This window comes from Bacillus cereus group sp. BfR-BA-01347 (assembly GCF_022663835.1).
GTDB classification, from domain to species: Bacteria; Bacillota; Bacilli; order Bacillales; family Bacillaceae_G; genus Bacillus_A; species Bacillus_A thuringiensis_K.
In genome coordinates this window covers 1-115,343 of sequence record NZ_JAKUGG010000009.1, presented here as the reverse complement: position 1 = coordinate 115,343, position 115,343 = coordinate 1, and the positions used below count along the sequence as shown (strand labels likewise).

Here is a 115,343-nt window from a genome sequence, read left to right as displayed (position 1 = left end):
TATCATTAAAGAGAGTAAGGCCTTTTGCCTTACTCTCTTTAACTATTAGTAGCATCTTTTACAAGTCCAGATTCCATTAATTGGTACGCATATTTGAGGTGTCACTCTTGGACAATCTTTAGTTAAAGTTTCAATATAACCAGGTCCTATACCACCAACTAATTGTTCAAGCTCTTCATCTTCTACAACTTGTAAATATTTTTCATTCTCCATTCCAATACCTACCTTCTTATTTTTTTTGAAAATGTTGTTATAAATTCAATATTCTACCACAACATTGTCTGAAAATAATATACCATTAAATGTTAATTAAATAAAGATATATTTACAAAAAATAAAATAATAGGATATTTAACTATATTGATATAATAAAAAGAAACGTGCTTATTATAGCGTTAAAATTTAAACACTATTTTCTTAACTGATATTTTTTATTTTATAAATTTGTTATAATCGATGCTGATTATTAATTTAAATAATTCTTCTAATACCTAAATAGCCATTAAGAATTGTAATTACACTTATGAAAAAAATTAGATTTATAGAAGATAACTATCAAGAATATTTTACCATAAAAGGAGATAATCAACTCTTTTTTTTAATTGTATATGAACTCGCCAATAAATTTCAATTATGAAATAACTTTAATATATTTAATTTCTCTTACAAAATCCACCCTGCCTAAAAGGCTTTGTCAGAATCTAATATCAAGCTTGAATTGCAAAAATCGTGTCAAAAATAAAAAGATGAAATTGTAAGTATGTTCACTTCTCAATTCCATCTCTTTTAAAAATTGTATATCATCAATTCTCTTGTTCCTCGCTATTCTACCAAATTAATAGCAACACATTATGTAGATGTAGGTTTATACTATTCTACATTTAAATACATGTAATATTGCCTATACTTTGTTATCTTCATGTGAAACTAATTCACTATATATCTCTTTCTCTATATTTTTCAAGAGAATTTCCAACCTATTTTTTGTAGCTAGATTAAAATGTGGATTTAATTCTTTTATTATAAATTCAAGTATCTCAAAGCTTATGTACTCTCCTAATTCAAGTGAATATTGATCACCCAAGAAAGTTTTTAATTTTTTAGAGATCTCCACTTTATCTTTTTTGGTAATATTTACCCCATCCGATAACAAACCTCTCTTAGATTAGTCTTAAATACTAATTCAAAAAGTTTTTATAACATAATAAAAATATTTTGGAATTAATATAAATCATATAATGAAATTTTTACAAATAAATAAAAAATATACATCATAATCATTAAACAATATATCAAGCATCATAAACATATATTGGCTCGTCATAAAGGCGTAAACATTTTGACCAATTTCCACATAACGTTTCCCATTCACCAGCAGGATATACTTCCGTACGCAATATATGAAGTGGTATACGTAAATTCAATAACCGACCACTAAGCGTCGTACGAGTAACTCCCGCTGGCATTAAAAACTTTGCTTCAATTACCTTTTTCAGTTCCATCAACGAGTATTCTGGATAACTCATCAATATTTCATTTGAATGAGGCCAGACCTCAGTATCATTTGAATGACGGCGTACCGTATACTCATGTTGATATAAGCTGACAATACGATGCCATATCTCTAAATGATTAAATAAGTCGCTATTTAAATCCCTTGCATATAAAAAATGTACTTGTTTATTTGCTTCTGTAATTTTTGCAAGCAAACGTTTATTAGCAATAATCTTACCTGACCAAATTATTGTAGGTTCTTTCTTTAAATTATTTACCCATTCCCCCATTGGTAATAAATGATTCCAAGCACGAATTTTTATTTTTTCATCAGGTACTACCTGTACAGCAACGCGTTTACAACCTAATGCCATCATAGCCTTCATACGATGGGCACCATCAAGTAACAGATAATTACCATCACTAAGCTCAGAGACTAAGGGAGGATTCCGTAAAACACCTTCACTTTCCATTACACGACAAATTTGTTCCAATCGTTTGTGTTCATATGATTCATGAAAGCGAATTTGCTTGGGATGTAAGAGATCTAAGGCCGAAATAATTTCACTCATAAAAACAGCTCCTCAAATAATTACATAAATTCTAAGCTTATCAAATAACTAATTTTCTATAATGATTAGTTGTGTTTACCGATATTTAGCAGCTATTAGACAATTATTTCAAACTGCGCTTTAATAATTTTACTAGTCTTCTAATAAAACACCAATTTCCTTTTCCCTAGCCCTTTGATAGTAATAAGCAGCAATGGCTACATCAAAAATGGCCATACCCATTGGATTAAATAATATTGCTTTGTCATAAGGGAAGTTTTGCAGTGCTCCTCGGATTACAACGTCAGCAATTGATACTGTATCTTCTTTTTGTAAACCTCTTTCAAGGTGCATCCTTTCAACATCAGTTTTTTCACGACAGACTTCTTCCCAATTATCAACAACTAGGGATTTTGTATATTCTAAGATATCAGGCTTAAAATCACGAAGAGAAACATTGAGTAGTAGCGCTCCATCTTTAGGTTTCTTATCAATATAACCTTCTGCAGAAACAGTACAAGTAATAAAAATATCAGCATCATTATAGGCTTCTTCATAAGCATTAACCTTTTGAGTTTTAGAATAAATTTCCTCAGGAATTAATTCGTCTTTAATTCCATTGATATCATATAGGTAAACACTTTCGATTTTATCGCCTAATAGGGCAGTTACCATCTTTAAATGCATCTGACCAATAGGTCCAAATCCAATTATTCCAACTTTAACATTATTTAAATCTCTTAACTTGGCAAACTCTCGAATCATTAACCCTGTAACAGAAGCTGTTCGTATAACACTGACCATTGCTGTATTAAGCGTCGCAAATGGTTTTCCAGTCATAGCATCATTTAATATAGTAACTGAATGAGCACGTTGAATACCTTTCTCAATATTCTTCGGAAAACTAGCTATCCATTTGATTCCTGAAACCTTAAATTCTCCTCCAATATAAGCTGGCATAGCAATAATTCTATTAGCCGGATCATCGAAACGTAAGTATGGCTTAATTGGCTGAGAAAAATCTTCTGCATCAAGACTTTGTACTGCCTTTGAAATGACATTTATTGTTTCTTCCCAATTAACACCCATTTCATTGATATGTTTAGTATTTAAATACATCATAATTGCTTCCTCATTTCTATATCATTTTTATAAAGAAACTAATTGGTCTTCTACTGATTTTTTTGTATTAAGCCATTCTACCCATTCTACGTTGTAAATAGTTGATGTGTAAGCTTGTCCATTATCAGGACACAAGAAAACAACATTAGGTGTATTTTGAGCATCCCTATTTTCAAAATACTTTTGGATTGCATAATATGAAGTCCCTGATGATCCACCAGCAAATATTGCATGTTTATTAAATAGCTCATAACAACCTGCAACAGTATGAACCTCCGGTACAATCATTACATCATCAATCAATGCTTTTTTAACCATACCAGGTATCATACTGGCACCAATTCCTGGTATGTACCGTTTACGAGGCTTATCACCAAAAATAATGGACCCTTGACTATCTACCGCAATAATTTTAATATTAGGGAATTTTTCTTTTAATCGTGTAGATACCCCAGCGATAGTTCCTCCAGTACTCACTCCAATGAAGGCATAATCTAACTGTTTAAAATCATTAGATATTTCCCCACCAATTCCTTGATAATGGGCTTCAAAGTTATCAGAATTATTATATTGATTTGTCCAGTATGCATTAGGAATAGTATTTAAAAGTTCTTCCACCTTATTTAAACGCGTTAATAAATAGCCACCTGTTTCATCTCGTTCATCCACTTTAGCTACTTGATAGGAAGTTGCTCTCAAAAAATTCTCATAACTATCATTAATATTTGGATCAATAACTGGTATGAATTTCAGGCCGATATACCTACAAAGAGTAGCAAGAGCAACCGCAAAGTTACCAGATGAAGATTCAATAATTGTAGAATTTTCAGTCACTTCACCGCGACTTATTGCTGATTTTAAAATATGGTGAGCAGCACGCACTTTAACACTATTCATTAAATTGTGATATTCTAGTTTTGCATACAGATTAATCTTTTCATGCTCTAATTTAATCATAGGTGTGTTGCCGATTACCCTTTCTAAACTCTCTAATTTCTTGAGCATAATTTGCTTCCTTTCTTGGTTAAAATCTAAAAAAATAATTAAAGATAAATAGTTGTAAATGTTCTTTCGAATGTATTTCAAATAGAACTTATACCTGAAAGACAATAAATGCTAGATTCTTTAGTAGCGATAAGCTAAGCACCATTCAAGTACTGCCATAGCACTATTTAGCTTGTTTTCGGCCTGGGTAAATACAATACTTTTCGGTCCATCAATAACTGTTGCTGCTACTTCTTCCCCCCGGTGTGCTGGGAGGTCATGCATGAAAGTAGCTTCCGGATATAAAGTCAAAATTCTCTCTGTCACTGCAAATGGATTAAATGCATCTTTCCATAAAGGATCTATTTTGCTTGTCCCTGTTGTTTGCCACCTTGTTGTATATACAACATCCACTTCACTAGGTAACATTTTTATATCATGACATTCAATAACTTTAGCACCAGATAATCGTGCATATTCTTTTGATTTTTCAAGCACACTTGGAGACACTCCATAACCAGCAGGTGTAAAAAGATATAACTCCGTACCTGGAAAACGAGATAAAGAAAGAGCTAGAGCTGCAGCACTGTTATTACCTTCTCCCATATATAAAACCCGTAATCCAGCTATTTCACCAAATTTTTGTTTCATTGTTGTTAAGTCTGTTAGCGCTTGTGTTGGATGTTCTTCCGTACTCATTGCATTAATGACTGCCATACGACTTTGAGATGCCAGCTTTTCCATTTCCTTTTGACTATCTGCAGTTCTTGCTACTAGTGCATCCAGCATTCGCGAAAGTACTTGAGTAGTGTCTTCTATAGACTCCCCTGTATTTTCTTGCAAATCATTTGGACCATACGTTACAATTTGTGCACCCATCTTTAATGCTGCAACAGAAAATGCCGATCGAGTTCTAGTCGATGTTTTACGGAAGTAAATCCCAATTATATTTCCCGCTAATATTTGATTAGGTTGCGATTTACCTGTGGCAAACTCTACCCCACGAGTTACAATTTGGTTAATATCACTATCAGTAAGATCCTCAAGAGTAATTAAATGTTTTCGAATAGCCATTATTATATTACCTCCCTTTTGAATAATTGCATGTAACAAAAATGTATTTACATATGTATGTAAATACAAACTACTAAACAGCTAAGGTAAAAATAATAGATTGCAAATATAATTCATGTGGATCCATTACCACACTTTTCTATATTTGTTTTTAAACTAATGTATAGCAGTTGATATATAGCCTATATGAACTCGAATACTATTTTTACTCAGAAATACTTACACATAATTCTATTGTTAGTCTATAATCCTATTTTTTATGATATAGCTCTGCTGAATATATTACACACTACAACGCTAAAAATATACTTAAAATACTGAATTTTCAGCTTTCTCAATTCTTTTATCAATTTTCTGTCAATTTATACTATAATTTTCTTTTTTATACATTCTATACATAAAAATATTTTCTATAAAGATTTCATGCTTTCTATTTTTTTAACATCTTTATTACTATAATTGGAGATTTTCCTCATCTTTAAAATAATGCAACCAAGAATAAAAGCAAAAAATGAAAATATCCCAAAGGTAATATTTATAGTATTTAATGATAAGCTCCAACTAATTAGAAAGGAAACTAGAGCTCCTCCCAAACTTGCTGATGCAATAAATAAACTAGTCACTTCATCAATATTATTTTCCATAATACGGGAAGCTAAAATAAGTGTTATCGGAAAAATGCCAGCTATGACTAAACCAATAATGAAGATTACAGATAAATACATACCTGTACTACGAACAAAGGGGAATAGAAATAAGAGAATTACTAATGTGAAGCAACTAGATGAAATATATATCCAATAATTAAACTTATGAACAAGCTTACCTATAAAAATCCTTCCGATAACTATTGCTAGCCAGAAACAAGATATACTTATTGAACTAATTAATTCATTATTAGTAAGAATCATAATTGTAGATAAAAAATTTGCAAGATTGGTTTCTATACCTGCATATAAGAATGCAAAAAGTGATATAAATAATATAATTTTTACTTTTCCATTTTTAAAGCTAACAGTTAATGGGGATAGTGATACTTCCTTTTCATTCTTTCGTGGAGAAAGATTATTAAATTTAGCACTCCCAAACAAGTACCAAACTAATAGTGTGAAAATAAGAAATAGCAAGATTCCATATAAAATGAAATACCATGTATAAAATTTTATAAAATAATTGACTAATAAAGGAAACCCCAGTGCTCCAATCCCAAACCATACTTCAAGAATGCTGAATTTAGCAGCACTATTCTTTTCTGCTGAAATAACAAAGGAACCCATAGTAGTTTCTAACAAACCCGCTCCATAACCCAATCCAAATGCAATTACTGCTAAATATGCCCATTCTTTAACAAATATAAAACCTCCTAAAACTACTAGCATTGCTAATATCCCAAATGTTAGAGTTTTAAAATAATAATACTTTTTTACTAAAACAGGCGAACTAAGAACACCAAATAAAAATCCAGTAAATTGAAAAAATATTAATATCCCTAGTTGATCAGGTGTTCTTTCATAATATTGTAGTAACGAAGGAATTAAACTGCCCATACAAACATGTATTACTCCTACAATAAAATAGAACAAGCACCCAAAATAAAATATTAACCGCACCTTTTATCAGCTCCAATTCAAAAGAAAAAGGGATTTATGTTACAAATTATAAATCCCTCTTTTTACAATAAAACTAAATAGTTGTTACAGATAATTCTTTGTTACGTTTGTTTTTATTGAAGAATAAATCTAATATAATTTGTGAACGTAATCCATCTTCAAATGTTGCAAGTGATTTTTTAGAACCCCCTGCTGCATTAACCCAGCTTATAATTTCCTTTCTAAAAGAATCCGCCCATTCAAAAATCTCGTTTTCCGGATCAACTAATAACGGTAAAGGCAAAAAAATTTCTTGTTTTTCCAACCCATCAACAACTTCAAGTAACTCTTCATAACTATTAAAAACTTCCCCATCATAATCTTTTACTAACTCTCGAGCATTCTCGTAATTAACATCATATACTCCAACTAATTTACAATTATCAATTGTTGATAATGCTCTAGAATGAGCTTTTGCAATACTATCTGCACCTATAATTCCAATATTCATTATATGAACATCCCTTTAATTAATAATGTGCTTTAGAGTATTTAAAATTCCAATTGAGTATTCACCTTGAGCTAGCATTGCGTGTGTATGTTTAGCCTCTTCCGTTGCATTTTCTACTAAGTAACCATGTCTTACAGCTTGTAACATCCTTAAATCATTTCCACTATCTCCAAAAGCAATTGCATTTGCTTTATCTAGTTTGTACTTATCTAACATAAATTTCACAATTTCATCTTTACCTGTTCCAAGTGGAATAAAATCTACATCATAGCAATTTTCTGGATCACCAGCTAATGGATTACATTTGTTAATATTTACCCCCACTTTGTATAACTTCCCGATTTCTTCTATCTGTTCTAAATTTTTTGAATCAATAGCTTCATTTTGCTCTTCATAATAATAATTAAATTTGTACTTAGAACTTCCTAATTGTGTCTGAGGTCTTAAAAAAATTTCATATTTTGTTTCAAGTGATTCGATAATTCTTTTAATTTTCGCAGAATCAAACCCTCCCTCTACTATTCTCTCTTCCCAAACTTGATCATCCATAGTAGTCCCATTACTATCAAAGTACGTTATTTCCGTACCTAATCCACTCGCCACAAAATGAGGGAAATATTTAATACCACCTTTTTTCATTTTCTCAACAATTGATTCTAAACTACTTCCAGTTACCCAACCAATGACCAAATCTCCTTTACTTGCGTGTTCATACAAGTATTTTTCTAATAATTCCAAATTGTTTCTTCCGAAATTATCCATATTATGAGGATAATAAGTTTCATCAAAATCACAGAACACTATATATTTAGGATTTTTAACCTGTGGTAACCTTTCAAAAACTAAAGACTTTAAAACTTCATTACTTATTGACATTAATTAATCCCTCCAAAACAAAATTTTGTTCCTCTAACAACAAGTTTGGATGTAAAGGTAAATGTAATATTTCCTTATGAACTTGCTCTGTGTTTAATAAAGTATCCTGTATATAATTTTTCTTTACCAGCTTAGTATTATGTTTATGAGATAATACTGGATAATAAATATCTGTTTCAATGTTATACAACTGGTACAATTTATTTTTCACCTCATCTCTTCTTCCATTTATAATTCTAATCGGAAAAAGATGCCAAACATTATCTTCTGTCATCCTAGGTAGCTTTATTAATTCTCTATCCTCTAATTCTTTTAAATTGCGTATATATCGTTGAGCCAAAGATACTCTCTTTAAATTGTTATACGATAGGAACTTAATTCTCTCTAAATCAATAGCTGCTTGAAGGTTATCAATTTTAGAATTAAAGCCAAAATCTAATACTTTTTTATTTTTTATCAACTTCAAATCCATGATAACTATATTGATTACAACGAATTGCAAGATTTTCATTATTAGTAACTATTGCACCCGCCTTACCACATACACCAAAGTTTTTATATGGATTAAAACTCAGAATAATAATATCTCCATATTCTCCAAGGTTTGAGGAACCAATAGCCTGACATGCATCTTCAATAATTCTCAACTGATAAACATCTGCAATTTCACGAATTCTTTTCATATCACATTGTTTACCATACAAATGAACAGGTAAAATCCATATTGTTTTTTGGGTTATTGCTTCTTCTATTTTAAGTGGATCAATACAATAACTCTTGTGATCAATATCTACAAATACAGGTTTTGCTCCAATTGCTAACACTGCATTTTCAGTAGCAGCAAAACTATTAGCTGGCATAATCACTTCATCGCCTGGCTGAATACCAATAGATAACAAAGACACCATAAGTGCGTCTGTTCCACTACTTGTTGCAATTACAAACTTCTGGTTTAAATAGTCCCCAATTACTTCTTCTAATTTTTTAGAAAATGGTCCACTTGTGAATTGACCTGTCGGTAAAACCTCTTTTAAAGTTCCTATTATTCCGTCAATTTCACTTTGAGAAATCAGCCGATTAACTGGCATAAATTATATTTTCTGTATATTTTTTCTGCTATAATTGAAAATATCTTTTTCTATATCAATATCTATTTTCAATTTATTTTCTCTAAATAATTTCTCTTTCATTTTGAGATTCGGTAATACATTACTAATTTCAAATTCTTTCTCTTTCGTTTCTCCCTGCAGGCACTTTAATAAAGCTAAATTGTCTTTGCTATGGCCAGAAATTGTAGTAAGAGTTTTTACGTTAAATCACCTCTAAGAAATTATTTTGAAAATCATGAGTAGACTATATTTTATGTTATCGATTACATGTCAACATTTTTTTCGGAGGGATTCTTTATGGTAACAATTAATGAAATAGCTAAATTATGCAATGTTTCAAATGCTACTGTTTCAAGAGTTTTAAATAATCATCCTTATGTAAATCCAGAAAAACGCGAGAAAATAATACAAATAATGAAAGAATTAAACTATACTCCTAGTTCTATCGCTAGAAATCTTAGGGTGAATAAGACACAAACCATCGCTCTATCGATTCCAAATATAGATCATCCTTTTTTCGGAAAATTAGCTAGAGAAATTTCTAAAGAACTTCTAAAACACAATTACAAATCACTGATTTATCAGACTTTTTATGAAAAAAAAATAGAGCTTGAATTACTTTCATTACTAAAGAATAAAGCGGTAGATGGTGTAATTCTCGCATCCTTAGAAAATGATTGGGAAAATATAGAGCATTATTTAGCATATGGCCCAATATTACTTTGTAATGAATATGAGGAAAATGCACCTATTCCGATAATTTGCTATGATGAATTTGAAGCCGGATACAAAGCTGTAAAACATTTAATAAGTAAAGGACACAAAAAGATTGGCTTTTGTTTTGATTCCCTTAATAGTCAAGCACAATTAAAACGCAAACAAGGATATCTGCATGCATTAAAAGAACAACAATTATCTTACAAAAAAAGTTGGTTATTTGGAGATGCAATTACTATTAAAGATGGAATTCGAATCTTTGAGAGGTTAGATAAATTAAAAAATAGACCCACTGCGCTCTTTACTGGAAATGATCAAGTTGCTGCTGGAGTAATTAAAGGTGCTTCTTTAAAAGGATATACTATCCCTACTGACCTTGCCGTTTGCGGTTATGATAATCAATTAATTTGCACAGTTACAACTCCAACAATTAGTACAATTGATATTCCAATCGTTGAGCTAAGTAAACGAACTGTTAGTGAGATACTACTATATATAAATGAAGAGGAATCTATTAAGCGTAAAATTATCGAATATCCAGCAACCTTAATCATTCGTGAATCCACATAAACAAATGAAAAGCGTCATTTTAAAATTGAAATGACGCTTTTCTATAATACCTCAAAATTCCCACAAACATTTTATATAATTTTCTGATTTTATTTTCTAAAAAGTTCATTTAACTATAGGAACATAAGCCATTTTAAACTAAGTAGAAGTCTTTATTTTCGATAAAATAATAACATAAATCAACAAAATCAATTTCAATTATTGATTCTGGAAAACTATCTAAAGAAGCACAACAAGAAAGCTTATAATCTTTACCAATAGTAAACTTTTTATAGTAAACCTCATTAGATAGCATGTCACCATAAAATATTGTATTTTTATTAATAACAAAAGAGTTTAAAGGTATAGTTAGTCCTTTCCCTATCCATTTAACAAAGCTTTCTTTTATAGTCCATAATTCATAAAACACATCTAATTGTCGTTCTACATTTAATGAATTTAAATAATTAAATTCTTCCTCAGTAAATATATTTTTAATCATTGTAGTATCTAAGGGCCGTACTTTTTCTACATCTATTCCTACTTCTTCCTCATGAATAACTCCAACAACCCAACTTTCGGAATGTGATATGTTAAAATGAAAATTATTTAACTCATCAACATAAGGCTTTCCGTATTCATTGTATTTATATTTAATATCTTTATTTTCTTTTGAGAAATTTGTAGTAATTAAATATCTTATTAAAATATCTCCAATTAAGGCGCTATATTGATCGGGCTTTCTTTTATATTTCTGTATTTTCATCTGCTTTTCTTTCGAGACCAGACGTATAAGCTTCTTCATAATATCATGTTCTATATTTACTGGCACACGTACCTTATATATATTCATTATATCCTTCCCACCTAATCCCTTATATAGATACAAAAAAACTCACAATAAATAATTCCCATTCATTTTCTAACCTCTTTATGTCTATTATTGAAGGGGCTCAAAGAAAAAAGTCTCATAATATGTTATACACGAATTTATGAGACTTTTAGAAAACTAATAGTGTACAATTTCAAATAATATTTCACTTATTTACATGTGCTAATAAGAGCATTTGTTTAAAACTCTTTTTTATACTCTTTACCAATTCATGAATATGCGGTTTCTCTAACATACTCAGATGGGAACCTGGCACTTGCAAAGCGTATACTTCCCCTGATGTATATTCATTCCATCTGTTATAATCTACTAGTGGGTGAATGTCATTAATAGATGCATTAAATAGAAAGATATCTGCTTTTATTTTTTGTTTACAATTATATTTTAGGTATGCATATCTATTAGCTATCATTACTTTTAACTTATTCATCATTGGATCTTCAAAATTTTGCTGACCAATTTTTTCATTCAATTCAAATTTTTTCAGTAAAGATTCTATTAATTGTTCTTCACTCATTTGTTCAAAACTAATTTTCTCAATCCCTAACTGATCATTAAATTTTTCCAATTCTTCAAATGCATTCTTAATATTTAAACTAAGAATCTCCTTACCTTGTTCAATAGGATGAACATCAAGTAAACCTAGAAAACTAACTTTATCACCTAGTTCTTCTAATTTTCTGGCCATTTCAAATGCAACTATTCCTCCAAAAGACCATCCTAATAAGGTGTATGGCCCTTCTTTTTTTACTTGTTTAATCTCTTCTATATATCTTATCGCCATTTCCTCTACAGATAAGTTTGGAAATCTATTATCATCATATCCTATAGATTGTAACCCATATACAGTCTTATCCTCTCCTAATTCTTTAGCCAAATCATAATAGTTTAATATACCCCCTCCTTGTCCATGAACAATGAACCATTGACTATCCTTGTTTGTCCCATTTTGAATTGGAATTAAACACTCACTGTCTATTCCTTTATTCCTACTTATTACATCACTTAATTGTTCAATAGTAGCCTTTTGAAATAATAAACTTAATGGCAGTTGCACATTAAACATTCTCTTAATATTTTCGAATAACTTTAATCCCTTAAGAGAATGACCACCTAATTCAAAGAAATTATCATTTATACCAATACTATTTACGCCTAATATACTACTCCAAATATCAATTAAACTACTATCTATTTCATTTCTTGGTGGTACATAATTACTATTGCCCAGTGTATTTAGCTTCGGTAACTTACTTCTATCTATTTTCCCATTTTGTGTTAATGGTATATTGTGAATTGGTATGAGTTGTTGAGGTATCATATAATGTGGTAACTTTGTTGCCAAATATGCTCTTACCTCTGGAATAGGAATATCTTTTTCTGTAACTACGTATGCACATAAATACTTTTCCCCAGCTTCATCTTCTTGATCTATTACTACGGCCGTTTTGATTGTCTCATATTTTAACAAACTCGCTTCTATCTCACCTAGTTCTATTCGATATCCCCTTATTTTTACTTGATGATCGACTCGGCCCAAGTATTCAATGTTACCATCAGGTAGCCACCTTGCTATATCCCCTGTTTTATATAGTTTCTCACCTCGTTCAAATGGATGATCAATAAATTTATCTGCTGTTAATTCTTTTCGATTGATGTATCCTCTAGCTAACCCTATGCCAGAGATACATATTTCACCTGGAACACCTATAGGTTGTATCCTATGAAATGAATCCAATATATAAATTTTAGTATTTAACAATGGCGAACCTATCGGTACGTTTTGTGTTGTAATTTCTTTATTACTCTCATATCGATAAGATGTACAACAAACTGTAGCCTCTGTAGGTCCGTATCCATTTAATATTTGGAGGTTCCCCCTAAATAGATGATCGTATTTTGCGAGTAATTCTGTTTTAATGGGTTCTACTCCCACAAGTAGCTTATTTAACACTATCTTCTGGTTATCTCTAACAAAATAATCATATATTTCATTTAATAAAGTAGGTGGAATATATGATAATGTAACCTGTTCCTCAAGAATGACTTGTACAAGTTTTGATACATCAAACTTCTCACCTTGATAAATAGTCATTCTTGCGCCATATATCAATGGGACAAATATCTCAAAAATAGTAACATCAAAAGAAATACTACTTGAGAATAGAACGTTATCAGTTATCCCTATATCTTGAGAGAAATCTTCATACATTGCACACAAAAAGTTAGTCAAGGATCGATGTTCAATCATTACTCCTTTAGGTTGTCCTGTAGAACCTGATGTATAAATAACATACGCTAAGTTGTGAGGTTCTATCATCATGTGCATGTCTTCTCCTGGTTCTTCTTCAAAAGACATATCCATTAGATCTATTACATTACCTTGGAATTCTATCCCCTTTATAATAGAGTTTTGATGTACTAATACATGTGAACACCCACTGTCTGTCAGCATATATTCCACTCTTTGTTTTGGTAAGTCGGTATCAATTGGTAAATACGCCCCACCTGCTTTTAAAACACCTAATATACCTATAACCATCTCGATGGACCGTTCCATCATCACACCAACAATGGATTCTCTTTTAACTCCTTGGTCTAATAACCTTCTCGCCAACTGATTAGCTTTTATATTTAATTCATTATATGTAATTCCTTTTTCATTACATACAACGGCTATTTGATTAGTGTTCCGTTTTACTTGTTCTTCAAACATTTTATGCACTAATAAATGATTAGAATTTGAATTCTCTTTTTTGTTAAATTCATTCATAATACAATGTTCTTCTTCTATAGATAACATATTAATATTAAGCAATCGTACTCTAGGGTTATTAGTTACTTCCTCAACTATATTTGTAAAATGTACCATTAACCTTTCTATTGTCTCCGCTTTAAATAACTTAGTACTATATTCTACTTTTAAATGAATGTTATTATCTATTTCCGTTGCTACTAATGACAAATCAAATTTTGAAACTGGCTGCTTAAACGGATACGGTGTAAATTCTAATTCACCAATAGATATTGGATTCATATCCATGTTTTGAAAAACAAACATGGTATCAAATAATAGATTTCTACTTGTATCCCTATGCAAGTCTAAACCTTCTAATAGTTCTTCAAAAGGATAGTCTTGATTTTCATAAGCTTCTAATGTAATGAGTTTTAATCTACTCAAAAACTCAATAAACTCCTCGTCATTTTCTAGATAATTTCTCATTACCAAAGTATTAATAAACATACCAATCATATGATTAGTATCAGAATGAGACCTTCCAGCAATAGGCGAACCTACAATAATGTCTTCTTGACCTGTGTATCTAGATAAAAGTATGTTATAAATGGCCAATAAAATCATATATGGCGTGGTACCAGTTTCAGTTGCTAGCTTATTTACTTTAAAAGTTAAATCTGTTCCCAAATTAAAAGAACAAACATTACCTTCAAAGCTTTGTATAGTCGGTCTTTGAAAATCGGTTGGAAAATTTAAAACCGGGAGTTCTCCTTTTAAAGTTGTTAACCAATAATTCTTTTGTTCACTAATTAGATTCTTATAGTAAGGTCCATTTTGCCACATCACATAGTCTTTGTACTGCACTCTCAATTTTGGAAGCTCATTTCCTTTATACAATTCTACAAACTCTTTTATTAATATCCCCATTGATAAACCATCAGATATTATATGATGCATATCTACTACAAGAATATGTCTTTCTTCTGCTATCCTTAAAAGCAACACCCTTAATAATGGAGGTTTTGATAAATCAAATGGACTTATAAACTCATGTATTAAATAATCCGCATCTTTTTCATTTACATGAACGTATTCAATATTGAAATCTACATTAGGCTCAATTTTCTGCACTAATTCCCCATCTAAAATTTGAAAAGAAGTTCTTAATATTTCATGTCTCTCAATTAAAGATTGAAATATATTTTCAAACTTATCTTTACAAATATCCCCTTCTACTTTAAGTATTGTGGGCATATTATAAGTTGTATTTGTACCATCTTCGAATTGATCTACTATAAACATTCTCTTTTGTGACGTAGAAGCTAAATAATACTCTTGTTGTTTTACAGGTTCTATGGAAATATAATTACTTTTTTCCATTTCTAATATACATTTTGAAAAATCAACCAAAATAGGAAACTTAAATAGGGATTTAATAGATAATTGCACATTAAATTCTTTATTAACGATAGAAATTAGCCTAGCAGCCTTTAATGAATGACCACCTATCTCAAAAAAATTATCCCGTATTCCTACCCTTTGTATTCCTAATACATCTTTCCAAATCTCAACTAATTTTCTTTCTGTAGAATTTGTCGGCTCTAGATGACTAGATTTCAAATTATTTATAGGTTGAGGTAATTTTTTTCTATCTATTTTTCCGTTTTGTGTTAACGGTATGTTTTGAATGGATATGATTTGTTGAGGTATCATATAATATGGTAACTTGGTTGCTAAATATGCTCTTACCTCTGGAATAGGAATATCTTTTTCTGTAACTACATACGCACATAAATACTTTTCTCCACTTTCATCTTCTCGCTGTATTACTACGGCGGTTTTGATTGTCTCATATTTTAACAAACTTGCTTCTATCTCACCTAGTTCTATTCGATATCCCCTTATTTTCACTTGATGATCAACTCGTCCCAAGTATTCTATGTTACCATCAGGTAGCCATCTCGCTATATCACCTGTTTTATATAATTTCTCACCATGTTCAAATGGATGATCAATAAATTTATCTGCTGTTAATTCTTTTCGATTGATGTATCCCCTAGCTAACCCTATGCCAGAAATACATATTTCTCCTGGAACACCTATAGGTTGTAGCCTGTGAAATGAATCCAATATATAAATTTTAGTATTTAACAATGGCGAACCTATTGGTACGTTTTGTGTTGTAATTTCTTTATCCCTCTCATATTGATAAGATGTACAACAGACTGTAGCCTCTGTAGGTCCGTATAAATTTAATATTTGGAGGTTCCCCCTAAATAGATGATCGTATTTTGCGAGTAATTCTGTTTTAATTGGTTCTACTCCCACGAAAAGTTTATTTAACGATATCTTCTGATTCGCCCTTACAAAATAATCATATATTTCATTTAATAAGGTAGGTGGAATATATGCTAACGTGACCTGTTCCTCAAGAATGACTTGTACAAGTTTTGGTACATCAAACTTCTCACCTTGATAAATAGTCATTCTTGCTCCATATACCAATGGGACAAATATTTCAAATATAGTAACATCAAAAGAAATACTACTTGAGAATAGTACATTATCAGTTATCCCTATATCTTGAGAGAAGTCCTCATACATTGCACACAAAAAATTAGTTAAGGAACGATGTTCAATCATTACCCCTTTGGGCTGGCCTGTAGAACCTGATGTATAAATAACATATGCCAAATTTTGAGGTTCCATCGTTATCTGCAAATCTTCTACTTGTTCTTCTTCAAAAGGAATATCCATTAGATTTATTACACTACCTTGGAATGCTACTCCCTTTATAATAGAGTTTTGATATGTTAGTACATGTGAACACCCACTGTCTGTCAGCATGTATTCCACTCTTTGTTTTGGTAAATCGGTATCAATCGGTAAATACGCCCCACCCGCTTTTAAGATACCTAATATACCTACAATCATCTCAATAGAGCGTTCCATCATCACACCAACAATGGATTCTCTTTTAACTCCCTGGTCTAATAACCTTCTCGCCAACTGATTAGCTTTTATATTTAATTGCTTATATGTAATTTCTTTTTCATTACATACAATCGCTATTTGATTAGGATTCTGTTTTACCTGCTCTTCAAATAATTGAGGAGCTGTTACAGTCTCACAAAGTAATGTTTTATGAACTCTAGTCGTATGATTGAAATCATATAATATTTGATTCTTTTCTGTTTTAGACATTACATCTAGATCCATTGCAGATTTATTTGGATCTTTCATTAATATATCTAAAATATTATATAAATGATTAACTATTCTCCTAACTAATCCTTCACTATATAAAGTAGAATTGTAATCCACTTGAACCTTTAACTGTTCTTCATTTTTCATAAACCTAATAACCATATCAGAGTTTATTTTATCTGTACTCTCATAACAATGAATATCATCTAACATTACTATTGTATTTAATACGGGAAGATTATTACTCTCTCCATCTAGACTTAATAATTGAGTAAGTTTATTAAAAGGAAAATGACAATGTTCATTTGACTCTAAAATTGTTTCTTTAATTTTATATATTATTTCTTTGAAATTATCTTCTTGATTTATTTGAGTACGTAATAATAAAAAGTTGTTTTGAAAAACCGTCTCTTCTTGACCTTGCTTAAAAACTGGCATTCCAATTACTACATCATCCCTATCGGTATATCTACTTAAGAGATATTTCACACCTGATAATAAAATAGTGTACAGTAACATATCAGAATTATTGCTAATTGCTACAGCTCTCTTCGCAATATCCGATGGGAATTGACAATAATAACTTTCCTTAGAAGCCTGAATATTATTTAAAGACAGACAATCACAAGGAAATCTACTTAACTCAACATCACCTGATAACTTGTCTAACCAATATTCTTTTTCTTTTTTAAATTTTTCACTAGATAATAAAACCTGCTGGGTAAATTTATCAAGCATTTTTTCTTCCCACCATTCTCTATGATATTGATACTAAATACTACATATTTAGTGGTTATGTTCCCCATAGACCCATCCGTTTTATCATGAGGGAGCACAATCATACTCGTCATTGGGAGTTTTCTTCCTCGGTAATAAAACTCCCAATGACGACCAGTTAGATTGCTACTTTAACGATAGAAGTTTCACATAAAGCATAGAAATGCACTTTTCTCTTACTCAGATACATCTCTTAATTTTTTTACTTCACAGATTTTACCCTATCTAGTATTTTCATAATTAACTCGCCCACGATGTCAGCTTGATGTAGTAAAAACATATGACCACCATTAACTGTTAGAAAATGAACCTCATTGCCCCATTCTACCCACTTCTTAGCCCCTTTTACTGTATAATTAGAGTCTGTTGTTCCACTAATAATATATAGGGGCGCTTTCAACAATGTTGTGTCATCATTTATATAATTCTCAATGGCATGAAAGTCTGATCGAATAACTGGAATGATATAGTTTAAAAGCTCCTGATGTTGTAATACTTCATCCGGTAATCCTCCCAAAGACTTTATATAATCTATAAAGTCTTTATCATCTAAATGATTTGTTTTTCTTCTTATTTCCGGTGGATTCATAGCAGAGATAATAACATTTTTAGGATTTATGCCCTTACTTTCTAAAATTTGAGCCATACGGTGAACTATAATTCCTCCCATGCTATGGCCAAATAATGTAACCTCTCCCTCTAAAATTGGTTGCATCTCCATTAAATATAAATTAACAAGATCATCTATGTTATCAACTAGTGGAGAAAGATTAGGACCATGGCCTGGAGGATCAAATGAAATAAGTTTTATATCTTTCGGTAAATAATTCTTTAAAGGTAAAAAAGAATTCGAATAGCCCCCAGCATAAGGAACACAAACCAAATATTTGTTACTATTCAATCCTGGCGATAAATCTTTCATTAATTTTCTCAAGTGACTTCTCCTTTATTAAATAAAATTTTCATCAAATAGTTGTTTAATCAAACAAATTATCAATTTCTTCATCACTAAGGTTTAAGGTTTCAAAATCTGATGAAGTAAATTCTTTTGTTTGCATTTGACAACAGGATTGGATATATGTCTGTAGTCGTTCTAGATAATCTGAAAATAAATTTTCTACAAAATTCTTTTGAAAATGACTTGTACTAAATGTCACATGAATTTCTAAGCTTTTATTCTTAACCATGGCCACAATATCCAATAATGCAGTAATATGATTATCTTTTGATTGTTCACTGCCACTTTGATAATCAACAATAGTAAACCATCCATCCCCGAGAGAATTATCTATCTCTCCTAAATAGTTAAAACGAATTATATTTTGAGTTAAATCTTTGCAAGAAGGAAACTTCTCTTTAAGAATTCCATATCCAATTCCCTTATTAGGTCTTTTACGAACCTCTTCTTTAACACTCTTTATTTGATTAGCAATATTATGCGAAACTTGTAATACAATAGGATACATCGTTGTAAACCACCCTACTGTACGTGAAATATCAAGATGCTCAAATAATTCCTCTCGACCATGACCTTCTAACTCAAATTTAATTTGATCTTGGTTTGTATATTTACCTAAATTTTCTGTCAACACAGCAAGTAACAACTCCATTGGTTGTGTATTGTAAGGCACATTTGCAGTAGTTAATAGTTTTCTTGTATCATCTGCATTCAATGTAAAGGTAAGAGTCGTACAACTTTCAACAGTACTATTTTCTTTTTCTCTATTAATTTGAAAACTATTATCTAGCGTGTTATCTATGGATTCCCAATAATCTAATTCAGCATGTACTAAATTAACTCCTCGACTATTTAAAGCTTCAGACCAATCTTGGAAAGAGTTAGTTTTTAATGGTAGCGATGGAACTTCTCCTAAATACAAGCTATTCAAACATCGGTTTGCATCTTCAATTAAAATACGCCAGGACACAGCATCAACTATAAGGTGGTGTGCAGTTAATAATAACAACTGTTGATCATTTGAAAGCTGGAATAAGGCCCCTTTAAATAATGGTCCTACATTCAAATTTAAACTTCCTTTTAACTCTTCACCTTTTATATGAACCTGATTCAAAGCTATTTCAATTGGAATTTCAGACAAATCAAACATGGTAACCTTAGAATCAACAATGGACATATCTTCGTCATAATAGAAGTAATCCTGCTTATCCTCATACCTTAACCGTAACAAATCATGATGATGCATGATCGTATTTAACATCTTATTAACATATTCTTCTTTAACCGGCTTCTTCAAAGACAGTAATACCGATTGATTCCAATGATGCGGGTTCTTAAACTGTTGATCAAGGAACCAACGCATAATAGGAGTAGGCTCTACCTTTCCTGTTACCAATGTTTGTGAGACTGTAACATCTTTTTGTTTAACTAACATTGCTGCCAATTCACTTACAACTGGATAATTTAGTACATCTTTAACTCTAACTTTCCATCCCAGTTCTTGTAATCTAGCGCTCACTTGGATCGCTTTAATAGAATCTCCACCTAAATGATAAAAATTACTATGCAATTCGATTCTATCAGTCTGTAATATTTCCTTGAGAACTTCACTAACCATTCCAGTAACATCTTCATCTACTTCTTCTAAATGAGTATGATTAGAACCGTTATTTAACATCGGATCTGGCAACGCTTGACGATCTACCTTTCCATTGATAGTAAGCGGTAGCTGATCCATATAGATAAAAAATGAAGGAATCATATAACTTGGTAGCATATGCGAAATAAAACTGCGTATTTCTATATTTTGAACACTGTCTTTCAAAACAATGTAAGCAACTAGATGATTTGAATTATCCTCACCTTGCCAATTCACCACTACTACATCTTTAACAGACTTGTGTTGTAACAGTGCATTCTCAACTTCCCCTATTTCAATACGATATCCTTTAACTTTCACTTGAGAATCCATCCGTCCTTGATACTCAATTAATCCATTTGGCAACATGACAGCTAAGTCACCACTTCGATACATCTTCTCACTCGAAATAAATGGATTGGATAAAAAACGTTGCGCTGTTAAATCCGGACGATTTAAATAACCTTTAGCTACCCCATCACCCGATATATAAATTTCTCCTTTTACACCAATAGGAACCGGCTGAAGATTCTTATCCAATAAATATATTTGAACATTATCAGCTGGTGTACCAATTGGTACGGATGCTCTTCGATCTAGATCTGGATCATAACGATGAATCATACATCCAACCACAGTTTCAGTTGGTCCATATTCATTAATTATTTCAACTTTACCGCTAAAAAGATCATATATCTTTTCGGCTACTGAGGTTTTCAAATCCTCTCCACCCACAATCAATCTGCGAAGAGATGAAACTCTTGGGGGTGAATAGTTATTTAACAATGCTAAATGTGAAGGCGTAACTTTCAACACTGTTACTACATTTTCCTTGAGTATTTTTGACAAAATAAACTCATCTTCATTATCATGATATATTACTAACAATAAACCACTTATTAAAGGAGTGAATATTGAAGTTACTGTTAAATCAAAAGAAACGGATGAATATAATGCAAAAACATCATTCTCACTACTAATATAGTTCTTTTTAGCCCAGGAAATATAGTTAACCAATCCACGTTGAGTGATTACAGTTCCTTTAGGATTCCCCGTGGTTCCAGAGGTATAAATTATATATATTGGATCATTTGGTGCAGTTACTAGGGTTAGATTGGCATTATCTCCTTCATAAAGTTTCTGATCACATATATTAATTTTCTCACCTAAATATTCTAAATTACCCTCATTTGTATAGTCAGTTAAAAGTAATGTTGTGCCGCTATCATTCAAAATATAACGAATTCGGTCCTCTGGGTAGGAAGGATCTATAGGCAAATATGTACCTCCAGCCTTAATAACTCCCCAAATTGCAATTACTATCTCAAGTGAATGTTTAGCTAGTATACCCACGACTTGACCATTTTTGACTCCTTTTTCTCGTAACTTTCTTGCTAACTGATTAGATTTCTTATTTAATTCAAGATAAGTCATTGATCTATCAGCATGTTGAATTGCTATTTTTTCTGGTGTCTGTTTTACTTGTTCTTCAAATAATTCTTGAATAGTTTTTTCTTTCGGATACACAACAGCTGTATTGTTAAATTTCTCTAACATAAACTTTTGCTCATCATCCGATAACAAAGATAATTCTTTTATCGATTGATCTTCATTACGTAAAACTTGTTCTATTAAAGCTAAAAACCTCTCATGCATACAATTGATTTGATCTTCTTCAAAATCCGCGACTTTATAATCATATTGAATTTCTAAACCTTCATCTGCCCATTCCTTAATAACTAACTGCAATGAATAGGCTTGGTAACCACTGTAAAACTCCACGTTTTCTAAAGAAAATCCATCAATAGTATTTTTAAGTTTTGTATTATAGTAATTCACACTATATTGAAATAAACCATCGTATCCTTTACTAGTCAATTGCAAGTCTTTTACCAATAAGTTATAAGGATAACGCTGGTGAAATAGACATTGTTTTATTTCATGATTTACTCTTTTAATGAAAGATAGAACACTCTCATCTTCATCAACATTTAACCGTAACGGCATTGTGCTAGTAAACATACCTACTATTTTCTTTTCTAGTACACCGGAACGATTTAGTACAGGAGATCCAATGATTATGTCTGATTGATCATACATTTTATGAATATAAATAAGCATAAAGGTTGAAAATAATGTATTCATAGATATTCTATGTTTTTGTATAAAAGACTGTAGAGCAACCGATTTTTCTTTTTCAATTAAAAATATCTTTCGTTTCCCTTCTAGAGAATGAGATGTTTTTGATAAAAAGAAATCTGGCAGATTCATAAATTTCTCATTCCAATAATTCTTATTTTTTACGTATCGAGGGGATTCCAGATATTTCTCCTCTGCTTGTAAATAAGACAGATAAGTAGATTCAACCGTATCATTTATATGCTCATCATTCTTTAACTTAGAGTAAAAATCGATAATTTGACTCGTCATAAGTTGGATTGTCCAACCATCAGCTATAATATGATGAAACTTAACAAAATAGGAGCTTTCTACATCACTTATTTTCAAGAGCACAAATTCAAACAGAGGGCCTCCTTCAAGTGGAATTTGTTTTTGAAATTCATCCTGGGCCCATTTTCTAGCTTCTAAACTTGGATTATGATGATTAGAAAAATCAATTAAACGTATTGATGTAGGTTCAAATGGTGATATATATTGGTGGGGTTCTCTATGTTGTTGAAAAATCCGTAGACGTAAACCATCATTTTTCTTAATGAATAATTGAATTGCTTTTTCTAAAATTGTAAAATTAATTTCCCCATTAATAAGAACCATCCCTCCGATGTTATACATAGATGTGTTTGGATAAATTTGTTCATTATACCAAACTCTTTTTTGTGGATGCGTAAGAGAATGCTTTACAATTGTTTGTTGCATATTTCCACTTCCCCTCTATCCACATCCGTTGGTGTTTCCGGAAATTGTATATTAATATAGTGAGGATAAGGATTTATATTCTCAAGATTATGTTCTAAAATTAATATTCCATTTTCGTTGCTAGTTTCCTTAAATCCAGCTAATCGGTACGTAACAAACATCATACGGTTACGGTCAGTCTGTCGAAACTCAGCCAAAAAGCGTTTACCTGCCTGTTTTGTCCTTTCCATTAGATATGTGAGGAGTATAGTACCAACACCACGGGACATTACACGACAAGACATGAGAAGAAGTTTTAGGCAGTCGGCTTCCTCCGTCCTTTTTACAAGTGTTAAACCAATCTTCCCATAGGAGCCATATTTGTCTGATAACTCACAAACTAATAATAAATAATCTGGATGATTACGATAATAGTTTAATTCATCATAATCATAGGTAATACCAGTCGAATTTAATTGATTCGTACGTACTGTTAACTCCTCTGCACGCTGCAAATCTTCCTCACGAGCCTCACTAATCACAAAATTCATCCCAAGTGAAGCTAAAAATTCTTCTTTTGGGCCTTCATATTCTTCTTCATCCTTCGTTCTCTTAAGATTTTCTAAATACATCAGTCTTCGACGACGTGAATCTTCTGTAATTCTTTTTGGTTGTAATCGTGGCAAGTCTAATAACGACTTATATTCATTTACATGTATACACAGAATATCATTATGAACACTCTGTACTTCTTCTAATTCAAAAGGTTGGTCATCAATGAACGCAAAAGTATCAATACCTATGTTTAAATTTTTTCTAATTTTCTCAATGGAACTAGATTTAGAGTTCCAATGAATCTCCGGATATAAAAAATACTCTTCTATTCCAAATTCCCGTAATTTAGCTATTGCATCTTCGTAGTTATTTTTACTAGCAACTGATTGCAGTATTCCACGTCGATCTAATTCACATATAATTTCATAAATTCCAGGTTTTAAAGTAACTGTACCACTCTCTAATAAAACACCATCCCAAATTGTACAATCTAAGTCCCAAACAACACATTTAATTTCCTTACTCATGATAATGCCTCCTTTGTTTTATTCATTTTCACAGTTCCCATCTCCATCACTATAAGCTTATCTGCCAAATGAAAATATTGATCGTCGTGAGTAATAGCAATAATACATTTACCCTTCGCTCGCATTTGAGGTAACAATTCTTCATAAAAGAAGCGTCTATAACCAGGATCTTGATCCGCTGCCCATTCATCAAATAAAAGTATAGGTCGTTCTTCCAAATACGTAACCAGCAATGCCAACCTTTTCTTTTGTCCAGTTGATAGTTGCGTAGTAGTAAAGCGCCCATTCTCAATGCCAACCTTGTCACTCAGTTGGAGAAGTTCTAAATAATGATCGATTTCTGCTTTCATTCCTTCTGTATTAATTCCATATAGCCTATCAAAAACATGAAAATCACTCAGGATAGCTGAATAGTATTGATTCAATTCCTCTGGAGCTATTTCTTTTCCATTTAATAAAATGTTACCTTCATTAGGTTCATATAACCCAGTAATCAGTTTTGATAAAGTAGATTTTCCACTCCCATTACCACCAGCAATAAAGACTATTTCTCCAGAATTAAACTCCATGTCTATTGGACCAATACCAAAACCAGTAAAATCTCCATCTTTATTCTTATACTTATAACTTACATTTTGTAGCTGCAAACAAATTGGCACATCTAAGTACTCTTTTGTTGTCGCGATTTGCTCATTTGCCTTTATATGATCTACACTCTTCACCATTTGTTGAATACGTTGCCAAGAAATACGTACATTTACGAGCTGAGGGATACCGCCCAGTATTTCATTAACTGGACCTGTCATATACAGAAAAACGATTACATAGTTACTTATCGTCTCTTTCGGCATATTAACAAAAATTTCTGGAAATACGAAAACTACAATACCAATAACAAAAATGAATAATAGTTCTCCCAGAACAAACACATTTGCAAATTTAATATCTCCTATCGTTCGTTTAACACGATAGTTATTACAGCTTTCATTCATAACTTCTCGAAAATCGTTTCGTTTTCCAGTATGAAGCCTAAGCTCTTTGAAACCATGCCTTAGATCACCAATCAAACGAAAATATACATTCTGAATATCTCTTGTTTCATTCCAAACTTTATCTGCTTGTCGTCCGATCAAAGAATATACCCCTGCAGTAATAAAGATGATACACAAGGATAGTAAAAAGGCATACATATTCATTACACCAAGATAGAGAAAACAAAATAGTAACGTTAATAAACTTGTTCCAGCAGTAACTAATAGATTGAGAGAACGAGAGATAACTTCCGTATCGTTATTTAATGTCGCCTCTATTCGGCCCTTCTCAATCAACTCCAATTTGTAATAAGGAGTCTGTAACAACTTATCTGTTAATTCCATCCTTTTTTCATAAACTAGCTCGTTTGTATACGATACAATGCTAGTTCTAATAATACGTTGTGAAAAGACATACATAACGATTCCAAGTACAAAGTAAAACAACAAGCCATTTTCCAAATTATTTGATCTAACAAACGTTTCATTAATCACAAAAATGAGAAAGGCATTACCAAATCCTGATATTAATCCCAAAACAATTAAAGTCAAAAGCGACTTTCCTTTTTGTCTTGGAAAACAAAGATTTAAGAATGTATGGATAACATAAGCCAAACCCACCCCAGCAATTGCATATATTGCAAGTACAACAGTTGAAGGAGCCCAAACTTTTATAAATGCCCACGGAAGCCCTCCAAACAAGAGATTTGGTAGTTGATAAAGTGCATAAATCATTAGCCCATATATCGCAACAACTAATACCATATGTAACCATGTTTTTCCCGTTGGTAATATAAACTTTCTTTTTCTAAAAATAATCTCCCTGATTAAATGAAATAACATGACCAATAACGTTAGTAAACACAAAGATGAGATCACAAATAAGGCTGTTCCTATTTGATCCGTTTTCTTATATTCATCATAGAGTAACGGTTTAACTTCTTTATCTATCATCATATTTAAAAGACTGCTACCGATATAGTAAGTGTAATTACTATTCAGATTCGCTAATACTACGACCCCTATCTGTTCCTCATCACGGAAACCAATATACGATGAATAATTTGGGTTACTTCCACCATGTGAAATTTCCCCTCCACCACTTTGATAGACCTCCCATCCAGCTGCATATGAAGCTCCATTGCTATCTGGGGCAACCTTTCTATTCGCTTTATGAGAATCGTTAATCAATTCCTCCGGAAACATCCTAGGCTTTTCAACCCCAAGCTGTAATTTTAACCATCTTTCCATATCATTTATATTTGAAATAAAATATCCAGCCGGTGTATTCCCCCTATAATTAGGAGCGTCATAGGGTAATGATTGTAAGAAATTACGCTTGTAACCTTGGGCCATGTTATCTAATGGGGCCATCTCACGTCCAGCGTATGTACTCAATAAATCCAACTTTGATAGCACATGATCTTGAACATATCTTTCAAATGATTGATTAGTTGCCTTCTCGATTACTAAGCCTAATAGATCGTAGTTAACCGTAGAATATTCAAAACTGCTACCCGGCTCTCGGTTTAGTCCTATTGGCATAACATTCCTAATCGTTTTCTCAATAGAATCTTTGCCATTGGTTATAGGAATATATCCAATGGCCTTTTCCGGTATTCCACTAGTATGGTGTAATAAGTCATAAAGTGTAATTTCATAAGGTTTGCCTTTATACTCCATTTCAAACCATGAAACATATTTAGTTAAAGAATCACTAAGTTTAATTTTCCCTTCTTTTTCTAGCTGCAATACAGCTAATGCCGTAAAAGCTTTTGAAGTAGAACCTAGCTCGAAAAGCGTCTCATTCGTAACTTGACGTTTATTGTCTATATCGGCATAACCATAATTCTTCTTATAAATCGTTTCGTTTCCTTTTACAATTACTACTGAAAGTCCAGGAATACCCGCTTGAGATATTTGTTCTTCTATATGCTTCTGTATTTTCTTCTCATTAAACTGTACCGTTTCCTGCGCTTCCACCTGTCGATAAGGGAGTACTATTAAAGTCATTAAAATGATAAACTTCAACCATATGTTTAACTTCATATTTTTAGCCCTCTTTTAGTTAACTTGGATTAACTTTTCAATTTTCTTTTTAAATGGTTGCACAACATTTTGACCAATACGTTCAATTTCATGCTCACTAATCTGAGAAGTAATAAGAAAATAATTTGCCCCTATTTCCCAAAAATCAGTTAACGTCGAGATGACTTCCTCATAGCTACCAACAATAGAAATTGAATTAGATGGGTTAACTAAACTTAGACCTCCCCAAAGATGATCATCTATCCACATACTATCTTTTGTAATTAAATCTTTGTATCGGCGAAGTCCAACAGAATCTGCATTATCTAAAAATAGCTTAGTCATCCGCTTTAAGGCTGCTGGTGTTCTCTCAAGTAATTCATATGCTTCTTTATATGCTTCTTCCGAAGTCTCACGAGCAATGATGTCTACTAAAATAGCACCTGGAATTTTCTCGCGCCCATATTGCTTAGCGTAATTATTAACTGTTTGATAGTGTTCTCTAAGACTTTTGCGGTCTGTTGCATAAAGTATATAAGCATCACCATACTCTGCAGCTACTCTCATTGCCTCCTCGGAGGACCCCGCTACAAAGTAGCGGGCACTTCGAGAGAGATCTTCCTTTGGATAAATATCACTATTTTCTACTTGATAAAACTCACCTTTATAGCTAGTTACTCCTCGTCTTAATTGTTGTAACAGCTCAATATATTCTTTTGTCCTAGCATATCGAACATGGTGCGGTTCTGGTAATCCATCACGCGCAAGGACAAGCGAGGCACTTCCAGTTACAATGTTAATATCTGCACGATTACCAATTAAACTATTTAAAGTATTCAATGCTTTTGCTGTTACGGTAGGAATCATCTGGTTTGTATTTTGCGCAACCAAAATCTTTACAAACTCCGTATTCATTCCAATCATAGACGCTGCTATCATTGGATCAACAGATGTTGGTGCAATGGAAACCAATACCGAGTCAAAGTTATTCTTCTCAGCTCTTTTAGCTTGATTAACATATTCCTCTAGAAGTTCTTTTGTTTGTGGTGTTGGAATAACAGGTAATCCCCAACAAAACTCAACTTTTGACGGAACTACTTCTTTATTAATCATGTTGTTCCCCTCCCTTTACTACTTTCTACTTTTTAAAGCAGATAATGTATTTTTCATAACCGATTTCGCTTTCAATAACTCTTTTTTATTTGTTAAATTGTTATTTACTTCTTGATTACTTAAATATTTAGCAAGAGATTTAATTGACGTATGCTCATAAAGAACAACTATAGGTAAGTCTCGTTTAAAGGCCTCTTTTAATTTCACATTAATACGAACAAGATCTAAAGAACTCATTCCTAGATCGAAGAAATTATCGTAAATTCCTATTTCTTCGATTCCAAACATATCTTTTAATAATTCGTATAATTGTTGTTCAATTTCATTAGTTGGTGGTCTATACGTTGTGGAAACATCTGAACGATTCTGCTTTAATCTATTCTTACTCCCTTTTTCCAATAGTTCATTATAATAGTTGGCACCATTTAAAAGTTTCCAATGTAAATCTATTGGAGAAACCACGACTTGTTGTTGATTTCTATTGATAATACTACGGAATACTTTTAAACCCTCTTCTACAGTTACACCATCATGTAAGACACTTTCCATATCCATATTAAATTGCTTTGCCCATATTTCAGCCGACTTAAGTGACATACCCACCTCTTGCCAATCTGGCCAGTTAATAGCTACAGTGAACACTCCATCATGAGCCCGCTTATAAAACGCAAATGCATCTAAAAATTCATTCGCTGCATTATAACCACTCTGACCAAATTTCATATGATACGCCACATTACCAATTGATGAACATAGCACGAAGAAATCAATTGGTTCATCTTTTAATAAAGCATCGAGTACTAGTGTACCTTTAATTTTCGGAGCTAAAATTTTATTATTAGATTCTTTTTCACGATTCATCATAATACCTAGATAATCAGCGACACCTGCTGCATGAATTACACCATTAATAGAACCAAAACGAGATTTAGCCTTTTCAATTGCCTGTTTCATATCATCTTGATTGGAAACATCAGAACTTAGGATCATGTATTCTGCACCTTGAGACTCCATTGTCAACAAATCAGAAATAACTCGGCTTACACGCTCGTCTTTATTTTCTAAGTACTGTTCCCATTGATTACGAGGTGGGAACTCTGAGCGGCCAATCAATATAAGTTTGACATTTGGTACTCTATTAGCTAAATCTTTTGCAATTTCAAATCCAATTCCACCAAGTCCACCAGTAATTAAATAGACGCCACCCTCTCGTAATCTATCAATTTCTACATCTTCTTCCTCAAAAGGACTTTGAATAATCGTTTGCGCCCATCGATGACGTCCTCGATAAGCTACAACTATATCAGTAGAATCCACAAAACTCTCCATTAAACCCGCTTCTTCAAACATTTGTTGAGAATCTGTATCCATATCAATGGTACGACATTTTATATTTTGAAACTCAAGATTGCATATTTTTGAAAAGCCTAGAATTGTAGCTTGTTCTGGCTTTAAGTTCAGCTCTGTACCTGTAACTTCAAACATACGGTCAGTAAAAATGTTTAACTGTAATGCTCCCTCATAATTAATTTTCCCAATTGCTTGTGCAATATAAAGTAACGAATAATATCCTTCATCCATTGATCGTTCAATTCTCTCTTGATCGAGAATAACCTCATTAACTGGATTAAAGCTCCAAGCATGTATAATCTTATTTGGTAATAAATCTTTTTGTTCTAATTCTGAAAATAGCATTTCATAATGCATTTTTTGAGATGGACATACCGTATATAAACCGTCGGATTTTTCAGATAAAATACCACCTGTTTTAACTTCAATTACATCATGACCTTCTCTTTTTAATTTTTCTATCAGTCGATTGAATCGATTTAGATGATCATTGAAAATAAGCCATTTATATTTTTGTTCTTTCTTTATTTGTATAGATTTTAATGTTTTGCGTTCCCAAGAAGGCAAATAAAACCAGTCTTTAATATTAGCCTGTTTATTATGGCCTCTTGTTTCCTGAGTTAAACTCTGAGATTGAGTATTAAAAAATGGATCAGCTTTAAATCGTTTTTTCATGAAAGGATACGTTGGTAAATCTAATAACCTTTTATTCTCACTGTTATTAAAAGTATTCCAATTTATAGTTCCACCTTGCATCCATAACCGTCCCATTTGCTTGCATAAATGCTCGAAGTCATTTGATTTATCTAGAGGATGACGTAACATGTTTAAAGCCAATTGATCTTTACTTCTATTTAAATGTTTTAATACAAAAGTTGATAATGCATTACCTGGGCCAATCTCAAGGCAAATTACATTTTTTAAATGAAAAATTTCAGATAATCCCTTTGAAAATTGAACAGTACTTCGTAGATGCTGTGCCCAATAAGAAGGTGATGTGGCTTGATTTGCTGTAATCATTTCACCTGTAACATTAGATATATAAGGTATTTTAGGACTTGATAATTTTATATTTCCTACAGCTTGCTCAAATGCATCTAGAACTTCATCCATCATTCGAGAATGGAAAGCATGCGAAGTAAATAGACGCGTTGTCTTTACTCCATGATTTAAAAGTAATTCCTCAATCTTATTGATTGAAAGTACAGTACCAGAAATTACTGAATGTTGAGAGGAATTTACAGCTGCTATATCTACATCATCTGTTATATAGGTTTGTAATTCATCAACAGATAAATTTACACTTAGCATAGCGCCTTCTGATACGCTATTCATTAACTTCCCTCTAATCATTACTAAATGTAATGCATCTTCATAAGACATTACTTCTGCTAAACAAGCTGCTACAAACTCACCAATACTATGGCCAAACATGACCCTTGGATAAACTCCCCAATTCATTAGAAGCTTGGCTAATGCATATTCAATAGTGAATAGTAGAGGTTGCGTCATTGAAGTTCTATTTAACTGTTCAGTTGCTTTATCCTCTGTCTCCTTTGTAGGATACAAAATATTTTTCATGTCTATATCTAACCAATTTGAGAGTAAGGCTAAACCTTGATCAACGTGTTCACGAAATACAGGTTCATTTTCATATAAATCTCTACCCATATTGATATACTGTGATCCTTGCCCTGAAAAAAGAAAGGCTAAAGGTCTACTCTCCATTGCGTTTGTTTTCTCTAGTCCCGTATCACCAAGTTTTTCTATGGCATCCTCTATTCCATTAACAACTACAGCAGTTCTATATGGAAATTCACGACGACCTTTTTGTAATGTATAAGCTGTATCAGATAGTGATATCTCTGGATTCCCCTTCAAATGCAATAATAGATCGTTAGTAGCTTTATCTAAGGATTCCTCTGTTTTTGCTGAAACAGCTAATAAGTTCCAAGATTGTTTTTCAAAATTCTTAGCATTGTCAGGAACAGACTCTAACACTATATGTGCATTAGTTCCACCCATCCCAAACGAACTAACACCCGCTCTTCTTACCTCTTCTTTCCATGGGATAAGTTCCGTATTTACACGAAACGGATTTTTTCCAAAATCAATGCTAGGGTTTGGGTTATTATAATGAAGGCTCGGCGGAATTTTCTTGTTTTTCAAAGCTAAGACCGTCTTTATAAATCCTCCAACTCCTGCTGCAGCATCTAAATGTCCAATGTTCGTCTTCACTGATCCAATTAAAACTCTACCTGGTTCTTGCTTACCAAAAGCTAACTTCAATGCTTCTACTTCTATAGGATCACCTAGTTGTGTACCAGTACCATGAGTTTCTATATATGAGATTTCTTCAGGCTTAACGCCAGCTATTTCATGAGCAGATTTTATAACAGCAGCTTGTCCATCAACCCCTGGCGCTGTAAATCCAGCCTTATTGGACCCATCATTGTTTACTGCAGCTCCCTTAATAACTCCATGTATTAAATTCCCATCTCGAAGAGCGTCCTCTAACCTTTTCAGTACTACAATACCAGCACCATTTCCACCCACTGTTCCTTGAGCATCCTTATCAAAAGCTCGACAATGACCATCTGGTGAGAAAATCATACCATCTTCATATAAATATCCTGTTTTTGTTGGATAAGTTATACTTACTCCCCCGGCCAAGGCTATGTCGCATCGTCCATCGATAAGATCTGCCCATGCGTTTTGAATAGCAACTAAGGAGGTAGAACAAGCTGTTTGTACTGTAATCGCTGGTCCTTTTAGATTTAATTTATAAGCCAATCGAGTAGCAAAGAAATCTTTTTCGTTTAACAACATTGCTTGGAAATCTTCTAATGTATTAGAAGATTCACTAGCAATAGAACGAAGCCAGTGGAAATTTGGTGATCCTCCAACATAAACTCCTGTATCCATATGAGAAGAATTAACCTCACCTGCTTGTTCTAGTGCTTCCCATGCGCATTCATGAAGTATTCGCAGTTGTGGATCCATCATTTCAGCTTCTTTTAGACTGTAATCAAAAAATTCATTATCAAATGCATCTACATCTTCTAAATACCCTTTAGATTTTATATAATTAGGTTTTTGAATCACTTCTTTTGGTATGCCCATCTCACTAAGTTCTTCATCTGTAAATGTACAAATGGATTCTATCCCTTGTTCTAAATTTGACCAGAATTGCTTAAGATTAGAAGCGCCTGGCATACGAACCGCCATACCAACCACTGCTACATCATTTTTATTCATAGATAAAAGATTTTCTTTCTTAACTTCTTCAGGTTGGTGTTCCATAGCATTATCACTTCTAAAGTAGGAAGCTTGATCATGAACTGTTGGGTATCGGAATAACATAGGCATTGTAAGTTCTTTTTCAAACTTGCTTCGTAAACGAGAGAACAATCGAACCATTTTTAAGGAGTTCCCTCCAACATCAAAGAAATTATCATACAACCCTACTTTTTCTACCCCCAAAACTTCCTTCCAAACATCAGCTACCGTTGTTTCAAGCTCATCTAGTAAATCATTTGGTTGTACTAACTTAGTAGGCTTAGGTAAAGCACGACGATTAACTTTTCCATTCGTAGTTAATGGCATTTCACTTAAAAGTACAAAATACATAGGTATCATATACGAAGGTATTTTGTCAGTAAGATAATAACGTAATTCATTTTGAGATATATCTTGATCAGTTAGTATATAAGCACACAGTTCTTGTTCCTCTCCAAAAGCAATAGATAAAACTACCGCTTCCTTCACATCCGCATGCTGTTGTAAATGATGTTCTATTTCTCCTGTTTCAATTCGATATCCACGTATCTTCACTTGATGATCACTACGACCTATATACTCCATTTCGCCATTTTCAAGAATACGGACTAAATCTCCTGATCTATATAATCTTTCACTTGGATTATAAGGATTCTGTATAAAACGTTCACTGTTTAGTTCAGGACGATTTAGATATCCCCGCGCAACTCCATACCCTCCAACATAAAGTTCCCCTTGCATTCCCTTAGGTGTAGGATTCATATGTTTGTCAAATACATAGCACGAATACGTAGGAAGAGGCACGCCTATAGCACTAAGATTACTGTGCATTTCTTTTTCTCCAATTTCCTTATAAGTAACATGTACTGTTGTCTCAGTTATTCCATACATATTTACTATGACCGTATTAGGTGAACGCTTAAACCAACTTTGCAGTAAACCTGGCTTCAGCATTTCCCCTCCAAATGTAATTAACCTAATTTTAAAAGCAAGTTTAGGCATCTCTTCAACTACTTGTTGAAAAACATAGAATGCAGATGGAGTTTGATTCAATACCGTTACTCCCTCATCTGCAATCAACTGAGCAAGTTTATACGTATCACGGATTGTTTCTTTTGTTGCCAGGACAAGACGTCCACCATAAGTAAGTGATCCAAATATCTCCCAAACTGACATATCAAAACAGAAAGAATGAAATAGTAACCACACATCATTACTAGAGAATTTAAAACTATTTGGTTGATGCATGACAAGTTGTATTACATTACTATGTTCAATCATAACCCCTTTAGGACGTCCTGTTGTTCCAGAAGTATAAATGACATATGCTAAATTATTTGGGGCAACATCTACTCTCTCGAAATCTTGCATCGGTGTCTTATTAAGTTCTTCAATAAAAAGTATTGTGCTATCAAATTTAACTTTATCCTTAAATAAATTTGAGGTTATTATTACATTTGAACCACTATCTTGAAGAATAAAATCAATGCGTTCCTGCGGATAATCAGGATCAATTGGAACATAAGCCCCACCTGCTTTTAAAATACCAAGTAGAGAGATAATCATATTAAATGAGTAATCTAACATTACAGCTACTGGCGAATCTAAAGTTACACCTTCTTTTAGAAGAGCAAATGCCACTTTATCCGCACGCTCATTCAATTCTCCATAAGTCATCTCACTATTCTCAAATGTAAGTGCCACTCTCTCAGGATGCTTTTCAGCTTGCATCTCAATTAATTGATGAAGTGTTGTGTGTGGGAATGTAGCACTTTGATTTTGACCACCTTGAAGCAAAAACTTTTCTTCTGCCTCATCTAACATCTTAAGAGTTTGTATTGGTTGTCCTTCATCTAAAAGCATTGAATCTAATAATTGTATAAAATGGTTAGTTATACTGGTAATAATGGATTCATCAAATAGATCTTCAGGCCACATCATTGCAAGTTTAATAGAATCGAAACACTCTATTGAGACGGTTAAATCATAGTTGGTCATTTCATTTACTTCATAACCTGAAATTCTTACACTTTCATCAATTTCTTTCAGCTTTTCTATATCAAGAGGATAATTCTCAACTACCATAATAGTGTCAAATGACACGTTTAAATCAACAATTGGAGTCGTTTCATATTCAGTTCTTCTTTGGACATCACTTTGAATTCTTTGTAAAAGATCTGAAACAGTCATTCTCCCATCAGCACTTACACGAAGTGGTGGTGTATTTATAAATAAACCTACCATTTCATTCAGACCGTGCATTGGAATTGAACGCCCGGATACTGTTGTACCGAATATTACGTCCTCTGAATTTTTGTACCTTTGTAATAATAGACCCCAGGCTGTATAGAATAATGTAGCCAATGTTACACCTTGATTACTTGCAAAACTTCGAAATCTATCACTTTGCTCTTTATCTATCTCTTTTACATATGTTTTTGCTTTTTTTAGTTGATTAGAATTTTTATTGGATAAATTTATTTGTTCAGTTAATTCATTTAAATATTGTTCCCAAAAAAGCTTTTGTTTTGATTTATCTTGTTTTTGTTGCCATAGTATATATTCTTTAAATTTCTTTTTATTTATAGATGATGGTACATCTCCCTTTATTAACTCTCGATATACCTTAATAAACTCTTGTAAAATAATACTATTACTCCAACCATCAAACAAAATATGATGATGACGTAAAACCATTTCATATTCGCCTTCGTTCAAATGGCACAGTTCGATAGAAAAGGGAACTGTTTGTAAATCAAAGCTTTCTGTATCATTAGATACTTTGCCATCACTATAAATAATGTTCGGAGTATGCTCTTTTAGTATAAGTTGTACAGGTTGTTTAACTTTTTCCCATCGGAAAATTGTACGCAGCATTTCATTTTCCCGCGTTACATAATTCCACGCCTCTTCAAACTTTGGAATATTAATTTTTCCAGTTAAGCAAAGTCGAAGTTCTTCATGATACAGCTTTCCTTCGGGTTCTTTCAAATAATGATAAAGAATACCTTCCTGCACTGGTGTAAGGGCGATTACATCTTCAATATCTTCTTTATGAATCTTTACTGCTTTCCTCATTAACAGAACCTCCTACAAGTGTGGTATGGTGTGAATATTTATCGGAACCTAATAAGGCAAGTGCTTTTCTATCTATCTTTCCGCTATCCGTTAATGGCATTTCATTTACACGTACAAAACGGTTAGGTATCATATAATCTGGTAAAAATAAGCGTAGATATTTTTTTAACCTCTCTAACTCAATATCATTTTCTGACTCATAGAAAGCGATTAACTTAACTACCATCTCAGATTCTTGTCTTACAATTACCGCACATTGTAAAACTCCTTCACAAGACATTAAACACGATTCTATTTCCCCTAACTCAATACGAAGGCCATTAACTTTAACTTGAAAATCAATTCTTCCATGAAACTCAATATTCCCATCCGATCTTATTAAAGCTAAGTCACCGGTTTTATATATACGGGTATCAAGGGAATATTGTACAAACTTTTCTGCCGTTAATTGCGGCCTATTTACATATCCACGTGCTAATCCTATACCTGAGATACATAATTCTCCTATATGGCCTTCCGGAAGTTTATTACCATATTTATCAACAACAAACATCTCAATATTCTTAATTGCTCGCCCTATTGGAACGCTCCCTTCTGTAATCTCATGTGTCGGACAATCATAAGCAGTCACATCAATGGTTGCTTCAGTAGGTCCGTACAGATTAGTAAGAAGTGTACCATTAGAGAAATTTAGCAGCTTGTTAAAACGGTTTACATGTTGAGACAGTAGTGCCTCACCACTAACAAATACTTGTTTCAACGATTTTATTCGGTTAGTTTCACCTGTCACATCAAGATAGTGTAAAAATGCACTTAACATAGATGGTACAAAATGCATAATTGTCACGTCATTACTTTCAGTTGTCTCAATAATAGCCTGTGGAAACTTCTCCATCCCCGGCGCAAGAATACATACTTTGGCTCCAACTATGGCCCACCAGAACATCTCCCATACGGACACATCAAATGTATAAGGGGTCTTTTGTAATATAGTATCCTTTGAACTAATTGGATAAGCCTCTTGCATCCACTCAATTCGATTTATTAAGGCCGAATGCTCAATCATAACACCCTTAGGTTTCCCGGTTGAACCGGAAGTGTATATTACATACACAAGATCAGAGGGTTTGTTAATACACTCTAGATTTTCACCCTTTCCTTCATAGGAAATCGAATCTAAAGCCAACATATCAGCTTTCAAACTATCTTGAAAACGATGTAGGATTTGCTTTTGCGTCAGTATTAATTTAGCACGGCTATCTTCTATAATGAATTGTAATCGTGATGATGGATGATTCGGGGAAAGCGGCAGATATGCTCCGCCCGCTTTTAATATCCCGAAAATTCCGACAACCATTTCGATAGATCGCTCTACCATAATACCTACAACTGTATCTGGTCCAACTCCACCTTCACGTAAAAGACGAGCTAATTGGTTACTTTTTTCATTTAATTCTTTATAGGTTAATGTTTCTTTTTTAAAAATAACAGCAACCTCATCTGGCGTACGGACTACTTGTTCTTCAAACAGCTTCTGTATACATGTACTCATCCGGGTTGTATCACTCCTTTTGTTACAGGTATTTTTTCAATGGCACGTTTCGCTTTTTTAGCAAATCCCTTACCAAGTAATAGCTGATGAATCTGATTACTCCCCTCAACGATCTCCATTGTTTTAGAATCTCTAAAGCACCTTGATATTGAATAATTATCATTACAACCAAGTGCTCCCATAATCTGTACAGCATTCGTTGAATGCCTTGTACCTGAGCGCGATGCAAAATATTTTGCAATCATAATCTTTTCAGTAGCATCAGCTCGATGCTCATTTTTGGCCTTACAAGCTTCTAAACTAAGTAGTATAGAAGCTTCTAAATCTACTCCCATATCCGTAATCATATGTGAAATCATGCCATGATCAATTAGAGAGTTACCAAATGCACTTCTATGTAATACATGATTCCCACATATTTCTAAACAAGTACGTAATACACCAAGAGCAGCAAAGGCAATTGAAATACGCCCAAATTCTAAAGCATACGGTGCAAGGTAAGTAAAAGCAAATCCTGGTCTACCAATGATATTTTCTAAAGGTATTTCTACATTATTGAATTCAATTTCTGCCAAATATGCAGCTTTAAATCCAAGCATGTCTCTTATATGAGTAACATTTACACCCGCACTATCTTTTGGTACTAAACAGGCAACTGGTTGTTCACCATTTAGTTTTCCAAATACCAAAAACACATCAGCAGCTGCACCAAAAGTGATCCACTTCTTCACTCCATTAAGTATTAATTTATCCCCGTGTTGATCGAAGTTCGTTTTAATCATATTTAAATCTGATCCTGCTCCAGGTTCAGTAAGGGCTAATGCAGCTATTTGGTTACCAGATGCAAGTAATGGTAACCACTGATTTTTTTGATTTTCTGTTCCCCATTTTAAAATCGTTTCTGTTACCATCGTATGGACATTAAATAATCCCGAAAGAGAGACACTACCTCTTGCTATTGCTTCAGTAAATAACCCATACGTTACATAATCCCATTCTAATCCACCATACTCTGTTGGAAGTGTTCCACCTAAATAACCATTTTTAGCACAAGTCTTTATTATGTCTGATGGAATGCCCTGTTCAATCTCCCAACTATTAGCGTAAGGTTCTATATTTTCACAAACAAAATCCAAAAAATTCTGATATATTTTATATTGAGATGGCTCTAAGTATTGTTTCATGTCCATTACCGAACCATTTGCTTATTTCTTATAAAATTACCAATAGAATTTACAGACTTATAGTTATCCATATCTAAGTCATCCATAGTTACCTTTATGGCAAATTCTTTTTCAAGAAAAGTCATCAATTGGATTGCAAATAAAGAATTAACTAATCCTTCTTCAAAAATCTCAGTATCATCATTAAATTCAATACCTACATGATCTTGAATATACATATGAATAATTTGTTCTAAATTTTTATCTTGCATTTTATACACCCCTATTTGTAATTTTTAATTTTAATAAGCGTAAAAACCTTTACCACTCTTTCTACCACATTCACCTGCATCCACCATCTTTTTAAGTAATGGACAACATCTAAACTTTGGATCTTGATATTCCTCATAAAGTACATTCAAAGAATGTAATACTGTATCTAACCCAATTAAATCTGCTGTTTCTAATGGACCCATTGTATGTCCAAAGCATTTTTTAAATATATCGTCTACCTGTTTAGGCGTTGCTACACCATCCATTACAACCCAAGCCGATTCATTCATGAATAAGTGGGAGATACGGTTAGAAACAAACCCAGTCTGATCATTAACCACAATTGCATCTTTATCTAATTGTTTGAGGAAAGATTGAGCTTTTTCGACCGTTTCATCTGAAGTTAAATACCCTCTAATAACTTCTATAGATGGTTTCATATATACCGGATTCATAAAATGCATTCCTATTATTTTATCTGGACGCTTTGTTACTCCTCCTACTTTTGTTATTGAGATACAAGACGTATTGACTCCAAAAATTGTATCCTTTTTACATATCTCATCTAATCTTCTATAGATCGGCTCTTTAATTTGCCAGTTTTCTGGAACATTTTCTACTATATAATCACATTCAGCCACTTCATCAAGATTAGTAGAGCTACTTATTAACGAAAGTACTTCTTCCTTATGCATTCTAGGAAATGCTTTATTAATTAGAGGAGCAAAGCGAACTGTCTCTAATATTTTCTCTTCCGCTATTTCTAACTGCTCTTCTGTAACATCAATTAATACCATTTCAAGACCATGCAGCACTAAATCTACTGCCATGCCGATCCCCATTGTTCCAGCACCTACAATACCAATTTTCTTGAACATTTATTCATCATCGCTCCCTTAATATATTTATAATTTATATCTAAAAACTTTTACATTGAAGAACTCTTTGCAGGTAACGTTTTTGTTCTCTCTCTTTAATCTGTTTTTCAGTAAGTGCTGTTTTCATCATTTGGATTGCTTCTTCTACATCACTTTTCTCCACTGAATACCCCGAATTAATTTTTTCTTCCAATTGACTTTGGACCTTTTGAAATGGGAGTACTACCTTTTTCTGATAATCACTTAAATCTGTATTATAATTTTTTGTACTTACAACTACAGTTAAACACCCTGATATAACTTCTTCATAATCAGATTCTTGTAATGTAAAAGAATTTTTTGTATTTAGGATATCTTTCTCCCTTTCATAATTACATGTCGATATAGCAGGGTTAATAGCTTGCAGAAGATACTTCAAGACTTCCTTTGGTCCCATTTCAATAGCTTTCATAGACCCTTGATTCATTAGATAATGAATCATGTCCAACCATTTCACAGGCTTTATTAATTGTAAGTAAAGGTTTTCTCTTATATTTTCTACACCTTTATACATTGAACTATCATGATTCGCTATGACAGGTACTAATGGCTGTTTCATATCTATATTTTCTAGTACACTCTTATATTTTTCAGCAGCAGGTTGCATCATAGGAGAATGAAATGGCCCACTTAATTTAAGGGGGATTGCAATTCCCCCATGCTCTACTACCATTTCACAAGCTAACTGAACCGCAGAGTTTGTACCAGAAATTGATGTTTTATTTGGAGTGTCATAAGCCGATATATATACTTCCTGTCCCTTGGTTAACAATTCTGAACAAATACCTTCAACAATTTCTGGAGCAAGATTGTTAACCCATGCCATAGTTCCATCTATAGTCAATGCATAGCTACTCAAAATCGTACTACGTTCTTGTACTAATTTTAAGGTATCTGAAAATGCAATTGCTCCAGAAGCACATAGAGCTGTATATTCTCCCAAAGAATATCCAATCATTGCCTCTGGTTTATTGCCTATTTCCTGTTCAAAAACTCGAAAAGCTGCCATGCTAGTTGTTACTAAAGCAGTCTGTGAATTTTGTAACTTTTCAAGGTCAGCTTTGTATATCTTCTCCATACAAAGGGAAGCCATGTCTATTTTTAGAGTGTCACTTGCTTCTTCAAATATCTCACGTGCTACAGGGAAGTTTTCATAAAGGTACTTACCCATTCCAGAATAATGGGATCCTACGCCAGGAAACATAAATACAATATTCATCTTTTTATCTCCCTTTTTTTCATCTTAAGCTATCTTCAACTCTATCTAATAAAGCTCGTCCCTCTTCAGTTTTTCTTAAATTCACTAAATCAACTACATAGCGAATATCTGATACATCATTCCATCCTAAATCCAGTGCAAGATTCATATGCTTTAACGAAAGATCGATTCTATCAATTAATGAATAACCACATGAAAGTAAAAAGTGATGCCATGCATTTAAATCTCCTATAGTACGAGCTTTTTGTACAAACTCACTAGCTTTATTAAAATCTGAATAGTATCTTAGTTGATGGTATGCGGTAAAAACGAAATTATCTAATTCGTTATAAGGAAACACATAAGCTGTATAGGTTTGAAGATTTGTGAATCCAACTTTTCCCGCTAGTTTAATAGATGGGATACGAAAATCCTCTGTCTTCCAATGTGGTGTTCTTCCTTGTTTTAAACAGTCATCCAAGAATGCTCTTGCAGCCAACCAAGCATACCCTTTACCTCGCTGGAATAAATCATAAGTATTAATTCCAATTTCCACATCAGTATCTGTTGCAAAAACCGATAAGCAACTAGTTACAACTTGTTCATGTACCATTACTACATAACCAAATCCATTTCGGATGAAATCCTGAGTTGACTCCCAAAAATCAACAATATCATCCCGTACCATTGCGAACTTTTTATCTGATAACATGTCGATTGTAATCCGTTCCACCGTTACCTCATCAGGCATATTAGGTTTAGATAACTTATTATAAGACTCCGGATCAAAAGTAAATGTTACTCGAGTGTAAGGTTTAGGAATAAACATTTGCAATTGTTCCTCGACAACCTGTTTCCATTTTGATTCGGGTAATAATTCAACCTGAAAAAAGTCATCCCCTATCTGCTGAGCCTCAGGTGCAATTACTTCTTTAATAAAAGTTGGTAGACTTGAAACAAAATTACTTGTAGGATCACCTAATAAATAAAAAATTTCTTGTTCTGCCCATACAAGTGCACATCTAGGGTTATTAGGATTATCCACATAAATATGTCCCTTATTATAACCATGAGCTATACCATTAAGTATTGGATGGTTCTTATAATCAACGAGAAGTGGAGATATTTGTTTGAATTCATCCTTTTCTTTTACCAATTCATAAATCATATTCTTAAAAGTCCTCCCTTTTGAGAACAAGTGTGAAGTGCATGCTGCGCAATAATTGGCTGAAGTACCTGCGAGGTACCTTCAATAATTTCTAAAACCTTTGCTTCCCTAAATAAACGCTCAACAGGATATTCTCTTGAAAATCCGTTTCCACCAAACACTTGGACAGCGTCTGTAGCTATCTTCATAGCCATCTTTGAGGCAAAATATTTTGCAATGGTTGTTTCAATTACAGCATCAGTATGTCTATCCTGACGCTTTTTCCCAGCCTCTTGGCATAACGAACGAGCTGCTTTTATATTTACACTTGCTTCTGCTAAAATTGTTTGAATTGCTTCATATTCACATATATATTTATTTCCTTGTTTTCTTCTTCTTGAATAAGCTACCATTGCTTCTAGTGCTTCTTGAGCAATGGCTACTCCCGCCCAGGCAATACTATATCTACCATGATCAAGAGCTGTGTTAACTACATAACTCCATCCACCCCCAATTGGTCCTAACAAATTTTCAGGTGGTACCTTTACATCTTGCAAATGAATCTCAGCTATATGCGAGGAATTACTTGCTAACAGTTTACTCATTTTATTTGTAGAAACACCCGTCATTGACCGTTCAACAATAAAAGCGCTAACTTTTCCCTCACTAGACGCAAAAACTAAAAAACAATCCGCAATGTCAGCAAAAGAAATCCATTTTTTGTGCCCATTAAGAATAAAATGATCATTAACTTGTTTATAGGAAGTTCCAACAGCTTTTGCATCAGAACCAACCTCTGGCTCAGTTAGGGCAAATGAAAATAATAGGTTCCCCTTTGCCATCTCAGGTAACCATTTTCTCTTTTGCTCTTCAGTCCCCCACCTTTTAATTGACTCCCCTACTAAAGATACATGAACTGTAAGTAATTCACGAACCGAATTACAAGCTTTACCTATGATTTCAGTAAGACGACCATAATCTAAAGAATCAAGAGAAAGCCCACCATATTCTTTTGGTATCGTTGCACCCAATACACCATAACTTGAGATTTCTTGTATCACATCATAGGGAAGCTCTTCATTACTTTCAAACTCACTTGCTCGAGGCCGAAGCTTCTTTTCCGCAAACTCATCAACTACTCCCAGAATCTCTTCTGCATTACTCATACTGTGAAATTCCCATTCTTCTTTTTGTTAATTAGATCAACCATATTATTAATAGTAGAAAAGTTAATAATATCAAGTTCATCATTATCTACTACTATATCAAACTCCGTTTCTATAAAATTTAACATTTGCATAGCAAAGAGCGAATTCACATAACCTTTTTCAAATATGTTGTCATCATTAGCAACAATAGTTTCCTCTGCATTAAAAATAATAAGATTTTTTTTAATGTATTGACGTATTTTTTCATGATTATCCATGTAATTACTCCTTCTGAGACCTAGGAAATCAATTAACCAATATCCCAATTAAAATCGGTCTCTATTATTATTTTTTCTTTCTCCTGAGTCGCAGATAAAACAAGTTCTTTTTCCTCACTTGTTAACATTTGAATATCTTTTAGACTAACATTAGGATGAGTTGTTATTTCTTCTAATAGAAGGTTAAATCGCCGTCCAAATTCTACTATTGTTGATTTATCAAATAAAGATGTAGCATATTCAAAAGTGAATTCATATATATCTTTATTTTCTTGAGCAATAAGAGTTAAATCAAACTTACTTGTTAGTGTATCTGTGTTTGTTTCTGTGCTAATTTCTAATCCATCCACAACTGTATGTTTTTCATCCGAATTTTGTAATACAAACATGACATCAAATAAAGCACTTCGGCTTAAGTCTCTAGAAAGATCTAATTTTTCCACTAACTGATCAAATGGATACACCTGATGTTCGAAAGCTTCTAACGTATCGTTTTTCACTTTTTTCAAGTGATTAATAAAAGATTGATCTGGATTTATTTGATAACGTAATGCAATTGTATTTACAAACAGCCCCATAAGAGGTAACAAATCAGCATGCGGCCTACCTGCAACTGGTGTTCCTATAATGACATCCTTTTGTTCCCCATGCTTGTACAGAAAAATAGTGAAAGTAGCCATAAGTAACATAAAAGGTGTCGTATCAGTTTCTAGTGCTATTTTTTTTATTTTTTGAGTAATTTCCTTGTTTACTTGGAAATTGTATTGTTCACCCTCAAAACTCTTTACTGGTGGTCGACCTCGATCGTATGGTAATTCAAGAACTGGTATATCCCCTGAGAATAATTCCTCCCAGTATTTCTTATGGATATCAAATTCTTTAGAAGATAATAATTTTTGTTCCCACACAGCATAATCTTTATATTGCAAACGATTTTCCGGCAATGTTTCCCCTGCATATAGGGCCTTAAAATCATGCATAAAGATACTTAAAGACACGCCATCTGTTATGATGTGATGAAGGTCAATTACAAGTAAATAACTATTATCTTTTAGCTCCTTTAGTCCAGCCCGCATTAACGGAACCTTAGAAAGATCAAATGGTTGTAACCATTCTTTATAATCTCCCTTTATCATTTCTAGCTCAAATGTTACCTGTTCTAATACTCTCTGTACTAATTGATCCCCCTGCCACTCAAACTGTGTTCTGAGTATTTCATGGCGTTTAATAAGCTTTTCAAAGACTAATTCTATCCTTTTCCGGTCCACCCTTCCTTTAAGAATAAACCAACTTGGTACATTGTATGTCATCTGTACCCCATCCATCTCTTGTAATAGCATCATTCTTTTTTGAGTCGATGAAACCGGGTATACTTCAGATTTCGGTACTACTTCTATATCTTGCAACCTATTTTCTTTTGAATTTTTAATAAAATGACTTAAAGTGCTTATTGTTGGATACTCAAAAAGATTTGCCAATGATAATTGCACGTTAAATTCTTTCCATATTTTAGCGTTGATTACAGTAGCATGAAGGGAATGACCACCAAGTGCGAAAAAATTATCTTCCACACCAATACAAGGATTACCTATAACTTCTTTCCATATATCAACTAGCTTTCTCTCCATATCATCGAGTGGTTTTACATAATTAGTAGTCTCCATCGATGGAGAAGAATCTATAATTACATTCTTTGTATTACCTTCTATAACAGAAATAAGAAATGTCATTATTTGTTCAGCTAAATTTTGCTCGTATTCTGCAGCATGGTGAATTTTATCTGAAATGTTTACTATTCCTTCTTTAGTTACTGATTTTGTTAAGTGCATTTTTATCAATGATCCACGAATTACTCCCCAATTGGCAGCTGCTGTCTTCATAGATTCAGCGATAGTTTGGAAGTCCGAGTGATAACGCTCACCAAGAAACGAAAGCATTTTTGAAAACTTCACTCGGCCATCTACAACTTGACCTAAATGTGAGAATAACGGAACATCATTAAAGTCTGAATATCCATCTGTCTCTTTATTTAAATCAAACCTACTTATTAGTTTCGTAGCAAAAAGGTGCATTTGTGAAAAAATATGTTTTTCATCTTTTATATGTTTTATCCAATTTGACAAATCGGTTGTAATCGATTGTATGTCTGTGATTTCATCTTCAGTAACTTTTAAAGTACTTACTTTTTGATAACCCTTATGAAAAAGTTCTGTTGAAAGTTGTGCATTTTTAACCATAAAATATGGATCGGTAATAATTAAACAGTCTTCTTCGGGCTCATATCCTACAATAACAAATGAATGAACAATATGATTTTTTAGATAATTTTCATCCCAAGGAAGCCAGTATGCATTCATGGTTACCACCACAGGAAATCCCGAGTATAATTGTTCTAATATAATTTCAAATCCTTCATCGGATGAATCTTTATCAAATATAGTACTTTTTATACCATGATATTTTTCTAAATCACTTACAAAATAACCAGACTCTGTATATAAACCATCCCCTAGATTTCCATTATCGACAGGAGAAAAACCAAAATCCCATAATCTAGCGTACATTAAATAATGTTTACGCTTAAACCAATTAGCTAACGTAGCAATTACATCATCAATACAATTCTGTTCAGAACTTTTACAAGGCTCAACATCATATAAGATTGAAGAAGTATAATTTCCCATTTACTCACCTCTATATTTTTACCAGCAGGAAAAACTATTGTAATTTGGTTATTTCTCTATACTAAGTTGACAGAGATATGTATATCTTCTTTAAAAAGCTATCAATTATTATTAATGCATTTCATATAAATAATCTTATTTCTCTAATCATTTTTTTATTTTAATCATTCTATAATAGGGAGGAGAATTCCCTAACTCATAGTCACCAGAACAAACACTAACATTCCAGAAAGCTAAGAGGGAAAGCTCCTTTAATCCCACAGTATAGCAAGTGTAAATTTAAACTCTTAAAAGTCGTGTTTACAATATGAAGTAATACTAATTATTTTTCTTTTCTGCTATATAAGCAGCTAGTTGTTTAATATTGCGTTTTGTATATGCGACTAAGTCGTCCGTATTAAGATTCTCGTTTTCTAAAGCAAGATCAAGCTCAATAGCTAGTAGAGAATTTCCTCCTAAGTCAAAGAAATCATCCTCTACACCGACAGCTTCAATCTTCAATATACTTTTCCATATTTCAACCAAACGAGATTCTAACTCATTACTAGGAGACATCATACTCTCCTCCTCATTCTTAGGTAAAGATCTAGGTGAAGGTAAGGAATGTCGATCAACCTTTCCACTTGGTGTTAATGGTATGTTTTCAACTTCAACAAAGAAAGTAGGTATCATATAACTCGGAACTAATTTCGCAAGATGCAATTTCAAATCAGAAATGGATACAGGTGATTTTGCTACGAAATAAGCTACAAGTTTTTTCTGCCCATCTTCATCTTGAATGTCTACTATCACTGCTTCTTTAATTGCATGATGTGAAGATAAAGCATCTAAAATTTCCCCTGGCTCAATTCGATATCCTCTAATTTTTAATTGTTCATCATTTCTACCGAGGAATTCTATATTCCCATCAGGTAACCAGCGTGAAAGATCTCCTGTCCTGTACATTTTCTCCCCTTTTACAAATGGGTCTGGTAAAAACTTTTCTTCAGTTAATCTCATTTGATTTACATATCCTCTTGCAAGCCCTTCTCCCGCAATATACAGCTCTCCTACCGCGCCAATAGGCTGAAGTCTCTGTTTTTGATTAAGTATATAAAGCCTTACATTCGGAATAGGCTTTCCAATAGGAATAGTATTATAGTTTTCACTTTCTTGAAGTGAAAATGTACTTGCGATAACCGTCGCCTCAGTAGGACCATACATATTTTCTATTTGAGTCGATAGTCGATGCTTTTTAAATTTATTAACCACCTCATGTGTCAAAGCTTCACCCGCAAGTAATATATACTTTACTTTATTTAAAACCTGGCAATTTTCATTATTAAGTGTATTTACGAATGCTCTAAACATAGACGGTACAAAATTTAATAATTTTACATCATATTTATCTATAGTTCTTAAAATTGCCCTTGGGTTTCGATGTTCCCCATTTTCCATTATTACTAATTTACTACCTACTATGGTCCACCCAAACAACTCTAAAACAGATACATCAAATATATAAGGCGTCTTCAGTAAATACGTATCTGATTCATCCATAGGATATAAATGAGTCATTGAAAATAAGAAATTCACAATACTACAATGTTCAATCATGACTCCTTTTGGTCTACCTGTAGAACCTGAGGTATATAAAATATAAGCTAAGTTATTTGGTTTTCCAGTAACCTCCAGGTTACTTGTATCACCAACGTACAAATTTTCTTGCTTTAAATCAATAATCTCTCCTACAAATGGAATTTCACCTACGTATTTAGATTCTGTAAGTACAAATTGAGGATTACAATCCTCTAAAATATGTTCCATTCGACGCTTTGGATATTCAGGATCAATTGGTACATATGCAGCTCCAGATTTTAGCGCAGCAAATATAGCTATAATCATTTCTACGGATCTTTCCACAACGATACCAATTTTAGTTTCCTGATCTACACCTTTTTGTCTAAGAATACGAGCAAGCTGATTTGCTCGATTATTGATATACGAATAACTGTACGGTATATCATTTGAAATAACTGCGATTTCTTCTGATTTATTTTCAACCTGATCCTCAAAAAATTGATGAACTAATTTACCCTGAGTAAAATCTAATTTTGTATTATTAAGTTCATTTAACATCCTTGTGGATTCACTTTTACTTAAAACATTAACGTCTTCAATTTTCGCTTCAGGATTAGCTACCATCCACTCTAGCGTATTTATAAAATGCATCATAAACCGCTCTATAGTTTGCGGATAATATAATCCTGTCGCGTATTCCAATTCTAATCGCAGACCCTCTTCTTCCGGAAATACTTCTATACTCATATCTACCTTTGAAGCTTGATGCTTAATTTCGTATGATTTAAATGTAATATCTTTTATTTTTTCTGATGTTCTTCCGATATTCTGCATTACTAACATGACATCAAATACAGGATTTCGATTAGTATGATAAGCCATGTCTAACTTATTTACTAACTCATCAAATGGGTATTCTTGATATTGAAATGCTTCTAGCGCATTTTCTTTTACTTCATTTAAGAATTGAATTATCGTCTTTTCCGCTTTAGGATGATTTCTCATAGGTAGAGTATTTACAAACATACCTATGATAGGCTCAAGATCATGATGAATTCTTCCTGCAATTGGAGAACCTACTATAATATCTTCCTGTTGCGTATACACATGCAATACTATATTTAGTGACGAAAGAAGTACCATATATAAAGTAGCTTCTCTTTCATCCGCAAAGGATTTTAATTTATTAGAAAGTTCAGGTGTTAAATGGAATACTAATCTATCACCTTCAAAAGTTTGATTTAGCCCACGTGGCTTATCGGTTGGGAACATAAGAATTGGTAACTCACCTTTAAACTTCTCTACCCAATACTCTTCAATTTCTTTCAGCCCTTCATCATGTAAACGGTTGGTTTGCCAATTGGCATAATCTTTGTATTGTATTTTAATAGGCTCTAAGGCTTTGCCTGAATATAAATCTATAAACTCTTTTTCTAACTTCGCTAAAGATACTCCATCTGCTATTATGTGATGAAGATCAAATAGTAACAGATATTGATTGAATTCTAATTTCATTAAACCGACGCGCATAAGTGGAGCCCTATCTAACTGAAAAGGACGAACAAATTCCTGTATTAGCTCTTCAATTGTTGATCTATCAGATTTATATAAATGTTCAATTCTAATATCTAAACTATCATGAATAAATTGAACTGGTTCACCTTTAATAAATTGGAATGAAGTTCTTAATGATTCATGACGTTCTACTAATTCTTTGACACATTGTTCTGCCTTTATAAAATCAAACTCACCTTCTATTAACATTGCACCTGGTATATTGTAGGCAGTTCCTATTCCAGCAAAGCGGTTTAATATATATAATCTTTTTTGTGAAGAAGAAGCTTGATAAAATTCTCTATCAGGTACGATCTCAATTTGAGAATAATTTTTCTTCCCTTCATATTTCTCTATATACTCCGCTAATAGCATAATTGTAGGCCTTTGAAACATTTCACGTATAGGTACATCTACACCTAAACGTTTATATATGTGTGAAACAACAGAAGTAATTTGTAATGAATTACCTCCTAATTCGAAAAAGTTATCATTCACACCTATTTTCTCTATTCCAAGTACTACTTTCCATATCTCAGAGAGCATTTGTTCAATTTCATTACGTGGTTCAATAAATAAAGCTGTGGATTGCTCCCAAATTGGATCTGGAAGAGCTTTCCGATCTATTTTACCGTTTGATGAGATTGGAAACTGCTCAATCGGGATGATGTATGCAGGAATCATATAAAAAGGTAAATACTCTCTAAGGAATTGGCGTACCTCTTCTACTTTAGCTGAAGAATTCATAACAACATATGCACATAAAACCGGAGCATCTTCTCCCTCTTTTTTACGTGTAATTACAATAGCTTCACCAATTTCAGGATATCGTAATAGTTGCTTTTCTATTTCTCCCAATTCAATTCGTAATCCACGAATTTTGACTTGATCATCCATACGGCCTAAATATTCAAGATTTCCATCTGGTAACCAGCGTGCCAAATCTCCAGTACGATATACCTTGTCATCTATAATAGAAGAACCCTCTTTGTTGATTTGTATAGGAACAAATTTCTCCATAGTTAACTTAGGTTGATTTAAATAACCTCTTGCTAATCCTTCTCCTGAAATACACAATTCCCCAGGAATTCCAACGGGTTGTAATTGTTGATTATCACCCATAATATAAACTTTTTGATTAGCTAGAGGTCTTCCTATTGGTAATTGATTCATAAATTCTAACTCAGCGTTCTGAACATGATAACATGTAGAATCTACAGTTGTCTCTGTAGGTCCATAAGCATTAGTTAAATTTGGTCGGCAGTTTTCATTAAATAAACCAAGGAACTTCCGTGCTAATTTCGGTGGTAATTCCTCTCCAGCAATAATAAAATGTTTAAATGAATATTCTACCTCTTCATCTATAAAATTAGTTAATAATCGAAGATGCATCGGCGTTCCATCAGCAATATTTATTTGCTTTTCTTGATAAAAATTAATTAACTCCTGCCCATCAGTTCTTGCTTCCTCAGGTACTATAAATAAACTATTTCCTAATAGAAGCGCACCAAACATGTTTTGTACTGAAGCGTCAAACTCAAAAGGTGAAACTAACCCGATTCGCATAGAAGAACTATATTTATCATATATTTCATTTTTTAACCCAAATATTAAATTTACAACACTACGATTTTCAACCATAATTCCTTTAGGATTACCTGTAGTTCCAGAGGTGAAAATAACATATGCCAAATCGTAAGGTGTACTTACTGAAGGGAAACTAATCAACTCTGTTTCAAGTAGTTCATTAAAACTCACCATACTACAATCCTGGATTTGTCTTGTAAAATCTTCACTAATAACCTCTGGTTTTACTATACAAAGTGGAGATTTACATTCTTTTAGCATCGCCTCTATCCGTTTATACGGCAAATATATGTTAATAGGTAAATAAGCAGCCCCACTTTTTAAAATACCTAGCATTGCAATGACTGCATCAATGGATCGATCCATCATAAGACCAACAATGTGTCCTTTTCCAATTCCTTTTTTATGTAGAGAACTGGCAACCAGATCTACCTTTTCTTTTAATTGAGCGTATGTTATTTCTCTTTTGTCATCAGAAACAGCAAGTTTATTTGGATTATGCATGACTTGTTCTTCAAATAACTGTATCACCGTTAAATGATGCGGGTAATCTAACTCAGTTTGATTAAATGTCATTAACTCTCTTATATCATTATCACTAACCCAATCTAAATCTATATGCGGCGTATTCGGTTGTAGTAAAGCTTGCTCTAACAAGTCTATAAAATGATGACCAAATCGCATAACAGTAGATGTTTTGTATAGATGCTCATTAAAATACATATCAACTTCTATACACCCATTTACTTGACGGAAAGAGAATATAATCTCAGCATTGCTCTCACTTAAATAATTTAAATCTTGAATTTCCTCTAGCAAAATTGCAGTACGGAACGGATAATTACGCCCCTCTGGAAGGTAGTTACTCAAAACCGGTTGTAAACTTTCCAATGGGAAATTTTGATGTTCTAAAGCATTAACCATTACTGTACTAACATGCTGGAGAATTTGTCTATATGTCATATGTTCCTCAAGACCATGTCTTAAAACTAACAAAGTATTAATAAGGTTAGTATCACTGTCTTGTTTTAAAACAGGTGTACCAATGCATATATCTTGCAATCTAGTATATTTATTTAACAGCAAGGTAAGTCCAGCAGTAAGAATCATGTGCAACTGAAGATCTGATCCATTTGCTAACTTTAAAATCTTCTCGGACAATTCCTCTTTTAGTTTTATGTTAACATTTGATAAATTCACCTGTTTGTTTGATGTCCGGTAATCATAAGGGAAATGGCAGTCAGCCAGTTCCCCTGATAAGTTTTCTAACCAAAATTCTCTTTCCTTTATTCGTTCATTTGCGGCAATTACTTTATCTTTATTTGCTAATCGTTCAACCATAGTTACTCACTCCTGACAATAATCAATTAAAAGTTAAAATCCCCAAAATCTACTGATACCTTAACTGGTTGCAGTTCTTGAATTTCTTGTTTAAATGAAATATCTTTTAATAAAATTTCAGGATGATCTACAATTTGTTCAAAAATCTCAACATAACGCTCACATAACTTTTGAACCGTGTCCCTAGTATATAAAGAGGTTGCATATTCCATAGTCAGTTCAATTGTATCTTCCAATTCAACCACTCTTAGCAATAAATCCATTTGTGCGCGCTTAAAGTCGTGATCATATGTCCTTAGTTCTAAACCATCGATAAACATATGATCTGCATCCATATTTTGCATAACAAATGAAACATCGAAAAGTGGGTTCCTATTATACGTGCCCTGAAGTCCTAATTGATTAACCAGGTCCTCATATTGACATTTTTGATGTTCAAATGCTTGTAAGACCTGCTCTTTTACTTCAAATAGGAATTGAGTAAACCTTTGTTCAGCTCTTGGATAGTTCCTTATTCCTAACATGTTTACAAATACTCCTATAATATCTTGTAAATCCGCATGCGGGCGACCAGTAATTGGTGAACCAATTACAACATCCTCTTGGCCAGTATATTTACCTAGCAAAATATTATATACAGAGAGCATTAGCGTATATAATGTAGTTTCTTCTTTTGCTAATAAACGCTTAATTTTCTTGGTAACATTTGAATCAATAGTAAAGGATATTTTACTACCTTTCAGATCTAATATTTCAGGTCTTGTATAATCAGTAGGCATATTCAAGACAGGTACACCATCTTTAAATTGCTCTAGCCAATACTGTTCATGTTTGAGAGCAATTTCTTTTTCTTTTTCACTCTGCTGCCATTCTGAGTAATCCTTATACTGTATTTTTAAGTTTGGTAATTTCTCTCCTGAGTAAAGCGCAAATAGATCTCTAACAAAAATATCATAGGAAACTCCATCGGTTACTATATGATGTAAATCAATAATTAAAATATGTTTTTGTTCTTCCAATCTAATTAACCCTACACGGAAATATGGAGCATTATTAAAATTAAATGGGCGAATAAATTCATTAATTATTTGTTCCACTTCAGATTCAAAGCCCTCAATTTGAGTAATATGGAAATCAGCATGATCATGAATAATTTGTACCGGTTTATCATTTTTCATTTCAATAGTAGTTCTAAATATCTCATGACGCTTAATTAATTGAGTGAACGCCTTTTCTAAACGTTCAATGTTTAATTTTCCATTTAAAAGAATAACGGAAGTATCATTATAAGCTGTACTTTCTGGATACAATCGGTGTAATACATAAAATCTCTTCTGAGCTGAAGAAAGCTGATAATGAGATTTAGGTTCAGCTGGAACAATAACATCAAATTCACTCTTATCTGCCCTTGAAATATAATTTGCTAGTTTCTCAATATTTGATAGAGTAAAGAGTTCTTTAATAGGAACTTCAACATTAAACTCTTTATGAATTTTTGAAACAATAGTAATAGCCTTAAGTGAATCTCCACCTAGTTCCAGAAGATCATCATGAACACCAACTTCTGAAACTTTAAATATATTTCTCCAAATTTTTGAAAGCTTTTCTTCTACCTCATTGCGAGGTGCTACATATTCATTCAAGAGTTGTGGTCTAGAATGGTATAACGTAGAATCTAATTCTTCTTCCTTCTCATCATTGAAAGAATTTAATAACACCCATTGATCAATACGCGCTTGCAGTTCCCCTGGAGAATGAATCAGTACTTCCCCTTGTTTCCATGACAGTGCTATATTAAAGGCCTGAACTCCCTCTTCAGGTGTCATAGATAATTCATGTACACTTGCACCTATTTGCATATCTTTTTCTTCATCTTCCCAGTATTTCCAGTCACTCCAATTGACACTTATCCAAGGCAGTTTGGAATAACGATTTATATATTGTGCAAAAACATCCATGTATATATTTGAAGCAGCATATGAAACATAACCTAATCCACCTAAGACCGCTGAAATTGAAGACATTAGAACACAAAAATCTAAGTCTTTATTTCGTAAGCACTCTTCTAAATTGAGAAGACCATAAATTTTTGCAGAAAATTGTTCCTCACAGTCCTCTTTTTCAAGTTCCTGAATCAAATTAAAAGTCTTTCCACCGAGAATACCTGCACCATGAATTACACCATTAATCTTTCCAAATTCTTGTTCTGCCTTATGAATTGCTTCGTATAGTTGTGATTGATCTGTAACATCAGCAGCAAGTACATAAACTTTAGATCCCGTTTCTTCTATCTCTAAAACTTTACGAATTCTGTCCGAATACATCGTATTTTCCTTCAAATGCATATCCCACTCATCACGATTTGGCAGACCTGTACGTGTAAGAAGAACTAAGTTGGCTTGTACAGTTTGAGCCAAGTGTTTCGCAAGAATTGTCCCAATACCTCCGAGTCCTCCTGTAATAAGGTAAACTCCATTTTTTCGTAAAGGCAGTTTCTCTTTAGCTGGCTGTTCTAGTTGTAAAGGCTCGTAAGTTTGAACAAATCTTTTATTTCCTCGATAAGCAATCATCTTATCATTCGTATTTGAAAGGCATTCCTCTACTAATTGATTTATTAACCTGCTCTTCCATTCTTTGTTTAGAGGTAAAACAACATCAACACTTGAACAAGAAAGATAAGAATACTCTTGCGGAACAACTAATGACGTTCCAAGTACAGTTGATTTTTCTGGAATTAATTCTTCATCACCAATCACTTGTTGAACACCATTTGTAATGATTCGAATTGAGATTGAATCAGAGATATTCTTGTCTCCTAGTGCCTGAGTTAAGTAAAAAATTGAATAGAATCCTAAGTTTTGTTTACAATTTACATATTCAATTGAGGCTTGTCTTTCCTCATCCGTAATTCCCCACATATGAACTATTCTTGTAGGTAAACCACATATTTCTTGTACTTCATCCAATAACTTAACGTAATCTGTACGTTCTTCAGGATTTATAATGAAGCGATCGTTATTCTCCTTATTAAAAGCAAAGCCAGTTTCTACTGTAACTACTCTCTGCCCTTTATTTAATAAGTCCTTAACTAGTTCATTACCTAACCCTTCTTGATCTACAAAAACAATCCATGTCTCATTCACATCATGATTTGGTTCAAACAATGTAGAACTTTTCCATTGCGGCGTATAGAACCATTCAGAAATGTTGTTATTCTTACTAATTTTAGATTGCTTACTATTAAGCTTTTGACCTAAATCATACGGATTACCTTGTAATTTATAAGATATTTTATTGAAAGAATACATTGGTAATGGGATACGTCTTCTCTTCTCATCTTTATAAAATTGTTCCCAATCTATAGAAATACCTGTTACCCACATTCGAGTGATGTGACTAAATAAGAAATACATATCTGATACATCTTGTTGAACAGATCGAACCGTATTAAATATTCTTTCATTACCATTTTCATAGTCTAAAAGGCGACTAGTAAGCCTACTAAGGTCATTTCCAGGACCAATCTCTATGAATAGACTTGTATTGTCGCTATTCAACTCTTGAATTCCATCAGAGAATCGAACAGTTCCACGCATATGTTTTACCCAATAAACTGGGTTTGTTGCTTCTTCAGGTCGTATCCAAGTACCAGTCAAGTTTGATAAATAAGGTATTTTAGGTTCTCTAAGTGTCAATGTACTAACATAGGAAGCATACTCGTCCAGAATTGAATCCAGTTCGTGTGAATGTGCTGCTCCTTCTATTGTTACTCGCATACACATTAAACGCTTTTTCTTTAATTCATTTTCAAAATCTACAATTGCTTCTTCTGTCCCAGAAACTATACAAGCTGGACCATTAACTACCGCTAAAGAAATGGTATGTTGATATTCTTTTTCAAAAGAATTAATTAAATGAATTAATTCCTCTTCTGGAAGCGGAACACTAAGCATTACCCCTGCAGGAAGACTACTCATTAGCTGACCTCTTTTTACAACTAATTTAAATGCATCTTCCAAAGTAAATACTTCTGCTAAACAAGCAGCCACATATTCGCCAAATGAATATCCAATCATTGCTTCAGGTTTAATTCCCCAACCCATTAATAGTTTCGCAACTGAGTATTCAAACGCGAAAAGAATTGGTTGACTAAATTCCATTCTTTTCAATTTTTCCGTTGCCTCATCAATACTGAAAGTAGTTGGGTATAACACTTCTTTCATGTTTACATTCGTAACAGATTGAAGGATTGCAAAGCATTCATCCATAGCTTCACGGAAAATTGCCTCTTGTTCGTATAATTCTAACCCCATGTTTACATATTGCGATCCGTTCCCAGAAAACAGGAAGTTGATTTTAGGATGTTCCTCTTTTACATTTGCATATTGTACTCTTCTTCCGTCTGGCTGGTTTAATTGTTCAATTCCTTCTTGAGTACTGGAACAAACTAAAGCTCTCCTATGCTTGAATTCCTTACGTCCAATTTGCAATGTATAACTAGCGTCTGCCAAATTCACATGAGGATTCTCTTCAAGGTGATTTCCTAAATTCAAAGTCATACGATCCAAAGCATCTTTCGATTTTGCCGAAATCATTAACATCTGGTATGGTCTACTATTTGAGGTTGCTTCAAGCTTTGGTGCCTCCTCCAAAATAATATGTGCATTTGTACCACCAATACCAAATGAACTAACACCTGCACGTAATGGTTTATTATCCTCTTTCCACTCATTTAATTGTTGATTTACATAAAAAGGTGTCTTTTCAAATCCAATTTGCGTGTTTGGTTTTGTAAAATTCACACTTGGCGGAAGAATCTGATCTTTCATCGCAAAGACCGTTTTAATTAAACCAGCAACACCAGACGCTGCATTTAGATGGCCTACATTTGCTTTAACAGATCCAATTGGTACAGATTGTTTTTCATTAGAGTTAAACACTTCACTAAGCGCCTTGATCTCAATGGTATCTCCTAGTTTAGTAGCAGTTCCGTGTGTTTCAATATAGGAAATGGACTCAGGTTCTACATTTGCTTCATGTTGCGCCATTTTAATAACTTCTACTTGGCCCTCTACACTAGGTGCAGTGTAACCAATTTTCCGATTCCCATCATTATTAATCGCCGTTCCTTTTATTACTGCATGTATAGTATCCCCATCATTTATAGCTTCCTGTAAAGGCTTCAGAACAACAATCCCAACACCGTCTCCAAAAAGCATTCCATTTGCATTTTCATCAAAAGGACGACAATGACCATCTGAAGAAAATAGCATTCCTTCTTGGTAGGTATAACCTGCTTTTTCAGGTTGAGTTAATGTAATTCCCCCAGCTATAGCAATATCACAATGCCCCTGTAATAATGCTTGGCATGCATTATGAATAGCCACCAATGATGTTGAACATCCCGTAAAGATATTCATACTTGGTCCTTTTAGGTTAAATTTGTAAGAAATTTGAGTACTTAGCGAGTCTTTGTCGTTAAGTAATGAAATTAAGAATTGTCCAGCTGGTTCATTTGCCTCTGAAAGAGTAGATAACACTTGCCAATATAAGTTAGGAGATGCCCCACTATATACACCAATTAGGCCCGGGTATGTCTCAATATTATATCCAGCATGTTCAAGGGCAGACCACGCACATTCATGAAATACTCGTAGTTGCGGATCCATTAACGATGCATCTTGAGGTGTATAATCAAAGAATGGAGCATCAAAATTATCAGTTCCCTCTAAATACCCTTTCGCTTTAACATAATTAGGGCTTTTTACTTCCATAGGATTCACACCAGATTCAATTAACTCTTCATCTGTAAAAAATTGAATAGACTCTGTTCCAGACTTTATATTATTCCAGAATTCATTTACATTCTGTGCTCCAGGAAAACGTCCATCTATTCCTATAATTGCAATATCGTTATCTTCTTTCGTTTTTCGATTAAAACGTTTTGTATGTTTGACTGGACTCTTTTGCTTATCTCCACTTAAGTATCTCGCTAAAGAACGAATACTTGGATACTCAAACATAACTCCAATTGAAATCTGTTTTTCTAATCTATTAATTAATCTCTCATGAATTTGAATTATATGAAGTGAAGTTGCACCAAGATCAAAGAAATTTTCATTTACATTTACAGTATCAACACTGTAAAACTCTTTCCAAATCCCTATAATTATTTCCTCTACTTCATCTTGATTTCTGAACTTATCTCCCGTTTTCGTTTGAGTTTGAGTTTCCAATTCAGAAATTCGTTTACGAGAATTCAGATTAATCCATTGATCAAAACGTTTATTTAAATCTCCTGAAGAAATAATTACCTGATTTAAACCACTTAAACCAAGCACACATTGGAATGTTTTTTGTCCTTCCTCAGATGTCATTTCAAGCGCTTCTATACTTTGAGCATTGAATATTTTATTAACCTGTTGAGCTCCCGTATACTGCCAATCTCCCCAGTTAATACTGGTCCATCGATTATTAGATGTATTACTCACTTTGTCTGAAAAACTATCTAAGTAAAGGTTTGCTGCTGAATAGGCTACAAAACCTAATCCACCCAAAATAGGTGAAAGTGATGAAACAAGATAACAAAAATCAAGATCATAATTACTCAATAACTTATCAAGAACTAGCACACCATGTACTTTAGGAAGAAATTGCTCTTCACATTCAATCCTACTTATCTTTTCCATTGGACACTGAGATGATTTAACACGTAAGACACCTGCTGCATGAATTACCCCATTTATGTGACCAAAATTAGCCTCAGCCTGATGAATCACGTTTCTCATCTGCTCTTCATCAGCTACATCTGCAACAGCTGTCATTACTTTTGCTCCCAATGAATCCAACTTCTGAATATGGTTAATACGTTGACATACTTGTTCATTTTCAAACTGTGATTGAAGAATTTGATCCCATTCTTCACGATCAGGAAGAGCTGTTCTACTAACTAATATTAGTTTAGCCTTTACTGTACGCGCCAAATATTCTGCTAATTTAAGACCTACTCCTCCCATTCCACCAGTAATTAAATAAACCCCTTCCGATCGAATATTCGGAATTTTTGAAGCTAATTCATTTTCATTTATTACTAGCATTTCACTTACTTTTTCATCAGGTATAGGCTCATAGATTCGAATGTAACGAGTGTTATTTCGAATTGCTATTACAGTGTCAATAATGTCCGTTTGAATCTCAGAATATAAGTTTGATATTAATGCTTCTTCATTATCAGACAACATAAAATCTACACTACGGCATCTAATATTTGGATACTCTTGCGGAAATACTTTTATAGGAGCCAAAAGAGTAGATTTTTCTGCAATAATAGACTCGTCTCCTACTACCTTTTGCATATTATTCGTCATAACATTTATATTGATAGGATAAAGTAAATTAAATTTACTAATTGTCTTTGCAAGTGATATTAATGAATAGAATCCAGTATCTAAGGTCTCGATACCTAAATCCTTATTATCCACATTCCATAGGTGAACAATCTCCTCTGGTAAACACTCTTGTTTTTGTAGCTCATTAAATAACTGATAATAATCTTCTTGTTCAGTAGGGCATATTGTAAATTCATTTAAACTAATCTTTTTATATGAAGGACCCACACCGACTGTTATAACACGATGTCCATCTCTTTCAAGCTTTTCTTTAAGAGCTAAGCCTATATGCTCATTGTCTAAAAATAACAACCAACTTTTAGTAGATTCTTTAGTTACATCTACAATTTCTTTTTCCATCCAACCTGGAGTATAGAACCACTCAGCTATATTAGAACGTTTCTTTATCGATGTTTCTTCACTATTAGTTATATTTTGCTGTTCAGCTGGATCTATCCAATATCGCTTTTTCTCAAAAGGATATGCTGGTAAGGCAATACGTAATCTATATTCCTCTTCATACAGTTTACTCCAATTAATTTCTACGCCTAACTCCCACGCTTGTCCCAATACCTCTAACAAGTCGCCTCGCAAAATAATCTGATTATTATTAATCTCAGAATTTAAAAACTCTCCAATATGTACAATCACAGAATTAAGATCTACATCCTTAACTTGTGTTAGAAGTTCTACTTTTTCTCCATGCGCCCATTCTGCCTGTAACTCTGTATAGTTTTCAACTAATGGATTCAGGACATCTTCTGACTTAAGAGATTTATTATAAATATCTGAAACCATTCCAGCTAAGCCTGTACCAATAATGTTAGAAGGACGTACATCACATTCAATTAATACATCAATAATCGATTGCAAGCAGACGAAGAAGGTTAAATCTTCAACCAAGCTATCATCTGTTCCTTTAAAGAATGCTTCTTTCAATGCTTTTCCAGTATACATTTGGGCATCAGTCATATTACGCTCAAATACTTTTAAGAATAATGGTTCCTTTTGGTATAGTTCTTTTACATTCTCAATAATTGATGAGTATTCGCTAGGTAACACAAATACCAAATCTGGATTTTCTTGCGTTTTTACGTGAAAATCTTTAACTGTTTTTAAATTGTCTATGGCGCTATCTATATCCTTACATAAGACCGCTCTTCTATACGGAAATGATCGACGGCCAGTTTGCAATGTGTATGCTACATCTGCTAATTCAACATCTTTATTAGATTCCAGATATTCAACCATATTTACTGTAGCATTATTTAAAGCTTCTTTTGATCTAGCAGAAAGAACCATTAGTTTTTTCTCTCTAGTAGAAGCAGAACTTTTAACTTTAGGGGCTTCTTCTAATACAATATGAACGTTAGTTCCACCATATCCGAAAGCACTTACACCAGCTCGAAGAAGATCATTATCATCACTTTGCCAATTTACCAAATCAGTATTGATATAAAATGGGCTATCTATAAAATCAATTTTCGAGTTAGGGCGCTTCACATTTAAAGTTGGCGGGAGTTGTTTATGTTTCATAGATAAAACTGTCTTTATAAGTCCGGTCACCCCTGCAGCTGTATCTAAATGACCTACATTACTCTTAACAGAACCAATTGCACAAAAAGATTTCTTGTCCACATCTTGAAACGCTCTCTTTAGAGCCTCTACTTCGATAGAATCCCCTAATGGCGTTGCCGTCCCATGCGTTTCTATATAACTAATTGTAGAAGGATCAACTTCAGCAAAACTATGTGCTGCTTGAATTACTTCAGCCTGTCCCTCAACACTCGGAGCAGTATAGCCTACTTTTCGACCACCATCATTATTTGCTGCTGACCCCTTAATTACACCATAGATTGTATCCCCATCAGCAATCGCATCTTCTAATCTCTTTAGTATTACCATACCTACACCATCACTAAAAACTGCACCCTGGGCTTCTGCATCAAAAGTACGTACTTTGCCATCAGGTGAACTTGTCATTCCTTCATGGTATTTATAACCATTCTTTTTAGGATACGTTATAGATACTCCACCTGCAGCTGCAATAGAGCATTCTCCAGTTAACAATGATCTACATGCAAGATGAATGCTCAAAAGAGATGTAGAGCAAGCTGTATACAATGTAAAACTCGGTCCCTTAAGTCCCAACTTATAGGATGTAAGCGTTGAAATTGCATCTTTATAGGAAAGAGTACCCGCCTCTGAAAACTCAACCACACTATCACTGTTTAATAATGGCGTGTGCTTCATCCAATTAAAATTAGTAGATGCTCCTACATATAACCCTATTAATCCTTCATAATCAAATGGATTATAGCCTGCCATCTCTAATGCTTCCCATGTTGTTTCCTGTAACATACGGATTTGGGGATCCATTATTTTCGCTTCTCTAGGTGTATAAGAAAAAAAGGATTCATCAAAATATTCTACTTCCTCCAAATACCCTTTTGCTTTCACAAAATTAGGATGTTGTAAAACATCTAAATTAACACCTTCTTTAATTAATTCGTCTTCAGTAAATGTAGAAATTGAATCAACACCATTTTTTAGGTTATCCCAGAATTGGTTTATTTCATTTGCACCTGGAAATTTACCTGCCATTCCAATAATCGCTATTTCTAAACCAGTTTTACTATCATCTTGATGCTTCATTTTCACTTTCCTCCTATTTTGTTTAATTCGAATTTTCTATGCTTTACATACTCTTAGCTACAATATTTAGCGCTAATACTCCTATTTCATAAACTTAAGCAAAAGAAAAAACACATGAAATTACCCATAAAGTAGCTAAAGTGATTTACATACCTGACAGAAAACAAAAAATTTTAATTACGATTTCTATTCCTGGATTTCAATGATATTTTGAGCACTCATTTTTATTCTAAAAACCTAATATTTTGGTAATAATTCTGTTAATATTACACTTTATGTAGTTAGTAACATATTCACAAGAAGTTTTCTTTAAGAAATTAATTTGTAGAGTAATAATTTTGTAGGGGATTTATGTTATAAAATTAAGCATACTTTTTCCAATATCATATAGAAAAAAACAAAAAAGTGACATACAGTGAATATTGAGAAATAAAATTCATTTATTCCATATCTAACCAAAATAGAACGAATTTTCAATTTTAAATTAGATTTTCTTGTATTTATAATTGCATTCTCTATAAATCATCTATGGTGAGCTTTTAAACTTTAAACATAAATGAAGTTATATGCGAAATTTTTTAGTTTAGATGAGGATCTATAAGTGAATTCATTCAAGAGGAATGATATATGCTACAGATTTAATGTTCTTCATAAAGTTATAAACATAAACTAAATTCCTTCAAACGTTTTAAGAAAATATTGAGGATGAACATCGTTAGTGGAGCGCTTACTACCGAAGGCAAACTTATTTTTAGGATTGCTGACTTACAATTTTGCATTGTACGACTCCTAAGACAGACCAAATAAGTTCATATGATACAGTACTGTTTATCCTTCCGTTCATGTTGTTGAGTTTCCGTTATGTTTTGCTATACACATACAATATTTTCATCTTATACCCATAACTATTGTCCTGCAGACGCTTTATATTATCTTCAAACCCACTATTTCACTAAACTGTAAAATTAAAACCACTAAATTTCCGAATAAACTGAAAACTTATGAGAAATTGACAAGAAATCTTAATAAGATCTTTTCAATATATCTTAACTTTAAACGCATGAAATCAGGACCCAATAATGATGCTATACAGGGGAATATTCTACTAAATAAAATTACTAAAAGAGATATCTATAGAGAACTCAGATGTTAAAGAGAATGCTTTGGATTTTGTTGAAGAAATAGCACAAAATGTAGAACAAGGTGCAGCTGTAAAACCCTCTCTTCTTAGATGAGCTAAAGCGGCTTTAACTGATATTAACTCAATGGTTGCTCATGGCTCCCAAGTTACAGCTAAGATTGGCCAATTCATTAGTATAATGAGTGGATTTATTTCATAATTATCGTTTTTTAAATTCTTTTTTATTGCTAAGAATTTAAAAAACGGTTCTAGTACAAACATATATAATTTTAAAATCATCCATGGTGGGTGCTTTTTGCTTTGCTATGAAATACGTATCCAATTTGTAATATCACTTTTTGGGAAAATTCAACTACAAAAGTAAACTAATTTTACATTTTTTATAATTTGTAAAACCCGTCATTAAATAACCAAATAAAAATCCAGTGATATCAGCTTGTCTGCTTAACATTAATAGGTTCTATGAGTTTAACATTTTGTGTGTTTTGTAAAACTTATTTTTCTTTGTAATCTTTAAATATGTTCGAAAAGGTGTACCTTTTGAAACACTTAAAAAGATAGCGTACGGAGGCAATTAATAAGACGGGCTAGAATCGTTTTTTGACTAATCATTTTCTGAACCAATAAAAAATAAGAGCACTATGAAAAGTGCTCTTTGAAAAATTTGTATTGCTATTTATTGAACCTTAATAATAACTAACAAAAAGAAATTGGAGTTTGCTTACTGTTATATAAGATATGAAAAATTTATTGTTGCTTAAATCACTAAGAACATTCTTAGTGAAATTGTTGTTGACCACCTAATTGTTGATCTTGTTGACCACCCATTTGTTGGCCTTGCTGACCGCCCATTTGTTGGCCTTGCTGACCACCCATTTGTTGGCCTTGCTGACCACCCATTTGTTGGCCTTGCTGACCACCCATTTGTTGGCCTTGCTGACCACCCATTTGTTGGCCTTGCTGACCGCCCATTTGATCAACTTGCGATTGAGCTTGAGAAATGGCTTGATTTATTTGGCTTAATGTTTGATTAGACTGTAAATACTGTAACCCTTGGTTTAGTGTTTGAATTGCTTGTTGAATAGTTTGCTGTAATTGTTGATCAGCCTGTTGCATTTGTTGTTGAGATTGTTGGCTAAATTGTTGCAGTTGTTGCATGAGTTGATTGGCTTGCTGTAAGCCTTGTTGCCCCCCCATTTGTTGACCGCCCATCTGTTGGCCTTGAGATGCTTGAGATAACGAGTGTTGCAACTGTTGAATTTGATTTTTAAGACTAGTTAATTCTTGTGAAACTTCTAAATCAGCAGCTTTACGTGCTACAGCTTCAACTTTTTTCTCAGTTCGTTTGTCCATTTTATATCCTCCTTTTGTACCCATATAATAGTGCGGAACATTTTTATAATGTTCCAATTTTTATTTTTAATACTAACAAATAAAATTTAGTGAATAAGGAAAAGACACATAAAGATATTGTTCGGAACGCAAATAGGACAAGCTAACCGCTTGTCCTAAAGAGAGGAAAGTATCAACATAACTCATATTGGTAAAGGGATTCATGAATAGTATGAGTCAAATCAAAAAAGATATACAAATATGACAGGCAAAGAATCTTTTCCTGTATGTGAGGTTAATGAGTCAGTCAATTATGATAAGTTGCATTCTCATTACCAAAAGAGTGAAGTCAACAATTAAAAGGACTTATAAATAGGATATGTAGTTTTTCTGAAAATATGTAAAACAAACTAGCATTCAGTTTTTCAAACAATACATGGTACTACTAAACATACATTTTCTTCTAGCTGCTGTTAAAAATACTAATATCCAAAATATTTCTTCTAACAAAACAATTATCATGTTAATACTCGCTGGAATCCCAAAACGTAATAATAGTTTTAATAAATCCAAATCCATACGAAGATATTTTCGTACTGTCTCATCTACTGTAATTAGATGATTCTTCTGTTATCTCAACAAATGTTACAATTGTTGAGATAACAGAAGAATCAAGAAACTCATATATATAAATTAAATATTCCCATCTAGTCAAAAATAAGAATAAGTAATAAAATGATGTTTATGGCTGACTAACAATTAAGAACTAAAATAACGTTTTAGAATCTCCTGTATCGCGCATAAATATTGAATAGGCAAAATATAAGAATAAAACTGGCATGGAAATAACTAAAAGTACTTAAAAATTTGCTGAAGTTGAGCGAAATAAATAAAATTCTTTTTTCATTGTCAGCCTTTATGTCTGAACCGATTCTTCTGTGCTAACGGATTGTTGCTTTTTCATGAACATAAATAACATAAATACCGTTATTATCGAACGATAAATATGAAATGATGCTGTTAATTCACACCTAGATGCAAAACCTTTCCCTTGAAATACAGGCGTAATTTCAAGCTCTGGTATATCAATAATATACATATATTCTCCAACAACTCCGACAACCATTCCTTTTATTGACCACGCAAAACCGGTTATGATTCCAGTACTAGCTGCGTCCCCTGTTCCAATTTGTGAATGCCATCTCCATTGATTGATTTTAACTTTTTTCAGATTTTTTTTAGTACAGAATGAATCTCTTGCAACTTTTTTACTATCTCTCCAATACTATCAATCTGTGCCATTACTTTATTTTCAATACCGCCCTCTTCTTCTGCTTTTTCAATTTTTTGTCCAGTCTTTTTTTGCTGCTTTTCTATTCTTCCTAACACATCAAACGTATATTTAAATTTCCATATTTTCACTTGTAGTAAACACTGTTTTTCTATTTCTGTATATAAGAAAGTAATTTTCAAAGATATTTTCAAAAACAATATAAACAAAATAATCAATAACAGAATCCCGATCCCAATTACAAGCCACTTCATGCTTATCATCCTTTCATTCCATATCCTTTATCGACATGTCCAAAGAATATTATACATATTCTGAAAATTCGACGTAAGCAAGCATCTTTAAACAATAAAAGGCATGTAGCGTTCTATATTAAAATTTTTGTTGTACAATCAAAACACTTATAATCAAATAACATGGTTGAATGATGATCGTTAGAAAGAACAAAAAGTATACGAGTTTTGAAATGCTACTTTTATAACAAAAAACACCTCTTACTATCGTATTTAATTAAATACGATAGTAAGAGGTGTTTTTTGCTTGTTCTATTCCATTTAATCACTTTTCATATTACTCTACTCCAATTAGGCTGTTTGATAACAGTATATTAATGATAACTCCTATATTAGGCTATTATTGATTATTATTTTCGCGAATTTCTTCGGAAGGTTCTTCCGTCGGATCTGGCTCATCTTCATCGACGCCATTGCAACCAGATAACAAACCTACAGATAAAATAGTAGACATAAAAGCAAGTAAATATTTTCTTTTCCTCACGGGATTATTCCTCCTTTCAGTTAAATATTTATGTTATTATCATCTACTTTAAAAAAAAGAATTTGCTGAAGTTTTTTCAGTATTTTTTCCCATACATCCAATTAAAATTAAATATAATTATTGAAAAGGTAAGATTTTAAGATATCTGTAAGCCTATCTTAAAATGGAAAAGGGAGTTAACAATCATAATTACTCTGTATACGAAATTGTTTTTTTCAAATACTTTAAGCAAAAAACTTCAATAGGAGTGAAAAAATTGATAAGAAACAAACGTACAGTGATTCACCTATTTTTATTATTGGTTGTTATCGCTGTTTTTATATGGTCTGTTATTAACCCCGCAAAATACTCGACATGGGCAGCAGAAGCTATCCCTGCTATTTTCGGTTTATTCATTGTAATTACAACGTACAATAAGTTTCGTCTCACCACTCTCTTTTATATGATTATTACAATATTATCCATAACAATGTTTGTCGGTGGTCATTACACATACTCAGAGGTGCCTCTTTTTAATTGGATACAAGATATTTTTGATTTAAAACGAAATCACTACGATCGATTTGGACATCTGATAAAAGGTTTGTTTATCATTGTGATAAGAGAAATCTTATTACGGAAAACTCAACTAACCGAAGGCCCTTGGTTAATTACGATTAGTATAAGTATTTCACTTGCTATTGCTGCATTATACGAAATCATTGAATGGTTAGCTTTTCAACTAGCAAAGGGAGGACAAGCAGCAAAAGACTTTTTAGGTATGCAAGGCGATATATGGGATGCACAATGGGATATGTCACTTGCCTTGGTAGGCTCGATTTTTGCGTTACTCACCCTCTCGACATTACATAACCGGCTATTAAAAAAGAATTTATAAAATTCCAATTCAATAATATATAGCTTTTCATCTCATTTTTGAATTTCACATAAAATATTTTTACATATTTTAACAAAAATACTCTGGTAACATTAAGGGTTCCAATTTAAAAATCAAGAATTATTAGTATAAGTTGGTATTATAAATTTCTATAAAATATCGCATTATAAATAATGTGGAAATGAACCTAGTGTTTCTTTTTACGATTTTTTATAGGGGGGACAAAATTGAATATACTTAACTTTTTGATGTCATCATTGAATTATAGGAAAATAATCCAACGAATACTTGAGTTATTCGGAAATAAAAAGAAGAACAATAAAGGATGGATTTGGGCTTCTTTACTAGGATTAGGAACAGTTTTAGGGTTATTGGCAACACGTAATTCAAGTATGATGAAACCTATAAAACATACGTTCCAAGGTTTTCAAAATAAAACAAGATCATTTATTCCATCCAAAGTAAATTTAGCAAATATGGAATTTGCTGATGAAATTACACCTAACAACCAAAAGAGACATGGTGACCAAACTGATAATCATCACCATTACAAGACAAAAATCCCATCAAAACAACAGTAAATAGATAGCCGGTTCTTTATCTTACAGGGAACCGGTTCATTTATGTCTAAACGTACAATCTTCTTTTTTGAAATGGTAATCCCTAATACATCCTTAAAGTAATCATTGATTTATACAAAAAACTGCAAATTATCATTATATATTTTTTATATCTTTTATAAAAATGAGGATACTACATTATGAAGAAATTTTTAAAGTTTAGCTTGATAGGAATATTAAATACATTTATCACAATTATTAGCTACATAGCTTTGGTTAAAGTTGGTATTAATTACCTTACCGCTAACTGCTTTGCTTATTTAATTGGTGTTATTAACAGTTATTATTGGAATAAAAATTGGGTTTTTGAATTCAAAAATAAAGAGATATCATTATTTTTGAAATTCCTAATCGTAAATATAATTGTATTAACTTTTAATACAATTAATTTATTCATATTAGTTGATAAATTTTTTATAAATAAGTTTATCTCACAACTTGTTTCTATCAGTGTTGGTATGATAATGAATTTTTTCCTTAATAAACTTTGGACATTCAACAAACAAAATCATTTGCAATAATTTAATATATTCCTACTGCAAGGAGGATAAAAGCTTGGAGAAACTTATTTCAATTATCGTTCCTATGTATTTTGAAGAAGAAGTAGCACAAGAATGTTATAATTGCTTAAAGTCTGTTATGCTACAAAATAATATTAATTATGAATTTATCTTTGTAAATGATGGTAGTACCGATCGGACGATGGAAATTTTAAAAGGTATTTCAGCCGAAGATTCTCGTGCTAAAATCATAAACTTTGCTCGTAATTTTGGACATCAAATAGCTGTAACAGCAGGAATTGATGTTGCTAAAGGTGATGCTATCGTAATCATTGATGCTGATTTACAGGATCCACCTGAAGTCATCCCAGAACTTATCGCAAAATGGGAAGAAGGTTATGAGGTTGTTTACGCGAAAAGAAAACGGCGTGATGGTGAAACTTGGTTTAAACTTGTAACAGCTAAATATTTCTACCGTTTCTTAAATTTCATGTCTGATATTAATATTCCTAAAGACACAGGTGACTTCCGTCTTATTGATTGTAAAGTAGCAGATGTATTCAAACAAATGACAGAACGAAATCGTTTCGTACGTGGAATGATGTCTTGGATTGGATTCCGCCAAACATATATTGAATACGTAAGAAATGAACGTTTTGCGGGTGAAACAAAATATCCCTTAAAGAAAATGATGAGATTTGCCTCAGATGGTATTATTGCATTTTCTACAAAGCCACTAAGAATGGTTATAACTTTAGGTTTAATTTCTGTATTAATTTCTATTGCAGTTTTAATATACTCAGTTATTGTTAAATTTATTGGACAAGATATTCAAACTGGATGGGCTTCACTTATGGTTGCTATCACATTCTTCAGTGGTGTGCAACTTCTTGGTCTTGGTATTGTCAGTCAATATATTGCTCGTATTTATGACGAAAGTAAGAATCGACCAATCTATGTTGTAAAAGAGACTGTAAATATAGAAGAGGATATAGCTGTAGACGATAAAGAAAAATTGAATAAATCTTAAATATACTAAAAAGAATTGTAGCACGTGTATTTCACTGCCATAATTCTTTTCTTTATTTAGATTAAATAATGGCTGCAATCTAGTCTTTGATCCACTTAACTGTTAAGACTTTTCTTTTTTATAAAAATAATCAAAATTAAGAAGTAAATCCATTTCCCTCCGGTATTCTTCCCTCTTTCACACTTAAGTTTATACAAGAAGTTTCTTAATTTATATAAATCACAACATCTTATTAACCCAGGAATAATTTCTTTCGTTTAGGAAATTTTATAAATAAACTTTTTGAAATTTTTCGAGGTGTTTTCAATGTTTTTAAAACAGAATAACAAAGAAATAAAGTTACTGGTTTTTGCAGCAATCATACTCATTCTTTATTTGTCTCCTTTATTTATTCTTGGAGAAAATGCGCATATTCGTGTTCATGATAATCTTGATTCCAATTTGTCCTGGTATAAGGTTTTGGCAAGGAGCGGAGAGATAATAGGTCCGATTGATGCTACCATTCCACAGGTGATAAACAATCAATTGTCAAGAAACGCATTTAGTACGGAATTTAGTGGTATCGTTTGGTTGTATGCTTTTTTTCCAAATATGGTTGCGTATGCATTGAGTCAAACGATTACAAGAGTGGTTGCATTTATAGGGATGTATGTTCTTTTAAAACAACATTTTTTACCTAGAGAGGAATGGAGGGTCATTGCAGTAGGAGTTTCATTAGCTTTTGCTCTTACTCCTTTCTGGCCGTCAGGAATGCTTAGTACTCTCGGAATGCCTCTTGCACTTTGGGCATTTTTAAATATTCGAAAAGGAGAAAGGTCGTGGAAGAACTATTTCGTACTCACTCTTATTCCTCTATACTCGAGTATTGTTTTAGGTTTTTTCTTTTTTTTAAGCGGAATGGGAGTCCTTTGGTTAGTGGACTTAGTAATAAAAAAAGAATGGAACTTTCGTTTTCTTTTTTCAATTATTTATATGACGCTCATTTACATGATTGTAGAATATCGCTTAGTATCTTCCTTCTTTTTATCTACTGCACCTAACAGTAGAGATGAATATTTTCATGCAAGATTATCGTTATGGCGATCTCTCCGTCTCACATTGAAAAATTTCCTTCTAGGACATACCCATGTCATGACAGTCCATACATTTGTTATTTTACCTGTCATACTTATTGCGTTGTATTTTATTATTATTAAGAAACAATGGAAGCAAGAAAAAGTCTTTGTTTTTTTGTTTTTGTTTAACATAGCTTTGTCAATTTGGTATGCTTTTTGGTTTTATAAAGGTTGGCTTCCATTAACAAAACGTTTTCACATTTTAGATACATTTAATTTTGCACGTTATCATTTTTTACGCCCGTTAGTTATCTATGTTTTATTCGCTGTTGGATTAAAAGTTTTATGGTTACAAGGGAAAATATGGAGACCCACTGTAACAGGTTTTGTGATTGCTCAAATTATTTTGTTAAGCTTTTATAATGAGGAAATTATTTTTCAAAATAAACCTTCAGTAAAGGAATTTTTTGCAGAAGAACAATTCCAGAAGATAAAAGAGTATATCGATTTACCTTTAGAACAGTACCGTGTCGCTAATATTGGTTTACATCCTGCTATCGCTCAGTACAATGGATTCTATACACTTGATACATACAATAATTTTTATCCTCTATCGTATAAATATGAATTCCGAAAAATAATCGAGAAGGAACTAGCGAAAAATGAAACGCTTCGTACATATTTTGACGAATGGGGTGGTCGCTGTTATATTTTTACCGAGGAACTTGGAAAACACTATATGTTTACAAAAAAATCAAACAGACGCTTGAAAAATGTAGAACTAAATATAGAGCATTTCAAAAAAATGGGTGGTCGTTACATATTTTCTGCTGTCCCAATTGAAAATACAGCAGAAAACAATTTATCTCTTGAAAAAATATTTACATCAAAGACATCGGCTTGGGAAATTTATTTATATGAAGCAATATAGATACTTGAAATAGATTGCCTCTCTTGATATAAAATAATAAAAACCAAACAAATATTTGTTTGGTTTTTATTATTTTATATTAAATTGAACTACTCACCATTTAACATCCTAACAGGCCATTTGAAATAAAAAATTCCTAAGTAAAAAACAAGCGGTTTCTAATTGAGTATCCTCTTTTTTTTAAATTAAGATTCTTAACAGTATTTAAATCAAATTACATGAATTCAAAATTAATTGTATGCTTAAAAAGATTGACTAACAGGTTGGTATATATTAGCTAAAGTTTGCACTTCTGATTCTGGAGCTGTAGATAATGGATAATATCCTTTTTTGACCATATATTGCCATACATCGTATGCATGTCTACCACTATTTAAGAAAGCATTTTCTAAGAATGTTCTTAAGCTAGGGTTTGCACATTCTAATACAGAACCAGCATAATTTAAAGCTGCCGACTTTTGATTTAATAAGTATCCAGTTGCAATTGCTCGGTCATTAGGTGTTACTCCGTTTACATCCGGAGTAACAGGTGGCAACTCTTCAACAGGTGTTTTTAAGTAAGAAGATAGTACAGACGTTAACTTAGATGGCTGAAATTTTTCAATATTTGGTTCACTTTGACTCTGTACGAATTCAACTTTTAAATTATAATCCTGCACATGTAATGGAAAATGTTGTTGCAATAATTGTTTTAATTCTGGATCTTGTGCTTGCTGAATGTATGTACTCATCATGTTAATTGTATTATAACAACCAGCAATTAATTCACTTAAATCACGTAATTCATGTGTAGCTAATTGCATATTTTATTCCTCCTTTTTCACATCAATTCTATGTTTTACTAAAACAATAGAAATTATGATTAAAATAAAAATAAATTTTTATGAAAAATGAAAGATATAATGAATTTCAAAGAAATTGAACATATTTCTTGCTACTAAGATCAATTATAAAGATTGAAATACATATGGAATTAGTAACTTTTATTAAATTTTCGGGGTGATTCCATACATGCTCATGGTAGATGTAGACGGTAGTAGTTTGTATTACATAGTTAAAGGGGAAGGAACACATGTCCATCAACTTAGGCATTTAGACTATTTTTAAAGTTAAAAGCACGTTACTATTTTCTTATGTTAATGAGAAAGGGTGACGTGCTTTTTATGAATATGCAACAAAAACAAGAGTTATCTTTATTTGCCGAAGAGCTATATCGATATATGTCTCCCGCTACACTTAATTAATTAGCTATAGAAGCCCAGTTACGACACTTCTTCTGTACCAATACAATTAAAAAGGATTTAGTATTCACGAAGTTGCGAATCAGCTAGGCATTCTAACATCCTTACAACATTACTTTACACATATCCAAATCAACTGCAGTTAAAAAATAAAATGGAACTCTTATAAAGGAGCAATGGGGAAACAATGGGAGTTAAACAATTACTGTCAGAGGCACAACGAAATGAGTTAATGGATTTATCATGTTTAACAGAATGGAATTTGGTAACATACCATACCTTGAATAAGATTGTAAACATGTAAAACGGGATTTTACCAAGTCTACCAGAATTCAAAATCTTCTTCATGCTTTATATACATAAAGGATGCCCCCCCCCCCCTTTATACAAAAAAGAAGCCCGTATATACGGAGCTTCAATAAAAAATAAACAAAATAAGTAGTACTTGAGCACAACTTGCTCTTGATTGACAGGTTATATAAAATAATAAGAAAGTATATCCAAATCAACAAAATAATATTTTATCAATACAAATCATTTACTTGTAATTTAAACGGTTTTAAAGGCCAATATTTACTATCGTTTGAGGGCTTTGCGTATGCATAAATCATAATTTCATCATTTGGCATATCATATCCCATATTATTATGAATGTTGTACAGGTGATCAAGAAGCTCTTCTTTTGTGCCATATGTAATTCGTGCTTGGTTTCCAGATAAGGTACTTTTCCCTGGTGTCACAGAGATTATTTCCTGTTCTCGATCAATTCTTTTTAAATAATCCCTATTTCCAGGATCTTCGATTGTAAAGATAATTTCATCATAGTATTTATTTTCAAATCTATTTGCTAAATTTTCAGCAAGAAATCTAACATTGCCGTTACTTCTTATTTCAACATTAACAGATGCACTACTTTGTTTACTTTTAATGCTTTTTTCTACTACATTATTAGAATAATTATTTAATGTACTTGTCTCAGCAGCAAACGTATTTCCCACACCAGACAGCATAATTCCTGTTGCTACTGTTCCCACTAATAATTTCTTGAACATTTTAACATCCCCTTTTATTCAGAATATTAATTCAAATTAATAATAACCATAAACAATTGTAATGTAAATATATGTAAAACTTTCTCTATTATTTATAGATTTTTCTGTAATTAATAGAAGTATGATCCAAAACACAATTAAGGAGATAATTTTATATAAATATTTTTTAATCTATTTATACAAAGAAAAATATTGTATTCAAAAGAATTATACAGTTTATAAAGGTATATCTTTATAAACAGAAAGGGATTATGTACGAAACATTGGAATATCAAGTTTATAAAGGTGATTAAGTTTATTTTATAAACGTTTTTTTCATTGAATACCTTTACAAACCTTCGTCTTTAATTAACTCCAATGTTGTATTCAAAATCTTTTCTTTCGTTGATATGTTTTCATTTTCCCTCAACTTATCTCCCCCCCTCTAGAATCCATAAATTAAACAATGTTTTAAATGTCGTTTAACTTCAAGGTATCACCTTCAATTTTTAAAGATAATTTAAAACCATCTATCAAAAACTTTTCAACTATATATCAGATTTTATTACTATAAAAAACGCATAATTGTATATTCATATTTTCAATAGTGCGTTCCCAACCCTCTTGAGAAGAAATCTGTTCCGTACCACTAAGTAGTTATCTTTCCAGAAAAAGAACCTGTTCTCAATGGAAAACAGGTTCTTTTTTGCTCAAAATCGATAGAATATACTACAACAGTATTGGTTCTTTAATTAATGGTAAATACCCTATACTCATAGCATAGTTTAATAACAAATTGATATACTCTTGATTTGGCTCTAAACAATGTACATTCTTCAAATATCCTTGCGTGTATAAACAAGATGGTATAGCTACTGATAGCTCTTCTACAGATTCTAATAAAGGCATTATGAGCTCTAAAGCTTTCTGTTCATCAGTAGTTAGATTCGTATTAAAAAACTTCTCTATATACTTCTCTTGTTTCATTAACAGGATATCGTATCCAAAAGCTGGTAAACTATTAATAAATTGGTCCCATTTAAGCTGATGTGGATTACAAATATGCATGGTTTTATTTACTGTATTGGCCTTATAAGATAATTCAGTAATAGCTAAACTTCCATAGTCTACAGGCGTTAAATCTACATACGTATTAACGTCAGGAGCTATGCTAGATAGGCATATCCCTTTTAATAATCTATAAAATGCGTTTTCATTAATATTGTATTGAAATTTACCTGTTTTAGAGTTACCCACTAAATTCCCCACACGGTATATCGTGGCACGAACTCCTTTTTCCATTGCTTCTCTGACCATTTTCTCGCTTTGAAACTTACTTTCCAGGTACAGATTATCTAAATTTTGCCCTCTATCAAAATTAGACTCAAAGAATTCAAATTCTTTTGGATCGCTTTCAGCCTGACCTACTACACTTAAAGTCGATATATAATGAAAACGTGCATTTGTGTTCTTAGCTAATTCCAATAAGTATTTTGTAGATTGAACATTTACCTTTTGAAAATGCTCACGTTCTCCATAGTGTCTAACTTCTCCACCACAATGTATGATTGACTCTATCCTATTCTTTAAATGGTCCAATTGCTTTGAATCTAGACCTAGATTCATCAAAGATAAATCTCCTTCAATTAATTCTACTCTCTCCTTCAACTTTTGGAGGATTTCTTTACCGAAATAAAACTCCATTCTTTCTTTTAACTTTGCACCAATTACTTGATCCTCATTTTTTCTTACTAAACAGTAAATAGTCGTAGATGGTAACTGTAATAACCGTTCTAAAATATGTGCTCCTAAATATCCTGTTGACCCTGTAAGGAAAACTGTTTTTGGATAATTCACCATATCTAACTCACATTCTTCTATTTTAGTTGTTTCATAAACAGGAGTCGTTTTCGTTTCATTTTCCATACATGCTACATTCATATTTTTCTCTTTCTTGAAAGACATATCTTCCATCTTTTCAATATGAGAGGCTAATTTTTCTATGGTTCTATACTTAAAGAAATCTTGAATTTTCAAGTTAGGGTATAACGGTTTTAATTTGACTAATGCCGGCATAACTTTTAAAGAATGTCCACCCAAATTAAAGAAATCGTCTTTTAAACCTATAGATTTTACGTTTAGAACTTCAGACCATACCTTTGCAATGCTTTTTTGCACTTTAGTTTGAGGCTTAAGTATACACTCATCCTTTTGTTCATTATCAAACTCTATTTCTGGCAATTTTTCAAAATCAATTTTCCCATTCGCCGTTATTGGTATTTCTAACACATGAGAGTAATATTTAGGGATCATATATTCTGGCAATACATTTGATAAATGGAAAGCTACCTTATTTTTCTCTACCCCTATACCGTCCACTGTTTTATAATAAGCTTGCAGTAACATTCCATCTTTCGTTTGTGTTACCACAGCCTGACTTATCCCATCAAGTTGTAACATTGCATCTTCTATTTCCCCTAACTCAATTCTGTGCCCTCTAATTTTAACCTGCTTATCTTTTCTTCCCATAAATTCTATATTTCCATTTGGTAACCATCTTGCTAAATCACCAGTTCGGTATAATCTTTTGCTATTGTCTTCTGAAAATGGGTTTGAAATAAATGCCTGTTTTGTTTTCTCTTCCTGCTTCCAATACCCTTGGGCCAATCCTAAACTTTCAATATATAATTCACCTATAGCCCCTACCGGACAATGTTGCATATATGAATTCAATATATGAACCTTTGTATTAGAAATAGGAATACCAACTGGTATGCTTCCTAAAAGATTATTGTCGCCTTCTAAAACTGGTATGAAATAATACATTGCTGAAACGGTTGCTTCAGTAGGGCCATACTCATTTACCAGCTGTACTTGGTTTTTAAAAGTATTTTGCCAACTTCTAATGGCATTTGTTGATGCAGCTTCCCCTCCCATTATTATAAATCTTAAAGAACGTATCTTTTCGCTATCCAGTTTAGTTAATGAAGTCGATAATTCATTGAAAAATACTGTTGGTAAGTCAGAAATAGTTGCTTGTGTTTCTTGAATGGCTTGTGCATATGCGACAGTTGAATAGCGCTGTTCATCACTTAATACATATAGTTCTGCCCCATTTAACAAGGTTGAAAAAATTTCCGATACAGAAGAATCAAAACTATGGGAATAAAACTGTGTTACTTTATCATTTGGAGAAATCTGAAATACTTCATTTCTCCATTCAACTAAATTTAATACTCCTTTATGCGTTAATAATGTACCTTTTGGTTTTCCTGTTGATCCTGAAGTATAAATTACATATGCCAAGTCATCTGGTCTATTTAAAATTTTCACATCATCATTTATAGTCGTACGATATATATCCTCTATTATTGAAACATTATAATCACTTACATTCAAATAACTTTTGTATTTATTATTCGTGATAATTCTACATGCCTCACTATCACGAACTATATAATTTATTCTATCCTCAGGGTATTTTACATCGATTGGTATATAGGCAGCACCGGCTTTTAATATTCCAAGCATAGAAACGATACTATTCATACTTCTATCTAAAAATATGGCTACCTTATCACCTCTTTTTATACCTTTTTCGAGTAAATGTTGAGCTACTTGATTAGAGCTCATATTTAATTGTCTATATGTTAAAGATTCCGTTGCAGTCGCTATAGCAATCCGATCGGGTTGTCTATTTACTTGCATATAGAATTGCTCCTGTATATTTTGAAAATAAGGATATGGTCTTTCTGTATGATTTACCTTTTTATATAAAGATTCTTCTTCCTGTGATAGGAATGAAAGATTTTCATATGCTACTGTTCGTTGATGAATAAAGGCGTCCAGTATAGTAAGTAAATTTTGAGTAAACCTATTAATTGACTCTTCCTTGAAAAGATTAATATCATACTCAAATGAAATCCCTACATAATCCAATCCTTCTTCAACAGCTAAAGAAATGTCAAATTTACTAATATCTTGTTTATTAGGTAACAATCGAAGCTTGTACGCATCATGTTGCTGCAGAATATCTTTCTGATAACTAAACATAGTAGAAAAGATCGGGTTATTTCCAAAGCTTCTATCAGGATTTATTTGTTCAATTACTTTATCAAATGGGTACGATTGATTTTGGAAAGAATTCAAACATTTTTCTCTCACTACTTGTAATAGCTGTGTTAAATTTTTCACATCATTTAATTGTATTCTAATTGCTAGGGTATTTACAAAAAATCCTTGTATTTGTTCAAATTCTTGATGATTCCTTCCAACAACCGGTGTACCTACAATAATATCTTTTTGATCCGTTAGATAATGTAACAATTGAATATACGCTGCTAAAAATAGCATATACATAGAAACATTCTCTTGTTCACATACTTGTTTCAAAGACTCTTTCATTTCATTATCTAACTTCATTTCAAATACTGTACCCTTATTTGTACTTTGACGATTCCTACTAAAATCTAAAGGAAGATTTAGTATAGGAAGAGGTGCTGCAAGTTCGGCCATCCAATAAGATTTTTCCGTATCCCACCGACCTAAATTTAACTGCTCCTGTTCCCACTCAGCATAATCTACATATCGATTAGAGATAGTTGGCAACTCAGGATTTCTACGTTTTGCAAAGGCACTATATACCTTCATTAATTCATCTAATAAATTCCTTACACTCCACTCATCTGTAATAATGTGATGTAAATTGATATATAAATAAGACTTTTTCTTATTCAGATTAAAAATTCTAATCCTAAAAAGAGGGCCATTTTCTAAATCAAATGGTGTATGATCCGTTTGATTTATTGTTGTACGTATATATTCTTGTTGTTCTTTTTTAGACATGTGTTCAATCTCATCGTGAATCAAGTCTATCGCTATTGAGTTTAAGATGACTTGTCTAGGCTCCCCATTTCTTTCAATAAACACTGTTCGTAGCATCTCGTGTCGTTCAACTAAAAATCTTATGGTATCTTGTAAAATATCCTTTTTTAAACTCGGCTCAATATATATGTGTAGTGGTGTATCATATACTCTATTAATGGCATTATACTTATTTAAAAACCAGATTCTTTTTTGAGCACTTGATAATTGATAACTTTCCTTATCTGCAACTTTTAATACTTGCTTCTCCTGTTCTTCCCTATCATGATTTACAGTCATTAATTTATCGATGTAAGCAGATAGACTAGCAATCGTTGTATGCTCAAAAATATCTCTAATTTCAATTTTTAGATGAAACTCTTTTTGAATTTGATTTAACACTTGCACAGCAATTAATGAATGTCCCCCAAGTTTAAAAAAGTCATCATCTCTGCCGATTCTATATTTCTCTAAATTTAAAATCTCTGCCCATGTTTTTGCCAATCTTTTTTCTGTTTCATTTATCGGTGGAACATATTGCTTCTGCATGTTTGCAAGTAAAGATGGGATTTGTAATTCTAATTTTTTTCTATCTAGTTTCCCGCTTGGTGATACAGGAAAACTTTCAAGGTGAAATACATAATTTGGAATCATAAAATCTGGTAAACTTTCACTTAAGAATGTTTTTAATGCATCTTGTTTTAGTTCTGTATTGTCTTTTGATAAATAAAAACTAACAATTTTGTCGTTTTGATAAGTGAATACTACAGCATCTCTCACCTCTGGATGTTTAAATAATGTTCCTTCGATTTCATCAAGCTCAATTCTATACCCACGTATTTTTACTTGATTATCTTTCCTTCCGATAAATTCTAAATTTCCATTCGGTAAAAGACGTACTAAATCTCCAGTACAATACATCTTTTTATCAAGATTTTGGGATTTATCAAAAGAAATAAACACCTCTTTTGTTTTTTCCTTTTGATTTAAATATCCGTTGGCAACTCCATCACCGCCAATAAATAACTCACCTACTACACCTGACGGACATAACGTATTAAACGGACTAACCACGAAAACTTCACTATTAGCAATTGGTTTACCTATTGGGATATTAGAGATTTCTTTTTGTATCTCACCATTTACTTCATACATGGTTGCACATACAGTAGTTTCAGTAGGACCATATGCATTAAGAACTGGAATCTTTAACCCTAATTTACTTTGCCATTTACGAACTGATTCAGCAGGTAAAGTTTCCCCTCCTACAAATACACGTTTTACAGATTTTAATTTAAGTAACATTTCTTTTGGCATATCAGCTATTAATTTAAAAAATGCAGTTGGTAAAACTACATATGTAATACCATTCTTTTGAATTACATTTATAAATTCCTCTGCTGAACGTTTTTCGATTTCAGAAATTAAATGCATTCTCCCTCCACATAGCAAAATCGGAAATATTTCCATAATGGAGGCGTCAAAAATGATCGTTGCAAATTGTAAAAACACATCTTCTTTGCCTAAATGAAATGTATTGATTACTGAATATGATAAATTAACTACGCCTTTATGTGGTACAACGACTCCTTTTGGCAAACCTGTTGAACCTGACGTGTAGATAATATAAGCTGCATCTTCTATGGTATGTGTAGGCGCAATATTTTCTATAGAATTAGCGTAATGAATATCATCTAGATAAATTGTATGAATTGCAAAACTTTCAATCAATCCTCTATATTCTTTCTTTGTAATAATCATTTGACTTTCGCTATCTTTTAAGATGTATTCTATTCTTTTTTCAGGAAACTTTGGATCAATTGGTACATAAACTCCACCTGATTTTAAGATGCCTAGAATCCATACAATGGTATCAATCTCTCTCTCCATTGTAATACTTACACGTTGTCCCTTTTTCAAATCATTTTCACGTAAATAATTCGCTATTTGATTTGACCTTTGCTGCAATTCATAATAGGTAATGGATTTATCCCCCATAGAAATTGCTATTTGATTTGGCGATTTTAATGCTTGTAAATCAATTAATTGATCTAGTGTTTTTGAATGAGGATATGTAAGAGCATTTGAGTTCATTTCTTTGTATAGACGATGATCTTTCTCTAAAAGTAAATTCAATGAATGGATAGGTTCGTTCACATTCTTCATTAGTTTTTGTAACAAATATATATATCTTTCGACTAAATCACTAATACTCTCTGGTTTATATAATGCTGAGTTATAGTCAATCTCAATTTTATTCTCTGTTTCCCCTTCATATCTCATTATTCTCCAGGTCATGTTAAAAGGATTTACTCTTTTACAATCTGTTAAAACTGTTGACTCAATATCAGGAATTTTTAATTCCGGTATCTTCATCGTATTAAATGCTGTGGAATATACCATATTATGATTTGTATTTGTATTTAGATTTAAATCTTTTACTATATGTGAGTAAGGATTATGTTTATACGTAATAGCTAGATGAATAGATTTATTAACTTTATTAAGTATCCCCTTAAATGTCTCTCCCTTTTCTATTGTTATACGTATAGGTACTGTATTAACAAAATAACCAAAAGTATTTCGTTCTTCTGTATGTGGTCTAGTATTAATTGGAATACCAACAATTATTTCTTCAGCATTTGTCATTTGATGAAGCAAGGTACAATAAGTACTTAACATTACTCGATAAATACTTATATTATTTTTTTTAGCAAAACATTGTATTTGATAAAATAAATCCGAATTAATATTCTTACTTATATTTTTATCTGTGTATCTCTTTTCATTCATTTTATTAAAATCAATAGGAAACTCTGTAGGAGTTAACTCACCTTGTAAATAATCTTTCCAATACGATGATCCTTCTTTATATATTGCACTATCAATAAAACCCTCCTCATACTCTACGAGGTTCTTATAAGGAGATTCAAATTCTACATTCGTCTTCTCTTGAAGTAATTCACCATACGTATTAGATAATTGTCGGATGAAAACTCCTAAACTCCATCCATCGTAAATAATGTGATGAAACATTAAATGTAAAATAAATGTATCTTCACTGAATTTAATGATGTTGAATTTAAACAAAGGCCCCTCTTCTAAACTAAATTTCTCATTCACTATAGATTCTAAGAAATTTTTAAAAATAGATTTTTGTTCTGTGTTTTTAAAGGCAGTTAAATCCTTAATTGGTATATCAAATTCTACATTCTTTTGAATTAATTGCTTTATTTTTTCATCCCTCTTCTTAAATATTGTACGTAGCGCCGGATGTGATTGCACTATTACAGTAAGCGCTTTCTCCAAAACCTCTATCTGAAGTTTTCCTTTTAGCTTTATTATAATCGGTTCATTGTTCATTCCTTTTTCTATTTCCATTTGATGAGCTATCCATAATGCTTCTTGGCCTACCGTTGCATCCAATTTTTCTACAATTTCATATTTCTCTTGTATTTCTTTCATATGAATTTCTCCTTTTATAAATATTTGAAAACGGATAATATTTACAGTTACAACTATATGTACATATTCTGCAATTTGTAAATCTATATTTTCCGACTAAATTCAACATTTATTTTACTTATTGCATAGTTATTAAAATTATGAATAAAACTCATATTTATACTGTAACAGTTCATACTTTTATTCAATTTAAGCATAAAAAACCATTTCACTAATAATTCTAATTTCTTTTTATACAGTATTCTTGCATATATTTATTAAAGTAAATTGCCTAATTTATTCTCCGAAAATAAATTCAAGAATATTCCAAGTGGTCACTATATATACTGCTAATAACATACACTGTAAAGGAGGAGTCCGTACATAATGGAATATAGATTATTAGGTAACACAGGATTAATAGTTTCAGAGATAGGATTCGGTTCTTGGGCAATTGGTGGAGATGAATGGGGAGCAGTAAAAGATAATGAATCACTTGATGCAATTGAGAAAGCGATTGATCTAGGGGTTAATTTTATTGACACTGCTGACGTTTATGGACTAGGTCATAGTGAAACACTAGTTGCAAAAGCTATAAATAATCGCAGGCAAGATATAATCCTTTCTACAAAAGGTGGATTAATTGGTCATCATTATGACCCAAATCAACCAGCCGTTTATGGAGATCCTCAAAAGATCATTGATGCGTTTGAGGCTAGTTTACTGCGGCTTAAAACGGATTATATAGATGTGTACTTTTGTCATATTTGGTGGGATAAACCGGAAGAAACAGAAGCCTTTCTACAAGCTTTCCAAACCTTAAAAAAATCTGGCAAAGTGAGAGCTGTTGGCGTTTCTACTAATGATTTAGATTATATTAAACATTTTAATCAGAATGATGATTTAGATGTTGTACAATTCGATTATAGTATTCTGAATAAAGAACCTGAAAAAGACATCCTTCCTTATATTGAAAAACATAATTTAGGTGCTGTGATAAGAGGTCCACTTAAGATGGGGATTTTAACTGGGAAATTTAATCATGAAACTCAATTTCCAGACGATGATTTAAGAAAAGATTGGCCAAAAGAAAAGTGGTTTAAAGATAGCTTACACACAGTAGAGAAATTACGTTCACTTGTACGTTCAAATCGAAGTTTAGCGCAAGTTGCTTTACGTTATGTTTTAAGTCACCCAGCCGTTTCAGTTGCTATTCCTGGTGCAAAAAATTCTACTCAGGTTGAAGAAAACTCTTCACACTTAACTCGTCCATTATTATTAGACAATGAAATTGAATTCATTAAAAAACTTTGATCGAATAATTATTATTCCATAAAAAATTATGCTGATTTTTCTACCAAATCCATACTACTACTTCTTCCCAACTAGAACATATCTTTAGCACTTCCACCCTATTTTTTATCTTTCCCCAACAATTTCTACAGTTTATAAGGTAGTTGAACCCTTTTATTCAACTACCTTATAATACGTTTTACATTATATTAAAATATCTACTACATTAGTTACATACATGCTAGGGCATCATGCAAACCAAATAAACAATTAATTCAGAAATATTTTCAGGGACTTCATTATCTCACAATTACTTTTTTTAATATTAATCAAAAAATTTTTCTTTACTAGAATCTAATCTATGCAGAAAATAATTAAAAATCTTGACCAATTAAAAAATGATGAGCGAGCTACTTTAGGTAAATGTGAGGAAAAATCAGAAGGATACTACAATGGCTTAATTCACCAAAGTCATATTCCACTAGCTGGAATCACTATGTCTGAGGTTATAGAAGAGCTAAACAAATTTATCATTTTAGCCAAGAAGACTCCTTCCTCAAGGAGCTTGAAGGGGCACAGCCCAGTGAGTAGGTGGGAGATGAATTGGCTTCGAACAAGGGATGGCAGGAAACCATCTTAATCGTTCGACACACAGAAAGTGTTACTCCACTACCTACCGAATGTATGTTTGGTGTATAATAGTCATATACCGAAATGGAGGTGAATCAAATAATGATGAATAAAGCCTATAAGTTTCGTATCTATCCAAATCAGGCACAGGCAATTCTAATCAATAAAACGATTGGGTGTTCTCGCTTTGTATTCAATCATTTCCTATCCTTATGGGATCACGCATACAAAGAGACAGGACAAGGCTTGACCTATGGTACATGCTCTGCCAAACTACCTGCCATGAAGAAAGAGCTTATTTGGCTAAAAGAAGTGGATAGTATTGCGATTCAGTCGTCTGTTCGCAACCTTGCGGATGCTTATACACGCTTTTTCAAAAAACAAAACAGCGCACCGCGCTTTAAATCTAAGAAGAACAACGTACAATCTTATACCACAAAACAAACAAATGAAAACATTGCCGTTGTAGGGAACAAAATAAAGTTGCCGAAACTAGGCCTTGTTCGATTTGCCAAAAGTCGCGAAGTAGAGGGGCGTATTGTAAATGCTACAGTTAGACGGAACCCTTCTGGTAGATATTTTGTGTCACTATTAGTTGAAACAGAAGTACAAGAACTTCCGAAAACACATTCTTACATTGGAATAGATGTAGGACTAAAAGATTTCGCTATTTTGTCAGATGGAACACACTATGAAAATCCGAAGTTTTTCCGATCATTAGAAGATAAGTTGGCGAAAGCACAGCGTGTGCTTTCTAGAAGAATGAAAGGATCTTCTCGCTGGAATAAACAACGAGTAAAGGTAGCTAGAATTCATGAATACATATCCAATGCTAGAAAAGATTACTTGGACAAAATTTCAACTGAAATCATCAAAAACCACGATGTTATCGGTATAGAGGATTTGCAAGTATCGAATATGTTAAAGAATCATAAGTTAGCAAAAGCAATTAGTGAGGTATCTTGGTCGCAATTTCGATCCATGTTAGAATACAAAGCAAAATGGTATGGCAAACAAGTCATTGTCGTATCGAAAACATTTGCTTCCAGCCAATTATGTTCTTGTTGTGGATATCAAAATAAAGACGTTAAAAATCTAAACCTACGTGAATGGGACTGTCCTTCTTGTCGTACAAACCATGATAGGGATATTAACGCAAGTATCAATCTAAAGAATGAAGCAATAAGGCTTCTAACCGCAAGGACTGCGGGGTTAGCCTAATCAATTAGAGTTCGATAGAACTCTTTACTTAGGAATCCCTCACTTCTAAACGAAGTGAAAGTGGGGGTAGTTCAACAACATAATCCAATTAATATTTTCACATTTTAAAAAGAACTGATAAAAAGAGATTCTTATTTTGGTAAGTTTTCTTACAAGGTGCCAGATTAATTTGAACAGCTCCCTGTCAAGTAGACAGTGGAAATAATAAAAAACACTTTAAGCGGCTTGAGCCCTGTATTCTAATGGGCTTAAGTCGTTTAATGTTTCTTGGTAACGTTCATTATTGTAAAACTGGATATAATTATCTATCGCTTGTTGTAACGCTTCAAATGTCTCATACTTATGTAGATAATACTTTTCACACTTCAACGTCCCCAAAAACGATTCCATTGGTCCATTATCTATACATTTTCCTACACGTGACATGCTATGAATCATTTTTGCTTTTTCTATTTTTCTCTTAAACCCATGTGACGTATATCGATACCCTCGATCACTATGAATCAATGGATGTTCATTCTCTTTTAATATAGTGATAGCTTGATCCAATGTTCGAAATACCAATTTATTATTGTTTGGATGCCCCAAAACATAACTAATAATAGAGCCATCGTAAAGATCTAAAATGACACTTAAATACGTTTTCCTTCCGTTTCCTAATTTGAACTCCGTGACATCTGTTACCCATTTTTCATTTGGCCTGCTGGCAGTAAATTCATGATTGAGTCGATTTTCAGCGACATATTGCGCAGATGAGGGAACATAGCGCTTTCTTTTCCGACGAATCAAGGACTGTAATCCAGTGATTTGCATTAAGCGATAAATACGTTTGTGATTAAACTTTTTATGATATAACCTATTAATATTTAATTTCATTCTTCGGTACCCATAAATGCCTCCTACTCGTGCATAAATAGCTTGAATATCCTGAAGAATTGCTTCATTCTCTAATTCTCTAGCTGTTGGCGTACGCTGTAGCCATTTATAATAAGCAGCACGAGATACACCGGAAATTTCACATAAAAGGATTACTGGCAAATTTTCATTCGCATGTAAATCTTGAATCGCTCTATATTTATTTTGTAGACGAACGCTTGTTAACGAGGCCTCCTTTCGAGTTCTTCTAACTTTTTTAAAAAAGCATTTTCTGCACGTAATCGTTCATTTTCTCGTTCTAAACTTTTCATTTCCAGTTTAAACTTTTCTTCAGCTGTTAATTCATATTCTTCTTTCTTTCAACCGCGTTTATCTTGTAGTGCTTCTTCACCATTCGCTTCAAACTTCTTGACCCATTGATATACTTGTTGATAAGAAACTTCATAACTTTCGGCTGTGAGCTGATAGTTTTTCTGATGTTGTATACAGTAATTCACAATTTGAATTCGTTCTTCTAACGTTGTTTTTCTTCTACTTGTCATAGCGTTTGTCATTCCTTTACCGGTATCATTTAGTTCTCTATGACTATTATACTTTTTAATCCATTTTCTCAAAACCGCAGTACTGGATATATTGTATTTTTGGATAATCTTGTTTAACGAATCGTGTCCTGATAGATAACCATTGACGGCTGCTAACTTTAACTCTTTTGAGTAACGCTTCCAAGAAAGTGCTTCTTCTAGGCCGTCTTCACCTTTCACTTCATACCTTCTTTTCCAATCTCTAATCGTCCCAGGATCAACAGAAAACTTTGCCGTAATGTCAACTATTGAGTGATGACCATCTTTATAAAGAGCTAAAATCGCCAATTTTTCAGCTTTAGAATATTTCATTCTAGCCATAAAAAATACTCCCATTAGATAAAAAAATTACATTACAAAAAATTTACAAAAGACAATATTTAAACTTTTTTATACAGAAATTTTCTTATTGATCTTTTACCAAGAGTATTAGTATTAATTTGATCAACCCTTTTTTAGAGTGAAAAATTATGCATTATTATCTAACGAAAATATTGAGTATGTGTAACACACATGATCATCAACTTAAGAATTTTATAATGCCCGATGCCTATCAAGCTAAGATTTTAAGACACCTCATAACAAAATTTTCAACTTTTCACAGTTATACATAAGGGTTAGTCTCATTTTTTTCGTTTTGGAGAACAATCAATTTCTTAAGTTGAAGGGTATGGGATAGCATCACATCGCCATCAAGCTAAAAAAACAAAATACTCCCTAGAAAAAAATATTGTTAAATTATAATAAGGATGACTTAATTTTTAAACCCATTCTTTTTAAATCTAATTTTCATGTTAACTATGTAACACCCTCTCCACAAGATGATAAGAAACATACTTCTCCAAAACTCTTATTAACCTGGGCTTTTCATTCTTGAAATCAATCTTGTAATCCATTAAGAAACTCCAATTCCAGGATGAAATTGCAATTAAACAACTATGTTTCATCCCATGTTTACAAAATAGACCACTGGTGATTCGTTCAATTTACATAAGAAAACAAAAAAGATATTCTCCCTCAAATAAATACAATAATTGTAAAGATACTACAATCAATTTATTACAATATCCGTTATCCTTATAACAGAATAGCTTTTAATATTTTACAGTTGTTAAATTATAAATTCTTTAAGATATAAGGTATCTCTTCATTTATAGAGAAGGAATCAACAAATACCCTAAAGTAACTATTAAAATTTACTTTTCACTTTACAATAAGAATGCTTTGTCATTCTCTAATTGTTGAATTACCTCCACTTAACAACCTTACGGCCTGTTTCAAGTGTGGGATTCCTGCGAACACCGATGTAACCATCAGTTATCTTAGCAAGTCCTTCCCGGAGTTCCTAATCTTGTATGATAACTCATCAAGCTTCCTACCTTATCTTGTTTTTTACAACTTCGACAAGCTTGTAACAATAGAATGGTGAAAATTTTACGATTGCAACGATTTATCTACAATCAACGCCATACCTTCAATTTCCACAGAATAAGCTGTACAAGTATGTAGTAGCAAACGTTTAAGCTTTCGCCAATCAACATTCATCTCCCTCTTCCATTTTTGATGGTGCTATCAAAAATGAAAGAGGAAGTCTTCTGTCGGAAAAAATAAAAAACGAGCGCTATTTCACTTATAAAAATACAACTAGTAAGGTTCTATAATATATTTTCATAAAATAATAATAGGAATACACGTTAGGGAGAAAAATTCAAATGTCTATTTACAAAGAAAATGCTAACCTTTTAAAAGCAATATCACATTCACTAAGAATTAAAATAGTAATAGAACTTACTAAAAGAGGTCCATGCAATGTAAATCAAATAGCAGACTTTTTAGAAAGGCCACAGTCTACCACATCTCAACATCTAGCTGTAATGAAATCACAAAAAATACTAGCTAGTAATAGAAAGGGATACGAAACTTATTATAGTGTGCAAGATAAAAAAATAAATACCCTTATAGAGGTATTATTAGGGCAAAAGATTATTTAATTTTAATAATCAACAAAATAGTAGTGATGAATTTAGAAGTATTTAATATTTAAGGTGGTGAAATTATTAACCAGAATGAAAATTATTGGAGGTAAATATACTATTTCGACTCTAAGTAAGGAAGAGAAATTTATGGAAAATAAACTAAGAGTAGGTACAATTATTCAAATCTTCTCTAATGAAAAATTAACTGGGATATACATTGTATCCAAACTATCAATAGATAATTTAATTCAAGATAAATATGCTTTAATCGGAACGAACGGGCAACACTATTTGAATATGTATTTTAACAGCTTAGAAGATTTAGAGATACAACTGAACCTTGAAGATTTGTGGAGAACTTTAAATATAAATGTTAAAAAATTGCTTTTAGAGAAAGATTCAGAAGAGCAATTAAAAAAAATGATTATCAATCAATCTAAAAGTAATGTAATTATTGATGAATGGATTATTGAAAAAGAATATAGTTTAATTTATAAATTAGAAGATGTTATAAGAAACTTTATTAATAGTCTTTCTGGAAGGTATGGATTCTTAAAAAATATTCAGATAGAAAAAGACGAAAACATTGAAGTTTATTATAAAGGAGATTTATTTTTAGATATTGGAATTATGTTTAATATTGAGATTGAACTTATAAATGATGAAAAAAAACAAACAAAAACTTGGATATGTAAAGCAAAACTAATTTATTAAACTACCCCCACTTAACGACCTTGCGGCATTTTTCAAGTGGGAGATTCCTACAAACACCTATTTAATCGCCCTTTATCCTAGCTGGCTCTGTCTATAGTTCCTAGGAGACAAAATGAAAGCACCTTGTACATTGACTCACCAGCTTTCTAGTTTAGCTTGTTTTTCATCACTTCGGCAATCCTAGGACGATAGAATGTTACATATTTTAAGAGTTTAACAATTTTTCTGCAACCAACCCCATATCTTCAATTTTTACAGAGCAATTTGTAAAAGTATATAGTAGCAAGTATTTTAACTTACGCCAGCCGACATTCATCTTCTACCTATTTACTGGTGCTATTATACCTTCACACCAATTGAAGAGGGAGCTGTCTATCAGAAAAAGATAAAAGCATAAATGTATATTTATGAAAAAGCGATACTTTCGTCCCATGTCTAAATGTGGACGAAAGTCCGGTATGGGCTTTCTCGTATTGCAAAATCTGTAATGCACTCAGGATTATTTGTTGCTTTTAGTGCATCTATTGGCTTTGCAAAAAGAAGGCACATTTTATACTATGAATAGATGTATAAATACATATTCTTTCAAACTGAAATACGGATTTTCTTATGAGACTTCCATTCCTAATGAAACAAGTTAGCTTTATCTATCACATAATATATTTAAATTACAGTATATTTTTCACGATATTGTTTCGGTGTCATCTCAGTTATTTTTTTAAAAACTCTAGTGAAGTAACTTTGATCATTAAAGTTAAGCCACAGGCAAATGTCTGTTAAAGAATAGGAAGTTAAGGTTAGTAATTTTTTTGCTTCTTCTATTCGTTCTCTTTGAATATACAGGCTCAAAGGGATTTCTACCTCTTTTTTAAACAATTTAGATAAATAAGTTGGATTAACTCCTAAAAAATCAGCAAGCTCATTTAGTGAAATTTCATGATAGATATTATTACTTACGTAATTTAAGCATGTCGTAATCGTATTTGAATACTTTTTTGTTTTGTATTCCTTTACACGATCTGCAAACGTACATAAGGCATCTTCTATCAAGCGATTAACAGAATACATATTATCTAATTGTTCAATAGTTTGTATGTATAAACTACTAAGAGAAAAAGCAATATCTGACGGTAAATTTCCAGCAATCGCATACCTTGTAGCTAAAGTAATGGCAATGATTCCATTATTTTTTTGATTTCTAAGTTGATCTCCATTAGATACAATTGCCGCATCTTCTTGAGGGAAAGAATATGCATATTTGATTACATTTTCTTTATTCCCTTCTTTTATTTGTGAAAAAAATTTCTGCTCCAAAGAAATACTGTAATTATCAGGATTATCTTGCCGACGTTTAGAAATATATAAATCCGGATTCACCATTTTATAGGGAACCTCTTCTAATAGTTTGTTCTTTTTCCAAACGGTATCGATATCTAATCTTTCTTGAAAAACCATGTAATGTAAGAAAATCCCTATATGAAGTAGAGTCATTTTTTTCATCTCACGTAGAGATTGATAGTAGGACAATCCCTCCTGTATCTTCTCACTTGCATGAAAGGCTTTCACAAGCTTGCTTGCCATTTCATCTGTTACTTTTGGATAGGTAGTTGGTCCAATGACAATCGTTCCTTGTATCTCTTCGTGATTTTTAACCCGTATGAAGACAAAGTTTTCTAAGTAATGGTTCCCTCTAAAAACCGGAAAATTATAAGGGTCATTTTCTTGATACAATGCCTGAAAATGTTCTTCTTTGCTTGAATAAAACGGGCTATCTGTATCATAGCAAGTAAAAGAATGTAAAATTTCTCCCTCTTCTGAAAGAAAATATACAGGTACATAAAATGTGTTATGGACGAGATTACATAAGTACTCTATATCAATATTTTTCACGCTTATCCTCCTTTTAATTAAAAATGTTTAAATTTCACATAGTATACTTACTTGTATACTATGTGAAATTTTACTGAAAAATTTTACTATAAATCATTACAAAAGTATACTTTAAAGTACTACTTAAGGTAAAAGGCAGATAATCAGAATGATAGAAAAATTAACAGCTGGAAAAACCAAAGAGGAGCCCGTTATAAATTAGTGAGTTCTTCTTTGGTTTTTAGAAAGTACATATTATTTTTTAATATGACTTATATTATAAGGTTTATTTAAAATAAACTATGAATAATCTTATTTACTATTTGTTCTACGATATTTAATAATGAACTTTTATTGTTGTTTATTATAGAAAGACCTTTGTTATATTCATTTAAATTAAACCTATTTTCTGTATAATCAACACTTTTTATTATATGTTGAAAAGCGTTTGATATTTTATTTAATCCTTGTAAGAGGATTAAATGTTCTTCTAATATGGAATTTGGAGGTATTGTTGCTTTTAGCGCTTTTAAATTCTCATCAAAATTCTTAGTGTATGCCACTAATTTTTGGTGTGTATCTTCTCCAAAAGAATTAGAAAGTAAATCTATTTCGTCAGATAGTTCAATAAGAAGTGACCCCATGCTTTGTAGATGCTTTCCGTATTCAAAGAGTTTGACATTCATATACATCTTCCTTTCAATGTTGACAAGAATGTGAAATAAACACTTTTAGTGTGAATCCAAACTTCCATCGCTTTTGCTAGGGTTATCAATTATAACGTTCTCATCCAGTTCTCGCTAATGACTTCATTGAATAACTATACTATGCACTACTTTATATTTAAGAGGATAATATAATTCAAGTATATATACGTATACACTTAAACGAGTCAAAAGACTGTTTACAAACTATTGGTACGATGTGATTAGTATGTATCATTGCTCTTCACATATTAATATGTAAGTTAAATTAATAAATTATTGATTTTCTAAATCATAATCTCGACAATCTAATTCATATAATTACATCCATTCCCTGTTTTTCAATAAACTGCATGCATTATACTATCGTTCAAAGATAGTTAACACTCATAAAAAAGAGAGCATTTCAAATGTGATGCTCTCTTTTTTTAGTTATACCCTAGTTTCATTATGTATGAAAAAACAGTAATTTCTACACTAATCAATCCCTTTTTTAGGGTAATAGTATCCGTATGTCCAAATCTTCTAGTTTTCTTGGGACAGAATCCAATAACAATTATCCCCACTAATATTATTCTCTCATTAAAAATATCACGACTAATAATAAAACAGTAAATATTGCTAAATTAGTAGTCATTGCCATCCTACCACCATTCTATAAATTTAAATTACATACTAAATAACTTTATTTTATCGTTTTCCGACAGAAGACTCCTTCCTCAAAAATGTGAAGGTGTGAAATACCAATTTTAGGTGGGAGATGAATGTCGGTTGGCATAAGCCAACATGTTTGCTACCATATACTTGTACAGCTTGCTCTTTGAAAACTGCAGATATGAGGTTGGTTGCAGAAAAACGTTGCAACCGTAAAATCTTCAACGTTCTTTCGCCCCACGTTTGCTGAAGTTGCGAAAACCAAGCTATAGTAGGAAGCGTGGTGAGTCAACGTACAAGATACTTATGGTTTCACCGTAGGGACTACGGGCAGAGCCTGCTAAGATAACCGGTGGATACATCGGTGTTCGCAGGAATCTCCCACTTCAAACAGTCCGTAAGGACGTTAAGTGGTGAGTAGTTCAATAGCTTGATATAAAAATGTGATGCTTTCCCTTATTGTGAATCCAAGAAAGTCGGCATTTAAGTAAGAATTGATAATAACAATTTTTTGCGACTGTCTGCTACTTCATAATAAATTTCTAATCCTTTGCGAGTACCAGTAATGATTTTGGCAGCTTTTAGTTTGCTTAACTGTTGACTAGTTGTACTTTGAGGCATTTTTAACTCTCTATACATTGTTGTTACATTCGTAGGGCCTTTTTTCATCATCATTTCTACTAAGGTTAAACGGACGGGATGTGCCAATGCCTTTAACACTTTAGTGACCTCTTCATAATTTGCTATTTTTCCTCTCATATTTCTTTTCCCCCTTTTTGTATTAACACTAATGATATCCATTGAAATTTACTTATGTCTTCTCATAGTTTATTTTTTCTTCCTTAGTAACCCAAGCAATCCAATAAAAATAACGAACAGTCCTATTATGGTAAAACCAATTGTTTTGATAAAGTCATGTATTTGGGATTGCTTAAGTTTCTTGATACTCTCTGTATGAGCCTGTGTATCATTTTGAGATATTTCTTCGTTCACCCTCTCTCCATAAATAAGTAAACGATATTTACTTGAAGTATATGGCTCACATGTAAGTAATGTAGCTCTATCTTTTCCCTTCACGATCGCAAGCTTTTCCACTTGACTTGGATAAATGATTTCACGCCCTGTTACTTCATAGGTTAATTCTTTTCCTAAAATACGAATATAAAATTTATCCCCATTTTCGAGTTGATCAAGATGCCGGAACATCTTAGCACCATGATACCCGCGATGTCCCGCTAATACAGTATGGGTATCAGATCCACCAATCGGGAAGGAAGTGCCACCGATTTGACCAACTCCCTTACTAAGATGCTCCTCGGTTGCCCCTAAATAGATAGGAAGTTCTTCTTTAATCTTGGGAATACTTATGCTACCTAGTACATCATCTTCTTTTATCATATTGACAAGAGTCATATTCTTGTTATCACTATTTGTGAATGGATCCGCTGTAGGAAAAGTTAATCCTTTTAATGATTCGTTATAAGTTGCCATCGCTTGAAACTTTTTGCGTATATCCGCATCTGCTGATTTCCCCACCTGTTTTTCATAATCTGTAATGACTATTTTATACATCCCATGATTGAGGTAATTTGAAACAGTTGGGTATAGAAATACTCCTAATCCCAAAATAAATAATATTGCACTGAGTAATGCTCTTTTCTTATTCTTACTACGCATTATATCTGTTTCCCTATTTTTTTCTTTCTTCTTTTCATAAGAATGAGAAGTAGGAGTACAACTAAAACAGCAGATATAGAGGCAATAATCTTCCAATCTTCTAACATAGATGGCGCTGAAGCGATTGCTTCTTTTGTTTCCTTCGGTTCATAAGGAATACGGTGCCCCCTTACTAATAGCCTGTGAGTATTCACTCCATAAGGCGTACAAGTAAGTAGTGTTGCATAATCTTGGTCATTTACAATAAGTAAATCATCTGTTTCGCTTGGTAATACAACTTTAATTTGATCAACCTGATAAGCAAGGACTTTATCTAAGGAATGGATATAAAACACATCAGACTCCTTCATTTTATCTAGATCTGTAAACAATAATGCTGAAGGCAAACCTCGATGTCCCGTTAATACGGTATGCGTTCCGTTTCCACCTACTGGCAAGGAAGACTTGTCTAAATGACCGACTCCCCGGCTTAAAACTTCCTCGGAAGTTCCTGGATAAATAGGGAGCTTCACTTTGATTTTTGGAACTTCTACATATCCCATAACATCACCGATATTCAAGGCGTCGGCATACGATTTTCCATCATTTTTCTTTTTTTCTGCGAATGGATCTGAAAATGTTTGGCTGGAATGTTGAACCTTTTTATTGTAATCTTCAGCTTCTTTTTCTCGACGTTCTAGCTCTTTCTTTTGAAGTGATTTTATTTTTGCATCATACGAACTCACCTGAGAATAATGTGTTCTTGTAGCTAACCAGTTACTTATCGTAGGGTATAGAAAAATACTCAGTCCTAATAAAAAAATACATCCAAAAATAACCTTCCGTTTCATAATGACCCCTTTCCATGTGCTGACATATGGAAAAGAGGAGAAGCAAATGGCCCTCCTCTTTTCACATGTAACTATTATAAGTATAAAATTGTAAAGAATTAGTTATTTACTGTTTTTTTTCTGAAGAAAACAAATGCTGCTGCAGCCATTAGTAATAAACCTACTACAGTGAAGAGAACTGTTCCCATGCCACCTGTTGTTGGAAGAACCCAGCCACTCTTATTGTTTTCTACATTTAGTTTAATTGCTTGATGATCTGCATCCACTGTTAAGTCAATTGGATCTTTTAATAATTGGTAAGAACCTGTTGTACCATCTTCTTTTGTATACGTTGGTGCTTTTGTTTCTACTACTTGATACTCGCCATAAGGAATGTTATTCCATTGGATGACACCATTTGTATCTGATACACCTTTTACTTCTTTACCTTCTACTACAACTACTTTACCGTCTTTGTCGCGTAATTCAAATTCTGCGCCTTGTAATGTTTTTGTAGAGTCTTCACCGTCAACTTTTGTTAATGCGATGCTACCAGTTGTTACTGTAACTGTTGTAGGTTTCGATTCTTTTTCACCTGTTACATCATTTTTATTTGTGAAATCAATGTTTGCTTTGTTTTGAATTTGTGTTCCAGCTGGGAAACCTTCTTTAATTTTTGTAGCAATTTGTAAATGTAATTGTTTTTTACCATCTAATTTTGAGAAATCTTTCACTGTAACTGTTACTTTTTGTCCTTCTACAACTACTTCTACTACACTTGCATCTACTTCTACACCATCAATTTTAACGATTGGTGTTCCTACAATTGTTAACTTGTCATCTAGAACGTCTTTTACTACATAGTTTTTGTACTCTTTAATGTCCTCTGGAATTAAAGTTTTAATATCGTAAGTATGTTCTTTGTTTGGGTTCATTGGTGCATTTTCTGAATCCCCATTAATTTTCTTATCAATTGTTGGTTCTTCAAAGTTTTTAATTGCGACTGGTACGATAACACCAGACGTAATTGTACCATCCGCATTTACTGTGCCTGATTCTGTAATCGAAAATGCATGTTTCGTTGGATCAATCACATATCCAGTTGGTGCTTTCGTTTCTTGGAAGTAATACTTACCATACTCTAAACCTTGTACACGGATTTTACCGTCCGCACCTGATACTAATCCTTTTTGCACTTCTGTTCCATCTTCTTTAAATACAGAGAATTCTGCACCTGCTAACACTTTATCACCAACGCCTGTTTTTGTTAATTCTACTGCACCACGTTTGATTTCATTTTTTGGATACATATGAACATCATAGTTTAAGCCTTTACCCTCTTTATCTGTCATCGGGATATCAACTGTATACGTATTTGGATTTAAGTTAACATGTGCTGGACCAGCAACTTCTTTTACTTCATAACGTCCTAATGGTAGATCTGGGAATACAGCTTGGCCATTAGCATCTGTTGTTACTTGAATTGGTGTTGCAGTTGTAACCGGTGTTACGCTTTCTTTTGCGATTGTTCCATCATTTGTGATTTTTTCAAATGATGCAATTTGCTTAATTTCAAATGTTACACCTGGTAATGCTTTTGCATCTGCAGGAACAGTTTGGCTTGAAGAACCATCGCCTTCCGCACCTGGATTCCCGTCTTTTTCTTGCTCATACTTATGAATTGTTAATGTACCTGTATTTCTTGAAGCCGCATTTGCAAATGTGCTAGGCATCATAGCAAATGTGAATACAAGGATTAATAGCATACTAAATAGTTTTTTCATTTACTTTACCTCTCCCTATTGTTTCTTTTCTATTTGTTTTTAGCTCTCTTACGGAAAAATACAACCAATGCTGCCACCATTATGATCATGCCAATCAGGTAAAATAAAGTTGTTCCTATCCCACCTGTATGAGGTATGTTCCATCCATTTTTTGTGTTTTCCACTGTAATCTTTTGTAATGGTGAGGAAACTTCTACTTCAATTGGATCTTTTAATAACATGTATCCATCTGGCGCCTTGATTTCTTTTACTGTGTATTTTCCTAAGAGTAATAGTTCAGAAGTTGCTTTACCATTTTCATCTGTCGTTAGTTTTCCAACTTCTTTCCCATCTTTGTCTATAATCTGGAATACGGCATTTTTTAATTTAATAGTTGAATCCGCAGCATCCACTTTTTCAATTTCAATTTGTCCAAGCGGTTGCACTTTAATTTCCGTTGTTGGATCTTGTGGTGTTATATCATCACCAGTAACAGTCGCAGTATTTTGAATAGCTGTTCCTTCATTTCCTGCCTTGACTTTTGCATGGAATACGACAGTATGCCATTCTGTATCTGTAATGTCACCTAATTTTCCTGTGACTTTACCTTGTACATAATGACCAGTATCATCGCCTTCCGCATCTGTCACAGCTTGACCATTTACTTGTAATGTCCCTGGGACATATTCTAGTGCTTCTGGTAGTTGGTCTTCAATTACCGCATTTTTCACAAGACTATCCGAAACCGTATTACGCATTTGAATCGTATATTCGATTTCATCTCCTACTTCGATATTTTTATCTTGTAGATTTTTTGCGGTTTTCTTAGACTCTACTTTAGGATTTCTAGGATAAACTTCTACTGTTGTACTTGGTTCTTGCGGTGGTACATTCTCTCCTGTGACTTTTGCAGTATTTTGAATGTCCTGTCCAGCTTGTCCCGCTTTTACTTTCGCATGGAAGACAACAGTATGCCATTCTGTATCTGTAATATCGCCCAGTTGTCCTGTGAATTTGCCTTGTACATAATGACCCGTATCATCACCTTCGGTATCCGTTACAGGTTTTCCATTCACTTGTAATGTCCCTGGAACATATTCTAGACCTTCTGGTAATTGGTCTTCAATTACCGCATTTTTCACAAGACTATCCGAAACTGTATTACGCATTTGAATCGTATATTCGATTTCGTCTCCTACTTCGGTATTCTTATCTTGTAGGTTTTTTGCGATTTTCTTAGATTCTATTTTTGCTTCTTTTACAATCACAGTATTAACAACTTCATTTGTATCAACTGTTCCGTCTGTGTTCGTCAACAAATTCTTATAAGCAACGTTTGCCTTATTCTTAATTTGTTGATTTACATAGCCAGATAATACTTTTACTTTGAATTGTACGGTAACACCATCAGGTAAGATATCTGTATTCGGTAAATCTCCTAGATTAACTGTTACTTTACCATCTAGATACTCTCCTGAGTCTGTATCTTTTCCATCAGTAACTGTACTTGCCTGTCCATTTTTGATTACTTGTATAGATCCAGGTACGTATTCTGTTCCTGCAGGAATTGCATCTGTGAAAATAGAGTTAGCAGCAATGTCACCACCATCGTTTTTCACTTTTACTTGATACGTTAACTCATCTCCTGATTTCACTTGCCCTTCTGGAGACACTGATTTTGTCGCTGACACACAAGACTCGGTTCCTAGGAAGATATCATCTAGGAAATTTCCGGCATCTAGTCTTCCATTAGAAGTAGAAACTGCTTCAAATGCGAAACGCGTTACGTGTTGATCAGTCGGTACAGTGTACGTTCCCGTATAATACTTCCACTCTTGATTTCCAGTACTTAGCTGTGCTACAGATTGTAAATCTTTGATTGGGACAGTCGTTGCACCGATTTTAACGTTCATTGTATCAATACCTTGGTCTCCCCTATGAGCTAAACGCCAATAGATTACCTGACCTGGTGTCGTATTAATGTCTTGATACAATGTTGATGGTTGCGTACCGTTCAACTCTGCAAACTGATTACCATTAGCACGAGATATATTTACAAAACCATTCACATATCTCTCTATTTGTATAAGCTTATCAGATGCAGTTGTTTCCCAACCAGGGACCTCATTTGAATAAAATAATGAATATACACCGTCTGGTGCTGTGGGGGCCGGGAAAGGTCTCACATTTATTGGCTCCTCAAAACTACCATTGATAAGTGATACACGTCCCAATTGTCCACATGAGTTTGCTGGTGGAGTTGGTGTTTCTGGTTCAACTTCATTCACAACTTCATTTGTATCAACTGTCCCATCCGTATTAGTTAGCAAACTCTTGTAAGCAACGTTTGCTTTATTCTTGATTTGTTGTTTCACGTCACTAGATAAGGCTTTGACCTTAAACTGGATGGTAACTCCATCAGGTAAGATATCCGTATTCGGTAAATCTCCTAGATCAACTGTTACTCTACCATCTAGGTAATCTCCTGAATCTGTATCTTTCCCATCAGTAACTGTACTTGTCTGTCCATTTTTGATTACTTGTATAGATCCAGGTACGTATTCCGTTCCTGCAGGAATTGTATCTGTGAAAATAGACTTCGCAGCAATGTCACCGCCATCATTTTTCACTGTTACTTTATACGTTAACTCATCTCCCGCTTTCACTAGACCTTCTGGAGATACTGATTTTGTAGCTGAAACGCATGGATCAGTTCCTAAAAAGATGTCATCTAGTAAGTTTCCCCATAGAAGATCCCCATTTGAACTTGAAACAGCATCAAAACCAAACCTTGTCATCGTTTGTCCAGCAGGTACTTTGTAACTCCCTGTATAATACGTCCATTTATTATTTGTACTGCTTATCTTCTCAATAACTGGTAAATCATTTGGTAAAGTATTCGATGAACCTATTCGAAGTTGCATAGTATCAATACCAAATTCTCCACGGTGAGCCAGTCGCCAATAAATTGTTTGTCCTGGAGTTGTCGCTACATCTTGATATAGCATTGATTGTTGGTTTGCATTTAATTCTGCATATTGCTTTCCTTCTGCAGCTACAACTGGGATTGTTTGACCGTTTCCTCCCATTTTCGGGCCCAAGAATTCATTAGAGTTTTGCATAATTTGAATGAATTTATCTGTTGCTGTTGTTTTCCAGCCAGGTACTTCATGTTCATAAAAGTACATCCAAGCATGCTCAGCTCCAGGTGAGCCTTTGTCTCCAACATTTCTTGCAGGCGGTTGCTCAAAACCACCATTGATGAGTGCTACACGTCCCATCGGTCCACATGAGTTTGCTGGTGGAGTTGGTGTTTCAGGTTCAACTTCATTCACAACTTCATTCGTATCAACTGTTCCGTCTGTGTTTGTCAACAAATTCTTGTAAGCAACGTTTGCTTTATTCTTGATTTGTTGCTTCACGTCACTAGATAAGGCTTTGACCTTAAACTGGATGGTAACTCCATCAGGTAAGATATCCGTATTCGGTAAATCTCCTAGATCAACTGTTACTTTGCCATCTAGATAATCCCCTGAATCTGTATCTTTCCCATCAGTAACTGTACTTGTCTGTCCATTTTTGATTACTTGTATAGATCCAGGTACGTATTCCGTTCCTGTAGGAATTGTATCTGTGAAAATAGACTTCGCAGCAACGTCACCACCATCATTTTTCACTGTTACTTTATACGTTAACTCATCTCCCGCTTTCACTAGACCTTCTGGCGATACAGATTTTGTAGCTGACACACATGGCTCTGTACCAAGGAAGATGTCATCTAAAAAGTTTCCAGCGGCAGGATTTCCACCAGCAGAAGAAACAGCTTCGAATCCGAATCTTGTAACTGTTTGTCCAACTGGTACTGTATAAGTCCCCGTATAGTATTTCCATTGATCTTTACCAGTTGTCATTTGTTGAACAGTTGGTAAATCTTTCGGATGAACAGCAGATGAACCAATTTTTAAAGCCATTGTATCCGTTCCCAGTCTACCTTTATGTGCAAGACGCCAATAAATGGTTTGTCCTGGTGTCGTCTGTACATCTTGATATAGCTGCGCAGCTTCTCTACTATTCAATTCTGCAAATTGTTCTCCATGCGGTACAGGATTTTTCAATCCACCTTGATCCTCAACAGATCCTGGTTTTATCTGATCCATTAAAGTTTTATTGAATATTTCAAATACTTGATGTGAATCAGTTGTCTTCCATCCTGGAACAGTTCCTGCCGGGGTATTGAAGTACCCTGGTCCACGAGAATTTGAACTTGTATAATACGGTTGCTCAAAGCTACCATTCACAAGCGCTACACGTCCCAACTGTCCACATGCGTTTGCTGGTGGAGTTGGTGTTTCAGGTGTAACTACCTCGACTGTTGTTGTTGGTTCTTGTGGTGGTACCCCATCCCCAGTAACAGTCGCTTTATTTTGAATCGTTTTTCCAGCTTGATCTGCCTTGACTTTTGCATGGAATGTTACACTATGCCATTCAGCATCTGTAATATCACCAAGTTTTCCTGTCACTTTACCCTGAATATAATGACCATTATCATCACCTTCAGCATCTGTCACCACTTTTCCATCAACTTGTAATGTGCCTGGTACATATTCCAGACCTTCTGGCAATTGGTCTTCAATTACAGCATTTTTTACAGGACTGTCTGAAATCGTATTACGGGTCTGGATTTTGTAAAGAAGCGTATCTCCCACTTCAGGATGAGTCACGTCTTTGTTTCCATCTGCTTTTTGCTGAATACTTGCTTCTTTCTTTGATTCTAGCAAAGGAGATTTCAAGTCAACTGTGAGCCCTACTTGCGCATCTATTGGATCTAATCCGTCACCTTTTACACTAGCAATATTATTAATAGTCTTACCTGTTTGGTCATTTGAAATTTTTGCTTCAAACGTAACAATGCGTTCGTCAGTATCAGATACATTACCGAAGTTTACCGTAATTTTTCCATTATTATATTCCGGAATTGCATTGTGACTAGCCTTTATAGTTCCCTCTACAAGTACTAATCCTTCAGGTATTTCATCTTCAATAATGACATTCTTTGCTGTTGTTCCACCTACTGTATTTTTGGCAACAACCGAATATACAACCGTATCATCAACTTCATAATTTGTCTTGTCTTTTAAGCTGTTTTTTACAGTCTTGCTAATTTCTAATTTTGGAGGAATTACTTCTAATGCGACTCCCCAAAAATGCGGATAGTGCAAATCTGTGCTGCCCCCAGCATTTATAGGTTTTGCACTAAACATTTGATCAACCTTATCTACCCCTGCTGGAAAATAAGGAGAATTGGTAAAATCAAAATTAAATATATCAGTATTAGCTGGAGTTCGATCTGGATTTCTGGTACTTATATTTTGTCCATTTTTAGTAATACTTCCATTCCAAAAGTTATTTTCTGCTCTAGCGCTGTCACTCATATAGGAATCGTTAACAATTTGATTATCTTTATATGCAACAATTCTATATTGATCATTGTCTATATTTTTATTTCCACCATATACACTAGCCACCATACTTCCTTTTAAACTACCTTCTTGCTTTGTCATAAAAGGCTGGTCTGACAAGGTTGCTTTGAAGTCTGGATGGCTACCAGTATTAACACCATTATAATAATTTAATTTTGTCATCATTGGTGGTAAACTCTCATTTTTTTCAACAAAAACGATATCCCAGTTTGCTAATGCATCTTGGCCCCAAGGGATAGACAGTGGATTTTGTAACCATAAGTTTTTCCCCCAGTATTGTCCAGCACCTTCCCTTTTTACAAATTCTGTAATATCATATACACCCGTAATACTTTTATCAAATAACAACTTTCCACCTTTTGGCCCTTGGATAAAAGTCGGAGTAGCATCTGTTGAACTTTTTATATTATTTGGGGAAATATAAAGGAACGCAGATGCAACTTCTCCATTAGGTACATATTCCATTGAACTACTGCTAAAAGTCGATGAATCATTATCAGCATCAACATATCTTCCTTTTATTTTAGGATCATTCGAAACATCATATCCTAAAACGTTACTACCGCCTATAGCTTGAAGATGATAAGGGCCAATTGCATTGAATGCTGTAATCTCATTTTTCCCATTAAAAGAATATGATGGTACTTGGCTTGAAAGCATATCGCTGGTAGATGATGTCGTCTCAGCATGAACTGTCGGTAAAGCTGTACTAGGTGCTACCCCACTAAAAACTAATAAAAAAGCTAACAATGATACGATGGTCTGTTTGAAGCGTCTACCATATTTTTTTAAACCAAAATACTTTTGCAATATCTTCTCCCCTCCTTGATGTAAATATAAATAAGTTCCCTTCCCTTTTGACAGAAACTCTACTGTTTCTATGTAGGGAGAATTCAGCAATTAATATCTAAAAACATTCAAATTTATGGAATGAATTGGTATAATTAAGCTACGTTTTTGATAAAAGTTGTAATTTTCAAACGTTTTTACGCATTATTTGAAAATTGACATGTATGTATCAGGACAAATAGCTGCTTTCCCATTCATCAAAAAGACTGAATCCCCTTTCCTAGATATTTAGATAGATATTAATTACTAAAAATATAATATAAGATTGTCGCAGAAAAGTATGGTAAAATCTTTCCTTTGGTAGCACTATTTTGCACTTTTTTGATTTTTATAGTATTTTATTTGGAAAAATGGTATTTTACTTGGTATAATTCTTGTTTTTATTACTATATCCGTTTAAGAGGAGAATACGATGCAAGGTTTAGTTAATACGCAATATATATGTGATCTCATTCATAGAACGTTTTTTGTACCCGTTTATTTTTTATCTGAGGAGGAAAAAATTTTAGATTATGCTACTTGCTATGATATAAGTAGTCCTTTCTATTCATCTAAAGAGGAGCATTTTCAGAAACTGTACCAAGAAAGTGATTTATTTAATTTTCCACTTTTTAGAGGTAATGATTATCTTGAAAACTTTATCTTTATACGGGTTAAAAATCAGGAAGGGATACAGGGAACGATTGTCATTGGGCCGACTACCTATCCAAAAGTAACAGATGAAATGGCATTCAAATTAATGAAAACATTTCAAGCGAGTAACAAAATACAGGAGGGATTACTCTACTATCAATCCCTACCGGAAGTAAAGAAAATCACGTTACTTCAGATAGGAATTTTCTTGCATTATATGATTTTTAAAGAAAAATTAGATATCGATACCGTGTGGAAAAAAAATAAATTATTAGAAGAGACACCTTATAAAATCATACATCCAGATTTATATATTTCTAATCGTCGGCAAAATAATGTTGGAAATTACAATTTTTCCTTAGAGCGTAAATTTTTTTCACAAATTACAGAAGGAAATAAGGAAAGCGTAATCAAATATGCGTATTCTTTTCCTCAAGAAGATGCAGGAATCACATCTCAAGGAAATCAACTTAGAAACCAAAAGAATAACGGAATTATGGCAATTACCTTAGCTACAAGATATGCGATTGAGGGAAATTTACCAACAGATATCGCCTTTGCACTGAGTGATTTGTATATACTAACTATTGAGCAATTAGATAATATGTATTCTGTTAATCGCTTGATAGAAGATGCCTTATGTACATTTGCGGACCGTGTAAAGGAATACAAAACAAAAAAGTATTCAAATACGATTACGACATGTTTAAATTATATTAACAGAAATATCTATCAAAAGATTTCTCTTAATGCACTTGCTGAACTGTTACATGTGAATCCGACTTACTTATCTGGTTTATTTAAAAAAGAAGTAGGAATCACTTTGAGTCAATACATCCAAAGGGAGAAAATAGAAGAAGCAAAAAAATTACTAACCTTAACCTCCTATTCCTTAACAGATATTTGTCTGTGGCTCAAATTTAATGATCAGAGCTATTTCATCCGGATTTTCAAAAAAATAACGAAGATGACACCAAAACAGTATCGTGAAAAATATACATTAATTTAACGAATTTACCGAAAGAATTCTCCTTCCTCAAGCACGTGAAGGGCGATAGTCCAGCGGTAGGTGGGAGAGGATTTTTCGGTTTAGCATAGCCAAAAACTTTTGATAAACTAGCTATATGAAGTTCTTTGATAACTTGATATAGAAGGTTGCAGGAAGAAAATAGAGTGCGAAAACCAAGCCATTCGGTTCCTGCGTAAAATATCCACCGTATAAAGAGAGCATTCAATCGTTAGACATCTAGGGGTGGAACGCCCCGAAGTAACGCTCAAGGAGACGAAAGGTTACTTTCGTCGTGGAACTGAGAAGCTCCCACTTCAAGCTTTGCTAAGTGGCGAGTAGTTCACTAACTATATATAATAAATATCTACCTTTTTTATTATTCCTTTCTAATGAGTTAATTATTTTAAGAGTACTTGAAAAAGTGCTCTTCTGATTTCATGGATTTCTCCCTTTATCCTAAATAATATCTATTAATTATTTTATTAATATATAACAACCAAGTGTTCGCACTTTAATTCCCATGATGTAAATAAAGTGTGAACACCTGATTATTCATAATATTAACTAATTTAGTTCAACAGTTTCTAAAAAATTTTTAGTTCGAAAAACCATACCTCGAAGCATATGTATTGTTTGTCTTTCGACTTCCAAAATCTCTTTTTGCATAATCAATTCATTACTACTGATAAAATGTACCAATTCACAAATAAATACTAACCACTCTTCTCTCCAAATGCAATCTATACATGTCTGTAAATAAGCTGTTTGCGTTCCGGAAAGTGAATATTCTGTTTTTTCGAAACCTATTTCTCTTTGGTCGCTCCATTTATCTTGGATTGGCCAACTAGCTGTAATTTGTTGCATCATAAACTGAATATCTTCCTTACAAGGTGTTCCTATACCTTGATAAAATTTCAAAAAACTGATTAATATTTCTCTGTCCATTTTTAATTCCCCATTCTGGATTTTTTTAATATATTACCTATGTTCACTATTAAATTTATTTACCGATTTATCGTGATTATATATAATATATCATCTTTTTTTCAATCACCTAAAGAAAATATAATTATTTTTTCCTAAAATAATTAAATAAATATTCACAACCTTCATCTTCCTTATTAGTAAAAATCAACAAGAATTTTTCACCTCTTTATTCTAAATACCTAAATTAAAAAAAGTATATGAAAAACAGGACTTTTTCATATACTTTTTTTAGAGGGTTATTTAATGTTAATATTTTTATTTAATTATGTGATTTCTACATAATTAAATAAAAGAGAGTTAAAATTATAAGTTCACTCCAACATATATGCAAAGGAAGTACCCACATTATTCTTCCGTTTCATATGCTTCTCCAAATAAATTTTTGTTGTTTGGATATTCTCATGCCCTAGCGTTTGCATTAAATGATATAGATCCGCGTTTCCTTGTTCAACTGCCATGATTGCAAAAGCATGACGGAATGTATGCGCCGTCACAGGATTTTCACGATATTGTAGAAACTCTAAATTCGTTTTTTTATCATATCTGTTACCTGATTTGATAACGTTTTTGAATTATAAAAGTTCCCTCTTTGATTTATAAATAAAGGACTTTCATCTCCTCAATCCAATACAGTTTGGAACCCTCTTCTCCTTCTCATTTCACAAATACATTGATACAAATGTTCCGAAATGAAAAGTTCACGCACTTTATCTCCTTTCCCCGTTACTTTTAACCAGTACTTTCCGTCATAGTGTAAATCTTTGACTCTCGCTGTACACAATTCTTGAATTCTTGCACCGGTACTTGCTAGAGCTAGTAAAATTGTATAGTTTACTAAATGCCCTTGCTCTTTATAAAACCCTAAAATTTTTATCACTTCATCATAGGATAAATCCCGATTTGGCCGATCCCTGTTCATTTACATTAGCGCGCTGCAGTTCCTCATGAAGAGGCTTCTCAATATATGAAAAAACTACAACAAAAGAACGAAAAACATTTATTACTAAGATTCAAGACGAGGAGATATATTTATATCAATTATTAACACATCAACATACTAGAAAAAAAGGTAGGGTAATAGAAATCAATGGAGGAGATGGAAAGATTCTTACAGAGGATGAAAAAATTTTCCCATTATCCGCTTATAAAGAGCATAATTATTCCTTTGAACCTTTCCAAAAACAAACTGTAATTACGAAACGAGGATATTTATCTTTTTCATTAAAAAAACCCCAACTATTTAATTCCATCACTTACAATTTAATAAACTTATTTTATAAAGAACTTGGCGTCACAAATATGCGATTGACCATTACATCTGATACTATCAAATTAGAAATTAAACCCTTCATTTTACAAGTAAATCCATTGCAATTCCAAGAAGAGATTAGATACTTACATTCTCATATGAAATCAGGTTCAATACTTCCACATGTAGAAGGGGTTTATTTTAAAAGTAATATAGAACCATTAACTTTTCATGCAGATTATGAATTCAAACAAAAAGTAGTTCAAATGGTCGCAGATGCTGGTATGGGACAGGAAGAATTCTTATTACAAGCTGTAAAATCTTATATAACAAATTTAGAGTAGCAGTGAACTCCCCCACTTCGTATCTCTTACGAGCATAAACGAAAAAAACGCTATTCTTTTTGTAGAAATATACAGAAAGGATGGCGTTTTTTCACCTGAGGGCAATTTAATTTTGTTAGCTTAATAGCGATTTGGTCAGATTTTATCCCAATCATCTCTATCTCTAAGTCACAAATAATTACCTATTCAGTTATCTTGTTCAATAGTAGGTCACACTGCAATTAACCAACTATCATACAACAGTTAATATATTATTTTCAGTCTTTGAATCATATATGTAAGCTCAAGGATGGTTGCAAAAAAATCTTTATTTCAATAATTGAGTAATTGCTGCTTCAAAATCACATTTACCATATCCAGCATCAATAGCTGCTTTCATCTGTTTTTCCATAACTTCACATACACTGATATCAATGTTATTATCCTCTAATGTTTTTATTATCGTTTGGAGCCCATGCGTATGAATATCCAAGGATGCAACGGTAGCATCTTTGAATTTTCCTGTATAGTTTTCTAGATTATCAGGCAAGTGTGTAACAAGTTGGTGCCCCACCACTGGAAGTGCTGTCTTGATATGTTTGCAATACTCAGAGACAGACAAATTGTTTCGTATACAAAGCGCAGAACCTAGCAGGGCAAACCAATAGAAACCAAATTGCAGTGCTGACGTGCTCATCTCAATGATTTCTGCAAAGCGAATGTCTGTCCCCACAAAATGTGGCTGCGAAAGTGCCGCAAGCTGATCTTCAATTTGGTCAAAAGCCTCCTTAGGGCCAGAATATACAAGATATGCCCGATGTGTGCCAATATCGTGAGGATAACAAATAATCACACTTTCAAGAGCAATGGCGCCTTTTTCTTTAATCATTTCCTCAAAGATTTGGGCTTGTTTTGGGGTTGTGGTAGTAGTATTTACAATGATTTTCCCCTTAATATCCTGCGATTTACATTGTTCTATAACCTGCATTGCTATCTTATGGTCTGGTAAGTTTAACAGAATAAAATCGCAATTCAGAGCGTCATCCAATGAAGATTTGAACGTAGCTCCTTCTGCTATAAATGGTTGGGCTGCAGCTGGATTTTTATCGACAATGGTAATATTGTGACCTGCTTTCATAAAGGCACGAATTAGAGCGCTTCCCATTACCCCACAACCAACAACAGTAATTTTTGACATAAGCAACCTCCAATATGATTTATTTAGTCCAACCGGACTAAATAAATCATATTACTCACACCATGCCTCGTCAACAGTTTTTTAGATAATTCGAAAAATTATAATGTGATATTTGTTAGTACAGCATCTATTCTTGATTCGTCTACATTTTCGTAAAGTGAATAAATAAGAAGACCATCGATGATGATTAAAACTGATTCTGCCTTATATACCATGTGGTCACCTTCACTCCGATAAATCTCCTCCAAAACTTGTTTGATGGAACCTCTCCACTCGTTATAAACATTTTTAATTGCAGACCTTATTTCCGCATTGTATTGGCTCATAGTGCTTATTTGCGTGAATGCCCAAGATTGGTTTTGATGATTTATTAAAACCATATCTTTAATGAAATGTTTTACTATCGCTTGTGAACCTTCGTTGAAATTGATGCTATTTTGTTTATATTTTATGTACCAATGCTCAATCTCAGTTTTGTATGAAACAGAAAAAAAATCGATATAAGCGAGTAAAAGCTTCTCTTTTGTATCAAAATAGTAATTTATTTTTGAATGAGCGATTTTGGCCTTTGTTGCGATGTCTCGCATAGAAACCTTTATAAGAGGCTTTTCCTCTAAACATTGCTGGAGTGCATGCAGTATTTCTTGCCGTACCTGTTCTCTGTCAACAATAAGTGGCATACCCTTCCTTCTCCTTTTCTAATTTAATGTGCCTGATATCTTTTTCCAATCGATACCTCAACACATGAAATTATAGCACATTATTGACCTGTTTAATCTTGAGCATTTTTGCTTTTAGGTACCCATCAATCCAAGATTATATAACTTTAATTTCACTAAATTTTTTTCTTCTTTTAAATATCAGTCCGATTTATTTAAAAATAGGAAATTTCCCATCACTATCCACTTAAGAAATTGATTGTTGTCCAAAACGAAAGAATTGAGCCGAATTCTCATGAATAATTGTAAAAATTTAGAATTTCTGTTATGGGGATAATTAAAAATCTTAGGTTGATGGGCATGGGCACCGCTCACATTTTAAACGCACGTATCCAATCCAGAATTTAAATTAAAATTATTATCAAAAAAGTGCAATACTTATAAAGATGTTACTATAAATAAAAAAATTTATATAATAAACTAAATATGTGATGAGGTTACAACTATCACATATTCTCTACGCCTTTCCATGAAAGTTAATCTTTATAGCTTTAAGTTACAATGACCTGTTTTAAAACAACTGCATTAAACAAAAAGTCCCTAATCACTTTATTGAACAATAAAAAACATAACTAATTAACTTATTTTACGCTATCAATATTCATAATTTTCTGTTATTAATTATCGTTATTTCTCCTTATTAAGCTATACCTTGCATGTTCTAACAAAGATGCTCCTTTTATCCGTAAAATATTTCAAGTTTAGAAGGTGATATTATGCATACAGATACTGATATAAAATATCTTTCTTATTTAATACATCAATCATTTTCAGTTCCCGTCCGTTTTATATCTGAAGATTGCAAAACTATGTTCGAATATAGTTCTATTGATATACATAATCCATTTTATCCATGTAAAGAAGCGTACTTAAGTGAACTTTATCAACAAAATGATCCAAATAATTTCCCTATTATCCGTACTAATCCATACCAAGAGCAATTTATTTTAATTCATATGATAGATCATGTATATGGAAAAGGAACTCTCATTATTGGCCCTTCTACATATACAAGCTTATCTAAAAGTACAATAATTAAATTAACAATGGAAGTTCATCCAAGCATCAAAATAGAAGATGGAATAGAAGATGGAATAGCGTATTTTCAGTCTATACCAATAATCAAAAAACTAACTTTAGTTGATATAGGAATTTTATTTCATTACTTACTGTTTAAACAAAAATTAGATATCAGTAATGTCTGGGAACAGAATAAAATATTAAATGAAACGGCTTATCCGTCTCCAAACCCTGATTTGTATATTTCATCAAGAAGACAAAATAGTTTAAACCTGCACGATATAACATTAGAAAAACAATTTTTCACAGCAATTAAAGAAGGAAATAAAGAAAAAGTACTAGAACATATATATGCTTCTTCTCAAGATAAGACTATTACTCTTTCAAAAGTAAGTAAGCTAAGAGACAAAAAAAATCATGGTATTGTTATGATGACTTTAGCTGCCCAATATGCAATTGAAGGAAATCTTCCATCAGAAATCGCTTTTTCACTTAGTACTTTATATATACAAATTCTTGATCAATTAGATAATATAGAATCCGTAGATCGATTAATAGAGGAGGCTTTATGTAAATTTGCCGATCGAGTAAAAGAATACAATACTCATAAGTATTCCAAAACTATAGTTACCTGCTTAGATTATATTTCTAAAAATATTTATAATAAAATCAACTTAAGTATTGTTGCAAAAAGTACAAAGTTAAATGCCAGTTACTTATCTAGTTTATTCAAAAAGGAGGTCGGTATCTCCTTAAGTGAACATATACAAAAAGAACGTGTAGAAGAAGCGAAGAAATTATTGACTTTAACTACATATACTTTAGTTGATATTTGTACATGGTTAAATTTTAATGATCAGAGCTACTTTACAAAAGTATTTAAAAAATTTACGAATATGACACCGAGACAATATCGTGAAAAGTATACTGTATTGTAGCGAAAACTGAAGAGACTCTTTTCTTAGTTAATTATAGCATCATAACTAGGAAAAGAAGTTTTAGTTATAGGTGGTGATTATTTACTTTCTGCTAATTTATTAACAGGACATCTAGATTAGCTAGTATTTATATAAAAAAAGGCTCCATTATTGGAGCACTCAAAATGATATAAATAAACGAATTAAAACAAATAACAGACAATTAAAAGTATATAGATAAAAATCTTAAAAATCTAGTTTAGTACAATATCGCATTTCAACAATATAAGAACCTCTTATAGGACCCAAGTCTACTTTCATAAATTGAATAAAAGTTTCGATTTTTATAGAAACCCACTTTTTTCTTTATATTTCAACTATAGAAAAAATAATTCCCAAAACTCCTCTGTGCTCCCTGAAAATAAATTTCATTAAATTCATGCATATATTCACTTGACACCATGGTTATTTAAGGCAATTATTTACTTATAATAAAAATTATTACAGGAGGATTATTATGGCTATATCCATTGATTTAAAATACGTCTGCCATCTTATACATCAATCATTTTCAATACCAATTCATTTTTTAACTCCAAATAATCATATTTTATTCGAATATAAAAATAAAGGGAATTATAATCCCCTTTACTCTTGCAAAGAGGATCATCTAGATATATCCTCTGAGAAAAATAAACTAGATAACTTTCCTATTCTCAGGACTAATTGTTGTCTAGAAAATTTTATTTTCATTCATATAAATAATCAAGAATCTATAAAAGGAACTTTAATTGTAGGACCCTCTATAGAAAAAAAAATATCACAAGATATGGTTATGCAACTTATTCACATATTTAATTCAGATATTGCCATAAAAGATATCACTGATTACTTTGATTCTGTACCTGTGTATAATAAACTCCTTTTTATTCATATAGGTCTTTTACTGCATTACATAATTTTTAATGAAAAGTTAGATATGCATACTTTTTGGGAAAAAAATAAGATACTAAATGAATCATCTTATCCATCTTTAGACCCTGACATATATATTTCAGCAAAAAGGCAAAATCATTCTAATGAATACAATATAACATTAGAAGAACAGTTTTTCTCAGCTATTACAGAGGGAAATAAAGAAAAGCTCATAAAATACGCCTACTCCTTTCCTCAAGAAGATGCGGGTATATTATCCAAAACAAATCAACTCAGAAACCAAAAAAATAACGGAATTATTGCCATTACGTTAGCTACTCGATATGCAATCAAAGGGAATCTTCTTTCTGAAATTGCCTTTTCACTTAGTGATCTCTATATACAAAAGATTGAACAAATAGATAACATATATGCTGTAAATCGGCTAATTGAAGAGGCTTTATGTACATTTGCAGATTCTGTGAAAGAATATAATGAAAAACAATATTCTAAGAAGATAAATATGTGTTTAGATTATATTGCTAAAAATATTTATAATGATATCACTGTTAATGCTCTTGCAAATTATATACAAATAAATCCGAGCTACCTATCAGATATCTTTAAAAAAGAAGTTGGAATTCCTTTAAAACAGTATATCCAAAGAGAACGAATAGAAGAGGCAAAAAGAATATTAACCTTGACCCAATATCCTGTGTCTACAATTTGCCATATGTTGAATTTCCATGATCAAAGTTATTTTATAAAAGTTTTTAAAAGGTTTACAAGTATAACTCCTAAGCAATATCGTGAAAAACATACTGTACTTTGAATTCCCCCTATTTGCTGGTGCTTTATGTATAAGTTTATTAAGGTATGTTCGTCCCTCCTACTACTTCATATTAAAATTAAATACCTTCTTCGTATAGCTTTTGTATAAGGTTTGATAAAAGAACAAATAAAAAAAGCGTATTTTGAAAAGAATTAATCAAAAGACGCTTTTTCTATTTGTAATGGAATTATCCTTTTATAAAACAGTTTGATAATTTTTTGATCCTTGCTTAATTAAATGGCCCAATTGTGGAACATTAAAAAATTGAATCATTAAGTCGTTTTTTCTAACGGACCTAAAACAACAATAAAAAACTAATATGATTTTCGTTGTGAAAACTCATGCGTTTTGACTTATGAATTCTTTATATAGCGATTGTATTTTACTAAAAAGGACTTTATTTTTTCTTAATGCTAGAGGTCATTCACTTCTAATGTTTCTTTCGCCATCTGCTCATATTCTTTCAAGCCTGAGATAATCGCAAGCTCAGCTATCGCAATAGGGTATGCCGCATTAAGTTCAATGACATGCTCTTTCATAGCTAGCCAGTAAATCCCATCTGCTTGCCGATAATAGTTAATCAGTTTCTCCAAGGCTGCCTCCCCGAATGCCCGGTACTGGAAAACAAAGTCATTTGATACATCCGTTGCTTTTGCTTCGGTCCAGTCGATAAAACCGGTTACGTTAGCATCTTTATCAATCATCGTGTGGCCGGCATGAACATCCCCATGAATCAGACCTGTTCTCTGAGGCCACAATTCCTCGTTTTTTACCCAGGCCTGCCAGCGGTTCCATAAGGATTCGCCTACACCAAACTTCGCTTTAACTTTTTCCATACGCTCAATCATCGATTCTCTTACCTCTTCTGCTTCCTGGACAAACAGGCCTACTTTAAGAGCCTCTGCTTTTGGAACTATGTGTAGCGAAGCCAATGCTTTGGCTAATGACTGGTGAAATTGCTCAGGTACATTTTTATAATCCATCTCCCACACATAGTTTTGAATCTCTGGGTCAATCGTGCCTGCTGGCACTCCAGTTAATTTTTTATAAGCTATTAGATCATCCTCTTGAACTACCCCCACTTTCACTTCGGTTAGAAGTGAGGGATTCCTAAGTAAAGAGTTCTATCGAACTCTAATTGATTAGGCTATCTCCGCAGTCCTTGCGGTTAGAAGCCTTATCGCTTCATTCTTTAGATTGATACTTGCGTTAATATCCCTATCATGGTGTGTACGACAAGAAGGACAGTCCCATTCACGTAGGT

Annotated in this window: 58 protein-coding genes and 10 pseudogenes; 16 read left to right on the top strand and 52 right to left on the bottom strand. The window is 32.8% G+C overall.

Annotation, left to right across the window (positions count from 1 at the left end; all coding sequences use genetic code 11):
• Positions 1 to 45: 45 nt before the first annotated feature.
• The 10 genes and pseudogenes from MR143_RS15335 to MR143_RS15290 all read right to left on the bottom strand — a co-directional run bounded on the left by MR143_RS15335 (position 46) and on the right by MR143_RS15290 (position 9,493).
• Complete coding sequence (locus MR143_RS15335) at positions 46 to 213, bottom strand: type A2 lanthipeptide (protein ID WP_000426726.1); 168 nt, start codon at positions 211 to 213, stop codon at positions 46 to 48.
• Positions 214 to 901: 688 nt separating this feature from the next.
• The gene (locus MR143_RS15330) at positions 902 to 1,153 is read right to left on the bottom strand and encodes a DUF2164 family protein (protein WP_131250467.1); all 252 of its coding nucleotides are present in this window, start codon (positions 1,151 to 1,153) and stop codon (positions 902 to 904) included.
• Between the two features lie 139 nt (positions 1,154 to 1,292).
• On the bottom strand, positions 1,293 to 2,066 hold the full coding sequence (locus MR143_RS15325; protein WP_001289608.1) for a ParB N-terminal domain-containing protein: 774 nt from the start codon (positions 2,064 to 2,066) through the stop codon (positions 1,293 to 1,295).
• Between the two features lie 132 nt (positions 2,067 to 2,198).
• Positions 2,199 to 3,167, bottom strand: a complete 969-nt coding sequence (gene sbnB / locus MR143_RS15320) for a 2,3-diaminopropionate biosynthesis protein SbnB (protein ID WP_002101741.1) — start codon at positions 3,165 to 3,167, stop codon at positions 2,199 to 2,201.
• Positions 3,168 to 3,194: 27 nt separating this feature from the next.
• Complete coding sequence (gene sbnA / locus MR143_RS15315; RefSeq protein ID WP_242280842.1) at positions 3,195 to 4,172, bottom strand: 2,3-diaminopropionate biosynthesis protein SbnA; 978 nt, start codon at positions 4,170 to 4,172, stop codon at positions 3,195 to 3,197.
• Between the two features lie 120 nt (positions 4,173 to 4,292).
• Positions 4,293 to 5,225, bottom strand: coding sequence for an ornithine carbamoyltransferase (locus tag MR143_RS15310; RefSeq protein ID WP_001007708.1), 933 nt, complete (start codon positions 5,223 to 5,225; stop codon positions 4,293 to 4,295).
• Between the two features lie 410 nt (positions 5,226 to 5,635).
• Positions 5,636 to 6,835: an MFS transporter gene (locus MR143_RS15305; protein WP_065845653.1), complete on the bottom strand. Its 1,200-nt coding sequence runs from the start codon at positions 6,833 to 6,835 to the stop codon at positions 5,636 to 5,638.
• 73 nt (positions 6,836 to 6,908) lie between these two features.
• Positions 6,909 to 7,325: a Gfo/Idh/MocA family oxidoreductase gene (locus MR143_RS15300; RefSeq protein ID WP_088361106.1), complete on the bottom strand. Its 417-nt coding sequence runs from the start codon at positions 7,323 to 7,325 to the stop codon at positions 6,909 to 6,911.
• A gap of 15 nt (positions 7,326 to 7,340) precedes the next feature.
• Complete coding sequence (locus tag MR143_RS15295; RefSeq protein ID WP_098321789.1) at positions 7,341 to 8,201, bottom strand: HAD-IIB family hydrolase; 861 nt, start codon at positions 8,199 to 8,201, stop codon at positions 7,341 to 7,343.
• Positions 8,188 to 9,493 (bottom strand): annotated as a pseudogene (locus MR143_RS15290) (DegT/DnrJ/EryC1/StrS aminotransferase family protein). Before MR143_RS15290 ends, MR143_RS15295 begins: the two are co-directional and overlap by 14 nt.
• A gap of 114 nt (positions 9,494 to 9,607) precedes the next feature.
• Between MR143_RS15290 and MR143_RS15285 the strand changes: the two are divergent.
• The gene (locus MR143_RS15285; RefSeq protein WP_000256368.1) at positions 9,608 to 10,597 is read left to right on the top strand and encodes a LacI family DNA-binding transcriptional regulator; all 990 of its coding nucleotides are present in this window, start codon (positions 9,608 to 9,610) and stop codon (positions 10,595 to 10,597) included.
• Positions 10,598 to 10,730: 133 nt separating this feature from the next.
• Here the strand turns inward: MR143_RS15285 and MR143_RS15280 are convergent, their stop codons facing one another.
• The 23 genes and pseudogenes from MR143_RS15280 to MR143_RS15170 form a co-directional block, all read right to left on the bottom strand.
• Positions 10,731 to 11,429: a 4'-phosphopantetheinyl transferase family protein gene (locus MR143_RS15280; RefSeq protein ID WP_001028937.1), complete on the bottom strand. Its 699-nt coding sequence runs from the start codon at positions 11,427 to 11,429 to the stop codon at positions 10,731 to 10,733.
• A gap of 184 nt (positions 11,430 to 11,613) precedes the next feature.
• A complete protein-coding gene (locus tag MR143_RS15275; protein WP_242280841.1) occupies positions 11,614 to 18,150 on the bottom strand; it encodes an amino acid adenylation domain-containing protein in 6,537 nt (2,178 codons plus the stop codon).
• A gap of 241 nt (positions 18,151 to 18,391) precedes the next feature.
• Positions 18,392 to 19,123, bottom strand: a complete 732-nt coding sequence (locus MR143_RS15270) for a thioesterase II family protein (RefSeq protein WP_242280840.1) — start codon at positions 19,121 to 19,123, stop codon at positions 18,392 to 18,394.
• 43 nt (positions 19,124 to 19,166) lie between these two features.
• A complete protein-coding gene (locus MR143_RS15265) occupies positions 19,167 to 23,663 on the bottom strand; it encodes an amino acid adenylation domain-containing protein (RefSeq protein ID WP_242280839.1) in 4,497 nt (1,498 codons plus the stop codon).
• Positions 23,645 to 24,724: an HAD-IIIC family phosphatase gene (locus MR143_RS15260; RefSeq protein ID WP_000031545.1), complete on the bottom strand. Its 1,080-nt coding sequence runs from the start codon at positions 24,722 to 24,724 to the stop codon at positions 23,645 to 23,647. Before MR143_RS15260 ends, MR143_RS15265 begins: the two co-directional genes overlap by 19 nt.
• Complete coding sequence (locus tag MR143_RS15255; RefSeq protein WP_242280838.1) at positions 24,721 to 27,804, bottom strand: cyclic peptide export ABC transporter; 3,084 nt, start codon at positions 27,802 to 27,804, stop codon at positions 24,721 to 24,723. Before MR143_RS15255 ends, MR143_RS15260 begins: the two co-directional genes overlap by 4 nt.
• 15 nt (positions 27,805 to 27,819) lie before the next feature.
• Complete coding sequence (locus MR143_RS15250; protein ID WP_131250452.1) at positions 27,820 to 28,896, bottom strand: LLM class flavin-dependent oxidoreductase; 1,077 nt, start codon at positions 28,894 to 28,896, stop codon at positions 27,820 to 27,822.
• Between the two features lie 18 nt (positions 28,897 to 28,914).
• Positions 28,915 to 36,603 (bottom strand): non-ribosomal peptide synthetase/type I polyketide synthase, encoded by a 7,689-nt coding sequence (locus tag MR143_RS15245; RefSeq protein WP_242280837.1) that lies wholly within the window; start codon positions 36,601 to 36,603, stop codon positions 28,915 to 28,917.
• Positions 36,578 to 38,155 (bottom strand): zwittermicin A synthase ZmaJ, encoded by a 1,578-nt coding sequence (zmaJ, locus tag MR143_RS15240; RefSeq protein WP_098218153.1) that lies wholly within the window; start codon positions 38,153 to 38,155, stop codon positions 36,578 to 36,580. Before zmaJ ends, MR143_RS15245 begins: the two co-directional genes overlap by 26 nt.
• Positions 38,152 to 39,345 (bottom strand): acyl-CoA dehydrogenase family protein, encoded by a 1,194-nt coding sequence (locus MR143_RS15235; RefSeq protein WP_242280836.1) that lies wholly within the window; start codon positions 39,343 to 39,345, stop codon positions 38,152 to 38,154. The genes zmaJ and MR143_RS15235 overlap by 4 nt, the downstream gene beginning before the upstream one ends.
• On the bottom strand, positions 39,345 to 39,590 hold the full coding sequence (locus MR143_RS15230; RefSeq protein ID WP_001152970.1) for an acyl carrier protein: 246 nt from the start codon (positions 39,588 to 39,590) through the stop codon (positions 39,345 to 39,347). Before MR143_RS15230 ends, MR143_RS15235 begins: the two co-directional genes overlap by 1 nt.
• A 30-nt stretch (positions 39,591 to 39,620) precedes the next feature.
• Positions 39,621 to 40,469, bottom strand: a complete 849-nt coding sequence (locus MR143_RS15225) for a 3-hydroxyacyl-CoA dehydrogenase family protein (protein ID WP_242280835.1) — start codon at positions 40,467 to 40,469, stop codon at positions 39,621 to 39,623.
• Positions 40,470 to 40,509: 40 nt separating this feature from the next.
• Positions 40,510 to 41,727, bottom strand: coding sequence for an ACP S-malonyltransferase (locus tag MR143_RS15220; RefSeq protein WP_061884892.1), 1,218 nt, complete (start codon positions 41,725 to 41,727; stop codon positions 40,510 to 40,512).
• A 19-nt stretch (positions 41,728 to 41,746) separates the two neighbouring features.
• On the bottom strand, positions 41,747 to 42,874 hold the full coding sequence (locus tag MR143_RS15215) for a GNAT family N-acetyltransferase (RefSeq protein ID WP_000638851.1): 1,128 nt from the start codon (positions 42,872 to 42,874) through the stop codon (positions 41,747 to 41,749).
• Positions 42,871 to 44,019 carry an acyl-CoA dehydrogenase family protein gene (locus MR143_RS15210; protein WP_242280834.1) on the bottom strand — a complete coding sequence of 383 codons (1,149 nt, stop codon included), beginning with the start codon at positions 44,017 to 44,019 and terminating at the stop codon, positions 42,871 to 42,873. The genes MR143_RS15215 and MR143_RS15210 overlap by 4 nt, the downstream gene beginning before the upstream one ends.
• The gene (locus tag MR143_RS15205) at positions 44,016 to 44,279 is read right to left on the bottom strand and encodes an acyl carrier protein (RefSeq protein WP_000368639.1); all 264 of its coding nucleotides are present in this window, start codon (positions 44,277 to 44,279) and stop codon (positions 44,016 to 44,018) included. Before MR143_RS15205 ends, MR143_RS15210 begins: the two co-directional genes overlap by 4 nt.
• A gap of 32 nt (positions 44,280 to 44,311) precedes the next feature.
• Positions 44,312 to 46,963 carry a condensation domain-containing protein gene (locus MR143_RS15200; RefSeq protein ID WP_242280833.1) on the bottom strand — a complete coding sequence of 884 codons (2,652 nt, stop codon included), beginning with the start codon at positions 46,961 to 46,963 and terminating at the stop codon, positions 44,312 to 44,314.
• Between the two features lie 318 nt (positions 46,964 to 47,281).
• A complete protein-coding gene (locus MR143_RS15195; RefSeq protein WP_242280832.1) occupies positions 47,282 to 53,005 on the bottom strand; it encodes a non-ribosomal peptide synthetase in 5,724 nt (1,907 codons plus the stop codon).
• Positions 53,006 to 53,031: 26 nt separating this feature from the next.
• A complete protein-coding gene (locus tag MR143_RS15190) occupies positions 53,032 to 63,048 on the bottom strand; it encodes an SDR family NAD(P)-dependent oxidoreductase (RefSeq protein ID WP_242280831.1) in 10,017 nt (3,338 codons plus the stop codon).
• 1,918 nt (positions 63,049 to 64,966) lie between these two features.
• Positions 64,967 to 65,542, bottom strand: coding sequence for a hypothetical protein (locus tag MR143_RS15185; protein WP_000361397.1), 576 nt, complete (start codon positions 65,540 to 65,542; stop codon positions 64,967 to 64,969).
• Between the two features lie 474 nt (positions 65,543 to 66,016).
• Positions 66,017 to 66,377 (bottom strand): annotated as a pseudogene (locus MR143_RS15180) (MATE family efflux transporter); the annotation flags it as partial.
• Positions 66,378 to 66,437: 60 nt separating this feature from the next.
• Positions 66,438 to 67,075, bottom strand: a pseudogene (locus tag MR143_RS15175) (DUF2953 domain-containing protein).
• 370 nt (positions 67,076 to 67,445) lie between these two features.
• Positions 67,446 to 67,589 (bottom strand): hypothetical protein, encoded by a 144-nt coding sequence (locus MR143_RS15170; RefSeq protein ID WP_242280830.1) that lies wholly within the window; start codon positions 67,587 to 67,589, stop codon positions 67,446 to 67,448.
• 256 nt (positions 67,590 to 67,845) lie between these two features.
• On the opposite strand from MR143_RS15170, the gene MR143_RS15165 reads away from it, so the two are divergent.
• From MR143_RS15165 to MR143_RS15145, 5 genes are all read left to right on the top strand, one after another.
• The gene (locus MR143_RS15165) at positions 67,846 to 68,466 is read left to right on the top strand and encodes a DUF2238 domain-containing protein (RefSeq protein WP_242280829.1); all 621 of its coding nucleotides are present in this window, start codon (positions 67,846 to 67,848) and stop codon (positions 68,464 to 68,466) included.
• A 227-nt stretch (positions 68,467 to 68,693) separates the two neighbouring features.
• On the top strand, positions 68,694 to 69,047 hold the full coding sequence (locus MR143_RS15160; RefSeq protein WP_242280828.1) for a hypothetical protein: 354 nt from the start codon (positions 68,694 to 68,696) through the stop codon (positions 69,045 to 69,047).
• A gap of 179 nt (positions 69,048 to 69,226) precedes the next feature.
• Entirely contained in the window at positions 69,227 to 69,607 is a 381-nt protein-coding gene (locus MR143_RS15155; RefSeq protein WP_242280827.1) for a GtrA family protein, read from the top strand.
• A 34-nt stretch (positions 69,608 to 69,641) separates the two neighbouring features.
• Positions 69,642 to 70,616: a glycosyltransferase family 2 protein gene (locus MR143_RS15150; RefSeq protein ID WP_242280826.1), complete on the top strand. Its 975-nt coding sequence runs from the start codon at positions 69,642 to 69,644 to the stop codon at positions 70,614 to 70,616.
• A gap of 306 nt (positions 70,617 to 70,922) precedes the next feature.
• Positions 70,923 to 72,602 carry a DUF6044 family protein gene (locus MR143_RS15145; RefSeq protein WP_242280825.1) on the top strand — a complete coding sequence of 560 codons (1,680 nt, stop codon included), beginning with the start codon at positions 70,923 to 70,925 and terminating at the stop codon, positions 72,600 to 72,602.
• A gap of 242 nt (positions 72,603 to 72,844) precedes the next feature.
• Here the strand turns inward: MR143_RS15145 and MR143_RS15140 are convergent, their stop codons facing one another.
• Positions 72,845 to 73,405 (bottom strand): spore coat protein, encoded by a 561-nt coding sequence (locus MR143_RS15140; protein ID WP_061884899.1) that lies wholly within the window; start codon positions 73,403 to 73,405, stop codon positions 72,845 to 72,847.
• A gap of 456 nt (positions 73,406 to 73,861) precedes the next feature.
• On the opposite strand from MR143_RS15140, the pseudogene MR143_RS15135 reads away from it, so the two are divergent.
• Positions 73,862 to 74,012 (top strand): annotated as a pseudogene (locus MR143_RS15135) (transposase); the annotation flags it as partial.
• Between the two features lie 355 nt (positions 74,013 to 74,367).
• On the opposite strand, the gene MR143_RS15130 reads toward MR143_RS15135, so the two are convergent.
• The 3 genes and pseudogenes from MR143_RS15130 to MR143_RS15120 form a co-directional block, all read right to left on the bottom strand.
• Entirely contained in the window at positions 74,368 to 74,895 is a 528-nt protein-coding gene (locus tag MR143_RS15130) for a hypothetical protein (RefSeq protein WP_061884900.1), read from the bottom strand.
• Between the two features lie 334 nt (positions 74,896 to 75,229).
• Positions 75,230 to 75,304: pseudogene (locus MR143_RS15125) on the bottom strand (TetR/AcrR family transcriptional regulator); the annotation flags it as partial.
• A gap of 299 nt (positions 75,305 to 75,603) precedes the next feature.
• The gene (locus tag MR143_RS15120; RefSeq protein WP_242280824.1) at positions 75,604 to 83,202 is read right to left on the bottom strand and encodes a non-ribosomal peptide synthetase; all 7,599 of its coding nucleotides are present in this window, start codon (positions 83,200 to 83,202) and stop codon (positions 75,604 to 75,606) included.
• Positions 83,203 to 83,568: 366 nt separating this feature from the next.
• Here MR143_RS15120 and MR143_RS15115 point away from each other — a divergent pair, with 366 nt between their 5' ends.
• From MR143_RS15115 to tnpB, 3 genes and pseudogenes are all read left to right on the top strand, one after another.
• Positions 83,569 to 84,495: an aldo/keto reductase gene (locus MR143_RS15115; RefSeq protein WP_061884902.1), complete on the top strand. Its 927-nt coding sequence runs from the start codon at positions 83,569 to 83,571 to the stop codon at positions 84,493 to 84,495.
• Positions 84,496 to 84,832: 337 nt separating this feature from the next.
• Positions 84,833 to 85,006: pseudogene (locus tag MR143_RS15110) on the top strand (aspartate aminotransferase family protein); the annotation flags it as partial.
• 200 nt (positions 85,007 to 85,206) lie between these two features.
• Positions 85,207 to 86,325, top strand: coding sequence for an IS200/IS605 family element RNA-guided endonuclease TnpB (gene tnpB / locus MR143_RS15105; protein WP_242280823.1), 1,119 nt, complete (start codon positions 85,207 to 85,209; stop codon positions 86,323 to 86,325).
• Positions 86,326 to 86,541: 216 nt separating this feature from the next.
• On the opposite strand, the pseudogene MR143_RS15100 reads toward tnpB, so the two are convergent.
• Positions 86,542 to 88,103: pseudogene (locus tag MR143_RS15100) on the bottom strand (IS3 family transposase).
• Positions 88,104 to 88,576: 473 nt separating this feature from the next.
• Positions 88,577 to 88,768 carry a hypothetical protein gene (locus tag MR143_RS33210; RefSeq protein ID WP_242280860.1) on the bottom strand — a complete coding sequence of 64 codons (192 nt, stop codon included), beginning with the start codon at positions 88,766 to 88,768 and terminating at the stop codon, positions 88,577 to 88,579.
• A 726-nt stretch (positions 88,769 to 89,494) separates the two neighbouring features.
• Here MR143_RS33210 and MR143_RS15090 point away from each other — a divergent pair.
• Both MR143_RS15090 and MR143_RS15085 read left to right on the top strand, forming a co-directional pair.
• Positions 89,495 to 89,773, top strand: a complete 279-nt coding sequence (locus tag MR143_RS15090; protein WP_199697691.1) for an ArsR/SmtB family transcription factor — start codon at positions 89,495 to 89,497, stop codon at positions 89,771 to 89,773.
• A gap of 132 nt (positions 89,774 to 89,905) precedes the next feature.
• Complete coding sequence (locus MR143_RS15085) at positions 89,906 to 90,472, top strand: hypothetical protein (protein WP_199697690.1); 567 nt, start codon at positions 89,906 to 89,908, stop codon at positions 90,470 to 90,472.
• Positions 90,473 to 91,135: 663 nt separating this feature from the next.
• Here the strand turns inward: MR143_RS15085 and MR143_RS15080 are convergent.
• The 7 genes from MR143_RS15080 to MR143_RS15050 all read right to left on the bottom strand — a co-directional run bounded on the left by MR143_RS15080 (position 91,136) and on the right by MR143_RS15050 (position 104,238).
• Entirely contained in the window at positions 91,136 to 92,362 is a 1,227-nt protein-coding gene (locus MR143_RS15080) for a helix-turn-helix domain-containing protein (protein WP_199697689.1), read from the bottom strand.
• Between the two features lie 269 nt (positions 92,363 to 92,631).
• Positions 92,632 to 93,027, bottom strand: a complete 396-nt coding sequence (locus MR143_RS15075) for a hypothetical protein (RefSeq protein ID WP_199697688.1) — start codon at positions 93,025 to 93,027, stop codon at positions 92,632 to 92,634.
• Between the two features lie 1,155 nt (positions 93,028 to 94,182).
• Positions 94,183 to 94,458 carry an ArsR/SmtB family transcription factor gene (locus MR143_RS15070; protein WP_199697687.1) on the bottom strand — a complete coding sequence of 92 codons (276 nt, stop codon included), beginning with the start codon at positions 94,456 to 94,458 and terminating at the stop codon, positions 94,183 to 94,185.
• A 69-nt stretch (positions 94,459 to 94,527) separates the two neighbouring features.
• Positions 94,528 to 95,376: a class C sortase gene (locus tag MR143_RS15065; protein ID WP_199697686.1), complete on the bottom strand. Its 849-nt coding sequence runs from the start codon at positions 95,374 to 95,376 to the stop codon at positions 94,528 to 94,530.
• Positions 95,376 to 96,206 carry a class C sortase gene (locus tag MR143_RS15060; RefSeq protein ID WP_199718434.1) on the bottom strand — a complete coding sequence of 277 codons (831 nt, stop codon included), beginning with the start codon at positions 96,204 to 96,206 and terminating at the stop codon, positions 95,376 to 95,378. The genes MR143_RS15065 and MR143_RS15060 overlap by 1 nt, the downstream gene beginning before the upstream one ends.
• A 98-nt stretch (positions 96,207 to 96,304) precedes the next feature.
• A complete protein-coding gene (locus MR143_RS15055) occupies positions 96,305 to 97,969 on the bottom strand; it encodes a SpaH/EbpB family LPXTG-anchored major pilin (RefSeq protein ID WP_242280822.1) in 1,665 nt (554 codons plus the stop codon).
• 29 nt (positions 97,970 to 97,998) lie between these two features.
• Positions 97,999 to 104,238, bottom strand: coding sequence for an isopeptide-forming domain-containing fimbrial protein (locus tag MR143_RS15050; RefSeq protein ID WP_242280821.1), 6,240 nt, complete (start codon positions 104,236 to 104,238; stop codon positions 97,999 to 98,001).
• A gap of 451 nt (positions 104,239 to 104,689) precedes the next feature.
• On the opposite strand from MR143_RS15050, the gene MR143_RS15045 reads away from it, so the two are divergent.
• Positions 104,690 to 105,919, top strand: coding sequence for a helix-turn-helix domain-containing protein (locus tag MR143_RS15045; RefSeq protein ID WP_242280820.1), 1,230 nt, complete (start codon positions 104,690 to 104,692; stop codon positions 105,917 to 105,919).
• Between the two features lie 564 nt (positions 105,920 to 106,483).
• Here the strand turns inward: MR143_RS15045 and MR143_RS15040 are convergent.
• On the bottom strand, positions 106,484 to 106,864 hold the full coding sequence (locus MR143_RS15040; protein ID WP_242280819.1) for a hypothetical protein: 381 nt from the start codon (positions 106,862 to 106,864) through the stop codon (positions 106,484 to 106,486).
• A 353-nt stretch (positions 106,865 to 107,217) separates the two neighbouring features.
• Positions 107,218 to 107,883, bottom strand: a pseudogene (locus MR143_RS15035) (tyrosine-type recombinase/integrase); the annotation flags it as partial.
• On the opposite strand from MR143_RS15035, the pseudogene MR143_RS15030 reads away from it, so the two are divergent.
• A pseudogene (locus MR143_RS15030) lies at positions 107,870 to 108,499 on the top strand (helix-turn-helix domain-containing protein); the annotation flags it as partial. The pseudogenes MR143_RS15035 and MR143_RS15030 overlap by 14 nt on opposite strands.
• Before the next feature lie 307 nt (positions 108,500 to 108,806).
• On the opposite strand, the gene MR143_RS15025 reads toward MR143_RS15030, so the two are convergent.
• Both MR143_RS15025 and MR143_RS15020 read right to left on the bottom strand, forming a co-directional pair.
• On the bottom strand, positions 108,807 to 109,676 hold the full coding sequence (locus tag MR143_RS15025; RefSeq protein WP_210627644.1) for an NAD(P)-binding domain-containing protein: 870 nt from the start codon (positions 109,674 to 109,676) through the stop codon (positions 108,807 to 108,809).
• A 98-nt stretch (positions 109,677 to 109,774) separates the two neighbouring features.
• Complete coding sequence (locus MR143_RS15020; RefSeq protein ID WP_210627643.1) at positions 109,775 to 110,356, bottom strand: TetR/AcrR family transcriptional regulator; 582 nt, start codon at positions 110,354 to 110,356, stop codon at positions 109,775 to 109,777.
• A gap of 755 nt (positions 110,357 to 111,111) precedes the next feature.
• Here MR143_RS15020 and MR143_RS15015 point away from each other — a divergent pair.
• A complete protein-coding gene (locus MR143_RS15015) occupies positions 111,112 to 112,353 on the top strand; it encodes a helix-turn-helix domain-containing protein (protein ID WP_242280818.1) in 1,242 nt (413 codons plus the stop codon).
• 496 nt (positions 112,354 to 112,849) lie between these two features.
• Entirely contained in the window at positions 112,850 to 114,079 is a 1,230-nt protein-coding gene (locus MR143_RS15010) for a helix-turn-helix domain-containing protein (RefSeq protein WP_242280817.1), read from the top strand.
• A 413-nt stretch (positions 114,080 to 114,492) separates the two neighbouring features.
• On the opposite strand, the pseudogene MR143_RS15005 reads toward MR143_RS15010, so the two are convergent.
• Together MR143_RS15005 and MR143_RS15000 are read right to left on the bottom strand one after the other, a co-directional pair.
• A pseudogene (locus MR143_RS15005) lies at positions 114,493 to 115,155 on the bottom strand (macrolide 2'-phosphotransferase); the annotation flags it as partial.
• Between the two features lie 66 nt (positions 115,156 to 115,221).
• Positions 115,222 to 115,343, bottom strand: a 122-nt coding sequence (locus MR143_RS15000) for a transposase (RefSeq protein WP_242280859.1), incomplete at its 5' end; no start/stop codon positions are given.

Coding starts and splice junctions, on each gene's coding strand:
- MR143_RS15280 (WP_001028937.1), bottom strand. CDS start 11,429: ATGAATATATATAAGGTACGTGTGCCAGTAAATATAGAACATGATATT.
- MR143_RS15335 (WP_000426726.1), bottom strand. CDS start 213: ATGGAGAATGAAAAATATTTACAAGTTGTAGAAGATGAAGAGCTTGAA.
- MR143_RS15265 (WP_242280839.1), bottom strand. CDS start 23,663: ATGCAACAAACAATTGTAAAGCATTCTCTTACGCATCCACAAAAAAGA.
- MR143_RS15185 (WP_000361397.1), bottom strand. CDS start 65,542: ATGGACAAACGAACTGAGAAAAAAGTTGAAGCTGTAGCACGTAAAGCT.
- MR143_RS15310 (WP_001007708.1), bottom strand. CDS start 5,225: ATGGCTATTCGAAAACATTTAATTACTCTTGAGGATCTTACTGATAGT.
- MR143_RS15260 (WP_000031545.1), bottom strand. CDS start 24,724: ATGAGTAAGGAAATTAAATGTGTTGTTTGGGACTTAGATTGTACAATT.
- MR143_RS15115 (WP_061884902.1), top strand. CDS start 83,569: ATGGAATATAGATTATTAGGTAACACAGGATTAATAGTTTCAGAGATA.
- MR143_RS15025 (WP_210627644.1), bottom strand. CDS start 109,676: ATGTCAAAAATTACTGTTGTTGGTTGTGGGGTAATGGGAAGCGCTCTA.
- MR143_RS15060 (WP_199718434.1), bottom strand. CDS start 96,206: ATGAAACGGAAGGTTATTTTTGGATGTATTTTTTTATTAGGACTGAGT.
- sbnB (WP_002101741.1), bottom strand. CDS start 3,167: ATGATGTATTTAAATACTAAACATATCAATGAAATGGGTGTTAATTGG.
- MR143_RS15085 (WP_199697690.1), top strand. CDS start 89,906: ATGGAAAATAAACTAAGAGTAGGTACAATTATTCAAATCTTCTCTAAT.
- MR143_RS15230 (WP_001152970.1), bottom strand. CDS start 39,590: ATGCAAGATAAAAATTTAGAACAAATTATTCATATGTATATTCAAGAT.
- MR143_RS15190 (WP_242280831.1), bottom strand. CDS start 63,048: ATGAAGCATCAAGATGATAGTAAAACTGGTTTAGAAATAGCGATTATT.
- MR143_RS15205 (WP_000368639.1), bottom strand. CDS start 44,279: ATGGATAATCATGAAAAAATACGTCAATACATTAAAAAAAATCTTATT.
- MR143_RS15140 (WP_061884899.1), bottom strand. CDS start 73,405: ATGCAATTAGCTACACATGAATTACGTGATTTAAGTGAATTAATTGCT.
- MR143_RS15045 (WP_242280820.1), top strand. CDS start 104,690: ATGCAAGGTTTAGTTAATACGCAATATATATGTGATCTCATTCATAGA.
- MR143_RS15075 (WP_199697688.1), bottom strand. CDS start 93,027: ATGAATGTCAAACTCTTTGAATACGGAAAGCATCTACAAAGCATGGGG.
- MR143_RS15300 (WP_088361106.1), bottom strand. CDS start 7,325: ATGAATATTGGAATTATAGGTGCAGATAGTATTGCAAAAGCTCATTCT.
- MR143_RS15275 (WP_242280841.1), bottom strand. CDS start 18,150: ATGCTTGATAAATTTACCCAGCAGGTTTTATTATCTAGTGAAAAATTT.
- MR143_RS15010 (WP_242280817.1), top strand. CDS start 112,850: ATGGCTATATCCATTGATTTAAAATACGTCTGCCATCTTATACATCAA.
- MR143_RS15055 (WP_242280822.1), bottom strand. CDS start 97,969: ATGAAAAAACTATTTAGTATGCTATTAATCCTTGTATTCACATTTGCT.
- MR143_RS15155 (WP_242280827.1), top strand. CDS start 69,227: ATGAAGAAATTTTTAAAGTTTAGCTTGATAGGAATATTAAATACATTT.
- MR143_RS15225 (WP_242280835.1), bottom strand. CDS start 40,469: ATGTTCAAGAAAATTGGTATTGTAGGTGCTGGAACAATGGGGATCGGC.
- MR143_RS15015 (WP_242280818.1), top strand. CDS start 111,112: ATGCATACAGATACTGATATAAAATATCTTTCTTATTTAATACATCAA.
- MR143_RS15070 (WP_199697687.1), bottom strand. CDS start 94,458: ATGAGAGGAAAAATAGCAAATTATGAAGAGGTCACTAAAGTGTTAAAG.
- MR143_RS15130 (WP_061884900.1), bottom strand. CDS start 74,895: ATGTTCAAGAAATTATTAGTGGGAACAGTAGCAACAGGAATTATGCTG.
- MR143_RS15235 (WP_242280836.1), bottom strand. CDS start 39,345: ATGGACATGAAACAATACTTAGAGCCATCTCAATATAAAATATATCAG.
- MR143_RS15090 (WP_199697691.1), top strand. CDS start 89,495: ATGTCTATTTACAAAGAAAATGCTAACCTTTTAAAAGCAATATCACAT.
- MR143_RS15250 (WP_131250452.1), bottom strand. CDS start 28,896: ATGATTAATAAAGAAGTAGTTCCGTCAAAAGTTGAGTTTTGTTGGGGA.
- MR143_RS15285 (WP_000256368.1), top strand. CDS start 9,608: ATGGTAACAATTAATGAAATAGCTAAATTATGCAATGTTTCAAATGCT.
- MR143_RS15295 (WP_098321789.1), bottom strand. CDS start 8,201: ATGTCAATAAGTAATGAAGTTTTAAAGTCTTTAGTTTTTGAAAGGTTA.
- MR143_RS15120 (WP_242280824.1), bottom strand. CDS start 83,202: ATGAAAGAAATACAAGAGAAATATGAAATTGTAGAAAAATTGGATGCA.
- MR143_RS15195 (WP_242280832.1), bottom strand. CDS start 53,005: ATGGTTGAACGATTAGCAAATAAAGATAAAGTAATTGCCGCAAATGAA.
- MR143_RS15255 (WP_242280838.1), bottom strand. CDS start 27,804: ATGAAGTTAAACATATGGTTGAAGTTTATCATTTTAATGACTTTAATA.
- MR143_RS15145 (WP_242280825.1), top strand. CDS start 70,923: ATGTTTTTAAAACAGAATAACAAAGAAATAAAGTTACTGGTTTTTGCA.
- MR143_RS15325 (WP_001289608.1), bottom strand. CDS start 2,066: ATGAGTGAAATTATTTCGGCCTTAGATCTCTTACATCCCAAGCAAATT.
- MR143_RS15200 (WP_242280833.1), bottom strand. CDS start 46,963: ATGGGAAATTATACTTCTTCAATCTTATATGATGTTGAGCCTTGTAAA.
- zmaJ (WP_098218153.1), bottom strand. CDS start 38,155: ATGAGTACATGTATACAGAAGCTGTTTGAAGAACAAGTAGTCCGTACG.
- MR143_RS15020 (WP_210627643.1), bottom strand. CDS start 110,356: ATGCCACTTATTGTTGACAGAGAACAGGTACGGCAAGAAATACTGCAT.
- MR143_RS15245 (WP_242280837.1), bottom strand. CDS start 36,603: ATGAGGAAAGCAGTAAAGATTCATAAAGAAGATATTGAAGATGTAATC.
- MR143_RS15040 (WP_242280819.1), bottom strand. CDS start 106,864: ATGGACAGAGAAATATTAATCAGTTTTTTGAAATTTTATCAAGGTATA.
- MR143_RS15220 (WP_061884892.1), bottom strand. CDS start 41,727: ATGAATATTGTATTTATGTTTCCTGGCGTAGGATCCCATTATTCTGGA.
- MR143_RS15215 (WP_000638851.1), bottom strand. CDS start 42,874: ATGATTTATGAATTGGTAAAAGAAAAGGATGAATTCAAACAAATATCT.
- MR143_RS15065 (WP_199697686.1), bottom strand. CDS start 95,376: ATGCGTAGTAAGAATAAGAAAAGAGCATTACTCAGTGCAATATTATTT.
- tnpB (WP_242280823.1), top strand. CDS start 85,207: ATGATGAATAAAGCCTATAAGTTTCGTATCTATCCAAATCAGGCACAG.
- MR143_RS15210 (WP_242280834.1), bottom strand. CDS start 44,019: ATGAGTAATGCAGAAGAGATTCTGGGAGTAGTTGATGAGTTTGCGGAA.
- sbnA (WP_242280842.1), bottom strand. CDS start 4,172: ATGCTCAAGAAATTAGAGAGTTTAGAAAGGGTAATCGGCAACACACCT.